General features: G+C 34.1%; 74 protein-coding genes, 1 tRNA gene and 1 pseudogene. 59 read left to right on the forward strand and 17 right to left on the reverse strand.

Features of this window, described 5'->3' with window-relative positions:
• Nucleotides 1-79: 79 nt before the first annotated feature.
• From B5X64_RS17490 to B5X64_RS17560, 14 genes are all read left to right on the forward strand, one after another.
• Entirely contained in the window at nt 80-649 is a 570-nt protein-coding gene (locus tag B5X64_RS17490; RefSeq protein WP_123920673.1) for a hypothetical protein, read from the forward strand.
• A gap of 76 nt (nt 650-725) precedes the next feature.
• Complete coding sequence (locus tag B5X64_RS17495) at nt 726-3158, forward strand: thrombospondin type 3 repeat-containing protein (RefSeq protein WP_079466471.1); 2433 nt, start codon at nt 726-728, stop codon at nt 3156-3158.
• A gap of 15 nt (nt 3159-3173) precedes the next feature.
• On the forward strand, nt 3174-3767 hold the full coding sequence (locus B5X64_RS17500; protein WP_079466472.1) for a hypothetical protein: 594 nt from the start codon (nt 3174-3176) through the stop codon (nt 3765-3767).
• Between the two features lie 421 nt (nt 3768-4188).
• Complete coding sequence (rpoB, locus tag B5X64_RS17510; RefSeq protein WP_079466474.1) at nt 4189-8010, forward strand: DNA-directed RNA polymerase subunit beta; 3822 nt, start codon at nt 4189-4191, stop codon at nt 8008-8010.
• A gap of 110 nt (nt 8011-8120) precedes the next feature.
• On the forward strand, nt 8121-12389 hold the full coding sequence (rpoC, locus tag B5X64_RS17515; protein WP_079466475.1) for a DNA-directed RNA polymerase subunit beta': 4269 nt from the start codon (nt 8121-8123) through the stop codon (nt 12387-12389).
• Between the two features lie 85 nt (nt 12390-12474).
• On the forward strand, nt 12475-12783 hold the full coding sequence (locus tag B5X64_RS17520; protein WP_066676059.1) for a DUF3467 domain-containing protein: 309 nt from the start codon (nt 12475-12477) through the stop codon (nt 12781-12783).
• Nucleotides 12784-12920: 137 nt separating this feature from the next.
• The gene (locus B5X64_RS17525; protein ID WP_066676057.1) at nt 12921-13571 is read left to right on the forward strand and encodes a Crp/Fnr family transcriptional regulator; all 651 of its coding nucleotides are present in this window, start codon (nt 12921-12923) and stop codon (nt 13569-13571) included.
• Between the two features lie 124 nt (nt 13572-13695).
• On the forward strand, nt 13696-14541 hold the full coding sequence (locus B5X64_RS17530; protein ID WP_079466476.1) for a DUF5777 family beta-barrel protein: 846 nt from the start codon (nt 13696-13698) through the stop codon (nt 14539-14541).
• 11 nt (nt 14542-14552) lie between these two features.
• The gene (locus B5X64_RS17535) at nt 14553-14894 is read left to right on the forward strand and encodes a c-type cytochrome (RefSeq protein ID WP_228418979.1); all 342 of its coding nucleotides are present in this window, start codon (nt 14553-14555) and stop codon (nt 14892-14894) included.
• Between the two features lie 10 nt (nt 14895-14904).
• On the forward strand, nt 14905-15447 hold the full coding sequence (locus tag B5X64_RS17540) for a YceI family protein (protein ID WP_079466531.1): 543 nt from the start codon (nt 14905-14907) through the stop codon (nt 15445-15447).
• Nucleotides 15447-15974 (forward strand): ankyrin repeat domain-containing protein, encoded by a 528-nt coding sequence (locus B5X64_RS17545; RefSeq protein WP_079466477.1) that lies wholly within the window; start codon nt 15447-15449, stop codon nt 15972-15974. The genes B5X64_RS17540 and B5X64_RS17545 overlap by 1 nt, the downstream gene beginning before the upstream one ends.
• 1 nt (nt 15975) lies before the next feature.
• Nucleotides 15976-16749 carry a T9SS type A sorting domain-containing protein gene (locus B5X64_RS17550; RefSeq protein ID WP_079466478.1) on the forward strand — a complete coding sequence of 258 codons (774 nt, stop codon included), beginning with the start codon at nt 15976-15978 and terminating at the stop codon, nt 16747-16749.
• 122 nt (nt 16750-16871) lie between these two features.
• On the forward strand, nt 16872-17717 hold the full coding sequence (locus B5X64_RS17555; protein ID WP_164463379.1) for a GNAT family N-acetyltransferase: 846 nt from the start codon (nt 16872-16874) through the stop codon (nt 17715-17717).
• A gap of 66 nt (nt 17718-17783) precedes the next feature.
• Nucleotides 17784-19061: an alkaline phosphatase family protein gene (locus B5X64_RS17560; protein ID WP_079466532.1), complete on the forward strand. Its 1278-nt coding sequence runs from the start codon at nt 17784-17786 to the stop codon at nt 19059-19061.
• Nucleotides 19062-19181: 120 nt separating this feature from the next.
• Here the strand turns inward: B5X64_RS17560 and B5X64_RS17565 are convergent, their stop codons facing one another.
• Entirely contained in the window at nt 19182-20066 is an 885-nt protein-coding gene (locus B5X64_RS17565) for an NmrA family NAD(P)-binding protein (RefSeq protein ID WP_079466533.1), read from the reverse strand.
• 101 nt (nt 20067-20167) lie between these two features.
• Between B5X64_RS17565 and B5X64_RS17570 the strand changes: the two genes are divergently transcribed.
• Entirely contained in the window at nt 20168-20530 is a 363-nt protein-coding gene (locus B5X64_RS17570) for a winged helix-turn-helix transcriptional regulator (protein WP_074231981.1), read from the forward strand.
• A 162-nt stretch (nt 20531-20692) separates the two neighbouring features.
• Here B5X64_RS17570 and B5X64_RS17575 read toward each other — a convergent pair whose 3' ends face one another.
• Nucleotides 20693-21745, reverse strand: a complete 1053-nt coding sequence (locus tag B5X64_RS17575) for an NAD(P)-dependent alcohol dehydrogenase (protein ID WP_079466480.1) — start codon at nt 21743-21745, stop codon at nt 20693-20695.
• A gap of 330 nt (nt 21746-22075) precedes the next feature.
• Between B5X64_RS17575 and B5X64_RS17580 the strand changes: the two genes are divergently transcribed.
• From B5X64_RS17580 to B5X64_RS17690, 23 genes and pseudogenes are all read left to right on the forward strand, one after another.
• Nucleotides 22076-22978 carry a helix-turn-helix domain-containing protein gene (locus B5X64_RS17580; RefSeq protein ID WP_079466481.1) on the forward strand — a complete coding sequence of 301 codons (903 nt, stop codon included), beginning with the start codon at nt 22076-22078 and terminating at the stop codon, nt 22976-22978.
• A 255-nt stretch (nt 22979-23233) separates the two neighbouring features.
• Nucleotides 23234-24568, forward strand: coding sequence for a carboxylesterase family protein (locus B5X64_RS17585; RefSeq protein WP_079466482.1), 1335 nt, complete (start codon nt 23234-23236; stop codon nt 24566-24568).
• A 291-nt stretch (nt 24569-24859) separates the two neighbouring features.
• The gene (locus B5X64_RS17590; protein WP_111944882.1) at nt 24860-26179 is read left to right on the forward strand and encodes a phenylacetate--CoA ligase family protein; all 1320 of its coding nucleotides are present in this window, start codon (nt 24860-24862) and stop codon (nt 26177-26179) included.
• Nucleotides 26176-27261, forward strand: a complete 1086-nt coding sequence (locus tag B5X64_RS17595) for a 2Fe-2S iron-sulfur cluster-binding protein (RefSeq protein WP_079466484.1) — start codon at nt 26176-26178, stop codon at nt 27259-27261. Before B5X64_RS17590 ends, B5X64_RS17595 begins: the two co-directional genes overlap by 4 nt.
• Nucleotides 27262-27348: 87 nt before the next feature.
• Entirely contained in the window at nt 27349-28287 is a 939-nt protein-coding gene (paaA, locus tag B5X64_RS17600; RefSeq protein ID WP_079466485.1) for a 1,2-phenylacetyl-CoA epoxidase subunit PaaA, read from the forward strand.
• Nucleotides 28288-28390: 103 nt separating this feature from the next.
• A complete protein-coding gene (gene paaB, locus B5X64_RS17605) occupies nt 28391-28672 on the forward strand; it encodes a 1,2-phenylacetyl-CoA epoxidase subunit PaaB (protein WP_034679196.1) in 282 nt (93 codons plus the stop codon).
• Between the two features lie 71 nt (nt 28673-28743).
• The gene (gene paaC / locus B5X64_RS17610; protein WP_079466486.1) at nt 28744-29493 is read left to right on the forward strand and encodes a 1,2-phenylacetyl-CoA epoxidase subunit PaaC; all 750 of its coding nucleotides are present in this window, start codon (nt 28744-28746) and stop codon (nt 29491-29493) included.
• 55 nt (nt 29494-29548) lie between these two features.
• On the forward strand, nt 29549-30232 hold the full coding sequence (locus tag B5X64_RS17615; protein WP_123920674.1) for a hypothetical protein: 684 nt from the start codon (nt 29549-29551) through the stop codon (nt 30230-30232).
• The gene (gene paaD, locus B5X64_RS17620) at nt 30225-30689 is read left to right on the forward strand and encodes a 1,2-phenylacetyl-CoA epoxidase subunit PaaD (protein WP_079466488.1); all 465 of its coding nucleotides are present in this window, start codon (nt 30225-30227) and stop codon (nt 30687-30689) included. Before B5X64_RS17615 ends, paaD begins: the two co-directional genes overlap by 8 nt.
• A gap of 163 nt (nt 30690-30852) precedes the next feature.
• Nucleotides 30853-31653 (forward strand): enoyl-CoA hydratase/isomerase family protein, encoded by an 801-nt coding sequence (locus B5X64_RS17625; RefSeq protein ID WP_079466489.1) that lies wholly within the window; start codon nt 30853-30855, stop codon nt 31651-31653.
• Nucleotides 31654-31737: 84 nt separating this feature from the next.
• Nucleotides 31738-32868 (forward strand): 3-hydroxyacyl-CoA dehydrogenase NAD-binding domain-containing protein, encoded by a 1131-nt coding sequence (locus B5X64_RS17630; RefSeq protein ID WP_079466490.1) that lies wholly within the window; start codon nt 31738-31740, stop codon nt 32866-32868.
• A 102-nt stretch (nt 32869-32970) separates the two neighbouring features.
• Nucleotides 32971-33285, forward strand: a complete 315-nt coding sequence (locus tag B5X64_RS17635; protein WP_079466491.1) for a hypothetical protein — start codon at nt 32971-32973, stop codon at nt 33283-33285.
• 2 nt (nt 33286-33287) lie between these two features.
• Entirely contained in the window at nt 33288-33701 is a 414-nt protein-coding gene (locus tag B5X64_RS17640; RefSeq protein WP_079466492.1) for a PaaI family thioesterase, read from the forward strand.
• A gap of 96 nt (nt 33702-33797) precedes the next feature.
• Nucleotides 33798-35003 carry a 3-oxoadipyl-CoA thiolase gene (pcaF, locus tag B5X64_RS17645; protein WP_079466493.1) on the forward strand — a complete coding sequence of 402 codons (1206 nt, stop codon included), beginning with the start codon at nt 33798-33800 and terminating at the stop codon, nt 35001-35003.
• Nucleotides 35004-35134: 131 nt separating this feature from the next.
• Nucleotides 35135-35728 (forward strand): acyltransferase, encoded by a 594-nt coding sequence (locus B5X64_RS17650; protein ID WP_079466494.1) that lies wholly within the window; start codon nt 35135-35137, stop codon nt 35726-35728.
• 76 nt (nt 35729-35804) lie between these two features.
• Nucleotides 35805-36383, forward strand: a complete 579-nt coding sequence (locus tag B5X64_RS17655; RefSeq protein ID WP_079466495.1) for a transposase — start codon at nt 35805-35807, stop codon at nt 36381-36383.
• A gap of 77 nt (nt 36384-36460) precedes the next feature.
• Entirely contained in the window at nt 36461-37288 is an 828-nt protein-coding gene (locus B5X64_RS17660) for an alpha/beta hydrolase (protein WP_079466496.1), read from the forward strand.
• A 120-nt stretch (nt 37289-37408) separates the two neighbouring features.
• A complete protein-coding gene (paaZ, locus tag B5X64_RS17665; protein ID WP_079466497.1) occupies nt 37409-39898 on the forward strand; it encodes a phenylacetic acid degradation bifunctional protein PaaZ in 2490 nt (829 codons plus the stop codon).
• A gap of 145 nt (nt 39899-40043) precedes the next feature.
• Nucleotides 40044-40778 carry a DUF4241 domain-containing protein gene (locus B5X64_RS17670; protein ID WP_079466498.1) on the forward strand — a complete coding sequence of 245 codons (735 nt, stop codon included), beginning with the start codon at nt 40044-40046 and terminating at the stop codon, nt 40776-40778.
• 5 nt (nt 40779-40783) lie between these two features.
• Nucleotides 40784-41473, forward strand: coding sequence for an SMUG2 DNA glycosylase family protein (locus tag B5X64_RS17675; RefSeq protein WP_079466499.1), 690 nt, complete (start codon nt 40784-40786; stop codon nt 41471-41473).
• 161 nt (nt 41474-41634) lie between these two features.
• Nucleotides 41635-42098, forward strand: a pseudogene (tnpA, locus tag B5X64_RS17680) (IS200/IS605 family transposase).
• Between the two features lie 112 nt (nt 42099-42210).
• A complete protein-coding gene (locus B5X64_RS17685) occupies nt 42211-42975 on the forward strand; it encodes a methyltransferase domain-containing protein (protein ID WP_079466500.1) in 765 nt (254 codons plus the stop codon).
• 308 nt (nt 42976-43283) lie between these two features.
• Nucleotides 43284-44048, forward strand: a complete 765-nt coding sequence (locus B5X64_RS17690; RefSeq protein ID WP_079466501.1) for an enoyl-CoA hydratase/isomerase family protein — start codon at nt 43284-43286, stop codon at nt 44046-44048.
• A gap of 27 nt (nt 44049-44075) precedes the next feature.
• Here the strand turns inward: B5X64_RS17690 and B5X64_RS17695 are convergent, their stop codons facing one another.
• Together B5X64_RS17695 and B5X64_RS17700 are read right to left on the reverse strand one after the other, a co-directional pair.
• The gene (locus B5X64_RS17695; protein WP_079466502.1) at nt 44076-44615 is read right to left on the reverse strand and encodes a GNAT family N-acetyltransferase; all 540 of its coding nucleotides are present in this window, start codon (nt 44613-44615) and stop codon (nt 44076-44078) included.
• Between the two features lie 148 nt (nt 44616-44763).
• On the reverse strand, nt 44764-46365 hold the full coding sequence (locus B5X64_RS17700) for a class I SAM-dependent methyltransferase (RefSeq protein ID WP_079466534.1): 1602 nt from the start codon (nt 46363-46365) through the stop codon (nt 44764-44766).
• A 102-nt stretch (nt 46366-46467) separates the two neighbouring features.
• On the opposite strand from B5X64_RS17700, the gene B5X64_RS17705 reads away from it, so the two are divergent.
• The 6 genes from B5X64_RS17705 to B5X64_RS17735 all read left to right on the forward strand — a co-directional run bounded on the left by B5X64_RS17705 (nt 46468) and on the right by B5X64_RS17735 (nt 49864).
• Entirely contained in the window at nt 46468-47085 is a 618-nt protein-coding gene (locus B5X64_RS17705) for a hypothetical protein (protein WP_079466535.1), read from the forward strand.
• Between the two features lie 65 nt (nt 47086-47150).
• Nucleotides 47151-47528, forward strand: coding sequence for a four helix bundle protein (locus B5X64_RS17710; protein WP_172459107.1), 378 nt, complete (start codon nt 47151-47153; stop codon nt 47526-47528).
• 50 nt (nt 47529-47578) lie between these two features.
• The gene (locus B5X64_RS17715; RefSeq protein ID WP_079466503.1) at nt 47579-47869 is read left to right on the forward strand and encodes a winged helix-turn-helix domain-containing protein; all 291 of its coding nucleotides are present in this window, start codon (nt 47579-47581) and stop codon (nt 47867-47869) included.
• A 67-nt stretch (nt 47870-47936) separates the two neighbouring features.
• Nucleotides 47937-48227 carry a hypothetical protein gene (locus B5X64_RS17720; RefSeq protein WP_228418981.1) on the forward strand — a complete coding sequence of 97 codons (291 nt, stop codon included), beginning with the start codon at nt 47937-47939 and terminating at the stop codon, nt 48225-48227.
• A 19-nt stretch (nt 48228-48246) separates the two neighbouring features.
• Nucleotides 48247-49095 (forward strand): metallophosphoesterase, encoded by an 849-nt coding sequence (locus tag B5X64_RS17725; RefSeq protein WP_079466504.1) that lies wholly within the window; start codon nt 48247-48249, stop codon nt 49093-49095.
• 283 nt (nt 49096-49378) lie between these two features.
• A complete protein-coding gene (locus B5X64_RS17735) occupies nt 49379-49864 on the forward strand; it encodes a Coq4 family protein (RefSeq protein ID WP_079466506.1) in 486 nt (161 codons plus the stop codon).
• An 81-nt stretch (nt 49865-49945) separates the two neighbouring features.
• Here the strand turns inward: B5X64_RS17735 and B5X64_RS17740 are convergent, their stop codons facing one another.
• A complete protein-coding gene (locus B5X64_RS17740; RefSeq protein ID WP_123920675.1) occupies nt 49946-50215 on the reverse strand; it encodes a hypothetical protein in 270 nt (89 codons plus the stop codon).
• Nucleotides 50216-50326: 111 nt separating this feature from the next.
• On the opposite strand from B5X64_RS17740, the gene B5X64_RS17745 reads away from it, so the two are divergent.
• The 3 genes from B5X64_RS17745 to B5X64_RS17755 are packed head-to-tail and all read left to right on the forward strand — an operon-like array spanning nt 50327 to nt 52790.
• On the forward strand, nt 50327-51700 hold the full coding sequence (locus B5X64_RS17745; RefSeq protein WP_079466538.1) for a DUF4153 domain-containing protein: 1374 nt from the start codon (nt 50327-50329) through the stop codon (nt 51698-51700).
• Between the two features lie 6 nt (nt 51701-51706).
• Nucleotides 51707-52231 carry a hypothetical protein gene (locus B5X64_RS17750; protein ID WP_079466508.1) on the forward strand — a complete coding sequence of 175 codons (525 nt, stop codon included), beginning with the start codon at nt 51707-51709 and terminating at the stop codon, nt 52229-52231.
• A 43-nt stretch (nt 52232-52274) separates the two neighbouring features.
• Nucleotides 52275-52790, forward strand: coding sequence for a hypothetical protein (locus B5X64_RS17755; protein ID WP_079466509.1), 516 nt, complete (start codon nt 52275-52277; stop codon nt 52788-52790).
• A 70-nt stretch (nt 52791-52860) separates the two neighbouring features.
• On the opposite strand, the gene B5X64_RS17760 is transcribed toward B5X64_RS17755, so the two are convergent.
• From B5X64_RS17760 to B5X64_RS17770, 3 genes are all read right to left on the reverse strand, one after another.
• Nucleotides 52861-53706: a hypothetical protein gene (locus tag B5X64_RS17760; RefSeq protein ID WP_123920676.1), complete on the reverse strand. Its 846-nt coding sequence runs from the start codon at nt 53704-53706 to the stop codon at nt 52861-52863.
• Nucleotides 53707-53917: 211 nt separating this feature from the next.
• Nucleotides 53918-54367 carry a D-aminoacyl-tRNA deacylase gene (dtd, locus tag B5X64_RS17765; protein WP_079466511.1) on the reverse strand — a complete coding sequence of 150 codons (450 nt, stop codon included), beginning with the start codon at nt 54365-54367 and terminating at the stop codon, nt 53918-53920.
• Nucleotides 54367-54831, reverse strand: a complete 465-nt coding sequence (locus tag B5X64_RS17770) for a hypothetical protein (protein ID WP_079466512.1) — start codon at nt 54829-54831, stop codon at nt 54367-54369. The genes dtd and B5X64_RS17770 overlap by 1 nt, the downstream gene beginning before the upstream one ends.
• Nucleotides 54832-54940: 109 nt before the next feature.
• On the opposite strand from B5X64_RS17770, the gene greA reads away from it, so the two are divergent.
• The 9 genes from greA to B5X64_RS17815 all read left to right on the forward strand — a co-directional run bounded on the left by greA (nt 54941) and on the right by B5X64_RS17815 (nt 64427).
• The gene (gene greA / locus B5X64_RS17775) at nt 54941-55411 is read left to right on the forward strand and encodes a transcription elongation factor GreA (protein WP_079466513.1); all 471 of its coding nucleotides are present in this window, start codon (nt 54941-54943) and stop codon (nt 55409-55411) included.
• A 4-nt stretch (nt 55412-55415) separates the two neighbouring features.
• Nucleotides 55416-55805: an HIT family protein gene (locus B5X64_RS17780; RefSeq protein WP_079466514.1), complete on the forward strand. Its 390-nt coding sequence runs from the start codon at nt 55416-55418 to the stop codon at nt 55803-55805.
• A 65-nt stretch (nt 55806-55870) separates the two neighbouring features.
• Nucleotides 55871-57058, forward strand: a complete 1188-nt coding sequence (clpX, locus tag B5X64_RS17785) for an ATP-dependent Clp protease ATP-binding subunit ClpX (protein ID WP_079466515.1) — start codon at nt 55871-55873, stop codon at nt 57056-57058.
• Nucleotides 57059-57449: 391 nt separating this feature from the next.
• The gene (locus B5X64_RS17790) at nt 57450-59141 is read left to right on the forward strand and encodes a T9SS type A sorting domain-containing protein (protein ID WP_167370499.1); all 1692 of its coding nucleotides are present in this window, start codon (nt 57450-57452) and stop codon (nt 59139-59141) included.
• 9 nt (nt 59142-59150) lie between these two features.
• Nucleotides 59151-59390: a signal peptidase gene (locus tag B5X64_RS17795; protein WP_123920678.1), complete on the forward strand. Its 240-nt coding sequence runs from the start codon at nt 59151-59153 to the stop codon at nt 59388-59390.
• Between the two features lie 61 nt (nt 59391-59451).
• Nucleotides 59452-60735, forward strand: a complete 1284-nt coding sequence (locus B5X64_RS17800; RefSeq protein WP_079466518.1) for a peroxiredoxin family protein — start codon at nt 59452-59454, stop codon at nt 60733-60735.
• A 44-nt stretch (nt 60736-60779) separates the two neighbouring features.
• Nucleotides 60780-60853, forward strand: a tRNA-Met gene (locus B5X64_RS17805).
• 236 nt (nt 60854-61089) lie between these two features.
• Complete coding sequence (locus B5X64_RS17810) at nt 61090-62649, forward strand: tetratricopeptide repeat protein (protein ID WP_167370500.1); 1560 nt, start codon at nt 61090-61092, stop codon at nt 62647-62649.
• 146 nt (nt 62650-62795) lie between these two features.
• Nucleotides 62796-64427 carry a T9SS type A sorting domain-containing protein gene (locus B5X64_RS17815; RefSeq protein WP_079466520.1) on the forward strand — a complete coding sequence of 544 codons (1632 nt, stop codon included), beginning with the start codon at nt 62796-62798 and terminating at the stop codon, nt 64425-64427.
• A 664-nt stretch (nt 64428-65091) separates the two neighbouring features.
• Here B5X64_RS17815 and B5X64_RS17820 read toward each other — a convergent pair.
• The 4 genes from B5X64_RS17820 to B5X64_RS17835 form a co-directional block, all read right to left on the reverse strand.
• Nucleotides 65092-66087, reverse strand: a complete 996-nt coding sequence (locus B5X64_RS17820; protein WP_228418983.1) for a DUF3810 domain-containing protein — start codon at nt 66085-66087, stop codon at nt 65092-65094.
• A gap of 61 nt (nt 66088-66148) precedes the next feature.
• Nucleotides 66149-67921, reverse strand: coding sequence for an MFS transporter (locus B5X64_RS17825; protein WP_079466521.1), 1773 nt, complete (start codon nt 67919-67921; stop codon nt 66149-66151).
• A 49-nt stretch (nt 67922-67970) separates the two neighbouring features.
• Nucleotides 67971-68696 carry a lysophospholipid acyltransferase family protein gene (locus tag B5X64_RS17830; RefSeq protein WP_079466522.1) on the reverse strand — a complete coding sequence of 242 codons (726 nt, stop codon included), beginning with the start codon at nt 68694-68696 and terminating at the stop codon, nt 67971-67973.
• A gap of 3 nt (nt 68697-68699) precedes the next feature.
• Nucleotides 68700-69158: a GtrA family protein gene (locus tag B5X64_RS17835; RefSeq protein ID WP_066680023.1), complete on the reverse strand. Its 459-nt coding sequence runs from the start codon at nt 69156-69158 to the stop codon at nt 68700-68702.
• Nucleotides 69159-69387: 229 nt separating this feature from the next.
• On the opposite strand from B5X64_RS17835, the gene B5X64_RS17840 reads away from it, so the two are divergent.
• The 3 genes from B5X64_RS17840 to B5X64_RS17850 all read left to right on the forward strand — a co-directional run bounded on the left by B5X64_RS17840 (nt 69388) and on the right by B5X64_RS17850 (nt 73193).
• Nucleotides 69388-69651 carry a hypothetical protein gene (locus B5X64_RS17840; RefSeq protein ID WP_066680021.1) on the forward strand — a complete coding sequence of 88 codons (264 nt, stop codon included), beginning with the start codon at nt 69388-69390 and terminating at the stop codon, nt 69649-69651.
• 86 nt (nt 69652-69737) lie between these two features.
• Nucleotides 69738-70589, forward strand: coding sequence for an ATPase (locus B5X64_RS17845; RefSeq protein WP_079466523.1), 852 nt, complete (start codon nt 69738-69740; stop codon nt 70587-70589).
• 315 nt (nt 70590-70904) lie between these two features.
• Complete coding sequence (locus B5X64_RS17850; protein WP_079466524.1) at nt 70905-73193, forward strand: NADP-dependent malic enzyme; 2289 nt, start codon at nt 70905-70907, stop codon at nt 73191-73193.
• A 120-nt stretch (nt 73194-73313) separates the two neighbouring features.
• Here B5X64_RS17850 and B5X64_RS17855 read toward each other — a convergent pair whose 3' ends face one another.
• The 5 genes from B5X64_RS17855 to B5X64_RS17875 all read right to left on the reverse strand — a co-directional run bounded on the left by B5X64_RS17855 (nt 73314) and on the right by B5X64_RS17875 (nt 82675).
• The gene (locus B5X64_RS17855; protein ID WP_079466525.1) at nt 73314-74657 is read right to left on the reverse strand and encodes an MATE family efflux transporter; all 1344 of its coding nucleotides are present in this window, start codon (nt 74655-74657) and stop codon (nt 73314-73316) included.
• Complete coding sequence (locus tag B5X64_RS17860; RefSeq protein ID WP_079466526.1) at nt 74633-75946, reverse strand: lysine N(6)-hydroxylase/L-ornithine N(5)-oxygenase family protein; 1314 nt, start codon at nt 75944-75946, stop codon at nt 74633-74635. The genes B5X64_RS17855 and B5X64_RS17860 overlap by 25 nt, the downstream gene beginning before the upstream one ends.
• A gap of 335 nt (nt 75947-76281) precedes the next feature.
• The gene (locus tag B5X64_RS17865; protein ID WP_079466527.1) at nt 76282-78702 is read right to left on the reverse strand and encodes a GNAT family N-acetyltransferase; all 2421 of its coding nucleotides are present in this window, start codon (nt 78700-78702) and stop codon (nt 76282-76284) included.
• Nucleotides 78680-80197, reverse strand: coding sequence for a pyridoxal phosphate-dependent decarboxylase family protein (locus B5X64_RS17870; RefSeq protein WP_079466528.1), 1518 nt, complete (start codon nt 80195-80197; stop codon nt 78680-78682). Before B5X64_RS17870 ends, B5X64_RS17865 begins: the two co-directional genes overlap by 23 nt.
• A 246-nt stretch (nt 80198-80443) precedes the next feature.
• Nucleotides 80444-82675, reverse strand: coding sequence for a TonB-dependent receptor (locus tag B5X64_RS17875; protein ID WP_079466529.1), 2232 nt, complete (start codon nt 82673-82675; stop codon nt 80444-80446).
• Nucleotides 82676-83223 lie beyond the last annotated feature (548 nt).

Here is an 83223-nt window from a genome sequence, read left to right on the forward strand (position 1 = left end):
TGGTCATTTTGGACCGGAAAGTGGTGGTCACTTTGCTCCGAAATCAGTGGTCAATTTACTCCGAAATTAGGTGGTCAATTTGACCGTCTTTTCCACACAGGAAAATAGAAAAGATACTTTAAATGCATCTTTTATTTATATTGAAAAAAATGTTGAGCTATTTTCTAGCGATGAAAACTTTACGAAGCAGCTTCAAAATGCAAGTATCATTACTGAACAAAAATTAGTACTCTGTGATAGTCTGCTAAAAGTTAACATTATCTCTGACAAAGAACAGGTTGGGATTGGTGCACGAGCTGAAAATGAAGTTCTAGCTTTTCAAAATGACGAATTTGTAAAGCAGGCAGTGGCACATACTGAGGAGAAAGTTAGAGATTTTGAAAAAAGAAAGAAAAACATTTCTAAATGGGAAATCTATTTCAATCATTCTGGAGATTCTTTTCATGCTCTTTCTGAATTTAATAAAAAATATATTTCATCTTCTAAGCATCATTATTTTTTAGATAAGTATTTTGGAGAAAAAGATTCTGCAGCAAAAGAAAATTTAAAATTTATACATCAGCAGCAGTATTTCCTTTATAATAGCAAATCGCTGGATTTTTGCTTTTCAACTGTTTTTTTTGTAAGACCTCCTCCTTTTTTAAGTTAAAAAACGAGTGTCAATTTTTGTTAGGAAAGGTCAGTTTGATCTTTTCAAATATTCCTTTTTTTTAATTTAAAATTTTATGATAAAAAATTATAAAATACTAAGTGTATTCTTGGTATTATTATTCAACATGTCTGCATATTCTCAGCAGGCAGGAAAGATTTATTTGTCTTCTGGCCGCACTGGTAGAGTTTACGACATTTCTACTGATGTTTTAGTAAATCCGTCATCTACAGTGAGGGCACTCCCAACACCTTTATCAGTAATCAATACAAGTGGAAACAATAGACTAAGAACAAGTAATTTGGCGATAGGATATGATGCTGTTGCAGGAAATAGTGCCCAACTGGTATTTTTTCACTCTAATATTTCAAAAAATACTGCTTTATACAAGAATGGAAATGCAGTAGGAACTGTGACTCTTCCTGAGGATATCGGAGGAATCGGAACCAATAATGTAATAGGCCCTTATTTTGGATATACCTACGGTTTTAAAAGTCTAAACAAAAATTTATATAGAATCAATCCAAACCCGGATCTTGTAGGAACAATTACTGCGGCTGTACCAACAGATACAGATTGGGAAAACGGAACATCTTTTGGGACAGATACGTTTTACGATTATCAAAATAATATTTATACTTTTATTAATAATGGTGGAAATCGATTTTTGTATAAAATATCGATAGCAAATCTAAAGGCTACAAAAGTGGTGCAACTTGCGAATGCGACAACACCTTCAACTGTTGATGGGATTCAAGGAATGGCATATTTGAATAATACAGCTTATATAGCAACTATTACCACTCCTTCAACCGGAAACTCTAGAATTACCGTTAGAGGAATTAATCTGTCGACGGGTGCTATTACAACACTGTCTATTTATGAGTTTAATGAAGCTTCGGCGAATATAGATCTGGCATCGGTAGATTATTTTGTGCCGTTTACTTTTACTTGTGGGTCGATTGCATTTCTTAATGATACGCCCTATGTTGCAGGTGCTTCTTCTACCCGAACTTTAAGAGTTCCGATAGCTAATGTATATACTCCAGGCAATTATACTATGAATATAATAGGTACTGGTGTTAATACAGTTCATAATACAACGATTACAAGTGCTACCACTCACATTGATATTCCAGTAGCATACAGTGGTTTGGGAAATGGGGGTAATTCTGACCTTACCATTGATTTGAACGGGAGTACAACCTCTTGTGTGTACAGTACATTTGTAGACAAAGACACAGATAAGGATGGCATTAGAGATATGCTAGATTTAGATTCTGACAACGATGGTATTCTTGATATTTTTGAATGTCCTGATTATGTTGTTAATCAGCCTTTTAATGCGAGTAGTGGTACAACGATTAATTTTTCAGCACCTTCTGCAGATTTAGGGTTTATTTTCGATGTCTTTACTTTAGATAATTCTTTTAATTTAAATATCAACGGAGTAAAACTTGCGGTCAATGAAATTCAGTTTCAGCCGGATCAAACAGATAATATAAGATTTGCTGATGGAAGTCGTTACGGAAAGGGAGGTATTCCTCAGATTTATAATATGATTGGAACTTCTACAAATCCTTTGGTGAGAATTATCATTCATAAAAATGGCAGTATCAACATGTATGGCAGTAAATCTGGAGGGGGGAAATTTTTTCCTTTAGAACTTTATAATGGAAATAGTTTTAATACCATCATTTGGAATACTTCGGGCGCAAACAGTGTTACATTAAGCCAATCTGTTGTAGGAACTACTTACATTACAGGTAATGGATATGGTGTGAAACATGGTTTCTGTGATCCTGATAATGATGGGATTTCTAATCAGTTTGATGTAGATTCAGATGGTGACGGTTGTCCCGATGCAATAGAAGGTTCTGAAAATGTAAAATATACACAGGTTCATTCTTTGAGTCTTCTCTCGTCAGACCCAAATTACAAGTACAGAGGTCAGATTAAGGTTTTAGGTGATGGAATAACTTCCGGTTCTCCGAGTCACGTTATCAGTACAAAAGCTGAAGGATACGGAGTTCCTCTTTTGGTCAATAGTACTCTCGGAAATAATACCAATACTGCAGGTGTGGCAGATAATACAGATGGAACAGTTGATATCGGACAGGGAATCGGTAATTCTCAAAATGCAGCACTTAATGACTGTAAATGTTACAATATTCCAAACACGACAACTGGAACAGATAATCCTACACAACACGGAATTACAGCTTTCAATAGAGCGGGAGCCACTAATTCAAACTGGCCCATGTTGAGAAATAATGGTTGGACGGCGCTTGAGGCAGATACAAAAGCTTTAGTCATCAATAGAATGCCGAGCAGTACAACAGGAGCAAACGCTGGCGAGCCACTTTCGGGACTAAATCCTGCTATTATGGTACCAGTAATGGGGATGATGTATTATGATACTACCAGCGATTGTCTGAAAATTAATACAGATGGTACCAGATCAGGATGGAAATGTTTCAATACTCAGTCTTGTCCTGCTGAAAATTAATTTAAATCTAAAAAAATGAAATTTATATATTCAATAATTCTAGGAATTTCTTCTATGGTCACTTTATCTGCTCAGGTAGCGATTGGGAAATCTTCTTTAACAGTGCTTCCCTCTACATCTACGCCAAATCCTTCTATTTCTTTGGAGTTTGGATCTGGCTTTAAAGGCTTAATTTTACCTTGGGTGACCAATGCAGGTCTCGTAAGTCAGCATCCTACTGCAAACCAAAAAGGCGGTGCTTTGGTTTTGGATCGTGCCGATCGTAAAGTAAAGTTATCCAAAAACAACGGTACTTGGGTTGATTTAACGGTTCATAGCAATGAGTTGCCTGCAACAGCAGGTAATTTTACAATAGATGCTGCTTTACAAACTGATGCTTCTTATGCTGAAAAAACGGAAGCTAAATCTCAGATTGGAGGAAGTCTTTCAGATGTTACTCCTGGTATTTTGGTTTTGGCAGATACCAACAAAGCAATGATTCCACCGTTGGTTGAAAGCCCCGAAATCAATATTAAAAGTCCAGCTCCGGGAATGATGGTTTTCGATCCTGTTAAAAAATTATTTTGTGTTTATAATGGCACAGTTTGGTCGTATTGGAGAGCAAATTAAGAAGTTTTTATAAAACATCTATTTTATAATTTAAAATCCTAACCACTTCATTTTGAAGTGGTTTTTTGTTGTGTGAGAAAATTAAAATTTGTAAATTTGCAATCTCTTTTGGCGCTAAAAATTAAACATATTACAGTAAAATATTGAAAATCAGCTCTTTCGTTAATTTGGAAGGGTCTTCTGTGTTTTAACTGTAATTGCGATTTTTCGTCGTTAGATAAAATAAAAATATTTTGCATTACACTGTGAAAAGATATACCAGTGTTGCAGTTAGAATTTGATAAAGATATAAAGTTAAGGAATTGAGGTTCTTACGTGAGCGCCAAAAACACTTTTACCTTTTTACTTTTACCTTGTTTCTTTTCATTCTGATATTTTTGAATAAAAACAAAATATTTTTTAACCCTTTCTTAAAAGTTTTATGAGTAAAACAGCATCAACAACTAGGGGAGTTGAGAGAATTAATTTCTCTTCAGCTAAAGGAAAAATCATTACTCCGGATTTCTTAGATATCCAGTTAGAGTCATTTAAAGATTTTTTCCAGCTAGACACACTTCCTGAGGACAGAAAGAAAGAAGGTTTGCACAAAACCTTCCAAGAAAACTTTCCTATTACCGATTCTAGAAACCAATTTGTATTGGAATTCTTAGACTATTTGGTAGATTCTCCACGTTATTCTATTAATGAATGTGTGGAAAGAGGTTTAACGTATTCCGTGCCTCTAAAAGCTAGACTTAAATTATACTGTACTGACCCTGAGCATGAAGATTTTCAGACGGTTGTACAAGATGTATATTTAGGCCCGGTTCCTTATATGACCGATAGTGGATCTTTCATCATCAATGGTGCAGAAAGAGTTATTGTTACGCAGCTTCACCGTTCACCTGGTGTATTCTTCGGACAAACTTACCACGCAAACGGAACAAAACTATATTATTCAAGAATTATCCCTTTCAAAGGATCTTGGATGGAATTTACAACCGATATCAACAGCGTAATGTACGCGTATATCGACCGTAAGAAAAAATTACCTTTAACAACTCTATTAAGAGCAATCGGTTTTGAATCTGATAAAGATATCCTTCAAATCTTCGATCTTGCTGAAGAAGTGAAAGTTTCTAAAGCAGCCCTTAAAAAAGTAGAAGGTAGAACTTTGGCTGCGAGAGTATTGAACACTTGGTTCGAAGATTTCGTAGACGAAGACACTGGTGAGGTAGTTTCTATCGAAAGAAACGAAATCATCTTAGATAGAGAAACAATTCTTGAAAAAGAGCATTTAGACCTTATTATAGATGCAGGTGTGAAATCTATCTTGATTCACAAAGAAAATGCTAACGAATTCTCTATTATTCAGAATACGTTACAGAAAGACCCTACTAACTCTGAAAAAGAAGCAGTAGAATATATTTACCGTCAGCTAAGAAATGCAGATCCACCCGATGAGGAAACTGCAAGAGGAATCATCGAAAAATTATTCTTCTCAGAGCAAAGATATTCATTAGGTGAAGTAGGACGTTACAGACTAAACAAAAAGTTAGGTCTTAATATCCCTACTACAACTGAGGTTCTTACAAAAGAAGATATTATTGCGATTGTAAGACACTTAATTGAATTGGTGAACTCAAAAACAGATGTTGATGATATTGACCACCTTTCAAACAGAAGAATTAAAACTGTTGGTGAGCAATTAGCAGGGCAGTTCGGTGTAGGTCTTTCGAGAATTGCAAGAACAATCAAGGAAAGAATGAATGTTAGAGATAACGAAATCTTTACTCCACTTGATCTTGTTAATGCTAAAACTTTAACATCAGTAATTAATTCATTCTTTGGTACCAACCAGCTTTCTCAGTTTATGGACCAGACCAACCCTCTATCAGAAATCACGCACAAGCGTAGACTTTCTGCTCTAGGACCTGGTGGTTTATCAAGAGAAAGAGCAGGTTTCGAGGTACGTGATGTTCACCATACTCACTATGGTAGAATTTGTCCTATCGAAACTCCTGAAGGACCAAACATTGGTTTGATTTCATCTTTAGGTATTTATGCTAAAATCAATACTTTAGGTTTCATCGAAACTCCATATAGAAAAGTAAACGAAGGTACTGTAGATCTAAATGCAGATCCTATTTACTTAAATGCAGAAGACGAAGAAGATAAAGTAATTGCTCAGGCAAACGTTGAGTTGAATGACAATGGTACATTTATTACAGACAGAATTATTGCTCGTCTAGATGGTGATTATCCTGTAGTAGAGCCTTCTGAAGTTAACTTGATCGACGTTGCTCCAAACCAGATTTCTGGTATTTCGGCTTCATTAATTCCATTCTTGGAACATGATGATGCGAACAGAGCATTGATGGGATCAAACATGATGCGTCAGGCAGTTCCTTTGTTGAAGCCACAAGCTCCAATTGTAGGTACAGGTCTGGAACAACAAGTTGCGAAAGATTCTAGAATCTTAATCAATGCTGAAGGTAAAGGTACTGTAGAGTATGTAGATGCTGATAAGATTACCATTAAATATGAAAGAAGCGAAGATGAAGATTTAGTATCATTCGAATCTGCTACAAAAACATATAACCTTACGAAGTTTAGAAAAACTAACCAGAGTACAACAATTACCCTAAGACCAAACGTAAGAGTAGGTGATGTAGTGGAAAAAGGACAAGTACTTTGTGACGGTTATGCTACTGAAAAAGGAGAATTGGCTCTTGGTAGAAACTTAGTGGTTGCGTTCATGCCTTGGAAAGGTTACAACTTTGAGGATGCAATCGTAATCAACGAAAAAGTTGTACGTGAAGACTGGTTTACTTCTATCCACGTAGATGAGTATTCTCTTGAAGTTCGTGATACCAAATTAGGTATGGAAGAATTGACAGCAGATATTCCTAACGTTTCTGAAGAAGCTACAAAAGATCTTGATGAGAACGGAATGATCAGAATCGGTGCTGAAGTAAAGCCTGGTGATATCATGATTGGTAAGATTACGCCAAAAGGTGAATCTGATCCTACTCCTGAAGAGAAACTTCTTAGAGCAATCTTTGGTGACAAAGCTGGTGATGTAAAAGATGCTTCATTGAAAGCAGATTCTTCATTAAGAGGTGTTGTTATCAACAAGAAATTGTTCTCTAGAAACATTAAAGATAAAAAGAAAAGAACTGAAGAAAAACTTAAACTTGAAGAGATTGAAAACACTTACAAGGCTAAGTTTGACGAGTTAAGAAATAGTTTAATTGAAAAATTAAATACTCTTGTTAGCGGTAAAACTTCTCAGGGAGTTACCAACGACTTAGATGAGGAAATCATCGGTAAGGGTATGAAATTTACTCATAAATTATTGACTTCAGTTGAAGATTACGTTAACGTAAGCGGTGCAGATTGGACTGTTGACAACGATAAGAATGAATTAATCAAACAATTAATTCATAACTATAAAATCAAATTCAACGATATTCAAGGAGTTAAAAACCGTGAGAAATTCGCAATTTCTATCGGAGATGAGCTTCCAGCAGGTATCATGAAGTTGGCTAAAGTTTATATCGCTAAAAAACGTAAACTAAACGTTGGAGATAAAATGGCAGGTCGTCACGGTAACAAAGGTATCGTTTCGAGAATCGTTCGTGAAGAAGATATGCCATTCCTAGAAGACGGAACACCAGTAGATATCGTATTGAATCCACTTGGGGTACCTTCTCGTATGAACATCGGTCAGATTTACGAAACTGTTTTAGGATGGGCAGGTAGAACATTAGGATTGAAGTTCGCTACACCAATCTTTGACGGAGCTACTCTAGATCAAATTACTGAGTACACTGAAAAAGCAGGAGTTCCTAAATTCGGTCACACTCACCTTTATGATGGTGGTACCGGAGAGAGATTTACTCAGGCTGCAACGGTAGGTATTATCTACATGTTGAAATTAGGACACATGGTAGATGACAAAATGCACGCACGTTCTATCGGACCTTACTCATTGATTACTCAACAGCCATTAGGAGGTAAAGCTCAGTTTGGTGGTCAGAGATTCGGAGAGATGGAGGTTTGGGCTCTTGAAGCATTTGGAGCATCAAATATCTTGAGAGAGATCCTTACTGTGAAGTCAGATGACGTGATTGGTAGAGCAAAAACTTATGAAGCGATTGCGAAAGGAGAAGCAATGCCTGAACCGGGTATTCCTGAATCTTTCAACGTATTACTTCATGAGCTACAAGGTCTTGGATTAGACGTAAGATTGGAAGAGTAAATTAAGATTTAATTATTAAAAAATTAAAGCATTAATTAAACTCAGAGATAATAAGTGGGGGAGAATTTTAAATCTCTCAAACTTTTAATCTTTTAATCAAAAATTAAATTATGTCATCAAATAAAAATAAAACAAGTAGTTTTAATAAAATAACCATCGGTTTAGCTTCTCCAGAGTCTATTTTACAAGACTCAAGAGGGGAGGTGCTTAAGCCGGAAACTATTAATTACAGAACGCACAAACCTGAAAGAGACGGTTTGTTCTGTGAAAAAATCTTCGGTCCTATCAAAGATTACGAATGTGCTTGTGGTAAATACAAGAGAATTCGTTACAAAGGGATTGTTTGTGACCGTTGTGGTGTAGAGGTTACGGAGAAAAAAGTACGTAGAGAAAGAATCGGACACATTGGTTTGGTTGTTCCTATTGCGCACATTTGGTATTTCCGTTCTTTACCAAACAAAATCGGTTACCTTTTGGGTATTCCTTCTAAGAAATTAGATATGATCATCTACTACGAGAGATATGTTGTTATTCAGCAAGGTATCGCTAAAAAATTAGATGGTTCTGATTTTGACGATAAAGAATTCCTTACAGAAGAAGAATATCTTGATATCATGGATACTCTTCCTGTAGAAAATCAATATCTTGATGATGCAGATCCAAACAAATTCATCGCCAAAATGGGTGCTGAAGCTGTAGAAGAATTGTTGAAAAGAATTGATCTTGATTCATTATCTTTCGACTTGAGACACAAAGCTCACAACGAAGGTTCTAAGCAAAGAAGAACTGAAGCTCTAAAAAGATTAAACGTAGTAGAAGCATTGAGAGGTGCTAATACTAGAATGATCAACAGACCAGAGTGGATGATTATGCGTGTGCTTCCTGTTATTCCACCAGAATTAAGACCATTAGTTCCATTGGATGGAGGACGTTTCGCTACTTCTGACTTAAATGACCTTTATAGAAGAGTTATTATCAGAAACAACCGTTTGAAGAGACTATTGGAGATTAAAGCTCCTGAAGTAATCTTGAGAAACGAGAAGCGTATGCTTCAGGAATCAGTAGATTCATTATTCGATAATACAAGAAAATCTTCTGCAGTAAAATCTGAATCAAACAGACCATTGAAATCACTTTCAGATTCATTGAAAGGTAAGCAAGGTCGTTTCCGTCAGAACTTACTAGGGAAAAGGGTAGATTACTCTGCACGTTCGGTAATTGTTGTAGGTCCAAACTTGCAGCTTCACGAATGTGGTATTCCTAAAGATATGGCAGCTGAACTTTACAAACCGTTTATCATTAGAAAACTAATTGAAAGAGGAATTGTAAAAACAGTAAAATCTGCAAAGAGAATTATTGATAGAAAAGAACCAGTAGTATATGATATCCTAGAAAACGTGATGAAAGGTCACCCTGTTCTATTGAACAGAGCACCTACCCTTCACAGATTGGGTATTCAGGCTTTCCAACCTAAGATGATCGAAGGTAAGGCTATCCAACTACACCCGTTAGTAACAACAGCATTCAACGCCGATTTCGATGGTGACCAGATGGCGGTACACTTACCGTTAGGACCAGAAGCGATCCTTGAAGCTCAGTTATTGATGTTAGGTTCTCAAAACATCTTGAACCCTGCAAACGGTTCTCCTATTACGGTACCTTCTCAAGACATGGTTCTTGGTCTTTATTTCATGACCAAAGAATTAAGCTCTACAGAAGAGAAAAAAGTATTGGGTGAAGGTTTGGCATTCTACTCTCCTGAAGAAGCGGAAATCGCTTATGCAGAAGGTAGAGTTTCATTGAATGCTAAAGTAAGATGTAGATTACCAATCAAAGAAAACGGTGAAATCACTACGAAATTAACTGAAACTTCTGTTGGTAGAATCTTATTTAACCAAATCGTTCCTAAGCAGTCAGGATATATTAATGAGCTTCTTACGAAGAAATCATTAAGAAATGTTATTGGTAAAGTACTTGCTGATACAGACTTTCCTACAACGGTGAAGTTCTTGGATGCAATGAAAGACTTAGGGTATTCAAATGCATTCAAAGGCGGTCTTTCGTTCTCATTAGGTGACATCGTAGTTCCTGTTGAGAAAAAGCAAATGATTGCTACTTCTATTGAAACGGTAGACGAAATTAGAGCCAACTATAACATGGGTCTAATTACAGATACGGAAAGATATAACCAGGTAATCGACGTTTGGACAAACACCAACGCAGGATTAACTGAAATGATCATGAGCAGAATGAAAACTGACCAAGGTGGTTTCAACTCTGTATATATGATGCTTGACTCTGGAGCAAGGGGTTCTAAGGAACAGATCCGTCAGTTATCAGGGATGAGAGGTTTGATGGCAAAACCGCAAAAAGCTGGTTCTACCGGTGCGGAAATTATCGAAAACCCGATTCTTGCAAACTTTAAGGAAGGTCTTTCCATCTTAGAATACTTTATCTCTACTCACGGTGCTCGTAAAGGTCTTGCGGATACCGCTCTTAAGACTGCCGATGCGGGGTACTTAACGAGAAGATTGGTAGACGTTGCACAAGACGTTATCGTTACAGAAGACGACTGTGGAACATTGAGAGGTACAGAAGTTACTGCACTTAAGAAAAATGACGAAATCGTTGAAAAGATTTCTGAAAGAATCTTAGGTAGAGTTTCTTTACATAATATTTATGATCCTGAAACGGATGAGCTAATTGCTCATGCAGATCAGATTATTAATGAATCTTTAGCTAAAAAAATAGAAGAAATCGGTCTTGAAGCAGTTGAGGTTCGTTCACCACTGACTTGTGAAACTAAAAAAGGAATCTGTGCTAAATGTTACGGTAGAAACTTAGCTACAGGTAAACCTATTCATATGGGTGAAGCTGTAGGGGTTATTGCTGCACAATCAATTGGGGAACCGGGAACTCAGCTTACGTTGAGAACTTTCCACCAAGGGGGGGTATCTACAAACGTATCAGAAAATCCTTCAATTTCTGCAAGAAGAGACGGTATCGTAGAATTGGATGAGGTAAGAACAATTACTTCTGAAGACGAAAACGGTAATACTACTGAAGTAGTAGTATCTCGTACAACAGAATTTAGATTAGTTGCTGATAACGAAACTAGAACTCCACTAATGGTAGCTAACGTACCTTACGGTTCTCAATTATTAGTTAAATCTGGTGATAAAGTGAAAAAAGGAGATATCATTGCAAAATGGGATCCTTATAACGCGGTAATTATTGCAGAAACTGCTGGTAAAGTAGAATACGAGGATATTATTCAGGGTATTTCATTCCAGTTGGAAATTGACGAAGCTACAGGATTTGAAGAGAAAGTAATTTCTGAATCTAGAAATAAGAAAGCTGTACCTACATTAAAAGTAGTAGATTCTAAAGGTGTTGAACAAAAAGGTTACAACTTACCGGTAGGAGCCCACTTAATGGTAAACGATGGTGAAAAAATTAAGGCTGGTAAAGTCTTAATCAAAATCCCAAGAAAAGCTGCTAAGACAGGGGATATTACTGGAGGTCTTCCAAGAGTTACCGAATTATTCGAAGCAAGAAACCCTTCAAACCCGGCGGTTGTTACAGAAATCGATGGGGTAGTTTCTTACGGAAAAATCAAAAGAGGTAACCGTGAATTAATCGTTGAAGCTAAAACTGGTGAGAGAAAAATTTATTTAGTTAAATTATCAAACCAAATCTTAGTACAGGAGAATGACTTCGTAAGAGCTGGTTCGCCACTTTCTGACGGTTCAGTTACTCCAGACGATATCTTGAAGATCAAAGGGCCAACTGCGGTTCAGGAATATTTAGTAAACGAAATTCAGGAAGTTTACCGACTACAAGGGGTAAAAATCGATGACAAACACTTCGAAATCATCGTAAGACAGATGATGACAAAAGTATCAATTGTTGATGGAGGTGATACTCAATTCCTTGAAGCTGCTCTTGAGCACAAATACGATTTCTTAATGGAAAACAACAGAGTATTTGGTCTTAAAGTAGTGACAGAAGCTGGTGATTCTAAAGAATTCAAACCAGGACAGATGATTACTGCAAGAGAACTAAGAGACGAAAACTCTAAGTTGAAGCGTGAAGATCAGGCTTTAGTTGAAGTAAGAGAAGCTTTACCTGCTACTGCAACACCAGTATTGCAAGGTATTACAAGAGCTGCTTTACAAACTAAATCATTCATGTCTGCAGCATCGTTCCAGGAGACAACTAAAGTTCTAAACGAAGCAGCAGTTGCTGGTAAAGTAGATAGCTTGAATGGTCTTAAAGAAAATGTAATTGTAGGTCACAGAATCCCTGCAGGTACAGGTCTTAAAGAATATCAAAATGTAATTGTAGGTTCTAAGAAAGAATTCGAAGACCTTAACTAAAATTAATGATTTGAAATTTGAGGTTTGAAATTATTTTTATATTTTCACAATCTCAAATTTCATTTTTAAAAATATAACTTATACAATGGACAATCAAAATCAAAACAACGATCCAAACAACATCAACATCCAACTTAACGAGATGGTAGCTTCAGGGGTTTACTGTAACCTTGCTTTAGTAAACCACTCTCCATCTGAGTTTGTAGTAGATTTTATCCAGCTTATGCCAGGTGTACAGCAGGCTAATGTGAGATCAAGAGTAATCTTGGCTCCACTTCATGCTAAGAGAGTTTTAGCTGCACTTCAGCAAAACATCACAAACTACGAGCAACAATTTGGAGAAATCAAAGAAGTTGAGCCTTTCGTATTAGGAGGAAACAACGTTAACGCTTAAGATTTTTTCTTATCATATAAGAATGCCTCAACGAAAGTTGGGGCATTCTTTTTTTTATAACATATTAACTTAAACAATAAATTATATGTTGTTCTTGATCATTTTAAATTATATTTGCTAGGCAAAGTTGAAAAAATATGAAAGATGAACAATTTATCTTCGAAAAATTCGGATTTTTAGGAAATGATTTTCTAGAAGAAATTCAGAAGCATGCCTCTAGGGTTAAAATAAAAGGAAAAACTGAAATTCTTGCAGAAGGAAGCAAAATAAAAACTATTCCTTTTGTAATAAGCGGAAGCTTAAAAGTATATGCACTAAATGACGGAAGAGAACTCATTTACAACTATATAAGATCCGGCGAAACTTGTTTAATGAGTTTTTCAACCATTTTTAATGACTTTGTAAGCAGGGTATATGTGGTTTCAGAAGAAGAGACTGAGGCATTAATAATACCAGCTCCTGTTTTATTAGATTGGCTCATCAAATACCCCCAAATTAATAAGCTTTTTTATTACGAATTTGATCTTCGTTTTACAGATATTATGAATATGGTGAACGATGCGGTTTTTCATAAACTAGATAAAAGAGTTTTAAATTATATAAGACAACAAATTTCTATCACCGGAAACAATCCCATTAAGATTACTCATAAAGAAATTGCCAATCATTTAGGAACTTCCAGAGAAGTTGTGAGCAGAGTTTTGAAAAAAGTAGAGAATGAAGGCGAAATTATTCAAACAAAAGAAGGTATAAAAATCCCTATTAATGAGAATGTTAGATTGAACTAATAAATATTATTTAATATTTTTAACAATCCGATTGATAAAAACAATTCACTCGGTGACTTTTGTCACCTGTTTTTAGAATTATAAGTGTATAAGTTTGTCATACGAATAATAAACAATTATGTGTATGACAAAAACTTTCCTTTTTTTGTCAATATTTGCTTCAGGTTTTGCTTTTGCTCAGGAAGACCTCTTGAAAGATATTGATACCATTCAAACAAAAAATACCGAAATTTCACCGCCTGCATTCAAGGCACTTCAGATTGTTACCGGCCAGTCTACAAAGCTTACTGCAAAAAACGAATGGTACATTGTTGTAGCACACCGTTTTGGTGATGTAAGCAAAGGATTCAAAGATTTCTTCGGATTAGATGATGCTTCCACAAAATTGGGTGTCATCTATGGCGTAACAGATGGCCTTTCATTAAGCCTTTCGCGAGAAACCAATTTAAAAACCTTTGAAGGCGGAGCGAAATATAGATTGATTAAGCAAAGCGAAAATTTTCCGGTTGATATTGTGGGATACAATGTCATGGCGGTAAATACAGACCTCAGCAAAGACAATTATCCACATCTGAAGTTCGGAGACAGACTTTCTTATCTTACCCAGGCATTAATTTCAAAAAGATTTAATGAAAATTTTTCTTTACAGTTAACGCCTTCTTATGTTCACAAAAACCTGTACGAACCAATGATTGAAGATGAAAATCAATTCTTAACAGGTTTAGGCGGTCGTTATAAAATATCGAAAAGAATCTCGATTAACGCCGAATATTTTGTGAATTTCGACAATCACAGTTTTTATAAAAATCCTTTATCAATTGGTATGGATTTAGAAACCGGGGGACACGTATTCCAGCTTTTGTTTAGTAATTCCCAGTTGAATTCAGATATTGGTTATCTCACAAATGCTACCGGAAAGTGGGAGAAAGGGCAGATTTTCTTTGGGTTTAATCTTTATAGAGTTTTTTAAATATGAAAAAAATGATGTGCATTATTTTACTGGCATTGATATCAATTGCCTGTGAAAGCAGAACCTACGAAGAGATTTCAGATAAAACGCCGATTGCAGAATTGGTAACTTATAATAAAGATGTTAAACCGGTAATTGATGCCAATTGTATTAGTTGTCATTCAGCAGGAGGTGCAGCTTCGTTTCAACCATGGACAAGCTACAACCAAGTGAAGAATAATATTGATAAAATTATTGACAGAATTAACAGACCTATCGGTGACCCTCAAAAAATGCCTCAAGGCGGAAGTTTATCACCGTCGCAAATTGCAATTATCACAAATTGGAAAGCCGATGGGCTCACCGAAAATTAAAACAATTAATATGAAAAATCTGGTATTATTAATCATCACATTAGGTTTTGTAAATATTGTTTCGGCTCAGAAATATTCAACGAAAACAGGTAAAGTAACATTTGAAGCGTCGGTACCTTTATTTGAAGATGTTTTTGCGCAAGATGACAGCAATATTGCTATTATCAATGCTGATAATGGTGATTTTGCGTCTGTTTCTACCGTTAAAAACTTCCAATTTAAAGTGAAATTAATGGAAGAGCATTTTAACGAAAATTACGCAGAAACTGCAAAATATCCGAAGACAACTTTTAAAGGAAAAATTGTAAATTTTGATAAAACGAAATTAACCGCATCCCCTCAGAAATATACAGTTCAGGGAACATTGAATTTTCATGGAGTTGATAAGGCGGTAAATTCTACTGCGACAATTTATGCTAAAGACGGAAAAATTTATATGCAGGGAACTTTTGTGGCGAGACCGGCTGATTTTAAAGTGACTATTCCTAAAATGGTCATGAAGAAAGTTGCAGAAAATGTAAATGTTGAATATAATTATGTACTGTCAAAATAATGAAAAATATACTTTTTATTTTAAGTTTCATTCTGAGCTTTACGCTAATGTCGGCTCAGGAAAAAGCAAAATCTATTTTTGATATTGCCAGAAACGGGACTGTTACAGAGGTAAAAGAACTGATGAAACAGAATCCCGATGTGATTAATCAAACCAACGAAAACGGATTTTCACCATTGATTTTAGCTTGTTACAGAAGTAATATTGAAGTTGCTAAATTTCTTATTGACAATGTAAAAGATGTGAACTACAAAAGTGGTGAGGGAACTGCTCTTGCAGGGCTTGCCGTGAAATATAATAAAGACTTGGTAGAATATTTATTAATTAAAAATGCCGATCCGAATATTGCTGATTCTACAGGTTTCACTCCTTTATTTTGGGCGGTAAAATTCGGGAATAAAGAGTTGGCAGAATTGCTACTGAAGCACAAAGCCAATAAATCAATAAAAGATTCACAGGGAATGACTCCTTTTGAATATGCTTTACAGACAAATAACAAAGACCTTATCAATTTATTAAAAAATTAAAATGAAAAAAAATTTACTAACATTTAGTATTGCTCTTGCCAATTTAGCTTGGGCACAGTTTACGACAGGTACGGTTACTCTTTCTACAGGAATGACTGTGAAATTAGATACTTCTGCAACTTTAGCGACCTTAACGCTTACAGGACCCGATACTTCTTACTTAGGAGTAGGATTTGGAGGAACCGGAACAAGCGGCGGTATGGGAACAGGAGTTGACGGGTTTATATACAATGCAAATTCAACTACGAATACAAACTTAGATTATACTTTTGCAGGAATTGGAAATACACCAAATGCAGATGCTGTACAAGATTGGACGATAACTTCTAATACCGTTGCTTCAGGAACGAGAACAATTGTAGCAACACGCTCTCTTTCTGGTGGAACAGGAGATACAGCATTTATCAATGCAGCAGGAAGCATGAATATCTTTTTTGCAAAAGGTTCTTCTACAACTTTGGCTTATCATGGTGCGGGAACAGGAAATAGAGGATATGCAGTATTAACAAAAGCGGGAACTTTAGGAGTTAATGATGTTTTTGCTGAAAATAAAAAAATACGACTTTATCCTAATCCTGCAAAGGAAACTGTATATTTCGAAAATGCTGATAAAATAAAATCTGTAGATATTTACGAATCTACAGGTAGAAAAGTGAAAACAGTAAAAGTTGATGGAGAAAACATCAGTGTTTCTGATTTAAAATCGGGTAATTATTATTTTGAAATTACCTTAAAAGATGGTTCTACGGCTTATCAACAATTAATCAAAGAATAAATAAAAAAGATTATATTTTTTGAATACCTCTAAATTTTTAGAGGTATTTTTATGAAGTGAAAATTCAAACTCTATTGATGTTTTTTAAGTCAATAGTTTTACTACTTCATAAAATAATATACATGGAATTTAAAAATCTTGAACTTGTTGATATAGAAGAACTTTTATCAGTATTTAACACTTCTTTTTCTGACTATCTGGTTCCGTTTCATTTAACATTAGAGCAATTAGAATTAAAAATAGCCTTAGAGAAAATCGATATGAATCTGTCTGTCGGTGTTTTTGAATCTGATAAGCTGCAGGGATTTATCCTTCAAGCCTGTAAAGAAGAAAACGGAAAACATATCATTTATAATGCAGGAACCGGAATCAATCCGGAATACAGAGGAAAAGGGCTGGTCAGAAAAATGTACGATTTCATACTTCCTGTATTAAAAGAAAAAAAAGCAGATGTACTTACTCTTGAAGTCATCGAAAGAAATAATCCAGCCATTAGAGCTTATGAAAATCTAGGCTTTAAAATCGCTAGAAAACTATTTTGTTTCAACGGAATTATTGAGCTTAAAGACAAAAACACAGAAGTGTCGATAGAAGAAATGGATAACTTTCAATGGGAAGTATTTCAATCTTTTTGGGATATCGCGCCGTCGTGGCAGAATTCTAACGCGATACTTATTGATAGGGAAAAGAGATACAAAATCCTGGGAGCTTACAAAAATAAACAGCTTGTAGGGTATGCTGTTTACAATCCTATTGCGAGGAAAGTGTCTCAGATCGCTGTTGATAAAATTTACAGAAGACAGGGCATCGGAACAAAACTTTTCAGAATCATTGAAAATTTGAGTGGTGGGCAGGCTGTATCGGTGAATAATGTAGATGATACCTTAGAAAATACTTCAGCTTTTTTAGAAAAAGGAGTTGGACTTAAAAACTGGCTTTCTCAGTTTGAGATGAATAAAGAGATTTAATATACTTTTCATCGTATAAATTTTTATGAGAGAATGGTAGACTGTAACTTTGCAAAAAATTTACTAATGAAGCGAGGAATACAAATTGTACTGCTGTTTTTTTCTTTAATAATCTATGCTCAGAATAGCCCTGTCGATACGGCTCAGATTGTCGTTTCAGACCGAATAAATAATGCTGAAGCAATGCAAAAACCTTATGTAATCATGATTTCTGCAGACGGTTTCAGATATGATTATGCTAAAAAATACAATGCCCAAAATCTTTTGAAATATTCAAATCAAGGAATTCAGGCAAAAGCAATGATTCCGAGTTATCCGAGTATTACTTTCCCTAATCATTGGACACTGATTACCGGATTATATCCTTCTCATCATGGTTTAATTGATAATTTTTTCTACGATTATCAACGTAAAGAGGCTTACGCAATGAGCAATCGCCAGAACGCTGAAGACGGAAGTTGGTACGGTGGAACTCCGCTTTGGAGTTTGGCAGAAAAACAGGGAACAATCAGTGCTTCTCTGCAATGGGTAGGTTCGGCAAGCGATGCAGGCGGAATGAGACCAACATACTATTATCCATATCACGAAAAATTTACGCCTTCAGAAAAAGTGGGTAAAGTAATTAACTGGTTGAAACTTCCTGAAGATAAAAGACCGCACTTTATTTCATTATACTTTCCGGAAGTTGACGGAGCGGGACATCGCTTTGGTCCCGAAGCCAAAGAAACTGAAATAGCAGTTCATTTAATTGATGAAGCAATAGGAAATTTGGTTCAAAAAGTAAATCAGTTAGGCTTAAAAAATGTGAATTTCATCTTTGTTTCCGATCATGGAATGATAAAGGTTGACCGGGAAAATCCACTCGAGATTCCTCAAATGCTTTTTGATAAAAACAGATTCGATTATTATAATTCTCAGACTTTATTAAGAGTTTATGTAAAAAATTCTGATGAGGTAAAAAATGTTTATAAAGAATTAAAAGCCAATAAAACCGATGATTATGAAGTTTATCTGGATAAAAAATTACCAAAATATTTGCATTTTGCAACGAAAGACGATCGATACAATAGAATAGGGCAGATTTTATTGATCCCAAAAGCGCCAAAAATATTTTTAGAAAGAGATAAAAGAACTTCGGTAGGAAAACACGGTTACAACCCTAAAATTGTTCCAGAAATGAAAGCCACATTCTTCGCTTGGGGATCAGATTTTAATAACAACTTAGTAATTGATGAATTTGAAAATATCAATGTTTATCCATTAGTTGCTGAAATTTTAGGTTTAAAAATAATCCAACCCATCGATGGAAAATTGAAGGTTTTAAAAGAAACCTTAAAAAAATAAAATAGAAGTCCTGAAAGGACGACTTACAAAAGGATGGGGTAAAACCCTATCAAAAAACAATTACAATAAATCTTCGGCGAGCCAAAAGCTCGCCGAAGATTTTAAATTAACTAGAAGAAATTAAGCATTAAATTTTTCAGCAAATTCCTTTGCAAATTCTTCTAATTTAATCTCTCCATCAACAACAGAACCATGTTCAATAAAATCCTTTTGCACAACACCCGTTCTGATTCCTCTTCCCATTTCTGTATATAATTCAGCCATTTCCTGAGGAAGTCCGGCTTGAAGCATTCCGTTTAAAGAATCTTCATCTTTAAATTCAACCCAAGGAAGTTCAGGTTTACCAATAGCGTTTCCGAAAACTTGAGCAAATTCAGAAGCTTTACGCTCATCACTTACAATATATTTTACATTTTTGCCTTCAACGTTCTTAACCAATTCTTCAGCTGCTGCTTTTGCAATATCTTTAGGGTGTACCAACGGAACTTTCGCATCCTGAGGGAAATTAGCTCCTATAATTCCTGCATTTTTAATCAAAGGAATATCATTAAAGAAGTTCAAATAAAAATATCCGGCTCTTAAAAATGTAACAGAAATATTCTCCAGCTCATTGTAGAATTTTTCGATGAAATGAAGACCTTTTATTGGCCCGTTTTCCACAGGAGACTCTGCGCCGATACTGCTTAACATGACAACTCTCTTTAATCCGGTTTGTTTAATCGATTCTGCATAATTTTTTCCTGCATTAATGGTGTTTTCAACAATGTTAATTCCGCCCATATTTGGCGGAGTCATTAAAAATGCTGCATCTGCTCCTTCAAAAGTTTTAACTAAAAAATCTAAATCCGCAATAGAACCGATTGCTGCTTTTGCACCTAAAGCTTCTATTTCGTCTTTCTTAGTTTCGTTACTGCTGATTACGGTAATATCATGACCTTCGCCAATTAATTGTTGAACAAGTGGTTTTGCTACATTTCCTAATGAACCTGTGATGATAATTTTCATAATAATTTTTATTTTTTCGTTGACAAATATTTTTTTATTTCTGAGAACAAAGTTATATTTGTACATACTTTTATACAAGTACTTACCCTAAAGTATGTATTATGGCAGCTATTAAAGAAAGTTCTACTATTCAGCAGAATAAAAAAATTGCATTAGATCTTTGTCCGGTAACGTATGTGATGGAAAAGATTGGGGGCTATTGGAAACCTATTATTTTATATCATCTTTCGACAAGTGACAAAAGATACAGTGAACTAAAACGGGCAATTCCTGCGATTACAGAAAAAATGCTTATTCAACATTTAAAACAACTGGAAAATGATGGATTAGTGATAAGAACTGCAAAACCTGTTGTTCCTCCACACGTTACCTACAATTTAAGCCAATCCGGAAAAGGATTAATCCCAGTCATTCACTCAATGGCAGAATGGGCTTTCAAAGAAATGGAAGGCGAATACAAATAACAAGTGTTAAAATTCCCCTTCCTTGAAGGGGTGGATTTTTGCATAAGCAAAAAGACGGGGTAGTTAACTTATCACTTTAAAGCTAATAAAGTCAATTATGCTCATAAAACAAAAACGACTCTCCAAAAAATGAAGAGTCGTTTTCTATAATTAAATTTGAAATTACAAAGATTTCATATCAATCACAAAACGGTATCTCACATCGCTTTTCAGCATTCTTTCATACGCTTCGTTGATGTCTTGCATTTTGATGATTTCAATTTCAGAAACAATATTATGTTCACCGCAGAAATCAAGCATTTCCTGAGTTTCGGCAATACCTCCGATCACAGAACCGGCAACCGATTTTCTTCCCATGATCATTGGCGGAGTAAACAAGCTATCTTCCATCTTGCCGATAAATCCTACCAAAACATGAGTTCCGTTAATAGTTAAAGTGGTGATGTAAGGATTTACATCATGGTCGTAAGGAACCGTGTCAATAATTAAATCAAATTTTCCTTTTACAGAATTCATTTGCTCTTCATCAGTCGAAATAATGACGTGATCTGCACCTAATTTTTTAGCATCTTCAGTTTTTCCCGGAGTTCTTGAAAATAAAGTTACCTCTGCTCCTAAACCTTTTGCTAGCTTAATTGCCATATGTCCCAATCCACCTAAACCTACAACCGCAACTTTAGAACCAGCACCAACATTCCAATGTCTTAAAGGTGACCAAGTTGTAATTCCTGCACAAAGAAGTGGTGCAACTGCAGCCAGATCTAGATTTGCCGGGATTTTTAAAACGTGACCTGCGTCCACAACTACTTTCTGAGAATATCCTCCAAAAGTATGGCCTCCCAAATGCTTGTCATTTCCATTATAAGTTCCTGTAAATCCGTTTTCACAATATTGTTCCAAATCATGTTTACAGCTGTTACAATGTCCGCAAGAATCTACAATACAGCCAACTCCTGCAAGATCGCCCACTTTGAATTTAGAAACTTCGCTTCCTATTTTTGTTATTTTTCCAATAATTTCATGACCGGGAACTGATGGATATTTCGTTCCGCCCCAATCGTTTCTTGCGGTGTGAAGATCAGAGTGGCAAACTCCGCAATATAGAATTTCAATTTCTATATCATTTGCTGTTACTTCTCTTCTTTCAATATTCATTTCTACTAAATCGGCAGTTTTAGATTCTGCTCCAAAAGCTTTTACGGTAAATGTGTCCATATTTTTTAATTTAGTTTGATTATACTATTTCTATTTTTTCTAAACTGATTACTTCAATCATTCATAATTTGAAATGTTCGTGTTCTTTGCTGAGTGAAACGCCTTTGCGAACGAAAAATATTTTCAAACATTAAAAAAAACTTTGCGCTCTTTGCGTTAAAATCAAATATTATAATTTAAAGAACAGATCATCAATTTTCTGATACAAAAGTCGATACTTTAAATGTAAAAATACTTATATAAATTACAGAATCATTTACCAATTTTACTTACACCTAAAATTGTAGGTCGGAAATTGGTAATTTTGAATTAAAATTAAAAATTTACTTCATGGAAGATCAGGAAGTTGAAATATACAACAGCGTTTCAGAATACAATAAAATGGTGAATCATGAAACGATGCATCCTTTGGTAAGCGTGGTAGATTTTTCTAAATCTGATCCTATCTGTCAGTTCAAAAGAACCTTTGGTTTTTACACCGTTTTTCTGAAAGACGTAATGTGTGGCGATATGCAGTACGGAAAACACAGCTATGATTATCAGGAAGGAACTTTAGTTTTCATCGCCCCGGGACAGACTTATGGGATTTACAATGCAGGCACTTATATTCAGCCTGCAGGTTTTGCGTTGATTTTTCATCCGGATTTATTGAAAGAAACCAATTTGGGAAAAAACATCAGAGAGTATAATTTCTTTTCTTACGATGTTCATGAAGCGTTGCACCTTTCAGAAAAAGAAAGGGAAATTATTTTAGAATGTTTTAAAAATATAAAATTAGAACTTGAGCAAGCCATTGATAAACACAGTAAATCATTGATTGTTAATAATATTGAGTTGTTTCTGAATTATTGCATGCGTTTTTACGACCGTCAGTTTATTACACGAGATCACATTAATCAGAATTTTATCGGAAAGTTTGAGAAGTCTTTAGATGATTATTTAAAATCTGATAAGCCTAAAAATCTAGGGTTTCCGATGGTTAATTATTTCGCAGAACAGCTTAATCTTTCAGCAAATTATTTTGGAGATCTGATTAAAAAAGAGCTCGGAATTTCTGCTCAGGAATTTATTCATAATAAGCTGATCGATGTAGCGAAAGATCAGATTTTTAATGCATCAAAATCTATCAGTGAAATTTCGTATGATTTAGGATTTAAATATCCACAGCATTTTACAAGATTGTTCAAAAGTAAAGTCGGCGTTTCTCCAAGCGAGTTTAAAGCTTTGAATTGAATTTGTGATTAGTTTTTTAATCCAGTATCCGTACTGTGTAAATGATTGAAAAATTACTACAAGCCTTTGTTGAATGAAATCGAAGATTCGACGAAGTCAAACACCTTTGCGAACGAAAAATATTTTCAAACATTTAAAAAAAATCTTTGCGCACTTTGCGTTCAAAAAGAGATTGTTATTAAAAACGTATAATCATATTTTTAAACAAAATTTGTAAATTGTAATTATAAATAAGTTTAAATTTTATGCGAAACCATGACCGCAAATCAAAATAATTCTAATACTTATACTTTTCAGCCGCCTTTTGGAAAAATTTTAGCTTTTAGAGAAAACGGAATTTTAAAAGCTAAAAACATTCGCTATGCGTATTCTGAAAGATTTAAAATGCCAATTGTTGTACAGCCTTCAGATTCGGAAATTATTTTTCCTAAAAAAACTCCGGTTTGTCCACAAAATATCAGTCCACTTCTTGAAAAAATGATTGGGAAAACCAATTTGGATGATTTTGAAGTGGATGAATCTCCTCAATATATTTCCATTTTTCGCCCTGAAAATTTTAATGAAAACGAAAAATTTTCTGTTATTGTATGGATTCATGGAGGTTCGTACGAAATAGGTTGTGGCGATCTTCCAACAGCAGATCCTACAGATTGGGTAAAAGAGCAAAATGTTATCGTAGTAACCGTTTCTTACCGCTTAGGAATTTTTGGATTTTTAGGAGGAAATGAAGAAAAACCAGCCAATTTAGGTTTGTTTGACTTAATCGAAGCTTTAAAATGGATTAAAAATAATATAGAATCTTTTGGTGGAGATTCAGAAAATATTACCCTTTTGGGGCAGTCTTCTGGTGGCGATGCAATTGCCCATCTTATGATTTCAGAAGGAACTGAAGATTTATTTAAAAGAGTGATTATTCACAGTGCTCCCTTAGGTTTAAGAAAAAACCGGCAAAAAATGTCAACTGAATTTCTGAAAAACACTCAAATTTTTAACGAAAAATCTGATGCTCTGGAAATTATTGAAAACTATAAAAATTGTACGCCTTCTTTTCTAAAATACGGATTAAAAGCTGCAATGCCTTTCGGAACTCAATATGGTTTTCCGCCATTGTGCAATGAATGGGAAGCCGAAGAAAAATGGAAACAGAAGGCAAAGGAAATCGATGTTTTAATTGGTTTGAATGATGAAGAAACCGCTTTCTACTTGAAAGCTTCTGATATGATCAATAAATATTTTCCTGCAAAAATTATAAACAAAGCAATCCGCACAACAACAGAAATCATTTATGGAAAACCTGCAGCAGATTTTGCGGAAAATTTTTCCAAAGCAGGCGGAAATGTTTATTTGTTTAGAATTTATCCACGTTTCAAGGTTTCTAATTACTTTTTGGGAGCTCATGCTATTGATCTTCCTTTTATTTTTGGTAACGAATTTGCCTGGAAAAATGCCGGAATTCTAAAAAATATTCCTTGGAAATATATTGACGAGAACGGAAAAAAATTAAGAAAACTCTGGACTGAATTTGCCCAATACGGAAAGATCTCAGATGATTCAGAAAGACCGGAAATTCTTGAAATTTGTAAAGTCTAATTTTCGTTAATTCTAATGTAAAACGGTTGCGTATAAAAGATTTTAAAAATTTTATCCTTTTTCATTCCGTAGTAATCTCGTAATGAATTGCCAAATGTGCTTAGATTCCACGCTCCACTACGTTTCGCTCTGAATGACAAGCTCGACACTAAGATTTGTTTCAATCTAAACTTTAACCTCAATCTACAAATTATTTAGAATCATTCAAAATATGACGAAAATCATAAAAATTTTGTCACGTTCCAAATTCTTTTTAAATTTACACCTAACAAATGTTAGTTAGTTATGAATGTGGATTTGTCAGTTGAAAATTTACGACTCGACCAATTAAGACAGCTCCAATCTGAGAGATTGGTGAGTTTGGTGGGTTATCTTGAGGAAAAATCAGATTTTTATAAAAGAAAATTTGATGAATTAGGAATATCGCCACATGAAATAAGGACAATTGAAGACATTTCAAAACTACCGATTACCTACAAACAGGATTTAAGAGACAATTATCCGTTCGGATTATTTACGGTTCCAAAGAATGAATTACAAAGAATTCACTGTTCAAGCGGAACGACAGGGAAACCGACGGTTGTAGGATATACAAAAGAAGATGTTGATTTATTCAGTGAAGTTGTAGCAAGATCGTTGAATGCAGCTGGAGCAAAACCGGGAATGCAATTACACAATGCTTATGGTTACGGGATTTTCACTGGTGGACTTGGACTTCATTATGGAGCAGAAAAATTAGGAATGAGTGTTCTTCCGATTTCGGGAGGAATGACGACGAGACAGGTAGATTTAATTATAGACTTTAAACCGGAAGTTATCTGTTGTTCACCTTCTTATGCTTTAACAATCGCTGATGAATTTGCGAAAAGAGGGATCTCAGCAGACGAAATCAGTTTAAAATATGCCGTTTTAGGTTCAGAACCTTGGACGGAGATTATCAGACATCATATTGAAGAAAGATTAGGCGTTCATGCAACCAATATTTATGGATTGAGTGAAATTATCGGACCCGGAGTTTCGATGGAAGATTTTGAGGAGAAAGGAGGTTCTTATATTTGGGAAGACCATTTTTATCCTGAAATTTTAGATCCGATTACAAAAGAACCTGTTCCGTTTGGCGAAGAAGGAGTTTTGGTAATCACAACTTTAACTAAAAAAGCAATGCCGCTTTTACGTTACTGGACAAACGACATCACAAGTCTTTATTACGAAGAAAACTCGAAAAGAACAATGGTAAAAATGAGACCCATTCTTGGAAGAGCTGATGATATGCTGATTGTGAGAGGGGTAAATGTGTATCCAAGTCAGATTGAAGAAGCGTTTTCTCATGTGGAAGGAGTGGTTCCGAATTATTATTTAACACCGATTGAGAAAGAGCAAATGTGTGTTGCATTGGATATCGATCTGGAAATTGATGATGAATTTGTGAAAGCCAAACAAATTGAAATTAATACCGATGATTATGCTATTTTTGTCGGAAACTTTGCAAAAAGTATAGAAAACGAAATAAAAAAACGAGTAGGAATCACCACGAAAGTGAAAATTTATGCTCAGGACAGTTTGCCTAAGTGCGAAGGTGGAAAAATTAATAGAATACTAAAAACAAAATGAATTCATTTTATAAATTAAAAACGGTAAGGGTTCAGAAAGATACCAACGATGCAGTGAATGTAGCCGTTGAAATTCCTGAGGAACTGAAGGATAAATTCAGATTCAAACAGGGGCAGTATCTTAATTTCCGAATGATGATTAACGGGAACGAAGAGAGACGTTCTTATTCTATCTGCAATGCGCCGAGTGAAAAAAGCAACACACTGGAAGTATTGGTTAAGTTGTTAGAAAACGGAAAAGTTTCAGGTTACTTCAACGAACATCTTCATATGGATGAAGTTCTTGAAGTAATGCCTCCGATGGGCGGTTTTAATACATCTTATCACCCGACAAACGTAAAGACTTACGTTGGTTTGGCAGCAGGAAGCGGAATTTCTCCGGTTTTATCAAATATTAAAGAAAGTCTTTACCAAGAGCCGAATTCAAACGCTTATCTGTTTTACAGCAACAGAAGCATGAATCACGTGATGAAAAAGGCTGAAATCGATAAATTGGTTGAAACTTTTAACGGAAGACTGAAAGTTGTTTATTTAGTAAGCCGTGAGCAGCATGAAGACCCGATTTTTGAAGGTAGAATTTCTCCTGAAAAATTAGATTTATTATTTGAAAGATATGCAGATATCGATGTAAGAGAATCTACATTCTTCATTTGCGGACCTTCAGAAATGATTAAAGGCATCGCTGATTATTTAAAGAAAGAGAAAAAAGTACCTGCAATTCAGGTTTTATTTGAATATTTCACCGCTCCTGACGAAGAGAATTCTGAGGAAATGAGTGATGAATTCAAGGCAATTGCCAATTTAGAAAGTATGGTAACGGTAATCATTGATGATGATGAATATTCGTTCCACCTTAATTCTAAAAAAGAGAGTATCTTAGATAAAGCATTGAAAGACAATCTTCCTGTACCTTTTGCGTGCAAAGGAGGAGTTTGTTGTACGTGTAAGGCGCAAGTGTTGGAAGGAGAAGTTTTCATGGAGAAAAACTATGCGCTTACCGAAGATGAGGTAGCCAGAGGTTACGTTCTGACGTGTCAATGTCACCCGACAACTAATGTGGTGATGCTTAATTATGATGTATAATTAAATTAATGTAACAATATATCAATTTACCAGTGTAACAATCATTGGTACATTGTTAGACTGATACATTGTTAAATTGGAAAAATTATGGATTTAGAAAAATTTGTACAATACGTACACGACGAAAATAAAGTAGAACCAAAAGACGTAATGCCCGATGATTACAGAAAGCTATTGGTTCGTCAGATTTCACAGCACGCACATTCTGAGATTGTCGGAATGTTGCCGGAAGCCAACTGGATTTCCAGAGCACCTTCATTGAGAAGGAAAATGGCTCTTTTAGCTAAAGTTCAGGATGAAGCAGGCCACGGTTTATACCTTTATTCTGCAACCGAAACATTAGGAAATGGAACAATCAGAGCTGACAGAGACGCGACTTACGAAGATATGTTGGAAGGAAAAGCAAAATATTCAAGTATTTTCAATTATCCGACATTGAGCTGGGCAGATATTGGCGCAATCGGTTGGTTGGTTGATGGTGCTGCAATTATGAATCAGGTAATGTTGATGGGGAATTCTTACGGTCCTTACTCAAGAGCGATGGTGAAAATCTGTAAAGAAGAATCTTTCCACCAAAGACAGGGTTACGAAATTTTGATGGCGCTTTGCCGTGGTACAAAACAACAGAAAGAAATGGCTCAGGCTTCACTAAACCGTTTCTGGTGGCCGGCTTTAATGATGTTTGGTCCAAATGATGACAGTTCGCCAAATTCTAAAATCTCTATGAATTACAGAGTGAAAAGAGAAAGTAACGACAGTCTTCGTCAGAGATTTATCGACGTTACGGTTTCTCAGGCTGAATTCTTAGGATTAACCATTCCTGACAAAAATTTGAAATGGAATGAAGAAAGACAGCATTACGATTTCGGAGAGCTTCCTTGGGATGAATTCATGACTATTCTAAAAGGAAACGGACCTTGCAACAAAAAAAGATTACAGACAAAAGTAAAGGCGCAACAAGAAAACCTTTGGGTAAAAGAAGCAGCTGCAGCTTTTGCAGAAAAACAGGAAAAAATTTCAATGTAACAATATACCAATGTAAAAATGTAACAATCAATTTGTTCTGAGCAAAGCGAAGAGTCTCATTGGTAAATTGTTAGACTGATACATTGTTAAATTAATTTTATTTATGGCAAATTTAGATATGTGGGAAGTGTTTATTCAGACTAAACCAGGATTATCTCACAAACACGTTGGAATTGTACAGGCACCAACAGCAGAAATGGCTTTGCAGAACGCAAGAGACGTTTATACAAGAAGAAAAGAAGGAACTTCAGTTTGGGTTGTTCCAAGTAAATATATTGTGACTTCAGAAGGAATTGATAAAGAAGCATTTTTTGATCCAGCTGATGATAAATTGTACCGTCACCCGACGTTCTACGATATTCCAAACGATGTAAAAAATATGTAATAAAAGAAGTTAGAAGTTAGATTCTAGAATTTAGTCTAATTTCTAACCTCTAATTTCTAAATTCTATAAAAATGAACCCATTATATAATTATTTATTAAAATTAGCGGACGACAGTTTCATCATGGGACAGCGTTTGTCTGCTTGGTGCGGTGAAGGTCCTTATTTAGAGGAAGATATTGCATTGACAAACATCGCTTTGGACGAACTTGGACAGGCAAATAACTTTTATGTTTACGCTTCAAGAGTTGCCGATAACGGTAAAAGTGAAGATGATTTGGCTTTTTTAAGATATGAACATGAATATCTGAATGCCCATTTAACCGAGCTTCCAAATGAAGATTATGCACAGACAATTCTTAAAGTGTATGTTTTTTCTGTGTATCAGAAATTAATGTACGAAGCATTGTCAAATTCTGCCGATGAAGAACTTTCTGCAATCGCTCAGAAATCTTTGAAAGAAGTAAGATATCATTACACGCATACTGCTTCTTGGATGAAAATTTTCGCTCAGGGAACTGAAGAAAGCAAAACCCGTTTGGTAAAAGCCATCGAAAATGTTTGGGAATATACGAAAGGATTATTCGCAAAAGTGGAAGGAGAAGATGATTTAATTGCTTTAAATATCACTCCGAATGTTGATGAATTGTATAACCAGTTTATCTCGATCACAGAAAAAGATTTCGCAGATTTTGGTTTGGAATATCCAACAGATCATTTCATGCAGCCAAAATCAAGAACAGGATATCACACCGAATATTTCGGATTTATGCTTTGTGAATTGCAATATATGCAGAGAGCTTATCCGGGTTGTACTTGGTAACAATTTTTTAGTTTAGCGATATAAATAACTTTTTACTTGAATACTTTTGTTTTGCATGAAGAAATTTGTAATGTTTTTATTATTTAGTTTTATAATTATTTCTTGTCAAAAGAAAGAGATTAGAACTAAAGTAATCAAAAATACTGGAGATATTGAAGAAATGTTTCGATTGAAAAACTATAAACAAGAAGTCAAATTAATGATCAATGATTCAATAAATCGTATTACTGCTACTAATGGTCATTTCATTTTAACGGGTGATTTTAATACTAAGACAAATACAAGAACTGGAATTTGGAGTTTAAAGAATAAAGTTGATTCAAAAGAAATACAAATTGATTATATCGTTTTAGGCAAGAATAATGTTTTTGAAAATCAAATTATTTTTAAAGAACATGGAAAAATAGACTCTTCTAACAGTAAATTTTATTTAGTAGAAAACAAAACTCTGCAAGGATTATCATACAAGTTTTTCTCTCCTGAAATGAAAAATGAAATTTCTAAGGAAGCTAAAGTTATTTATACAATTTATAGAAATAGAAAAGAAATCAAAATTGATTCTGTTGTTTATAAAAATGTAAAGGAAGGAAAATATTTTGCAGATGTTAAGTATGATTTTAAAAAAGGAGATCATATTTCAGGGTATTTCAGTGAAATTGTTACTGCAAGAGATCCCAGAATTAAGGACAGCTTATTATTAGGCAATAATTCAATATATTTTATAGAAAAGTTTGAATAATTTATTAAACATATTAAGTCAAGTTCCCGATCCGGAAATTCCGGTAATCAATATCGTGGAATTGGGTATTGTAAGAGAAGCGAAAGTTACGAGCGATAATTCTTGTGAAGTAACGATTACGCCGACTTATTCTGCCTGTCCCGCTATGTTTACCATCGAGGAAGACATCATCAAATTGATGAAAGAAAACGGTTGGGATGCAAAAGTGGTTACCAAAATGTTTCCGATTTGGACGACAGATTGGTTGACAGATGAAGCGAGAGAAAAACTTCGTGTTTACGGAATTTCACCTCCGGAAAAAGGAGCCGACGAACATCACATCGGGAAACCGAAAAAATGTCCTCGTTGTGGTTCGATGAATTCAAAACAAATAAGCAGATTCGGGTCTACTTTGTGTAAGGCTTCGTATCAATGCTTAGACTGTTTAGAACCTTTTGATTATTTTAAATGCCACTAAGATTAATGTAGCAATATACCAATGTACCCGTTTACCAATAATATTCAGCATGACATTATAATTGTTAGATTGTTAGACTGATAAATTGTTACATTATGACTAAATTAGTAGATTGTTAAATCTTCGAATTTTTAAATAATTTAATCTTTAAATTAAAAAAACTATGTACACACAACTTGATATTGAGTCACATTTTGATGGAAAGCTGAAAATCGCTTACCTCAATCAGCCTGAAACGATGAATGCGCTTACAAAGCCATCTTTGGGAGATCTAAAAGATTTTATTAAAGAATGCAGTGATGATCCTACGGTAAGATGTGTAGCGATTTCAGGAAGAGGAAGAGCGTTTTGCTCAGGTCAAAACTTAGATGATGCTTTCGTACAAGGGAACGACCATCATGATGACGATATCATCAGAAGAATTGTGACGGATTATTACAATCCTTTGGTACTCGAAATTACACGTTGCAAAAAACCTGTTGTGGCTTTGGTCAATGGTCCTGCTGTTGGAGCTGGAGCAATGTTGGCTTTGATTTGTGACTTTGTTTTAGCTAATAATAAAGCGTATTTCTCTCAGGCATTTTCAAATATTGGGTTAATTCCTGATACAGGAGGTACTTATTTCTTGCCTAAATTATTGGGAAGACAATTAGCAAACTATTTAGCTTTTACAGGCAAAAAATTATCAGCTGAAGAATCAAAATCGTATGGTTTGGTAGCTGAAGTTTTCACGGAGGAAGAATTCAATTCAAAATCAATGGAAATTTTAGAAAAAGTATCAAATATGCCAACTGTAGGTTTAAAATTAACCAAAAAAGCCTTCGCCAATTCTTACAACAACACTTTGAAAGAACAGTTGGAACTGGAAGGAGATTTACAGCAGGAAGCTGCCGAAACAGAAGATTTCAAAGAAGGGGTACAAGCCTTTTTACAAAAAAGAAAACCTGAATATAAAGGGAAATAAGAATTATAGAATTTAGATATTAGAGGTTAGAAATTAGTATTAATCTAACTTCTAACTTCTAAATTCTAATATCTATAAAAAAATATGAATATAGGAGTTATCGGTGCCGGAACGATGGGAATTGGTATCGCACAAGTAGCCGCAACGAACGGATGCAAAGTTTGGGTCTATGACGCCAACGCAAAACAAGTAGAAACGGCAACCGTAGGTTTGGAAAAAATATTGACCAAATTGGTTGATAAACAGAAAATTTCGGCAGAGAAAATGACCGAAATTTTAGCTAATATTTCCATTGCTACAGAATTGAAGGACTTTAAAGATTGTGAATTAATCATTGAAGCCATCATCGAAAATAAAGAAATTAAAACCAAAGTCTTCACAGAATTAGAGAAACATGTTTCAGAAAGCTGTGTCATTGGTTCCAATACATCATCCATTTCCATCACCTCTCTCGGTGCGGAATTACAAAAACCGGAGCGTTTCATCGGAATTCACTTCTTCAATCCGGCTCCTTTGATGCCTTTAGTTGAGATTATTCCATCTCTCCTTACAGAAAAATCTTTAGCCGAAAAAATGTACAACCTCATGAAAGATTGGGGCAAAACTCCTGTGATTGCTAAAGATATTCCAGGGTTTATTGTTAATAGAATCGCTCGACCTTACTACGGTGAAGGTTTGAGAATTGTTGAAGAAAACATCGCCACTGTGGAACAAGTTGATGATGCGATGAAAACAATTGGAAACTTCAAAATGGGACCTTTTGAATTAATGGATCTCATTGGTGTTGATGTGAATTTTTCGGTAACAAAAACAGTTTACAACGAATATTTCTACGACCCGAAATACAAACCATCTCTTCTTCAGCAAAGAATGTCTGAAGCAAAACTTCATGGCAGAAAAACAGGAAAAGGCTTTTATGATTATTCTGAAGGCGCCGAAAAACCTGTTGCTCAAAAAGACGAGATTCTTTATCAACAAATATTTTTAAGAATTATTTCGATGCTGATCAACGAAGCGGTTGAAGCAAAAAGATTAGGTGTTGCAAACGATGAAGATCTTGAATTAGCAATGCAAAAAGGTGTAAACTATCCAAAAGGATTATTAGCTTGGGGAAAAGAAATCGGATATGCAAAAATCTCTGAAACCCTGCAAAATCTTTACGAAGAATATCAGGAAGAAAGATACAGACAAAGCCCGTTACTACGTAAAATGTAACAATATACCAATCTAACAATGTAGCAATCGCACTGTCATGCTGAGCTAGTCGAAGCATCTCAATTGGTAAACCGTTACATTGTTAAATTATTACATTAAAAAATGGATATAGATGGATTCAGAGCCGAATTGGAAACAAGGCTTCTCATTGAAAAAGAATATATAATTCAGGAACTTTCTTCAATAAATGATTATAAGGAAAAGCTTGATTTATTAGGAAAGTTTAATGAAAAATATAAAGAGCTGATCAAGAGATTAGCGAATGAAAGTGGTATTGATTTAAATGCTCCTTATCCAACCGAAAACCCATCAAATTCAGAAAATCTTTCAAACGAGCAGATAATTCTCGGTAAAACCATGGGTGTTTACGATAAATTGGCTGATGAATTATATGAAAAAATAACAAGCAGAAATTAAAAATGAATCCAAGACAGGTTGCAGAATATATGTTTGATCAGGATTATTTTTCCCAGTGGATGAATATCAAGATGATCGAAGTAAAAGAAAATTATTGTTTAATAGAAATGCCCATCAAAAAAGAAATGATTAATGGGTTGAAAACCGTTCACGGAGGCGTAACCTTTGCTTTTGCGGATTCCGCGTTGGCATTTTCGTCTAATAATACCGGCGATGCAGCAGTTGCTTTAAACTGCATTATTAATTTTACCAAAGCCGGAAAAGAAGGCGATATTTTCAGAGCAGAAAGTATTTTGGTAAACGACACTAGAAAAACCGCTGTTTATGACATTAAAATTACCAATCAAAATCAAGAAATGATTGCAAAATTCGTCGGAACAGTTTATAAAATCGGGAAAAAAATTACAGAATTATAAATTTGAGAATTTGAAAATGAGGCAATTTGAAAATTATTTTTAATGCTTTATTTCATTTTCAAATTCTCAAATTAACACATTTTCAAATTAAATAAAATGAACAACGTATACATCATAGATTACATCAGAACTCCTATTTCAAAACTAAGTGGAGGATTATCAGAAGTGAGAGCCGATGATTTGGCGGCAATCGCTCTAAAAGAAATTGTTTCAAGAAACCCAGAAGTTCCTGTTGAGGAAATCGAGGATGTTATTTTCGGATGTGCTAATCAGGCAGGTGAAGATAACAGAAACGTAGCAAGAATGGGACTTTTATTGGCTGGTCTTCCGTACAAAATCGGAGGTGAAACAGTAAACAGGCTGTGTGCTTCCGGAATGTCGGCGGTTGCTAATGCTTTCCGTTCGATTGCTTCTGGAGAAGGTGAAATCTATATCGCAGGTGGAGTTGAGCATATGACGCGTTCACCTTATGTAATGTCAAAACCAAGTGCTGCTTTTGGTAGAGATAGTCAGATGTTTGATACCACTTTCGGATGGAGATTTGTCAATCCGAAAATGAAAGAAATGTATGGCGTAGATGCAATGGGAGATACTGCTGAAAACTTAGCAGAAATGCATAATATAAGCCGTGAAGATCAGGACAAATTTGCTCTTTGGTCTCAGCAAAAAGCCACAAAAGCTCAGGAAAGTGGAAGGTTAGCGGAAGAAATTGTAAAAGTTGAAATTCCTCAAAGAAAAGGCGACTCTAAAATTTTTGATAAAGATGAATTCATCAAACCAACTTCTTCAATGGAAGGATTAGGAAAACTTCGTCCGGCTTTCAGAAAAGAAGGAACAGTAACCGCAGGAAACGCTTCAGGAATGAATGACGGTGCTGCAGCTTTAATTTTAGCAAGCGAAGAAGCGGTTAAAAAATATGGGTTGAAACCTAAAGCTAAGATTTTAGGATCTTCAGTTGCTGGTGTTGAACCAAGGATCATGGGAATCGGTCCTGTTGAAGCAACTCAAAAATTATTAAAAAGACTGAATCTTTCATTGGAAGATATGGATGTTATTGAATTGAATGAAGCTTTTGCTGCTCAATCTTTAGCCGTAACAAGAAGTTTAGGGTTGAAAGATGACGATTCAAGAATAAATCCAAACGGAGGAGCGATCGCGATCGGTCATCCACTTGGCGTTTCGGGAGCGAGAATCATCGGTTCTGCCGCAATGGAACTTCAAAAACAGGATAAAAAATATGCATTGTGTACCCTTTGTATCGGTGTCGGACAAGGCTATGCAATGGTAATTGAAAAAGTATAACTTTTCAATAATGTAACAATATAAAAATGTATCAATGTAACAATTCCTGTCATTTTGAGCAAAGTGAAGAATCTCAATTGGTAAACTGTTAGATTGATACATTGTTAAATTAAATTTTTAACAAAAATTTTATGAATATTTACTCATATCACGGTATTCGTCCCATCATCAAACCTTCCGCTTATGTTCATCCACAAGCGGTGATTATCGGAAATGTAGAAATTGGCGAAGAAGTTTATATCGGCCCCAATGCAGTTATCCGTGGAGATTGGGGTAAAATTATTATCAAAGACGGTGCAAATGTTCAGGAAAATTGTACACTTCACGTTTTTCCGGGTATTGAAACGATTTTAGAAGAATCGGCACATATCGGTCATGGAGCAATTATCCATTCCGGGCATATTGGGAAAAACTGTTTGGTTGGAATGAATGCTGTGGTAATGGATAAAGCGGTAATCGGTGACGAATGTATTATCGGTGCATTGGCTTTCGTTCCTGCAAACTTCAGATGTGATGCGAGAAAATTAATTGTTGGTAGTCCCGCAAAGATTATCCGTGATGTTTCCGATGAAATGATTAAATGGAAAACAGAAGGAACAAAACTCTATCAGGAATTGGCAAGAGAAGGAAAAGATGCGATTCTACCTTGTGAACCATTTACAGAATATGTTCAGCAGATTCCTACGAAAGTTGTTGATTACAGCATTTGGGATGATGTGAAATGATTGTCCATAGCTAAACCTCATAGGTTTTCAAAACCTATGAGGTTTGAATATTAAAACACATAAATGAAGAAAAAACATGTCAAATACGGAAGGTTTTGAATATGGTTATGTATATCATATTTATACTCATGCAAACGGAAAAGATTTAATTTTTCGAGAAGATGAAAATTATAAATATTTTTTAAGTAAGATTTTAAAATATATTCTTCCGATAGCTGAAATATATGCGTATTGTTTAATGCCCAATCATTTTCATTTATTAATAAGGTTTAAAGATTCAAACCTAATATCAAATGAAGATGAGCATAAATATTTAATGAAACAGTTTAGTAATTTATTAAATGGTTATGCAAAAGCATATAATAAGAAATACAATAGAAAAGGAGCACTTTTTCTTGATTTTTTAAAACGCAAGAAAGTAGGCGATGAAAAGTATTTGATTAAATTATTACATTATATTCACAATAACCCCGTCAATCATGGGTTTGTTGAAGATATTAATGATTGGAAATATTCATCTTATCATTCTTACATTAGTTTGGTAAAAGAAAGTAAAATTGAAAGAAAAGAAATGATGCAATATTTTGATACAATAAAAGATTTTGCAGAATATCATAAGTCAAATGTTGAGTATGATTTTCTCACAATCGAATAAAATAGAGTTCAACTCAAACCTCATAGGTTTCTAAAACCTATGAGGTTTTGAAAGGACGATTAACAAATTAATAAAGTATGCTAAAAAAACTTCTCATTTTCTGCAGTATTCTCTTTGCATTTCAATCAATGGCTTTAGCCCAGACTGAAAATGTAAAACCATTAACTATTGGAGAAATCAGAACCATAAAGTCTAAGATTTTAAACGAAGATAGAATTCTTAACATCTATCTTCCACAAAATTTCGACAAAACAAAATCTTACCCAATTATCTATTTGTTGGATGGAAGCATGAATGAGGATTTTATTCACGTTACAGGATTGATTCAATTTTTTAATCAAATGTATTCTATGCCGGAAACAATTGTGGTTGGGATTGCAAATATTGATAGAAAAAGAGATTTAACTTTTCACACCGATTTAAAAGATTTACAGAAAGACTATCCTACTACAGGACATTCGGATAAGTTCATCAGTTTTTTGGAGAAAGAATTAAAACCTTATATCGAAAGTCAGTTTAAAACAACCGATACCTACATCTTCGGTCAATCTCTTGGCGGACTTCTGGCAGCAGAAATTCTCTTAAAGAAACCTGAGATGTTTAATAATTATTTTATCATCAGTCCAAGTTTATGGTGGGATGATGAAAGTCTTCTAAAAGAGGCTCCTCAATTGTTAACTAAAATTCCCGATACAAAGAAATTTATTTATGTTTCTGTCGGAAAAGGGGAGCATCCGGTAATGATAAAAGATGCCGAAAGTTTAGATGATATTCTGAAAAAATCAAACAAGAAAAACTGGACGTTAGAATATAGAATGATGGAAACAGATAATCACGCAACCATTCTTCACAGAAGTTTGTATGAAGGTTTAGTGAAATTATTTCCTTATCAGGAACCGAGATAAATGTAACAATATACCAATGTAAAAATCTAACAATTACATAATGCCATACTGCTGTTTTCGAGGCACCTCATTGGTAAATTGTTAGATTGATACATCGTTAAATTAAAATATAAATATTTTATGGAAAAACTAAAAAACTATATCCACGGCGAATGGGTGGAAGGTAACGGAAACGGAATTCCTTTATACAATGCCGTGACAGGAGAGCAGGTTGCTGTTTCGGATACAGAAGGGCTAAATTTTGAACAGGCTCTTGATTATGGTAGAACGGTAGGATACAAAAATCTTTCTTCAATGACGTTCTACGATCGTGGAGAAATGTTGAAAAAAGTAGCGCTTTACCTTTTAGAAAGAAAGAAAAAATATTACGAATTATCATATAAAACAGGGGCAACTCACGCAGATTCTTGGGTAGATATTGAAGGAGGTTTTGGTACGTTCTTCACGTATTCAGGATTGGCAAAAAGAATGCTTCCGAATACTCCATTTTGGGTTGACGGCGAAACTCAGAAAATTTCTGCAAACGGAACTTTCTTGGGAACTCACATTTTGACTCCAAGTGAAGGAGTTTCTGTACAAATCAATGCCTACAATTTTCCTGTTTGGGGAATGTTGGAAAAGTTATCCACATCTTTGTTGGCAGGTGTTCCGTCAATTGTGAAGCCTTCGCCATTTGGTTCTTATTTAACCAATGCGGTTTTTCAGGATATGATTGAAAGCGGTGTTCTTCCTGAAGGCGCACTTCAATTGGTTTGTGGTGAACCGGGAAATATTTTGGATTACGTTCAGGATGGAGATTCTGTATTGTTCACAGGTTCTGCAACGACGGGTAGAAAATTAAAAGCTTTGCCTTCTGTTTCAGGAAATTCTGTTCGTTTTAATATGGAAGCAGATTCTTTGAACTGTTCAATTCTTGGGTTGGATGCAAAACCGGGAACTCCTGAATTTGATTTATTCATCAAAGAAGTTCGTACAGAAATGACCACAAAAGCTGGACAAAAATGTACAGCAATCAGAAGAATTATCGTTCCTGAAAACTTAATTGGTGATGTTCAGAATGCTTTGTCTAAAGCTTTAGACCAGACGAAAATCGGAAACCCGTTAAGCAGAGATACAAGAATGGGTTCTTTGGTTGGAAAGCAGCAATACGATGAGGTTTTAAGGAAAGTAAATATCTTAAAAACTGAAAACGAACTTGTTTATGACGGAAAGCATGAGCTTGTAGATGCAAACTATGAAAATGGTGCATTTATGAGTCCTAAATTATTCTTAAATGATTCTCCTTTCACTAAAAATATCTCTCATGATGTCGAAGCTTTTGGTCCGGTTTCTACGTTGATGCCTTACAAAGATGCGGAAGAAGCTGCTGCGTTGGCAAAAAGAGGAAAAGGAAGTTTAGTAGGTTCAATTGTTTCTCACGATGAGAAGTTCGTTGCTGAAACTTCGTGGAAAATGGCTTCTCAGCACGGTAGAATTTTCGTGTTAAACAGAGACAATGCGAAAGAAAGTACAGGTCATGGTTCTCCGCTTCCAACTTTGATGCACGGTGGTCCTGGACGAGCAGGAGGTGGCGAAGAAATGGGCGGATTGAACGGTCTTCATTTTTTCCTTCAAAAAACAGCAATTCAAGGTTCTCCAGATATTTTGACGGCGATTACCAAAGTATACCAGCAAGGAGCTGAAAAAAAATATGCAGACAAACATCCTTTCCAAAAATACTTTGAAGATGTTGAGGTTGGAGATTCTTTGGAAACCGCAGGTAGAACGGTTACCGATGCAGATATTGTTAATTTCTCGAATGTTTCTTGGGACCATTTTTATGCACATACCGATGCAACGAGCTTAACAGGAACTATTTTCGATAAAACAGTTGCTCACGGATATTTTATCCTTTCTGCAGCAGCTGGATTATTCGTGTCAGGTAAAAAAGGACCGGTTATTGCGAATTATGGTTTAGAAAACTGTTCGTTCTTCAAGCCTGTGTATGCAGGAGATACGATTACGGTTTATTTAACAGCAAAAGAAAAAATCAACAGAGGCGTAAAAGGAAGAAATATTCCTTCCGGAGTTGTAAAATGGTTAGTTGAAGTTGTGAATCAAAGAGAGGAAGTAGTTTGTGTAGCGACTATTTTAACATTGGTGGCAAAACACTCTCCTTTTATCGACCTTAAAAATGTTCAGAAAATTGTAAAAGGATTATCTGAAAACACTCAACCAAGTTGGGGTAAAATGTCTCCTCAGCAGATGATCGAGCATTTGGAACATGGCGTTTTGGTAAGTCTTGGCGAACCTGAAGCAGATAAATGTTTCACACCTGAAGAGCAGTTAGAAAAATGGCAGGATTCACTTTACAATCACAGAAAAATGCCAAAAGATTTCCCTGCACCTTTCTTGGCTGAAGATGAAACTTTGTTAGAATTAAAACATAAAAACTTAGAAGCAGCAAAACAGTCTTTCTTAGATAATTTGAAAAGATTCTCTGTTTATTACAAAGAAAATCCACAAGCAGAACATATGAATTTTGTGTTTGGAAAATTAAACAAAGAAATGTGGGAACTGATGCACAAAAAACATTTTACGCATCATTTTGAACAGTTTGGATTGATTTAATATTTTAAATTTAATAATAAAACAATTTAACAGTGTAGCAATTTTTGTTACACTGTTTTTTTATAATCTTTTGTTAAAACACATTCCAGATTTTATGTCTTAATTTTTATTCCCTATTTTCAAGCTTAAATTAAATCATACAAACATGAACGATAGCTGGATGAAAAAATGGGAAGAAGTAAAAGATATTCTTACTTGCCCTACCGATTTGGAAACCTATTTTACTTCAAATGAAATTGGTGGTCAACAATTGGAAACTATGGAAATAGGAAACGTTTCTCTTCCTTCCGGAAAAGTAGTAGTGAGAGACCCATTGGTTTCTCTGGATGCGAATCAATCGCCTTATTTTGTTCAGGCTCCAAAAGGAAATTTTCCGGTAACGATTTCTGTTGTAAAATCAGAAGATTGGGGCGACAGATATGCCGTAGTGAAAGTAGAATTTACCAAAGAAAAACCTCTTGTTTACAGAGAAGCCTTAATTGGAATTGAAGAATTGGAAGGCGTAACTAAAGATGATTTTTTCGGTTTTGGAGTAGATGCCGGTTTAGGATGTATCACCGATGCAGAAGTGCTTCCGTTTGTAGATAAATTTACAGATGAATCTGATGTCGATAATCTTTACGATGATTATTTTGCTGAAATTTTTGCGCAGAGCTACAAACATAATCCCGACAATCAAAGGGATGCCGGAGACTGGATCAATTGGACAGTTCCGAATACAGAGTACCAAATTCCTATGTTTGCAAGTGGTTTTGGCGATGGCGAATATCCTGTGTATTTCGCTTATGATGCAAATGGGGAAATTTGTGGTTTATACATTCAGTTTATAGATATTGAATTGGCTCTAAGTGAAGAAGGAGACGAGGAAGATGTAGAATAATAAAGATGGATAAAACTTTTGTTGATAAAGTCATACAATTTAACCGTAATTTACAGTATTCCGGAAATCTTCCCGATGATTTTCAAGTTCTAAACCCGTATTTAGATAACCCTGAAACAATGGTTGTCATGGAAAAGTTTTATCATAAATATTATAATGACTCAAACCAAAGAAAATTTTTAATTGGAATTAATCCAAGTCGTCATGGAGCAGGAGTTACCGGAGTTCCTTTCACCGATACAAAACGGTTGGAAAGTGTCTGCGGAATTAAAATGGAATCTGCTTACACGCATGAAGTTTCTTCTGTTTTCATTTATGATATGATGGCAGCTTATGGAGGTGCAGGTGAATTTTACAGAGATATTTATATCAACTCTCCGTTTCCGTTGGCGATTGTAAGGAAATCGAAAGGTAGTTGGGTTAACGCCAATTATTATGATGACAAAGAACTTTTCAACGATGTAAAAAATTTCATGATTGATTCTTTGAAAAAACACATCAGTTTAAATCTTGATACTTCCGAAGTTTTTATTTTAGGGAAAAAGAATGCAGAGTTTATTTCAAAATTAAATAATGAAGCGAATCTTTTTGACAAAATGACAGTTTTGGAACATCCGAGATATATTCAGCAGTATAAATCCAAAGAAAAAGATTTGTATATTGATAAGTATATTTTAGCATTAAAGAACCAATAAATTATTGGTTTAAAAATCCTAAGAATTTTCTTTGAAGTGAACATTGTTCTCTATGGAGTTTATCGCAGAAGGCGCATTCCGTAGGAATGCAATCTGTGTAGAAAAGCAAACTAGTTAACAATTCTGCGTTCCGTAGGAACGCTATCTAAAAACAGTAAAGAATGCCCAACACATACACACAAATTTATATTCAACTTGTTTTTGCTACAAAAGGTAGAGACAATAAAATTATAAATTCTGTTCGTGATGAAATTGAAAAATACATTTGTGGTATTTTCAATAATAAAGGGCAAAAGTTTTGGCTATTTATGCGAATCCGGATCATGTTCACATCTTTTTTAGTTATAAAAATTTACAAATTACCATCTCAGATTTGGTGAAAACTGTCAAAACAGAATCGACAAATTTTATCAATGAAAAAAAGCTATGTCTAAATCACTTTGGGTGGCAACAAGGTTATGGTGCGTTTTCTTACGCAAAAAATCAGAAAGAACAAGTTGTAAATTATATTTTAAATCAAGAGTTACATCATAAGAAGAAAACTTTTAAAGATGAATATATAGAATTTTTAAATGCTTTTGAGATCGAATTTCAGGAACAATATTTGTTTGAGTTTTATGATTAGAAATTAGAGATAGCGTTCCTACGGAACGCGTCATCATTGTACCATTCAAATACTACACAGATAAGATTCATACGGAATCCTCCCTTACTCAACCTAATAAAAAAATAAAAATATGCCTTGGAATCCTGAAGTTTACAATCAATTTAAAAATATCCGTTATCAACCTTTTTTTGATTTAATGAAGTTGATTTCATCAGATGGTTTAAAAAAAGCAATCGACATTGGTTGTGGAACGGGCGAACAAACCCATATACTTTCAGAGAAATTTGAAGATGCTGAATTTTTAGGAATTGATTCTTCTGCTGAAATGCTCTCAGAATTTAATTTGTATCAGAATAACCGTTTAAATTTCAAGCAAAAAACGGTTGAAGTATTATATGATTCCGAAGAAAAATGGGATTTAATTTTTAGCAATGCTGCTTTGCAATGGTCAGATAATCATAAAAAATTATTTTCCAAACTGCTTTCTTTATTAAGTGAGACTGGGCAATTCGCTGTTCAAATGCCGGTGCAGTCTGAAAATATACTCAACCAAATTTTGTTTCAACTCGCTTCGGAAGAGCCTTTCAAAACACAACTTCAAGATTGGAATAGGGTTTCTCCGGTTTTAAGTTTAGATGAATATGCTAAAATGATGTTTGATGCTGGGTTGAAAGATTTAAATATCTCTATAAAAGTCTATCCGATTATTGCTGATGATGCAGAAAAGCTATTTCAGTTTATTTCAGGTTCGGCGTTGATTCCCTATTTGGAAAGATTGGATGAAGAGAACAAAGAGAAATTTACCAGTGAATATAAAAAGCGTATTGCTGAAAAATTTGATAGATTTCCTGCAATTTATGCATTTAAAAGAATGTTGCTATACGGACGAAAATAGATGAAGTGCTTTCCTGTAAAATTTAATTCCCCGAAGAACGGGGAATTATCATTTATGCCTAGAATCGTTTGTTGATAGCTTATAGCATAATAAAAGCTTTCATGGTAATTAGTTTGCTAACTTTTTTATCTATCACAAAATAACGGATTTCGATTAGAGCAGAATAGAGTATAAATACGGCATTTGAAAATCAGTATTTTTACTGATTTAATTTTGATTTAAATATTTCTTTAACTAAAAATTAGGACATTAGTTTTCTTAAAAGTCCTTTATTTAGTACTTTTGTATAAATCGAATACAAACTAAAAATGAGTGATTTTGTAACATCAGAAATTAAAAATAATATTGCCGAAATTACTTTCGGAACGGCAAAAAGTAATGCTCTTCCCGGAGCAATTCTCGAAAAATTAGCGGAAACAATTTTAGAAGAAGGAGCTAAAAAAGAAGTAAAAGCGATTCTTGTAAAAAGCGAAGGGGAAAAAGCCTTTTGCGCAGGGGCAAGTTTTGATGAACTTTTGGCAATTGAAGAACTTGAAGCATCTACAAAATTCTTTGGAGGTTTTGCTAAAGTTTTAAATGCCATGAGAAATTGCGGTAAAATCGTTGTTGCTAGAGTTCAGGGAAAAACAACCGGTGGTGGAGTAGGTTTGGCTTGTGGTGCAGATTACTGTTTTGCAACCAAAGATTCTGCTTTAGCTTTAACTGAAATTAATTTGGGAATCGGGCCTTTCGTAATTGGACCTTACGTAGAAAGAAAAATCGGAAAATCTCAGTTTTCGGCAATGGCAATTGATGCAGATTTCAGGTCGGCAGAATGGGCAGAACAGCACAATATTTATCACTCAGTTTCAGAAAACATTGCAGAAATGGATTTTAAATTGGAAAAATTCTTAAACACTTTGGCTACAAGAAGCGAAGACGCTTTAGCTTTAATTAAAAAAGTCTCTTGGGAAGGAACAGAGCATTTCAATGAATTAATGCCTGCAAGAATTCATATGAGTGCCAGTTTAATTCTCGAAGATTCTGCGAAGAAAAATATTGAGGCAATTAAAGAAAGATTAAGAGCAAAATAAAAAATAAGCGTTGAGATTTTCAACGCTTTATTTTTTGTATTCAGATTGCAATAAAGAATATAATACTGAATCTTCAAATATTCCATCCACCAAATAATGACCACGAAGATTTCCTTCTCGGGTAAAGCCAAAATGGTCTAGTAGTTTTTTTGAAGGCGTATTGTTTTCATCAATTAATGCTTCAATTCTGTTGAGCTGCATTTCTTCAAAGCCAAACTCAAGCACTTTTTCAACAGTTTCTTTCATAAAACCTTTGTTTTTAAATTCATCACTATTTAATGCATAACCAATTTCTGCACGATGATGTTGAGGATTCCAGGTATGAAAACCGCAATTCCCAATAATTACTGAGCTTTGCTTTTCTACAATTTGAAAGTTCAGCATTTTCCGATTGTAAGATTCATAGCCTTTTTGATGAATCTTTTTCTGTCGAATAAACTCCTCATCAGTAAGACCTAATATTTTCTTGATTTCGTCATCATTATTCAATTCAAAAATTTGATTCATCGTTTCTGAATCTAGTTTTTGAATTAGGAGACGTTCTGTCTTTATTGTTTCAAATGTCATTTTTTTCCGTTTAATTTTACCAATTTAAATTCTTGATATTGATTTATATAATTTTTTAATTCTCGCTGATTAAACAGATTTAGCATATAAAAAATTATATAATATAAATCTGTTTAATCAAAAAAATCTGCGTGAGATGTATTAAAATTTAGTTTTTCAATAAATTAATCGACACCGTTGCCAACTCAGAATTAGGGAACTTTCTGAATAGTTCTTTATCAATCTGCAATCCTGTTTCCATACAGATCTTTTTAAAAACATCAACTTCCAAAATATATTGATCAGAAAATCCATGTGTCGCTTCATACGCTGTAGCCGGAGTTTTGCCTAAATTTTCGCTGGTCAGTTTAGAGTCTAAAGCGTGAAGCTCGATAATTAAAAGTCCATTTTTTCTGATGTAGGGAAGCCAAAGTTCCAAATGTTCTTTCAGGCTTTCTTCCACCAAATTATTAGGAAGTCTTTTTCCTCGATAAGCAAACGCTCCGGTTGACGTGCTGATCCTTGTAGGATGATCGTTTTCCGGAACTTTCCAAACTCTGTTGTGATCTAAAAATGTTCTGATATTTAGTAAATCTGAAAGATCAATTTCATAATTTTCTTTTAAATCATCGGCTAATTTTTTAGGATTTCCAATGTCGCCCCAAATTACTTTTGCCCAAATATCGTTATTGATGAGGTTGGCTCTGGTTACTTTCAATGCAGCTTGGTTATAATCTGCACCTACCAAAAACAAAGGATGTTCTTCGAGCATTTTCCCACGAATTGTATATCTTTCTATGGTTTCGAATATATGTTGAATGAAAGCACCATTTCCGCAACCCATGTCTAAAACGCCTTTTGGTTGCAGATGAATAGGCTGATTGAAAATTTGAATAATAAAATCATTCGCCACCTTGAAATAATTGGAATGTGAACCACCACTTCCCCAAACATTCATTGCACGATCCACATGAATTTCATCTTCACCATCTGAAATTTCTCTTATTTTTGAAGCATCACCAAATAAAAGATCATTCATTTTATTCAGCAACGGAAGATAAGAAACAGTAACACCGTAAGATGGCGCTCTTTTGGCAAAATAAATTCCGGTTTCGGTAAATTTATAATTGTCGCCAGTCTTTTTAAACCAACCCAAATAAGCCAAGAAGTCTAAAATTACTTCAAAATTCTCTGAATTTTTATGAAACTCTGCCGCCTGAAATGATGTTTCCATAAAATATTTATGAAACATTCCTGTCATTCCGAGATAGACAATGACGGGACCGATGATGCAGCCTTCAATATGTTTTAAGATCTGTTCCTGGACACCTTTTTCTTCAATATTATCAGAAAGCTGAATTCCAAAATGGTCTTTCACAGAATCGCTCAATCGCGTAAATTCTTCAATGAATAAATTTTCGTTGATCTGATTTTTAATATCTGTAGAATGTTTTAAAAAAGAAATTACCTTAAGGTAAAGCAAACTGTATTTTTGCAGAAACTGAGTTTTTCCATTAGCTGAAAATAGTATTCGATCAGTCTCGTTATCGACTTCATAATCTAAAAAGCCTTGCGATGCTAAAGCTCGAATCGCAACATTCAAATACCCTTCGTTGGCTTTCAACTCTTCAGAAAGTTCGCTCAAAGACATTTTTTGTCGCTCAATAATGAAAGCAATGATCTCTTTTTTCATCAATGAAGCAACGATGGGGGCAGTGACGACGCCATCCAAATGCCTGAATATTTCTGAGCGCAAAGTTTCTTTGTCCATACAATACGTTTTTTTAAAGTTAAGAATTTGAACAAAATATTTCAATAAAAGTTTTGTTATTTGAAAATTAAATATAACTTTGTAATTCAAAGTTCTTTTTATATGAAATCAAAAAACTATCACGAAGACTTATCGCATATTCGTTCTATGATGGAACGATCTTCAAGGTTTATTTCATTAAGCGGGTTATCCGGAGTTGTTGCAGGTTTAGCGGCAATATTCGGTGCAGCTTATGTCTGTTTCGTTTTTGAAAGGGAAGGACTCAATTATTTTGATGGAGAGAGAATCACTTTCAGTAAAAGTATGGTCAATGAACTGGTCATTACTGGAACTGTGATTTTGATTGTTGCCGTCTTAAGTGGATATTTTTTTACAGCCAATAAAAGTAAAAAGAAAGGTTTGAAAATTTGGGATGCGACAACTAAAAGACTTTTGTTTACCTTTGCAATCCCTTTATTGACGGGTGGATTTGTTTGTTTGGGCTTATTGTACCATCATCTTTTTTCATTGGTTGCTCCCGCTACTTTGATTTTTTATGGTTTGGCTTTGGTAAGTGCAGAACGCTATACTTTAACAGATATAAAATATTTAGGATATTGTCAGATTGGTTTAGGACTTATTTCTTTGTTTTTTTTAGGATGGGGATTAGTCGCATGGACTTTTGGTTTTGGTGTTTTGCATATTGTATATGGTTTGATTATGCATAAGAAGTATAAATAGTTAGTTAGTTAGTTAGTTAGTTAGTTAGTTAGTTAGTTAGTTAGTTAGTTAGTTAGTTAGTAGATATGGGAAATATTATTTCGTTTAGGGATTTGATTGTTTGGCAAAAGTCACATGAATTTGTTTTGGAGATTTATAGAATAAGTTCAGCATTTCCAAAAGAGGAAACTTATGCTTTGACAAGTCAATTAAGACGAGCGGCTGTTTCAATTCCAGCTAATATTGCAGAAGGATTTACTAAGAAAACCTTACCAAATAAGCTGAATTATATTTCTCATTCTGAAGGATCATTACAAGAGGTAAAGTATTATTTAATCTTAGCAAAAGACCTTAATTATATTAATAACATAACCTTTGAAAGCGTTATTAATTCATGTGAAGAAATTGGAAAATTATTGAATGGATACATCAAAACGATAAAAAATTATCACCAAAATAAATAAAACTAAAAAACTAAAAAACTAAAAAACTTTTTTAACTAAAATACTAAGCAATGATTAACATCAGTCAACTCAACAAAGAATTCGAAAGCCGTGTAAGATTGGGCATTATGTCTGTTCTTATGGTGAACGACTGGGTTGATTTTTCTGAAATGAAAAATATTCTTGAAATTACAGACGGAAATATGGCAAGTCACAGCAATGCCTTGGAAAAGGCTAATTATATTGAGGTGAAAAAAGAGTTTGTAGGTAAAAAACCGAAGACTTCATACCGTGTAACACAATCGGGAAGAACTGCATTTACTGAGCATTTGGATGCATTAGAAAAATTAATAGGCAGATAAAGTCTATATTTTTTTGAAAATTTACTTTGAAATACAAAGTACTTTTAATAAATAAAATTGAAATATTATGATGACACAAAAACAAACAACAGCATTGATTTATTCTGTACCTGCTCTAATAATTAGTGTTGCGGTACTTGGAAATCTATTTTCTAAAGAATTCAATTGGTCTCCTTCCGATTTTATTATTGCCGGAATTCTTTTATTCGGAACAGCTCTTATTATCGATTTGATTCGTCGGATTGTAAAAAACAAAACTTACAAAATCCTCTTATGCGTCGTGGTTTTGTTTGTACTCATTCTTACCTGGGTAGAACTTGCGGTGGGACTTTTCGGGACACCTTTTGCCGGAAGTTAATTTTTTATTTTTAAAAATAATGACAAGAAAACATTTTCTCAAGCGACTTTTACAGCTTTCAGCAGTTGGAGCTTTACCTTTTCTCTATTCTTGGCAGATTGAACCGTTTTGGGTAGAGTTTGTGGAACGGAAACTTCCGATTAAAAATTTACCTGAAGAGTTAGAAGGAAAAATTCTGATGCAGATTTCAGATTTACATGTAGGAAACAGATTCGACTGGAATTTTTTGATTGAATCTTTTCAAAAAGCTGAAGAGTTTAATCCTGATTTTGTGGTTTACACTGGAGATTATGTGAATCATGGTACCGAAGAAGACCATAAAAATTTAGAAAAAGTAATGGCAAAAGCGGTTTATGGAAAACTGGGAACTTTCGGAATTCTCGGAAATCATGACTACGGAAAAAACTGGAAAGATTTGGGTTCTTCGGAAGAGATTTATCGTATTCTCCAAAACAATGGCATCACAATGCTTAAAAATGAGCAAACAGAATCTCATGGTTTAAACATTATCGGCTTTGATGATCTGTGGTCACCCAATTTTGATCCGATGAAAGTGATGAAAGATTACAATCCTGAAAAAGCAAATCTTGTACTTTGTCATAATCCCGATGTTTGCGACAAAGATGTCTGGAATGGTTACCAAGGCTGGATTTTAAGTGGTCATACTCACGGTGGACAATGCCGAATTCCAGGTGTGATTACTCCAATTCTTCCGGTGGAAAACAGAAAATATGTTTCAGGAGAAATTGATTTGGAAGACGGAAGAATGTTGTACATCAATCGCGCTTTAGGCCATTCTTTTCAGGTGAGATTTATGGTGCGTCCCGAAATTACAGTTTTCAAACTTGAACGTGATGAAGAAGTTTGAACTAAATAATATTGCATTAATTTATTTCTGTATCAGTTGGCTGATTGGGATTATGATTTTTTTATTAATGCTTTTAGAAATACAGGATGAACTTGCATTTAGTTTGATCTTTTTGTCAGGATTGAATATAATTATAAACCTCCTTTCGATATTACTTCTCTTTGTTTTTTATTATGTATTTCCGGAAAATAAAAAAGAGTTTAAAAATTCGGCAATTCTCCTATTTTCCAATTTTCCAATTTTATTTCTTCTCTACATATTTTTAATATTAGCATAAATAACTATGAAAAAACTACGTGTGCAATTCCTACTTTTTGTCTACGACAAAACACAAAAACTGTACAGAAAATATTTCAAAAAGAAAAAAAGACAATGGCAGTTTAATGAAAAACAATTGCTGGAATTTCACAAAGATTCTTTAGGCAGAAAATTAGGTGAATTCTATAAGAAACACGGTTTTACCATGATTCCTAAAATGGAAAACCACGACGTACATCATTTATTAACAGATTGTGGAACCAATTTCGAAGACGAAATCGCAATGCAGTTTTTGCTTCTCGGAAACGGAAAACTCAATGCCCATCTTTTGGCAGCAGTGGTTTTAGGAAGTATTATCCTTCCGGAATATCATAAAATGTATCGTAATGCTTACCAAAAAGGAAAAAGTATGAGAGCATTTCACCACATCGATTTTGAATCTTTATTGTGGCAGAATTTTGAAAATATTCAGGATTTTTTCAAGCAAAAAGAAACTCCTGTTTTCTATTAATCTTAACCTTACCCTCAAACTCAATCTTATGAAAACACATCACTATATATTTCTCAGTACCATTGCATTTATCGTTTTATTTTATAATGAAAATGTAGGTTTAAATCTTGGTATTTTAGGCGTTCTATACTCAGTGTTAACGCTTATTAAAACCTCGGAAAGGAACCGCAGCAAAACAGTTTTTCTGCTTTTTGCAACAAGTATTCTGTCGAGTATAGCTTTTGCTTGGTTCGGCGATTTTAGCTCGTTTCTGGCATTGGTAGTTTCGCTTTTGCTGCTTTCTTTCCGGTCAAAAAACAAACGTCTGAAAGTCCTGTTGCTGATTCCTGTTTTTATAGTCAATTGCTTCACATTTATATGCCGAATTTTCAGTTTTGACAATTGGCTTCCGAAAAGAAATTTTCAAGCAAAAAGAAACTCCTGTTTTCTATTAATCTTAACCTTACCCTCAAACTCAATCTTATGAAAACACATCACTATATATTTCTCAGTACCATTGCATTTATCGTTTTATTTTATAATGAAAATGTAGGTTTAAATCTTGGTATTTTAGGCGTTCTATACTCAGTGTTAACGCTTATTAAAACCTCGGAAAGGAACCGCAGCAAAACAGTTTTTCTGCTTTTTGCAACAAGTATTCTGTCGAGTATAGCTTTTGCTTGGTTCGGCGATTTTAGCTCGTTTCTGGCATTGGTAGTTTCGCTTTTGCTGCTTTCTTTCCGGTCAAAAAACAAACGTCTGAAAGTCCTGTTGCTGATTCCTGTTTTTATAGTCAATTGCTTCACATTTATATGCCGAATTTTCAGTTTTGACAATTGGCTTCCGAAAAGAAATATGTCTGGAGTTTGGCAAAAAACGTTAGCTTTTGTAGGAATTCCTCTGATTTTGATTTCAGTCTTTTTTGGTGTCTATTCCATGGGAAGTAATCATTTTGCAAACCTTTTTACTAATTTTCAGCTTGAAATTAATGTTTGGCAATTGTTCTGTATTTCTGTTTTAGGATTTTTTATCGCCTTTAATTATTGGAATTATGATGTAGAAAAAATGATTTATAAACAAAACCATATTCTAAATAATGATTTTCAGGATAAGCATAAAATTCAGAAGCCCACTTATTCTTTTCTAGATTTGAACACCGAAAGAATGAGCGGTGTGATTTCTTTTATTTCATTAAATATTTTGCTGCTGTTTTTTATAATTACATTTAATTATGAACAGTTTTACGAAATAGTAAAAACACCGAGCCAGCTTTCTGAAGAAACGCACGAAAGAGTAGGCGCAGTAATCGTGTCAATTGTAATGGCAATTTTGGTGATTATGTTTTATTTTAAATCAAATTTCAACTTTGATCCGAAAGCGGGTTTAATGAAAAATTTAGTGAAAATCTGGATTGTTTTGAATGCCGTATTGGTAATTTCTGCACTATTGAAAAACACAGAATATATTGTCAATTTAGGCTTTACTTACAAGCGTTTGGGCGTTTATGCTTTCCTAATATTATCTTTGATAGGATTGACGTTGACTTTTGTGAAAGTTCAGACCCAAAAAACAAACGCATTTCTTTTCAACTCGATGAGCTGGTGCTTTTATGGAATGGTTTTAGTATGCAGTTTTATCAATTGGGGCGGAATCATCACCTCTCAAAATATGAAACGTCCGGATTTTGTGGTCGATTATCATGTAAATTCGATTAATTTTAATGAAAAATATCTTTTAAAATATGCCGAAGAAAAAAAGGATATTGACCTTAAAAAACGAGTTTTAGAAAAAAGTAAGTTAGGAATTTCGCCAACATTTTTATCTAAAGTTTTTTATTATGAAACCATTCAAAAATAAATTGTCATGAAAAATTCAGTTTTATTAATAGGTCTTTTATTAATTGTATCATGCAGGAAAGGGAATCCTTCACAAGGAATGAAGACAGATTCTGTAGTAGTTTCGGAACAGTCTGAAAATGCTTTACCAGTAGATTCTGCCAATTCGAAAATAAGTAACGATACTTTGCAACCAGTAAATACAAAATCGGATGAAAATTTAAACAAGCAAAATGGTGAAACCGTAAAGTTGGTTGATGGCGAAAAACTTCCATCCACATTAGAATTTGAGTTTACAGATAAAATTCAAAAAGCCGTTGTAAGAATTGCAAATTATAAGAAAGATCAATTGAAAGCGAACATTATTCCTGAAAATAATAATATGAATATTCGTTTTAATCAAATTAAAACGCCCGACGGAAAATACGACGGTCCGTTTGGAAGAGAAATTTCTTATAAAATTTCGAGCAAAGGCGAGGTTTGGCTTATTATCGGAAAAAATCTGATGGCAGATGGCGAAAATACGGGTCGATTTTCTGTCAGAATAGAATAAATTGGTATAGTTTATGCAAATGTAATTTTCAAATTTTAATTTTATGAAAAAGATATTTTCATTAGCAATAATATCATCCATCGCTTTGACGAGTTGTGGTGCGGTACAGTCGATTGTACAAAATACATTTCCATACACAACCAATGTTTTGGTCTCTACAGGAGTGCCTGCAGATAAAGAAGTTTCTTCTACAGCCACTGCATCAAATGTGCAGACTTGGGTAGGCGGAAACAACAATGCGCAGATTAAAGATGTAAGAATTTCTGATGCTAAAATTTCTGTAGCTTCACCAAGTGGCGGTAATTTGAGCGCCTTGAAATCTATAAAAATCTATATCTCCTCAAATGGAACTGGTGAAAAATTAGTAGCTTCGAGATCCGCAATTGATACCAATTTTTCAAGTTTAAATTTAGATTTAAATAATGATACCGGTTTTCTTGATTCTGTAGTGAAAAGTTCGGGCTTAACAGTAAGAACCGTTTACGAACTTAAAAACCAGACAAGCTCTGATATGAATCTGAAAGTTGCATTAAACTTTAGCAGCGTTCCGGTAAGATAAAACTTTTTAACATAAACATCAAAAGCTTTCTTATTTTGTAAGAAAGCTTTTGTCATATAAAGAATTTGTGTTACTTGACTTTGTAAATAGAGATTTCTGCTTCGGTAGCTGTTGTTAGATCTATAGTAGCTACAGATTGCCTGTTAACGCCAAACTGGATCTTGTCTCCGGCATTAAGAGTATAGAGATGACTAATTATGGTTTGTGTTATACTCACTGTAATAACTAATGCAACACTTATCCCACCAAATCCTTTGGTATCTAAAGCTGCTGCTGTACTTGAGCCAGAAGGTGTTCTGCTAATAACAATTCCGGAATTTGTAAGGAGCGAAACACTTGCGCCTGAACCTTCTTTATAACTATAACTAATATGATATAGACCCGTTGAAGGAACTGTATAAACGCCATTGCTCATACTTGTGGATGGAACCTGAACTGTTGTTGTTCCTCCTGTACTACCACCGAGATTTAAATTTACAAGACCGCCACCAATATTCACACCTAAAAGAGTGAACGTACTATTAAATTTTGCAGAATAAGCTCCATCGCCTGCAGTACCAATATTTGCCGTAGTAGGCAGCTTAAACCAAAGTCCAGGATTTCCACTTGAATTATTAGTAACAGCATCGTACATAAATAAACCAGCAGTTGTAACGCCGTTTGTTTTAGGCCCAGTAGTCGTTGCTGGACTTGTAACATAGACAATAGCACCATTTTGCGCGGCGGTATAAGCGGCTTCTTTTAATCTAAGGGAGTCTCCGGAAATTCTTGGAGCGATAATTCCGTCTGCAAAAGTAAGGTCTGCTTTTTTTTGAACATGCAGTGTAGCTTTAGGGTTGGCTGTGTTAATACCCACTTGGGCATTGGTGTTGTAACCCATTATAAATAGGACTACAATAAGGTAGTAGTTTTTCATGGTTATTTAGTTTTTGGTCTTATAAAGGTATATAAAAAATATATTATAATTCCATAAATAAATAACATTTAATGTGAATTTTATTATTTTACCGTATTTATACGGTGTTTTCCGTTGTTTTTATTGGGTTTTATTACGAATTGTATAGATTTAAACTATTAAATGAAAGTAATTTATTAGAAAGAGACACTTATTGTATAGGTAGGGATTGTTATTGTTTTGTAAGAGTGTCCATTACAATAGTGACGGGTCCGTCATTAGTGAGTGATACTTTCATGTCTGCTCCAAAAATACCAGATTCAATTAGTAAATCTGATTTTGAAAGTTCTTCTTTAAAATATTCGAAAAGAGGAATTGCTTTATCGGGTTTTGCAGCTTTTATAAAGGATGGGCGATTGCCTTTTTTGTAATCTGCGATCAAAGTAAATTGACTGATGCACAAAATCTCTCCATTGATATCTTTAATAGATAAATTGAGTTTGTCGTTTTCATCACTAAAAACTCTCAGGTTTAAAATTTTCTGTATAAGCCAGTCTGCATCTGATCTTTCATCATTTTCATCAATTCCAATCAGAAGCATAAAGCCGGTATTTATTTCACCTACAATGTTTCCTTCTACTTTTACAGAAGCTTCAGAAACTCTTTGTATTACTGCTTTCATTAATTATATAGGCTTAAATTTTTTGTAGCGGCATCATAGTTCCAAAAATAAGTTTTTGGAGGAAGTCCTGTTGTTGCTCCTTGAGCTGGAGAGCCATTATTAAGAAACCATTTAGAATTGTCTTTTGGACAGATGATATACAAATTGTCTTTTACTTCCAAAGTAGTGTTGCTGTCGGGGCAAAGATGAGGTGCATTTCTGTCATACACTCTAAACGTAGCCGGATTGTCTAGGGTTCTTACTACGATCAATCCTCTTGTGCCAGATTGCTGTTCGTCAATGTAAATAGGCTGCCCCACAAAGTTGAGGTTGTTGTAGGCTGCAAGATTCAGATTTAGATTTACATTGATTGTTGAAATGGGAAAACAGCTTACGGTATCGTCACGGTTACTGCATGAGTTTATATTTAAAAAACTGAATGTCAGTAAGATGAAAATTGATATGATTGAGAAAGTTTTTTTCATTACTATATAAATTTTTATATATTTGTAAAACAATAACGATTAACACACAAAAACATTGTCCGGCAAATGTCGGATAATTTTTTTTATACCAAAACTAAATTTTAAAATTATGGCGAGCTATGTAACTAAGGTAGGATTAGATAAAATGAAAGCTGAGCTGGAGCAATTGGAAAAAATAGAAAGACCAAAAATTACTCAACAGATCGCTGAGGCAAGAGATAAAGGAGATTTGTCTGAAAATGCAGAATATGATGCGGCGAAAGAAGCGCAGGGAATGTTGGAAATGAGAATCTCTAAACTAAAAGATGTTGTTACAACTTCAAAAGTGATTGATGAAACTTTGCTTGATACTTCAAAGGTTTCTATCCTTACTACGGTAAGATTAATGAATAACGATACAAAGAAAGAACAGACTTTTAAATTGGTTCCGGATAATGAAAGTGACTTGAAAACAGGCAAGATTTCTGTAAATACTCCTATCGCAAAAGGATTATTAGGAAAAGTAGTGGGCGAGACTGCTGAGATTACCCTTCCCAACGGTAATAAATTATCATTTGAAGTTTTAGAAATTACACTTTAAAAAAATGAGCTCAATTTTCACAAAAATAATCAATGGAGAAATTCCTGCTTATAAAATAGCGGAAGACGAAAATTTTGTGGCATTCTTAGATGCTATGCCTTTGGTAAAAGGCCATACACTCGTTGTTCCTAAAAAAGAAGTAGACCTGATTTTTGATTTGGAAACAGAAGAATATAAAAATCTTTGGGCTTTCGCTCAAGAAGTTGCTCAAAAAGTGAAAAATGCAATACCTTGTGTAAGAGTAGGAGTAGCGGTGGTGGGACTAGAGGTTCCTCACGCTCATATTCACCTGATTCCGCTAAATAAAGTGGAAGAAATGAACTTTAAAAACGAAAGACTGAAACTTTCTGCGGAAGAATATTCCGAAATTCAAAATTTAATAATTAATTCTTAACAATACAGAAGGTCGTAAAAAAGAAATTTTTTACGATTTTCTTTAATAATATATTAATAATCAAGATGAACTCAAACCAATGTTCTTTCTGTGGTAAGAAAAGAAATGAAGTGCAAATGCTGATTTCAGGACAAAATGGCTTTATTTGCGAAAACTGTATTGAGCAGGCTCATACAATTGTAAAAGATACGGTTTCGCCAGCAGGATTTTCACCAGCTGAATCTATAGACGAGCTTAAAAAACCTAAGGAAATAAAAGAATTTCTTAATCATTATGTCATAGGACAAGATCAGGCAAAAAAACAACTTTCCATTGCAGTATATAATCATTATAAAAGATTATTGCATGCAAAAGATGAAAACCGTGAAGTAGAGCTTGAAAAATCAAATATCATCATGATTGGTGAAACAGGAACGGGAAAAACGCTTTTGGCTAAAACCATTGCTAAAGAACTTAATGTTCCTTTCTGTATTGTTGATGCTACTATTTTAACGGAAGCTGGTTATGTGGGGGAAGATGTTGAGAGTATTCTTTCGAGACTTTTAATGGTTGCCGATTATGATGTAGAAAAAGCAGAAAAAGGGATTGTTTTTATTGATGAAATTGATAAAATTGCCAGAAAATCTGATAATCCGAGTCTTACAAGAGATGTTTCAGGAGAAGGTGTGCAGCAGGGTTTGTTGAAGCTTTTGGAAGGAAGCATCGTGAATGTTCCGCCACAAGGAGGGAGAAAACATCCTGATCAAAAATATATTCAGGTAAATACTCAGAATATTTTATTCATTGCGGGTGGTGCTTTTGACGGTATTAAAGAAATTATCGAAAGAAGAATGAATAAGCAGGCGATTGGTTTCAGTGCTGAAAAGATTAATAAAACAGAAGAAGATGAATATGTTTTAACAAATATTAACGCCATCGACCTTCGCTCATTTGGATTGATTCCTGAGCTTTTAGGAAGATTTCCAATCATTACCTATCTCGAAAAGCTAACCAAAGAGACGATGATTAGAATCATGAAAGAGCCTAAAAACTCTATTGTTAATCAATTTGTAGAGCTTTTTAAAATGGACGGTACAAAATTGGTGTTTACTGATGAGGCTATAGAGATTATTGTTGATGAGACTATGGAAAAAGGTTTGGGAGCCAGGGGGTTACGAGGAACTACAGAAAAAGTCTTAGAAGATTATATGTTTACCGTTGGAGAGCATGATGAGATTGTTCTTACAAAAGATAATATTTTGATTGTTAAGTGATTTTGTTTTTTTTTTAGAAAAAATTTATATCTTTACACTGAATATTTTTTTTGACACAAAAAAACAGTATACAATGAAAAAAAGTTTATTAACTATCGGAATTTTAGCAACCGGTTTATCTGTTCAGGCGCAGACTGTTCTACTTCATGTAGACGATACCGCTAAAATGTATGTAAGTAATGGTGCCCTCGTTTACAATGGGGGAGGAGTACAGACCAGAGGTAATGGTAACATTGACCTTCATGGTAATATGATGGTTGTAGGAAGTAATGCGACGGATGTCTTCAGGACAATTGATGCAAGTTCTAACCCTAAAACGACTGGGGCAAATGTTATTTTACGATTAAATTCCCCTTCTCTAGCAACTTATGCAACTTCTACTTATGGACAATTGTACATAACGAATTTGACACAAGATAAAATTACAGGTATTGTAGATAAGGAGTATAAAGCTGTTAACCAAGGAAGTTTTCAACAAATGGCTTTCCCTTTTGCTAATAAAACAGTACAAAGTATTGCTACTGATTTAGGAAAAGCGGTTAATTTTACAGGTAATAGATCAACTTCGTCTTTAGCATATTGGGATAATACCAAGACGGTAATGAGAATTGTTAATCCTGCTACTACTACGGATTTAGGAAATTCAACTTTGCTGTATGGTCCAACTACTTATTTCGCAGTAGGAACTAGTGGATGGAATCCTACTCCTGCAAATTCAGATGTACTCACTTTAAAAGGAGTTCCTTATTCAGATGCTGTAGCTTCTACAAGTAGTGTGAATCTTACAGGTGGAGGTGTAGGAATTGACTATGGAAGTTCAGGGCAATACATAAATTATTTTGGTGAAAGATACAACAGCTATCTTAATGATCCATTTGATACAAGCTGGACTCCAAATTATGGAAAAGAGCTTTATCAGTATGGAAATCCATTCTTAACCAATCTTGATTTAAGCTGGATTGGTGCAGATGTAGGTGAGCCAGGAACAACAAAAGATGGTAATCGACTTCCAATTAAAGGGATAAGATTCTCACAGGAAGGTGTAAATTATTCTACCTCAGGGGGAACAACAACAGCTACAAATAGAACTATAACATTTAGCCGTAATGCTTCAGGTGCTACTATTCCTGCAGGTGATGTGAATAGCTTAGTGATTAAACCTTTGGGAGTTGTTTATATTAAACTTGATCCTAGTTTAATAACTACTTATTCTGCTGCTAATTTAAACAGATCATTAAATTTTAATACGACAAGACGCTTTGCGACTGCTGCAAGAGATGCTGGGTCTTATTCTGTCACTGCAGCTAAGAATACACCTTCACCAACGTTGAAGCAATTAGGTGTTATTGCCTTAGATAGTCAGGATAATGAAATTTCTAGAACATATTATGTAGTTCGTGATAATGCAACGACTGGATATAGCTCAGTAACTACTTTACAAGCTAATTTAGGATATAATAGTAGTAATGCTCCTATCAATGGACCTATTTATACCAATGAAGAGTATATTACTGGTGGGATAGATCCTACTTATGCCTCTCAATATAATTTGTATATTAATGAAGCTAATGAGGCAAACTTTTTACATAAAAAAATACCATTAACACTTAACTCTCCTGAGATAAGTAAGCTGAAGTTTGAAATTAGAGAAGATGCCGCGTTAATTCCTGCAAACCAATCTGCATTAAGCGCAGGTGAAAGTTTTTGGATAAAGATTAATGGTGCCAACGTTATGTTATCTCAAAATCAAGTTATAAGCGCAGGGTCAGTAACTCAAGCAGGTCTTTATTATGGAGAACCACAGCCAGAAACTGTTTTAGGAACTTCAGATTTAGCTAAAAAGAGTGGTACAATTGTAACTTATGAAAAATCTTCAGATAATTTTGTAGCTATATTTGACAAGAATTGGAAAAATGCAGATATTACAATTTTTGATATGAGTGGTAAACTAATTAATTCTGAAAAAGGAGTTAATACGAAATCTAATCATACGTTAAATATTCCTAAACAATTAAATAATGGTTATTTGATTACGATAAAGGCTGATAACGGACAAGTATATAACACAAAAATAATGAGATAAAAAATATTTATGAAAAACAAATTAATTATTCTATTCGCATTGTTTGTATCTCAACTATCTTTGTTTGCTCAAGGGAATTCTGGGACAATATCAGGAGGTCCAGGTGCTCCCCCTGATCCGCAAACTGAAGCTGATGGTCCTGGTGCAGTCGCTACTTCTCCCATCGATATGTATGTTTATGTATTAGCGATAGTAGCAATTCTGGTAATCGCCTATTTCGCTAAAAGATACAAAACTCAAAAAATATAAAAATAACATTAAAATATTTTAAACTCTCTGATTAGTCGGAGAGTTTTTTTATTTTTACATTATGAAAAAGATATTTGTATTGTCAGGAATGCTGTTGGCATTTTCAATAAACGCACAGTTTTCTGTGAATATCCAGTCGCAACCGGATTTTAATGAGCAAGAAGCTATTCTATATACATTGAACGGCTCAAAAGATATTATTGTTACCAAAGAAAAAAGTAAAGGAAATGTATGGACTTTTAAGTATCCTAAGAATTATTCTGGGATGATGAAAGTTTACTTTCCTAATACCAACAATTCTGTAAGTTTTATTTCTGAAAATAAAAATATAAGTATTAAGCTTGATACAAAAGCCAACAAAATTCAGAATATAATTTATCAGGATGAATCAAATGAGTTGATGAATAGTATTCAGGAATCTTCTCAGAAAAAAGAAATAATTCTTCCCGCATTAGTGCAAATCAAAGAATATTATAAAGACAATACAGACTTTGGAAAAGCGCTAAATAGTGAGATGGGTAGGTTGTCTGGAAAAAGCAGCATAGACCAGTCAAAACATCCATTTGTGTATTATTATAATACCAATTATAATAAATTCCTTTCAAATGATCCTGCGAAAAAGGTAACACAAGAGGAAATTGTAAATTTTATAGATAAATCAAATGATATGTTAGAGAGTTCTTCTCTTCTACGTCCAATTCTGGTATCGTATCTTAATGTAGGTGGTAATACCAATGTCAACGCTTCCGTAGATACATTGATCAATAAACTGAATGTGGAGACGCCGAGAGGTCAAACTGTACTTTCTGAATTGATTGATATCTTTGATGTGTACGATATGAATGAGTTTAAAACTAAATATCTTACGCTAGCAAAAGATTTAAAATGTACCATTAACGACCGTTTGGCTTCTACTTTGAAATCTAATGCTGCTACAGACATTGGAGCTGTTTTTCCGGCTTATAAATTCCATGCTGCGGTCAATACCAGTGCTAAGTCAATTGCTGATGTAAAAGCTGATAAAAAAGTGATTGTTTTTTGGTCTTCAACCTGCTCACATTGTGAGAACGAGTTGCCACAACTTTTAACTAAATATAAAGAACTACAGGCGAAAAATATTCAGATAATCGGGATGTCTTTAGATACAGATAAAAATGCTTACACAACAAAGATTGCCGCATTTCCTTGGATCAATGATTCAGAATTAAGAGGATGGAACAGTTCTTTTGCTGAAATGTATAATATTCATGCAACACCAACATATTTTATTTTGGATGCTAACAATAAGATAATCAGCAAGCCTAGCCATGTTGGTGATGTTTTAGAATATTTTAAGCTAAAATAATTTTGGAGGTAAGTAAATATTTTCTATATTTGCACCACCAAAACGGCGAGGTAGCTCAGTTGGTTAGAGCGCAGGATTCATAACCCTGAGGTCACGGGTTCAATTCCCGTCTTCGCTACAATATTAAACCGCAATCATTGATTGCGGTTTTTTTTATGTTTAAAATTTAAAAGGTATTTTGAGTGGTTGAAGAATGATTCTCCAGAGTAAAAGATGATTTATGGGTAATCTTTCAAGAATATGTTCTTAATTTTTTTAAACCTTGAATTAATACTTCCGATTAAAAAAAAAATGATAAATTTAGATGAGAATTAGTGATTTCAATCAGAAATAAGACTGTTTTTATATTGAATGATGAAAAAGAAAGTATTTTTTGTTTTTTTATTTTTAAATCTTATCAATTTTTGTACTGCACAAGAAAAAAAATCTTATGCTGTTTACATAGATTCTGCTAATGCCATAAAATATAAAAATGGAGAAAAGATAAACCAATATATTCAAAAAGCTAAAAAAGAAGTTTCTGAGAAAGATTTGGGAGATTTTTATCTTAAAACTATTCAGATTTATATTGATATCAATCATTTTGACGAAGCGTTAGAATATTGTACCCAAGCTCATAATATATTTAGTGAAAGAAAAGATTTGGAAAATCTGGCGAAGGTTAATAGTTTCTTTGCTTTCATTTATGCACAGCTCAATGATCCTCAAAGAGCAATAAAATATTATAAAAGAACATTGGGCTTTTATCAACAGAAAAATAATAAGGCAGGAATAATTAAATCTTTGAATAATTTAGGTAACGCTTATTTCACATTATCTAAATACGATTCATCTCAGTACTATTTTCAGAAAAGTCAGGTTATTTTTAAGGATTATAATGATCCAACTTTAAAAGCTTTTGTCATGTCAAATCTTGGCAAATTATTCTTTAGTAAAAAACAATACACTGAGTCTGAAAAATATTTATTGGAAGCAAAAAATATTTTAAAGCAAAATAAAATCAACGATACAGATGCAAACTACAATACTTTTTATAATCTTGCGACCTTTTATATTAAAAGAAATGATCCTGTAAAAGCATTATTGTATGCAAAAAAGACAGGAGATTTCATTCAGACAAAATCATCTGTAGATTTTGATAATATTAGATATTTAGACAATTTGTATAATGCTTATCTTTTGAATGATGATTACAGAAATGCAGCTGTTACTTTCAAAAAGTACGATTCGATACGAGAAATGCTGAATGTTGAGGAAAAAGCTGTAAACGTAGAAAGAATAAAAGCCCAACATGAATATGAGCTAAAGCAGAAACTGAATAGCTTAAAGCAGGAGAAAAGAAATTTGGTTTACATTATCATATTGGTGGTTTTTCTATTGATTGTTGTTATCTGTATTCTTTACACGATTAACTATCGAAATAAAAATGAAGCGTTGAATCTTGAGAAAAAACTGATAGAAGCAAGAGAAAAAGAATTAGAATTTGATAACCACATGAAAGAAAAACTATTGGTATATCAGTCAATGGAGCAGCAAAAAGTTGATTCTATTTTTAAATCTATCTTGGAAAAAGTAAATGCTTTAAAAATAAAATATCAGCATGCGGAAGAGATCTCTGAGATTATTAATGAAATTAAAATAAGCGTGAAACCCAATACTTGGGAAGATTTTGAATATCACTTTTTACAGATTCATGAATCGTTCTATAAAAATTTAGAACAAAAACATCCGAACCTTACCAATTACGATAAGCGGTTGGCTGCTATGCTAAAGCTTCGGCTATCGACTAAAGAAATTTCAAATCTATTGAATGTTACTCCTAAAACAATAGAGAATTCACGCACAAGACTTCGAAAAAAATTAGATCTCACCAATACGAAAGAAGATTTATCTAAATACCTGGATGTATTTTAAGTTGTTGTATTTTAATTGTTTAAGTTTTTGTGTGTGGTCAGTATGTGGATGGTTTGTAGGTTGTAGGTGGTAACTATGTAATGCTTTTTAATCATATTTTTAGAATACTTTATTCCTTTGTTCCAGACAAGAAATAATAGAGAGATATGAAAAAATTAATTACATTATTATGTACAGGGTTCATGATTTCTGCAATATCTGCACAATGGAATCCTAATACAGATCAAAATTTATTTATCGCAGAATCGGGAAATGGTGCATCATTTTCTACCATAACTAATGATGGAAAAACATACATTGGTTTTTGGAAGCAAGTAGCAGCCCCCGCGAATTATGAACTATGGCTTCAGATTTTAGATGAGAATGGTAATAAGCAATTAGGAGCGAATGGTATGTTGCTAAGTAATACAATTCCTATGAGTACTTATACTGTATTTGAAAAAACAGCAGTAGATTCAGCTAATAATGTTTATATAGGAGTGAGCGGAACGGGAACAGGAACTCCTATTTATCTTTTTAAAGTTTCGCCACAAGGGAGTTCCGTCTGGCCAAATGGGATAAACATAGGACAAGGTTATACTCCTGTAATTCGTCCATTAGCGAATGGTGATATTGTTGTAGGTCATGCTCCAACCAATCAGTTGCATATGATGATACAGAGATATAATCCTGCTGGGCAACCGGTTTGGGCAAATCCTGTAAATATCGTTTCTAATGATTCTACCAAAAGAACAGCACCTTCAGATATTTATGAGTTGGCAAATAATGAAATAGAAATTATTTTCCATAAGCTGGCAACCTCACAAATCAGTTATTTATTTGCTCAGAAACTAGATGCTGACGGAAATATTCAATGGACAGACGGACCAACTCAAATCACAACACAAACAACAGTTCCGAACGGTTTTTACTCTGGTTTTTCAGATGGAAATAATGTGTACTATGGTTACACTAGCGGACAAAATAACCGATTCGATTCATATTTGCAGAGAGTAAACCCAGATGGTAGTATTCCTTGGGGAGTTAATGGGGTAGATTTTGATGTCAACCAAACAAACTTTGAGAAAAATATGAAAGTGGCTTTTGCTCCAGGTTCACAAAATATATGGGCAATTGCAAATTATACCGGGAGTTCACAAGGAAGCGGAGGAGAATATGTGCAAAAATTTGATAAAGTTACTGGGAATAGACTCTTTACGAACAACGCAAAACAAGTTTTTCCTTTGTCTACTGATATGATGATGCATACAGGTGATTTCCATTTAGTAGGTGGAAAGCCTTATTTCGTCATAGAGAAAATAAACGGTGCTTCGCCTATTTCAACGTCTTTAAACGCTGTTTTGCTGGATGATAATGGAAATTTTGCATGGCCTCAACAATACATTCCAATGGCTACTTTGAATAGACCTAAAAGCTATATTAATGTTTTAAAACCAGTTAATAACAGAAGTGTAATTGTATTTAAAGAGGAAAAGACTGCTGTTCCAAATGCTAACTCAGTTGTTTATGCACAAAGTCTTGTACTTCCTGCTGCAACATTAGGAACGAGTGATATTGTAAAATCAAAATCTATTAAATTATATCCAAACCCTGCAACAGATGTTATCCATTTGGATGGTGCTGATAATTCTTCTTTCGTAATTTACAATGCTGTAGGTCAGTTGGTAAAATCTGGTGAAATAAAATCTGGTGAAATTGCAGTACAGGAGCTTGTAAAAGGGCAGTACATACTGAAATTAAAAGGAGAGGAAAAAGCAATAAAATTCATTAAAAAATAATCAGTAATATAAAATGAAAGATTGGTAGCTGTATAATTATTAATAATTTACAAATTTAATAATAGAACGTTTTCGGTCTATTGCTAAAAATTATAATTTACTAAGCCATATTCCGTGAGACCTAAAGCAATTTAGGTCTTTTTTTGTGAAAATTTTCGAACTAATTAATTAGCCCAAATGTTTATTCTAAAATCTAAATTATTCTTAGAAGTATTTTTTTTGTAGCTTATTTTATACAATTATTTCATTAATGATTCTTTTTGAATCAAATATTTGAAATTTAATTTTAATTTTCAAATTAATAAAAGATAATTCACTATTTGATAGGGGAAAATTCTATTAAAATTAGTTAAGATTTTAGCGAAAAAATTATTTACTTGTTTTTAAGTTATTTTATATCTTTTGAATCATTTTGTCTCTAAAATTCCTTTATAATCAACTTTTACAGCATATGTGTAAATCGCATTATTGGGAAAAGTAAAAAAGACGAGAGTTTCAAATCATAAAATTTTCATAAAAGTTAAATAAAAAGAGGGGTTGTATTTTGAATTTTAAAAAAAAATTGTATTTTTACAGTGCCTTGAATGAGGGAACAAGTCAAGGTAATAAATTTTTTTTCATCATTTGTGTTTTTAGAATCGTATCGCCTGATACGATTCTTTTTTTATGTAGTAAACATGCTTTTGTAGCGTACTAAAAGTTCAATAAAATAAGAATAGGTAATCGAACCTTCCTGTTGGTTGCTTTTAAGAAAAAGATTGTTGGTAAACCCAAAGAACTCATTAAGAAAACCTTGATGTTCTGTTACAAATCTCTTTTCATTCAAGCGGTCGCGTTTCATTTCTTCGGAATAGTTTTCTAAAGTTGTTTTCACAAAATTTTCATCTTCATTAATGATAGAATTTAATAAACTCTTTAATGTAAAATACTCTGTACTATATCTGAGTTCCGGGTTATTTGAATGTATACCAATCAGATATCCAATAAAATTAGCTTCTTGCTCTCTTGCAAATCCTAATTGGTGCGCGCTTTCATGAGAAAGTGTAAATGGAAGGTAAGAAGAGGGTAATTCGGCGTTGAATTGAGCTTCTGCAGTAAAAGGATTATAATATCCTAAAATCCCTGTAAAACTCATTGTTTTTCCAAATAAACTGGACTTAAAAGAGTTGATATCGCTGCTCTTTTTTTGACTTATAAAAGTAGGAAGTATTTTTTGTTGATTTAAAATTTCTTGCTGAATTGCATTTAAATCTTTTATGACAAAAACTCCGTTCTTATCTTCTTTCACAAGCTTTCTTGTTGCTTTCGATTTTCCAAGATATTCTAAAGCTAATGCTTTTCTTGCTTCCAGTGTAACTTCAGTTTTTGGAAGTTTTGCAATGATGGGTGTCTGAAAATAAAGCATTCCCCAAAATATCTGATAGATGAAATAAACAATATTCAGAACAATCAATATTTTAAATAGAGCATTGCTTCTCGTCTTCTTTTTAAAGAGTTTGACGATTAAATAAATCAATAAAATCCCTAATAAAATATACAGTAGATCTCCAAAAGAAAAAGGGATCCCGGTGAATAATAACTGATGGATTTTTTTCTGAAATTCAAATAACTTTTCAAAAAATAAAACTGCAAATTTTAGTTTTGAAAAAGTATAGAACAAAAGAAATTGGGCAAGTAAAATACCCGCCCAAAATCTCTTTTTTTTATATGTTTTTGTAGTATTAATGTGCACCTTCAGATTCTAAAACGTCAACATCAATTCCCTGTTTGCTTAAGGTCTTCTTTGCAAGATAAGCAAATAGGGTAATATAAGCAAAGCAAAGTACCGGGATAATATAAGAACTGTGGATTCCGATAATATCAGAAAGCTTTCCTTGTAATGGAGGGATAATTCCACCTCCCAAAATCATCATTACCAAGAATGCAGAACCTTGAGCGGTATATTTTCCTAATCCTGTAATAGCCAAAGTAAAAATTGATGGCCACATTATGCTGCATGCAAGACCTCCTGATAAAAATGCGTAAATAGCAAAATTTCCGGTGGTCATTAAACCTACAATCATTGCAATAACACCAAAAAGCCCAAAAATAATAAGCGTTAAAGCCGGTTTATTTTTACTCACAAGGAATAAAATCACCTGAATAACAATGCAGATCGCGTAATAATACAGATTAGACATGTCTTTCTGTGCAATAACATTAATTCCAATAATTACTAAGAAAGCAATAAATGGAACTACAATAGTGGCTATCATCTGCTGCTGTTTATTAAGGTTAAAAACGGTAATTGCACCGGTCCATCTTCCAATCATTAAACTTCCCCAATACATCGAAATATAAGGCGCTAAATCTGAAGACTGATGTCCTCCGAATTCAGGCAGGCTTAAAAGTTCACCTAAATTACTTCCGATGGCAACTTCTACTCCCACATAAGCAAGAATGGCAAGCATTCCCAAAACAAGCTGCGGATATTTCATAGCTCCCCATCCTTCAGGATTTTTCTTAGAGCTAGAATTTGCATAAACAAGACATAGAACTACGGCTAACAAAGCACCTCCTAAATAGTACATTCTTGTTTTTTCTAAAGGATGTTTTACTTCCTGTAATTCTGCTTTTTTAGTGTCAATATTTTGTTGAATATTGGCTATCGTAGCAGCATTGGTTTCAGATTTTTTGTTAGTATCTAACGTGGTTATTTCTTTATTTAAATCCTCAATTTTTATGGCTGCATCAGAATTATAACTTGCAAATACAGGGATGAAACAAAGGATGACCAAAACAGTCATTGCAATCAGATTTTTTCTTGCTTTTCCTGCTTTTTCCATTGGTTCTGTAGAAATTCCGGCAGGTAATTTTTTAGAAAAATGAAAAATTCCGGCAGCAATTAAAAATAATGCTCCAACAGCAGTATACAATAAAATGACTTTGTCTAAAGCTAAATGCTTAATCTGGTCATCATCTACACTAGCGGTAGTTCCGAAAAGAGCTAAACCTACAATGATAGGGCCTATTGAGGTTCCAAAAGAGTTTACTCCACCTGCAAGATTCTGTCGGCTGGTTCCTGTTTTGGGGTCTCCTAATAAAACAGCAAAAGGATTGGCTGCAGTTTGCTGGATAGAAAAACCAAGCGCTACAACGAATAATCCAATTAGCATTCCGTAATAAACATTTGCTTTTACCGCAATTATCATAATGGCTGCTCCAATTGCGGAAAGAAGAAGACCGTAGACAATACTTTTTTTGTAGCCCCATTTACCAATGATGTCTATGCCTTTAATCGTACTAAATATGAAAAGCAATAATGCTCCCAAAAAGTAGGCGGTGTAGAAGGCAAAATCGATAAGCTGCGATTGAAACTGGTCGAGTGAAAAATAATTTTTACAGAAAGGAATAAAAATGCTGTTTCCTGCTGCAATAAAACCCCAAAAGAAAAACACCAGAATCAGTGTATAAAGTGCGGGATAATTAGTAGGTTGAGTAGTTGTTTTTGACATATTTGTTAAAAAATGAATTCTTAATAACAAATATATATTTTTTATGTGATTAACTGTGTTCTGTTAATGTTTTTTTTATGGTCTCAAAAGCAGACAGTTTTAAGTTTTTTGGAGAGTCGGTTGGTTCTAAGATGTCGTTGAAAAATACTTTTACTTTCCCGGGATGCCCTTTAGAATTATCAAAAGGAAATATTTCTTTTAAACCAACAAAAGTGAAAATAGCAATAGGAGACTGGTGTTTCGATGAAAGTGTAAAAGCTCCATCTTTAAATTCGTCTAAAACAACTGACGTGTCATCGGGAACACCGCCTTCAGGAAAAATAACAATGCTGTTGCCTTCCTCCATTTTTTCGGCACATCTTCGGTAAACATCGGCACGACTTCTGGCGCTGCTACGGTCTACCATCACACAAATTCTTTTGTAAATTGTTCCGAAAATTGGAATTTTTTCCAATTCTTTCTTTCCAACATAACAAAGCTGATGATTGGGAAACAAAATGCAGGGAAGCATAATATCCATAATCGAAGTATGGTTTGAAATGATAACGTATTGTGTGTTTTTGTCGATTTTTTTATTGGTAAGATTAATGAGTTCGTATCGTAAACCCATTCCGAAAAACATTCCGTAACACCAAATTCTTATTAAAACATGAGCATATTTGAATGTGCTTTTCTTTAAAGACAGAATGTAAACCGGTAATCCCAGAATAACAGTCAGAACAAATGCCAATATAATCAGCCAGAATCTCCAGAGGTAATTTAAAATTTTAGTCACAAATCAACCGTTAAATATTACTTTTTTCTTTACAGAATAATTAAGAATAGAAACCAACAGAATAGCAGCAATCTTACTCGTCATTTCCGGACTCAAGGTATAAAAAATTAAATCAATATTATCTTTAAATATAAAACTGTAAAAGATTTGGAAAAAACTTAAACTTAAAATAGTGGAAATAAAAGAAACCACCATAAAGTAAACAAACTCTTTTCTTTTAGAATGTTTTCCACGTTCAAAAACAAACCAGATGCTCAGAAAATAATTAAATAAAATTCCGCAGCTCGTTGAGAAAATATTACTTAGCGGATAATGAATTCCGTGAAAATTTTGTTCTTGAGAAATAGCTTGCGGAAGATAGGTGCTGAATATTTTGAAACTCCCGATTTCCACAATCGCACTGAGTCCGCCCGCAATGATAAATAATAATACCTGTTTATGGCGTAGTAATAATGCTTTCATCTATTTTAATAATATGCAAATTTATAACTATATGTTAAACAGTGAAAAAAGTTGTTAATTTTTTTTTTCGTGTTAAAATAATTTCTAAATTTAATTTTCAGAACGAAAGAAATAGTACCTGATAAAAAATTCATTTTCAACTTTTTCTGTTGATGGTCTTTCTATCTTGTAAAGCACGATGAAAAGAATTTGCACAAATTTTACAAACTACATTAACCCTAATATTTGTATGAAATCTCAAAACAAATACAGAAAATTTCAGCTTCAACAGAAAAATATTGAAGTTTTAGAAAAAGAAAATACCCGTTTCAAAAGGGTATACTCAGAGTACGAAAATATGTCGGATGATCTGTGGAATCTTGAAAATTCAAATGGTGATCCTGTACCCGACGATTTTATCAACGCCATGGTAATGCAAGCGACTTATCTTGAAGAAGAGATAGAAGACTGGTTGATACAGTTTAACCAAAATAAAAACGAAATCAAAAGCTGAACTTAATCATAAATGAAAGTATCTGTGCCCGTTTTTGAAGTCTAATTAAAGATAAATTCATAATTTAGCCCTTTAAAATTAGAAATATGGTTGCTATTGTTGATAGTGGTTCTACTAAATCTGACTGGGTAATCTTGGATGACTTCAAAAATGTTTTCTTAAAGACTGAAACCATTGGTTTCAACCCCAATTTTATCAGCAAAGAGCTCATCGTACCCGAAATTGAAAAAAACAATAGCTTAATATCAGTTAAGAATTCTATTACCAAGATTTTTTTCTATGGTTCAGGATGTGGTGTGAAAAAAAACTGCCAAACGATAGAAGAAGAAGTAGGCAAAGTTTTTACCAATGCTCAAATCGTTGTAAAAGAAGATCTTTATGCCGCCGCTTATGCCGCTTATACTGGTAAGCCAACAATAGTGTGTATTTTAGGGACAGGTTCGAACTCATGTTATTTTGACGGAGAAAATTTAAAAATAAAACTCCCTTCGTTAGGATATCTTATGGGGGACGAAGGAAGCGGAAGTGCCATCGGAAAACAATTGGTGCGTAGATTCTTTATGCAGAAACTTCCTCAGGATTTGCATCTTGAGTTTAAAGAAATATATGGCTTAACGATAGATGAAGCGTTAAAGAACATGTATCATACCACCAGACCGAATGCTTACTTAGCTAATTTCAATAAATTTGTAGTCGAAAGAAAAGATCATCCCTACTTCCAGAATATGGTTTTGGAAGAGATGAAAAATTTCTTCGATTATCAGGTTCTTCCGTATGAAGAATCTCAGAATGCCGAAATTAATTTTATAGGCTCTATTGCTTATTATTACGAAAATATTTTACGTTCTGCTGCGTCAGAACTCAATTTAAATGTGGGGCATATCGTACAGAAGCCCATCGAAAGCTTGGTTGATTACCACATTAAATATATTTTATAGTAGATAATAAGTTTAATAAAAAAATAATATATAAATAAATGTCAAGTTAAGTAATAAAACTTTCTAAACGACTTAGGAGTTCGTAGCGTAAAGAAATTTTAAAAAATTCCGTAAAGAAATTTCCACTGTTTGAGTGGCGGCAGAAAATAGGATTAGCATCTGAAATATTGTTTCCGCCCGAGTCTGGAAATTTTAGGAAGTTTTTAAAATTTTAGCGGAGAAATCCAGTCTTGAATTTTTGGTTCTTTTGTTTTAAGACAAAAGAACATTTATAACTTCTAATTTGATAAATATTAAATAAAAACAGAAAATTATATGTCAAGTAAAACTCACCGCGACGAAAAAAACTTTAGTCAGGCAGCGTTAGATTATCATAAAGCAGAACCCAAAGGAAAGATTGAGGTAATTCCTTCAAAGCCACACTCATCGCAGAGAGATTTGTCTTTGGCTTATTCTCCAGGAGTTGCAGTTCCATGTATGGAGATTCATCATCATCCTGAAACGGTTTATGATTATACAGGAAAAGGAAATTTGGTGGCGGTTATCTCAAACGGAACAGCAGTTCTTGGTTTGGGAGATATTGGTGCTGAAGCTTCAAAACCTGTAATGGAAGGGAAAGGTCTTTTGTTTAAAATCTTTGCAGATATCAACGTTTTTGATATTGAAATTGACGAAAAAGATCCGGATAAATTTATCCAAATTGTAAAAGGGATTGCTCCAACTTTTGGAGGGATTAACCTTGAAGATATCAAAGCTCCGGAAGCTTTTTATATTGAGCAAAAATTAAAAGAAGAATTAGATATTCCGTTGATGCACGACGATCAGCATGGAACAGCGATTATTTCTGCAGCAGCATTGATCAACTCTCTTCAGATTGCCAATAAGAATATTGAAGAAGTGAAAATGGTGGTAAACGGAGCAGGAGCAGCAGCTATTGCTTGTACCAATCTTTATATTTCTCTTGGTTTAAAAAGAGAAAATGTATTGATGTGCGACAGTAAAGGGGTTATCAATCATAAAAGAGAAAATCTTACTCCTGAAAAATTAGATTTCATCGCTCAAACAGATATTGAAACTTTAGAAGATGCTGTAAAAGGTTCAGACGTTTTCATTGGTTTGTCTAAAGGAAATGTGATGACACCAGAAATGTTGAGCAGCATGACTGAAAATCCAATTGTTTTTGCATTAGCAAATCCAGATCCTGAGATTGCTTATGATTTGGCACTTTCTACAAGAAAAGATGTAATCATGGCGACGGGAAGAAGTGATTATCCTAATCAGGTGAACAACGTTCTTGGCTTCCCATATATTTTCCGTGGTGCATTAGATGTTCAGGCAAAAGGTATTAATGAAGAAATGAAATTGGCTGCAGTTCATGCGATTGCAGATTTGGCTAAAGAACCAGTTCCTGAAGCAGTAATTTTGGCTTATAACGTTAAGAATTTACAGTTTGGTAGAGAATATTTTATTCCAAAACCATTTGATAACAGATTAATTACCAAAGTATCAAGTGCAGTTGCAAAAGCTGCTATTGATAGTGGTGTTGCAAGAAAAACCATCACCGATTTCGAAGAATATGAAACTCAGCTTCTCGACAGAATGGGAAGAGATGAGAAATTGGTGAGAATGATGCAAAACCGTGCAAAAGCTAATCCGAAAAGAATTACTTTAGGAAATGCTGAAGAATATAATGTTCTGAAAGCGGCACAGATCTTATATGAAGAAGGCATTGCTCATCCTATTCTTTTAGGAGACAAAAAATATGTGAAAGAGCAAATGGAACGTTTCGGGATCAATATTGATGTTCCGATTATCGATCCTAGTGATGACGACCAGAAAGAAAACAGAAAAAAATATAGAGAAACCCTTTGGAAACTTCGTCAGAGAAAAGGGATGAACGAGTACAAGGCAAAAAGACACGTTCGTCAGAGAGATTATTTTGGGCCTTTAATGCTGAAACATGGTGATACAGACGGATTGATTATTGGTTTTTCTAAAAATTATGTTTCTACTTTAAGACCTGTTTTAGAAGTAATCGAAAAAGATAAAGGGGTTGATAAAGTAGCGGCAATGATGATGATCTTATCTGAAAAGAAACCTATTTTCTTCGCAGATACTTCAATCAACCAAAATCCTACCGCTGAAGATCTGGTAAATATCGCTAAAATGGCAGAGCACACCGTGAAGTCATTTGCTATTGAGCCGAGAATTGCCATGTTAGGTTTTGAAAACTTTGCAGCAATTTCTGATACTTCCAAAAAAGTAGCAAAAGCAGTAAGCATTCTTCATGAGAAATTCCCGAAAATGATTGTGGATGGAGAAATTCAGCCTGATTTTGCAATGAACTCTGATCATTTAAGTGATTATCCGTTCTCAAAATTAGGAACAACTCCTGCAAACACATTCATTTTCCCGAATCTTGAATCTGCAAATTTATCATATAAAATCATCAGAGGAATGAAGGTTGCGCAAGTAATCGGACCAATTTTGATGGGACTGAAACAACCGGTTCACGTTTTACAGATGCGTTCAAGTGTTGACGAAATTGTAAACTTGGCAACAGTTGCAGTTTTGGATGCACAGAGAAGAGAAGCTAAAAAATAATTTTGATTGAGGTCCCGAAGGGACGACTTAGCAAAGGATAGGATAAAATCCTATCTATCAAAAATATTAATGAATAAAAAAGTCGGGCAGAATTCGTAGAATTCTGCTCGACTTTTATTTTTACGTAAGCTGCATCTTCGGTTTAGCAACACCCTTCCTTAATATAATAAACGTAGTTACTCCCACAATTACCTCTATCAAAGCACTTCCCCAATAAATACTTTTCACTCCAAAATAATAAGGAAGGATAAGCATTAGCGGAATATAAAGTATTAATTGTCTCAAAAAAACAAGAAAACTGGCTTTTCTGCTATCGTTCACTGCAGGATAATACGAAAGCGCCAAAACAGTAATCGGCAATAACGGAAGTACAGAGAAAAATAATCTGAAATCCTGAATTTGACTTGCATTTACAATATATCCTGGAAGCATTAATCCAATTAATTGTTCCGGAAAAATCATTGCCATCAAAAAGAAGGGTGAAAGTATCGCAATTCCTGCTAAAATGTAGGTTTTTAAAAATTTCCTGGCTCTTTCAAATTGTCCGGCTCCAAAATTAATTCCGACAACGGGCTGTAAACCTCGCATTAATCCAAATAAAGGCGTCAATAAAAATAGGAAGAACCGATTCAAAACGGTGAAAAAAGAAATATCATCCTCTGTTCCGTAAGAAGCAATCGCATTAAAAATAATAATACTTTGTACAACTCCCATTACCGATAAAATCATTTCCGGAAGCCCTAATTTTAAAATTCTTTTTCCAGTTTCAGGATGATAAGAAACCGATTTCCAATTGGTCTTGAAAGAACTTTTTCCTTTAGCGTAATAATAAAACCCAAGTAAAGAATAAATCAGCATTCCGCAATTGGTTGCCCAAGCTGCGCCGGAAACGCCCATTCCGAAAGTTGAAATAAAAATAGGTTTTAAAATAATATCGATGACCAATCCACCTGCAATCATCACTGCAGCAGTTTTCATTTTTCCTTCTGCACGAATTAACATATTTAAAGCTAAACCGTAGATCCAAAAAATGGTTCCGATCAATGTAACTCGAAAATATTCAACAGCAATCGTTTGTAATTCTCCTTTTGCGCCCATCATTGCCATCAGTTCATTCGCAAAAATATAAGCGGGAACTGTACAAATTAATGAGAAAAAAATACACAGAAAGTTGAAACTTCCGAAGAGTTTGTATAATTTATCCTGTCTGTTTTCGCCAATCCAAATACTTACAGCTGCACCTGCGCCAATTCCGACCAATCTTCCAAATCCTAAAACAATTTGCGACAAAGGAAAAGCCATTCCTACGGCAGCTAGGGCTTTTGTATTAATTAAATATCCAACGAAAATTGCATCCAGAAAATTATTGATTCCGTACAAAACAATCGCCACAACGGCAGGCCATGAAGTTTCCCACATGACCTTTTTTAAGTCACCTTTTAAGATGAATGTTTTGCGATCCATTCTTTTGAGTTATTGAATTGCTGAAAAGCAATTCGTTTTTCTACTTTATAAATTTCTTTTCCTGCAATAGAATTAATGATAATTGCATTTCTGTAAGCACACATTCCCAAATCCGGAGTGACAAAACCGTGAGTGTGAAGTTCTGCATTTTGCACAAAGATGTTTTCTTCATTATCGATGGTGTAATATCGACTTACATCAAATAAACCGTCTTCGTTTCTTTGAATTTTATTTTCAATTCCTTTTAAAAATTTTGGCTCGTTATAAGAATATCCTGTTGCCAAAATCACATAATCTGAAGTGTGGGTAAAAGTAGCTTCGTCCTGAACATGCGTGAAATTCAAAACATAAGAATTTCCTTCAGGAGAAATATTGTCCAATTGACAGCTTGGCTTTAATTCTACATTTAATGGAACATTTCCAACACTCATTTCGTACATCGTATCAAAAATATCGTTGATGAGGTCAAAATTAATTCCCTTGTAAAGCGGATGTTGTTTTGCTAAAATATTTTTACGCTGATTGGAAGGCATCTGATAAAAATGGTCAACATATTCCGGTGAAGTCAATTCCAATGTCAGTTTCGAATATTCCATCGGGAAAAAACGGTCGGGTCTTGTAAACCAGCTCATGAATAAATTATCATCTGTTTCCGGAAGAAGATCCTGGAAAATTTCGGCAGCACTTTGCCCGGAACCGATGATTGACACCGATTTTGAATTTAAAATTTCTTCTTTGTGATTCAAATATTCTGAAGTGTGAATGACATTCGGATAGTTTTTATCTTTCATAAATTCAGGTAACTTGGGCTGAGTTCCCGTTCCTAAAGACAATTTTTTAGTATAATATTTTGTAACATCGTTATTTTTTAAATCTAAAACTTCAATGATATACAATTGTTCAGATTCATTAAAACTAATGTTTTCAACCTTTTTTCCGAAAAGACAATTCGGTAATTGATTAACCGCCCATTGACAATACAGATTATACTCTTTTCTTAAAATAAAGAAATCTTCTCTAATGAAAAATTTATACAAACGGTCGGTTTCCTTTAAAAAATTCAGAAAGCTGTATTTACTTTTCGGATCTGCCATTGTCACCAGATCCGCCATAAAAGGAACTTGCAAAGTAGCATTATCAAGCATCAAACCGGGATGCCAGTCGAAACCTTCTGCCTGATCTAAAAAAAGCGAATCGATAGATTCTACAGGCTCTAAAAGTGCTGCCAATCCAAGATTAAAAGGACCAATTCCGATCCCGATGATATCGTATATTTTGTTATTTTCCAATGTTTTTGTTTTTTGAAATTGTTTTTATTGAAACATTAAGTTTCTATTAAGGAATTTAAGTTAGATGCCTCATTTCGCTTTGCTCCATTCAGAATGATAGTGCGCATGTCATTTCAACGAAGGAGAAATCTCTTAATGATCTTAACATCTTAAATTAAATCTTAATGGTTGAAATTTGAATTATTTATTCAAACCTTATAGGTTTCAAAAACCTATAAGGTTTACTAAGATCCTTCGACTTCGCTCAGGATGACATCGCTAATACTAAATTTTATAATACGTTGTCAGGCTGAGCGTAGTCGAAGCCTATTATTAATTTTTTTAACGAATTATGATTAAATACTTTTCACTTCCAGTCTGCTTCTCGGGCATTTATCCCAATATCCTTCACGCGTACAGAAAGTAAGGTAAGCGGTTTTATGAGGCATTTCAATCACACCTTCGCGAGTGTAGCCCAATTTTGTAATAATTCTATCCGTCGGAACCGCATCAACAGAAGCTTCGCCGATACATTTTCCAACTTCAGGAAGCATGAAAATATAATCTAAAGCAGCCTGAAATGACTGGAACGAAAATTTCTTGTCTTTCTGAGTTTCAGCAACAAAAAAGTGTGTTCCGTAATCGGTCGGAAGTGCATCGTAATAAGCTCCGACAACATCTCTCATTGACCAATAAGGTTCAAAACTAAATTGCGGAACATCATTCACATAACCAATAAAACTATGCTGTTCATCGCTTGGAAGAATCGTTCTGAACCACAGTTCTAAGTCTCTTTTTGACCCATCCATTTTCCAAAACGGTTTTGCGTGTTCCCTATTGAACCATTCGTGAATCATTTCAAAATCTTTTTCGATATCAAAAGGACGAATGCTAATATTTACATTTTCCTCTTCAAAGTATCTTGAATAAACGATTTCGTTTGTTTTAGGCTTAATTAATTTATCTGAAAAGAAATATTTATTTAGAGGATTTGGTGTATCAAGGAAAACGGCAGGATATTCTAAATTTTCGTCTGCTTCGTTGATATTTTGAAGACTTGTAATTAAATTTCCTTTGGTGTACCAAGTTCTTTTGTTGATAATGTAGTCTACTAAACCTGTTTCGTCCTCATTTTCAAGTTCTTTGAATGATTTGTAAACCAGATTAATCAATTTTCTTTCATCCGCTAATTGATTGCAGCCTAAAGCATTTACAACTCCTAAAATATTATTCGTTACCAAATAATACGTGTATTTCGGAGCTAAAGATTCTTCATGAATAATCGATTGGCTTTCATCCGTAATTCCCGGAAGTGCATTGGAAACCAATTCTTTTCTGCCTTCTCTGAAGAAAAACCCTTGATTGTCTCTGAAATAAATTTTCGCTGGAAACCCTTTTCCATCAAGCTCAATCATTACATTTTGCTGATGAAACTCACACGCTAAACCATATTTGTTTAAAATCCCGACAATGGGTCTTACACAGATATGAAGATATTGTTTGAACCAATCTAAAGCGACCTGTTCTACGGATAGATCAAGATTTCTGGCAGTGTTGACAATAATATTCTGCAGTCTTGAAGGCTGACCAAAAATTCCGTCCTGACAAAGAGCTGCTAAAAGTGTTACATTTTTAGTTTTATCTTCACCCTGAAAAGGATTTCTTCTGATGCTGATATTAAACCCGTTAATTATTTTGTCATTAAATTTTACCGCAATAAAAGCTGGATCAACCATAAAATCGATCTCAGGATAATCTGTCTGTAGATTTTTCCCCCAATCGGTTTTTAATAACTGACTAATGTCGTGACCACGATGAAGTTCAGGGTAAAGGTTAATTCTTTCTGAGTTTGTAATTTTTACATGCAGAGAAAATTTATACATCCATTTACTGTTCTCGCTGTAAACTGTTCTTACAGAAGAGGTAGGAGTGAAAAATTCTCCATAATGACCTAAAGCAAACAAAATTCCTTGTTCCTGCATGATCTGAACATCTTCCTGAACCAGTAAGTATTCAGCTTCCCAAGGATGCATCGGAACAATTTGATGATCAGGAAATTCGTCCCACAATTTTTTATGTTCTGAATTTAAAAGCGGATATATTTTCTCGCCTAATTCTTTAGTAACAAACTTTCCGTCTGCATTTTTTTCAATCACATTTTCAGGGTTGATTAAAAAATAGAACAACTGAAACTGTCCTGAAGTTTCCGGGGAATATTTCAACAGATCTTCCTGATTAAAACCTTGTTTCGACTTTGGAACAGGATGTAAAATATGTCCTAAAACCAATGACTGTTCAGCCTCAATGAAAGACATTTCCAAATTATTGACCGATTTATTATTTTCTACTAATTGATCTAAATAGGTCGACAGATTTTCAATGCTGTTATTTAATCTTTTCAATACTGTCGAAGCATCGATATCGGCATGAATTCCTTTTGAATATTCTGCAATAAGTGTCATAAAGCCGTAAATGTCAATTTCTGAAACTTCATCCGTCTCCAAAACTCTTCTTAAAACCGGAAAATCAAAAAGATGTCTTCCAGTTTCAGAAAAATAAGTAACAGGAATATAAACGTCACATCCTATCGAAGAAAAATCGATTCTGATGTGAAGATCTGTTGGTGTTTTTCTTATGTTTTGAGCAATGGCAATATCATATTTCGGGATTCCCAAATAACGGCTCCAGTTGGTAAATTCTCTCATATAACAGTTGATGAGAGCCGTATAATTAATATTTTCTGCGTATTGCTGATTAGTTAACTTCAATGTATTCATTTCCGTATTTTTTTATTGTGATTAGTATTGATTTGATGTCTTCAACAGTTGTTAAAGGGTTGAGAATGGTAAATTTTAAATAAAACTGTCCGTTCACTTTTGTTCCTGCAACGAGAGCATGGCCGTTTTTATAGAGTTGGGATTTAATGTAGGTATTGACCCTGCTCAGATCGAAAGTTTTGAATGGATTCGCTGAGTAACGGAAAACCAAAGCCGAAATATCGGAACGGTTCAATAGTTCAAAATGCGGATCATTTTCCAGTAAATTTGCAGCTTCACGAGCAGTATAAATGATTCTTTCGATGTAATTTCCGAGCCCTTTTTTGCCGATAATTCTTAAAGTAAACCAAAGTTTCAACGCATCGAATCTTCTTGTTGTCTGAATCGATTTATTAACTTGATTTGGAATTTCATTTTCGTCGTGATCTTTTGGATTCAAATAATCGGCATAATGCGTGATTAATGTGAAATAGTTTCTGTCTTTTACCAAAAATCCGCTGCTACTTACAGGCTGGAAAAAAGATTTGTGATAATCTACCGTTACAGAATCTGCGTTTTCAATTCCATTGATTAAATGACGGTGTTTTTCAGTTAAAAGCAATCCGCAACCATAAGCTGCATCTACATGGAACCACATTCCGTATTTTTTTGCAATCACTGAAATATTCGTTAAAGGATCGATGTTTCCAAAATCTGTAGTTCCTGCAGTTGCAACCACTGCAATCGGAATATTTCCGTTTTCGATTTCTTTTTGGATGGCATCTTCCAACAAAATACTGTTCATTTTAAAAGACCGGTCGGTTTTAATTTTAACAACGGCTTGTTCGCCCAATCCTAAAATAGAAGCACTTTTTTGAATACTAAAATGAGCCATTTCTGAAACGAAAATCCTGAAGCGATGTGCATTTTTCGGCAATCCATCTTTTTTGATGTTATGATTAAAATGTTTGATCGAGTAATGATCTCTCGCCAAAAGTATTCCCATCAAATTACTTTGAGAACCGCCACTTGTAAAAATTCCATCTGAGTTTTTTCCGTAACCAATTTCGTTGCAGATCCATTCGATTAATTTTTGTTCCATTAAAGTTCCACCTGCACTTTGATCCCAAGTATCAAGAGAAGAATTGATAGAACTGATCAACATTTCCGCTGCAACCGCCGGAATAACAACCGGACAATTGAGATGGGCAACGTATTTTGGATGATGAAAAGCAACGGCGTGTTGTGTATAAAGTGTTCTGACCTCTTCGAAAACCTGTTCATAACTTTGTGGATAACTGTTGAGATCAACTTTTTCAAATTGTTTTCTAAGGTCTTTTGGAGAAACTCCGCTGAAAGGTTGGTTGTTGTCTTCTAGAAATGCAACTACACTTTCCTGTGCCTTTTGCATTACATTTTGGTATTCGTGAATGTTGATATCACAAAATAAGTTCTCCAGATTTGGGAAAAGACTTTCCTTTTCCGAAATCAATTGTTCGGTAATAACTGTGTTCATAAAAATTTTTGGCTGGTGTTTCTTTTTACTTTTAAATAGTATTGGCGAAAACTTATCGTCTGTTCGAGTAAAATTCTGCAAGAATTTGTATCGAGAACTTTTATTTAACCTCTAAGGCTTCTGACAAGAATAATTTTAATGAAGATTAATCTTTATGATTTTTTAAATTTACTCTTGTATAAAAACTTCTCGATACGATTTTTTCAAAATCTACTCGAAGTGACGAAATGTTTCATTTTTAAATAATTAATAATTTATTGTATATCCTACAGAAAATGTAGTTCCTCGTCCCTGATAAGCAAAGGCTTTTTGTGGCGCTCCGTAGAAAAATACAGAACGCTGTCCCCAAATGGTGGTGTACTGTTTGTTGAAGATATTTTGTACTCCAAAATTAATGACTCCTTTGTTTAATTTCACATCTCCAACCAAATCAAATAAGGTATATCCATTTATTTTCATGTTTGCTAAATCTGTATAATTCATAGAATTCTGCATTTGTAGTCTTAATGAAAAACTTTTTGCATTCCATCCCGTAAAAACCATAAATTTTGATGGGTTTGTAGTGTAAACCGATTGGTTTTGCCAACCTTTATCAACGGTTTCTGTTTCAGACTGCATCAATAACACGTTTCCTCCCAATTCTAAACCTTGAATAAATCTGTAGCTTAAAGCACCTTCAAAACCATAGTTTCTTAATTTTTGATCAAGCAAAGAAATGGTGAAAGCGGCATTGTCGATTTTCAAAGTTTTGTTGGAAAGTGCATAGAAAACCGATCCTTGAGCAGAAAGTCCTTCTTCTGAAGTTCGGTTATGCCTAAAACCAAGCTCCATCTGATCGGTTTTAATTCCGCTTAAAGGTTGCTCTGCGATATTCATGCTGTTGAGCAAGTTCCAACGGTTATTGCTCAATTGATATTTTCCGAAACCATAAGATTTTGCAGCATCAGGAACGGCAAATCCCTGAGAGAAATTTAACCAGGTTTGCCAAGAAGGATTAAATTTATACAGTAAACTTGCGTTCAATAAAGTAACGTCGTAATTATTTTTACCTCCTTTCACGGCATCTGCAGAATTTCCATAACCGAAATGCATATAAACCTGTTCTTTGAATCCTACAAAATCATCCAATTTTACATTGATCAACTGTTGACGAACACCTCCTGAAAAAGTTAATTTTTCTGTAATATTCCAATCTGCCTGAATAAAACCTGAAAGAGCAGATGTTTTTGTATCGGGATATCTTCCTACAAAAGCATCGGTTTGATTGACCAAACCTCCTGATTCTGCACTTTTTTGTGGATTAAAAATTGCCTGATCGCCTGTAAAGTTTTCTAGATCTATATCAACTCCATAAGTGAAATTGAAAGAACTCCATTTTTTATTTAAAACTAATTTTGCGCCGTATGCATTTGTATTTCCTCTTGCGGATGAAAGAAAAACCGGAAGTACAACTCCAGCCGGTGGTTTCGGAACTTCAGCAAACGATGCTCCGAAATATACTTCTTCACGTCTTCCGTAAGCCTGTAAAATTAAATCTTGCCCACCCCAAATATTTCGCACATTGTAATTGAGGTTGGCCATAAAACGTTCCGTTCTTGGAACAAGATCAGAATCAGCTCCGTCTAAAACGTTAATCAAATCAGGTTTTTTTGTGGTGAACCCAACAAAATTCTGTCCGAATGAAAGCCACTTTTTATTTCTTACTTTTGAATTGTAGTATTGTAAATCTACATTCAGATCTTGGTTTGGAGCCAGTTTAGCACTAATTCCTCCCAATAGATCAATTGATCTGTTGTATTGAAAATCTGCCTGTTTTACATCGGTGATAATTTGGTCGCCATTGGCATCAAAAGCGCCTTCATTTTGTGTAAAGGCGGCTCCTAATCTGAATTTTACCTTATCATTTCCGCCTGCGATAGATTGCGCGATTCTTTTATCGAGATCATCTTTATGAAAACCTGATTTTAAGCCAACCGAAGTTTCGAAAGCCAGTTTGTTAGACGTCGGTTTTTTTGTAATAATGTTGATGATTCCTCCTGTAGAATCTCCCCCGTAAATAGAAGATGCTCCGGAAAGAACTTCAATTTTTTCGATATTAAAAGGATCAATCGCGTCGAACTGACGACTTGTTGCTCTTGTACTGTTCAGAGAAATTCCATTGATCATCACCAAAACATTTCTTCCACGCATGTTTTGAGCATAATTGGTTCGTCCCTGATTTCCAAAATCGAATCCTGGAATCATATTTCCCAACACTTCCTTTAATCCGGCTCCGCCTCGAATCTGAGTCTGTAGCTCTTTATCACTGATTACCCAAACCGTCCCGGGAATATCGCTTATCTGTTTCGGCGAACGGGAGGATACCATAATTACTTCATCAATATTTTTTGTTGTAATGCTGTCTTTAGTAATTTGAGCGTTTGTATTTATGGCTAAAGCAGCCAATAAGAAAATTGAAAGTGCGTATTGCTTTTTCATTTATTTAGAATAATTAAAAATAATGAGGTAAATATAAATTATTATTCATGGAAAAATCAACCTGACTTTTGTCACGTAAGTGCTTTAAAACAAATCAAACAGAATACTATTGACTTATGAAACCGATTAACCTTCTTTAAATATTCTTTTAATGCAGTCTCAAAATGAGATGATAAAATCGTGGTGAAAATAAAAATTCAAATAATTTTTTATTGTTAAGCTTTTTTATCTCTAAAAACTATCAATTTATTAATATCAGAAATCCCCAAAAATGATAGACGAACCCAATAATTTTAATTTTTTCGGAAAATTAGAAGATCAATTTTGAACATTTTAATCTAAAGAATTTAATAATGAACTTGTTTAAACTTATTTAGAAAAAGAGTTTCCAGAAAATTAGCAATTTAGAGTTGCAAAAAAAAGAACTAAAATCTGGAACTCATAAGCAAAGATAAACGAGGGTTTTCCACGAGATTTGATTTAGGGAAAATCTTTAAACTCATTATAAAACGATTGAAAACAGGCTGCCAATGGCGGGAATTAAGCCT

The organism is Chryseobacterium balustinum, from assembly GCF_900168205.1.
In the GTDB taxonomy this organism is placed as follows: domain Bacteria; phylum Bacteroidota; class Bacteroidia; order Flavobacteriales; family Weeksellaceae; genus Chryseobacterium; species Chryseobacterium balustinum.

Bases quoted from the DNA above. Each gene is read 5' to 3' on its own strand.
- paaC (WP_079466486.1), top strand. From the start codon at position 28,744: ATGAACCCATTATATAATTATTTATTAAAATTAGCGGACGACAGTTTC.
- B5X64_RS17825 (WP_079466521.1), bottom strand. From the start codon at position 67,921: ATGTCAAAAACAACTACTCAACCTACTAATTATCCCGCACTTTATACA.
- paaZ (WP_079466497.1), top strand. From the start codon at position 37,409: ATGGAAAAACTAAAAAACTATATCCACGGCGAATGGGTGGAAGGTAAC.
- B5X64_RS17525 (WP_066676057.1), top strand. From the start codon at position 12,921: ATGAAAGATGAACAATTTATCTTCGAAAAATTCGGATTTTTAGGAAAT.
- B5X64_RS17570 (WP_074231981.1), top strand. From the start codon at position 20,168: ATGGCAGCTATTAAAGAAAGTTCTACTATTCAGCAGAATAAAAAAATT.
- B5X64_RS17580 (WP_079466481.1), top strand. From the start codon at position 22,076: ATGGAAGATCAGGAAGTTGAAATATACAACAGCGTTTCAGAATACAAT.
- B5X64_RS17535 (WP_228418979.1), top strand. From the start codon at position 14,553: ATGATGTGCATTATTTTACTGGCATTGATATCAATTGCCTGTGAAAGC.
- B5X64_RS17720 (WP_228418981.1), top strand. From the start codon at position 47,937: ATGATGACACAAAAACAAACAACAGCATTGATTTATTCTGTACCTGCT.
- B5X64_RS17530 (WP_079466476.1), top strand. From the start codon at position 13,696: ATGACAAAAACTTTCCTTTTTTTGTCAATATTTGCTTCAGGTTTTGCT.
- paaB (WP_034679196.1), top strand. From the start codon at position 28,391: ATGGCAAATTTAGATATGTGGGAAGTGTTTATTCAGACTAAACCAGGA.
- B5X64_RS17520 (WP_066676059.1), top strand. From the start codon at position 12,475: ATGGACAATCAAAATCAAAACAACGATCCAAACAACATCAACATCCAA.
- dtd (WP_079466511.1), bottom strand. From the start codon at position 54,367: ATGAAAGCAGTAATACAAAGAGTTTCTGAAGCTTCTGTAAAAGTAGAA.
- greA (WP_079466513.1), top strand. From the start codon at position 54,941: ATGGCGAGCTATGTAACTAAGGTAGGATTAGATAAAATGAAAGCTGAG.
- B5X64_RS17810 (WP_167370500.1), top strand. From the start codon at position 61,090: ATGAAAAAGAAAGTATTTTTTGTTTTTTTATTTTTAAATCTTATCAAT.
- B5X64_RS17595 (WP_079466484.1), top strand. From the start codon at position 26,176: ATGAATTCATTTTATAAATTAAAAACGGTAAGGGTTCAGAAAGATACC.
- B5X64_RS17655 (WP_079466495.1), top strand. From the start codon at position 35,805: ATGTCAAATACGGAAGGTTTTGAATATGGTTATGTATATCATATTTAT.
- B5X64_RS17685 (WP_079466500.1), top strand. From the start codon at position 42,211: ATGCCTTGGAATCCTGAAGTTTACAATCAATTTAAAAATATCCGTTAT.
- B5X64_RS17690 (WP_079466501.1), top strand. From the start codon at position 43,284: ATGAGTGATTTTGTAACATCAGAAATTAAAAATAATATTGCCGAAATT.
- B5X64_RS17550 (WP_079466478.1), top strand. From the start codon at position 15,976: ATGAAAAAAAATTTACTAACATTTAGTATTGCTCTTGCCAATTTAGCT.
- B5X64_RS17495 (WP_079466471.1), top strand. From the start codon at position 726: ATGATAAAAAATTATAAAATACTAAGTGTATTCTTGGTATTATTATTC.
- B5X64_RS17635 (WP_079466491.1), top strand. From the start codon at position 32,971: ATGGATATAGATGGATTCAGAGCCGAATTGGAAACAAGGCTTCTCATT.
- B5X64_RS17695 (WP_079466502.1), bottom strand. From the start codon at position 44,615: ATGACATTTGAAACAATAAAGACAGAACGTCTCCTAATTCAAAAACTA.
- B5X64_RS17585 (WP_079466482.1), top strand. From the start codon at position 23,234: ATGACCGCAAATCAAAATAATTCTAATACTTATACTTTTCAGCCGCCT.
- B5X64_RS17835 (WP_066680023.1), bottom strand. From the start codon at position 69,158: ATGAAAGCATTATTACTACGCCATAAACAGGTATTATTATTTATCATT.
- B5X64_RS17540 (WP_079466531.1), top strand. From the start codon at position 14,905: ATGAAAAATCTGGTATTATTAATCATCACATTAGGTTTTGTAAATATT.
- B5X64_RS17875 (WP_079466529.1), bottom strand. From the start codon at position 82,675: ATGAAAAAGCAATACGCACTTTCAATTTTCTTATTGGCTGCTTTAGCC.
- B5X64_RS17745 (WP_079466538.1), top strand. From the start codon at position 50,327: ATGAAAACACATCACTATATATTTCTCAGTACCATTGCATTTATCGTT.
- rpoB (WP_079466474.1), top strand. From the start codon at position 4,189: ATGAGTAAAACAGCATCAACAACTAGGGGAGTTGAGAGAATTAATTTC.
- B5X64_RS17850 (WP_079466524.1), top strand. From the start codon at position 70,905: ATGTCAAGTAAAACTCACCGCGACGAAAAAAACTTTAGTCAGGCAGCG.
- B5X64_RS17615 (WP_123920674.1), top strand. From the start codon at position 29,549: ATGAAGAAATTTGTAATGTTTTTATTATTTAGTTTTATAATTATTTCT.
- B5X64_RS17725 (WP_079466504.1), top strand. From the start codon at position 48,247: ATGACAAGAAAACATTTTCTCAAGCGACTTTTACAGCTTTCAGCAGTT.
- B5X64_RS17780 (WP_079466514.1), top strand. From the start codon at position 55,416: ATGAGCTCAATTTTCACAAAAATAATCAATGGAGAAATTCCTGCTTAT.
- B5X64_RS17565 (WP_079466533.1), bottom strand. From the start codon at position 20,066: ATGAAAATTATCATCACAGGTTCATTAGGAAATGTAGCAAAACCACTT.
- B5X64_RS17815 (WP_079466520.1), top strand. From the start codon at position 62,796: ATGAAAAAATTAATTACATTATTATGTACAGGGTTCATGATTTCTGCA.
- B5X64_RS17560 (WP_079466532.1), top strand. From the start codon at position 17,784: ATGAAGCGAGGAATACAAATTGTACTGCTGTTTTTTTCTTTAATAATC.
- B5X64_RS17670 (WP_079466498.1), top strand. From the start codon at position 40,044: ATGAACGATAGCTGGATGAAAAAATGGGAAGAAGTAAAAGATATTCTT.
- B5X64_RS17705 (WP_079466535.1), top strand. From the start codon at position 46,468: ATGAAATCAAAAAACTATCACGAAGACTTATCGCATATTCGTTCTATG.
- B5X64_RS17555 (WP_164463379.1), top strand. From the start codon at position 16,872: ATGGAATTTAAAAATCTTGAACTTGTTGATATAGAAGAACTTTTATCA.
- B5X64_RS17500 (WP_079466472.1), top strand. From the start codon at position 3,174: ATGAAATTTATATATTCAATAATTCTAGGAATTTCTTCTATGGTCACT.
- B5X64_RS17760 (WP_123920676.1), bottom strand. From the start codon at position 53,706: ATGAAAAACTACTACCTTATTGTAGTCCTATTTATAATGGGTTACAAC.
- B5X64_RS17800 (WP_079466518.1), top strand. From the start codon at position 59,452: ATGAAAAAGATATTTGTATTGTCAGGAATGCTGTTGGCATTTTCAATA.
- B5X64_RS17630 (WP_079466490.1), top strand. From the start codon at position 31,738: ATGAATATAGGAGTTATCGGTGCCGGAACGATGGGAATTGGTATCGCA.
- paaA (WP_079466485.1), top strand. From the start codon at position 27,349: ATGGATTTAGAAAAATTTGTACAATACGTACACGACGAAAATAAAGTA.
- rpoC (WP_079466475.1), top strand. From the start codon at position 8,121: ATGTCATCAAATAAAAATAAAACAAGTAGTTTTAATAAAATAACCATC.
- B5X64_RS17795 (WP_123920678.1), top strand. From the start codon at position 59,151: ATGAAAAACAAATTAATTATTCTATTCGCATTGTTTGTATCTCAACTA.
- B5X64_RS17865 (WP_079466527.1), bottom strand. From the start codon at position 78,702: ATGAATACATTGAAGTTAACTAATCAGCAATACGCAGAAAATATTAAT.
- B5X64_RS17840 (WP_066680021.1), top strand. From the start codon at position 69,388: ATGAAATCTCAAAACAAATACAGAAAATTTCAGCTTCAACAGAAAAAT.
- B5X64_RS17625 (WP_079466489.1), top strand. From the start codon at position 30,853: ATGTACACACAACTTGATATTGAGTCACATTTTGATGGAAAGCTGAAA.
- B5X64_RS17675 (WP_079466499.1), top strand. From the start codon at position 40,784: ATGGATAAAACTTTTGTTGATAAAGTCATACAATTTAACCGTAATTTA.
- B5X64_RS17545 (WP_079466477.1), top strand. From the start codon at position 15,447: ATGAAAAATATACTTTTTATTTTAAGTTTCATTCTGAGCTTTACGCTA.
- B5X64_RS17700 (WP_079466534.1), bottom strand. From the start codon at position 46,365: ATGGACAAAGAAACTTTGCGCTCAGAAATATTCAGGCATTTGGATGGC.
- B5X64_RS17855 (WP_079466525.1), bottom strand. From the start codon at position 74,657: ATGGATCGCAAAACATTCATCTTAAAAGGTGACTTAAAAAAGGTCATG.
- B5X64_RS17660 (WP_079466496.1), top strand. From the start codon at position 36,461: ATGCTAAAAAAACTTCTCATTTTCTGCAGTATTCTCTTTGCATTTCAA.
- B5X64_RS17750 (WP_079466508.1), top strand. From the start codon at position 51,707: ATGAAAAATTCAGTTTTATTAATAGGTCTTTTATTAATTGTATCATGC.
- B5X64_RS17735 (WP_079466506.1), top strand. From the start codon at position 49,379: ATGAAAAAACTACGTGTGCAATTCCTACTTTTTGTCTACGACAAAACA.
- B5X64_RS17870 (WP_079466528.1), bottom strand. From the start codon at position 80,197: ATGAACACAGTTATTACCGAACAATTGATTTCGGAAAAGGAAAGTCTT.
- clpX (WP_079466515.1), top strand. From the start codon at position 55,871: ATGAACTCAAACCAATGTTCTTTCTGTGGTAAGAAAAGAAATGAAGTG.
- B5X64_RS17755 (WP_079466509.1), top strand. From the start codon at position 52,275: ATGAAAAAGATATTTTCATTAGCAATAATATCATCCATCGCTTTGACG.
- B5X64_RS17715 (WP_079466503.1), top strand. From the start codon at position 47,579: ATGATTAACATCAGTCAACTCAACAAAGAATTCGAAAGCCGTGTAAGA.
- B5X64_RS17575 (WP_079466480.1), bottom strand. From the start codon at position 21,745: ATGGACACATTTACCGTAAAAGCTTTTGGAGCAGAATCTAAAACTGCC.
- B5X64_RS17650 (WP_079466494.1), top strand. From the start codon at position 35,135: ATGAATATTTACTCATATCACGGTATTCGTCCCATCATCAAACCTTCC.
- B5X64_RS17640 (WP_079466492.1), top strand. From the start codon at position 33,288: ATGAATCCAAGACAGGTTGCAGAATATATGTTTGATCAGGATTATTTT.
- B5X64_RS17770 (WP_079466512.1), bottom strand. From the start codon at position 54,831: ATGAAAAAAACTTTCTCAATCATATCAATTTTCATCTTACTGACATTC.
- B5X64_RS17845 (WP_079466523.1), top strand. From the start codon at position 69,738: ATGGTTGCTATTGTTGATAGTGGTTCTACTAAATCTGACTGGGTAATC.
- B5X64_RS17710 (WP_172459107.1), top strand. From the start codon at position 47,151: ATGGGAAATATTATTTCGTTTAGGGATTTGATTGTTTGGCAAAAGTCA.
- pcaF (WP_079466493.1), top strand. From the start codon at position 33,798: ATGAACAACGTATACATCATAGATTACATCAGAACTCCTATTTCAAAA.